Consider the following 114,989-nt stretch of genomic DNA (forward strand, 5'->3'; position numbering starts at 1 on the left):
ATTGGAAACCGCCGGCGCCCAACCGCCAGCGTCGTCAGACGACGAGCCAGCAACGGCCACCCCGACCGGTCCACAACGGGAGACACCGCTGGAGTTCACCGGCAACGGCCGCGAGTATTTCGGAATCTGGATCGTCAACATCCTGCTGACCATTGTCACCCTTGGCATTTATTCGGCCTGGGCCACGGTGCGTAACAATCAATACTTCTACGGCAACACCAAACTCGATGGAGCCAGTTTCCAGTACCTGGCCAGCCCGATCACTATCCTCAAAGGTCGATTGATTGCCCTGGCTGTCCTGGTTGTCTACGTGGTGCTTTCCGAGATGTATGTTGAAGCTGCCGTGGTCTTTGCCATCGCATTTATCCCCCTCGTACCCTGGATCATGGTGCGCTCGCTGCGGTTCAATGCCGTCAACAGTGCCTACCGCAACATCCGCTTCGACTTTCAGGGCCGCTATGGCCAGGCTTTCATGGTGGCGTTTGTGTGGCCATTGCTGAACATGCTGACCCTGTTGCTGCTTACCCCACTGGTGATGAAGAAAACCCACGAATTCATCGCTAACGGCAGCCGATACGGCACCACCGAGTTCGCGCTCAAAGCCGATACCGGATCCTACTACCGTTTCTTCGGAAAAGGCCTGCTGATCGCCATTGCCTTCGGTGTTGCGGCGTTCCTCGCCATGCGCTATGTCGGCTTTACCGTCGGGTCGATCATTGCCGGTGCTGGCTACCTGACACTGTTCGGCTATTTCATGGCGGGCATTTCAAACCTCTTCCTCAATGCCGTCCACCTCGACCGTCACGGCTTTGAATCCCGCCTGCAACCGCTGCAAATGGTGTGGATTTACCTGTCCAACAGTTTCTTCGTAGTCCTCACCCTTGGCCTTTTCACCCCCTGGGCCAAGGTGCGCATGGCAAGGTATCGGGCTTCCTGCACGGCCATGATGGTCAGCGGTGACCTGAACCACTTCGTTGCAGCCGAGCAGAACCGCACCAGCGCGTTGGGACAGGAACTGGGAGATGCCTTCGATGTCGACTTCGCCGCCATCTGAAGTCACGATCGAAGGCCAGTTCTATTCAGGTAATGACTCCAGCCGGCGGGGCGCAGTATTGCGCTCCGCCGCTGGCGTGATCATCGTTGATGCGGGAGACACCCGACTGCGCCTCGCGCACGACGATGTGACCATATCACCACGGATTGGCAACGCCCCCCGCTACCTCCACCTGCCTGACGATGGGGTCTTTGAAACCGAAGACAACGCCGCGGTGGATCAGCTTAGCCGGCAATCCCGGCGGGGGCGTGGCAATCGGCTGCTGCACGCGCTGGAGAATCACCTGGGGCTGATTCTGGTTGCGGTCGTCGTCACGATTGCGACCACCGGCGCTGCGTTTGTCTGGGGCGTGCCCTGGGCGGCCCAGGCCGTGGCCAATGCACTCCCGAACAGTATAGCGGAGCAGGTTGGCGACTCCACACTCACCACGCTGGACAGCACTTGGCTTGAACCTTCTTCGCTTTCAGAGGAACGCCAACAGGCGTTGCAGGCCCATTTCGAGCCTTTCCTGATGCCAGTGGCGGGCAAAGACCTGAGAGTGATTTTCCGCTCGTCTCCCGCCATCGGCACCAACGCCATGGCATTGCCGGACGGCACGATGATCTTCACGGACGATCTGGTGAACCTCGCCGAAGATGATAACGAACTGACCGCTATCCTCGCCCATGAAATCGGCCATGTCGCCCATAACCATGGCATGAAAGGCATGGTGCAATCGTCACTGACTTTCTGGCTGATCGTGATGATGACCGGTGACCTGTCTGCGTTTTCCGACGCAACCGTAGTGGTTCCGGCGGTCATGATGAGCCTGTCCTACTCCCGTGACATGGAACGGGAGGCCGACGCCTATGCCCTGAAAGCAATGACGGACCACGACCTGGACCCGACCCACTTCGTTACCATCATGGAGCGCCTGATGGCTGCTCATGGCGAGGACCGTTCCTCAGAGGCCGAGGAAGGCACTAGCCGGTGGGACAGCCTTCGCGACATGCTGTCGAGCCACCCGGAAACGGGCGAGCGCATCGAACGCTTTAAACAGACGCCCTGATCGGTATAGTAGCGATACGTTCATCACAGGGAGCACACACGATGCCATCCAGACCCACCAGGCCGGTTGCGGCCTCTGCCATCGACAAACATGTCTACAAGGTTTTTCCCAATGACATGAACGCACATCAGACGGTGTTCGGGGGCATGATTATGGCCAAGTGCGACCGTCTGGCCCTGGTGGTGGCGGAACGACACTCCGGCCATGTCTGCGTCACGGCAGCGGTGGACTCCATTCACTTCCGCGCGCCCGCCAAGGGCAACGATACCCTGCTGTTCAGCCTTGCCCTGAACCGCAGCTGGGGGTCATCCATGGAAATCGGAGCTCGGGTGGAAGCGGAAAACAGCTACACCGGAGAGTCCCGACATATCCTTTCCGCATTTTTCACTTTCGTGGCGCTGGACGAGAACGACAATCCCGTGGACGTGCCTGCGGTAGAGCCGGAAACCGACGACGAGAAACGCCGCTTCAACAACGCCGAAATCCGTCGGGAAGGTCGCCTGGAAACCCGCAAGAAGCTGAGTGAACGCCACTAAGGAATTCCACTCCCTATCCCCATGGCCCTTACCCCCTTAAACGACAAAAGCCCTGCCGGAATCCCGGCAGGGCTTTTTTTGTGGCAGGTCCCGGGCAAGCCCGGGAACAACACCCGAACCGTTATTTAGAACTGGTTCATGGTGTTGTCTTTACCGCCAGCCTTCAGAGCTGCGTCACCCGCGAAGAACTCTTTGTGGTCATCACCGATGTTGGAACCGGCCATGTCCTGGTGCTTCACAGTCGCGATACCCTGACGGATTTCCTTACGCTGAACGCCTGCAACGTAGGCCAGCATGCCTTCGTCACCGAAGTAGCCCTTGGCCAGGTTGTCGGTAGACAGAGCAGCCGTGTGGTAAGTCGGCAGAGTGATCAGGTGGTGGAAGATGCCGGCTTCACGTGACCCGTCACGCTGGAAGTTGGCAGTCCACTCGTCGGCCAGCTTGCCAAGGTCGGTTTCGTCGTACTTGGCATTCATCAGGTCGGCGCGCTCGTAGGCAGATACGTCCTTGCCTTCTTCTTTCCACGCGTCGAATACCTGCTGACGGAAGTTCAGAGTCCAGTTGAAGGACGGGCTGTTGTTGTAAACCAGCTTGGCATCGGGAACCACTTCTTTGATGCGGTTAACCATGGCAGCGATCTGGCCAACGTGGGGCTTCTCGGTTTCGATCCACAGCAGGTCAGCACCGTTCTGCAGGCTGGTGATACAGTCCAGAACCACACGGTCTTCGCCAGTGCCAGGCTTGAACTGGAACAGGCCAGATGCCAGACGCTTGGGACGAACCAGCTGACCTTTCTGCTTGATCACAACGTCGCCGTTGTTGATGTCTTCAGCCTTCTCGATTACTTCACCGTCGATGAAGCTGTTGTACTGGTCGCCCAGGTCGCCCGGCTCTTCAGTCACAGCGATCTTCTGGGTCAGGCCAGCGCCCAGGGAGTCAGTACGGGCAACGATCACACCGTCGTCCACACCCAGTTCAAGGAAAGCCAGACGTACAGCGTTGATCTTGGACAGGAAGTCGGCGTGAGGAACGGTCACTTTGCCGTCCTGGTGGCCACACTGCTTCTCGTCGGACACCTGGTTCTCGATCTGGATACAGCAAGCGCCTGCTTCGATCATCTGCTTGGCCAGCAGGTACGTTGCTTCGGCGTTACCGAAACCAGCGTCGATGTCGGCGATGATCGGCACAACGTGAGTTTCGTGATTGTCGATCTGCTTGATCAGCTCGTCAGCCTTGGCGTTGTCGCCAGCGTTCTGAGCTTCTTCCAGGGCGCGGAACAGGTGGTTCAGTTCCCAGGCATCCGCCTGACGCAGGAAGGTGTACAGTTCTTCGATCAGACCAGATACAGCGGTCTTCTCGTGCATGGACTGGTCAGGCAGCGGGCCAAACTCGGAGCGCAGGGCCGCAACCATCCAGCCAGACAGGTACAGGTAACGACGCTTGGTGGTACCGAAGTGCTTCTTGATGGACAGCAGCTTCTGCTGACCGATGAAGCCATGCCAGCAACCCAGGGACTGGGTGTACTGAGCCGTGTCCTTGTCGTAGTTCGCCATGTCTTCGCGCATGATTTTCGCGGTGAACTTGGCGATGTCCAGACCAGTCTTGAATTTGTTCTGGGCGCGCATGCGGGCCGCGTGCTCGGGCTTGATGGCGTTCCAGGTCGGGTTTTGCTTCAGCAGGGAAGCGATGGCGTCAACGTCTTTTGCGTATGGCATGGTCTCAGTCCTGTTTCTAAGGTTTGAGGTGCTCTTTTATGAAGCATAAAAGCGACTTCAGCGAGCCAGCGTCCGTTCAAAAAATAACCAGACCGCTGACATTGAGGGTTACTTTAGTGGCTTTGATTTTATAATTGAAATTTATATTATCTATATTCGGCATTTTTTGTATGAATGAAGACATCTTCCCTCACGCATTGCAAAGAACAACGAGCCGATCAGCGCTATTCAGGTCAAGATACTCGTCCCGTGGCGGGCTCAGCGCCAGATGCCGCCCCAACGAGTCGGGCTGCGCGCGCCATATGCCCAGCGCCACTTCTCCTTCCGCAGCGACCGTTTTCTCCAGTACCTGAAAATCCGCGCTGGCAGGCAAAGGATAGTTCTGGGGATCCCGGAACTGCACCTCAGCACCGCCCACCGTAAACAGCTCATCCAGCACCACCCTCAGCTCCCGCCGCAGGGCGACCTGAGCAAGCACGTGACTGATGATCATTGGGCTGATCAGCATTTCACTCTGGTGGCCCATTAACAGATTTCGATTGTCCGGGTCGCTCAGTTCCATGATCAGTTGCGGGCGCCTATCACCCTCACTCAACAGGTCTTCCAGTTGCAGGTAACCCACCATGGCACGGGCGTCAGCTTCCTCGCCGGACGCCAGACGATCACTGCTCAACAACATAATGGAGTCATAGTTGAGCGGCCCAACCCGCCTCAACTCGCCTTCCACCATGTAATCCGCTTCGATATGGCGGCAGATCACGTCCCGCTGCCCCCCCAGGTAACGGTCAATTTCCTGTTCCCGCTCCTTGGCAGGCACTACCGAAACGAGATCCACCTCGAACCGCCATTGGCTGTAGCTGGAAAACTCATCGATCAGGCTTGGCACCCGGCGATTCCATCCCAGCACAAGAATCCGGTGAACCCCGCCTGAAAGCGAGACAGCCCGGCTTGCGGGTTCACCTCGAGTGATAACCGGCAGCGGCGGCACCTTCGAATCCGACTCGGTTTCGGTGTAGTCCCTGGCCATCATGACAACCCGGTCCCCGGCCTCAATCACCGTGTCTGACGACGCCGGCATCCTCACCATCCAGGCCTTGCCCGACCGCTTCAGAATACCCAGCACAATTGCCTGGGGCCGCAGAGAGGCCAATTCTCCGAGGGACAGTCCCGCCAGGGCATCGCCACCCCGGATGTAGATTTCGCAACCCTCACCGGCGGTCAGAAGTTCGTTGTAAATTTCCGACAACCCCGGATGGAGGATGTTCTGCACCATTAGCCGGCTTATGGTGGCATCGCCGGCAACCACCTCCACCTCTCCGGGATAGGCGCGCTCAATCACCGGGAGCTTGCGCACATCCTGTATCTCGGCAATGACAAAGGGCAGTGATGCCCCCAGGTGTCGTGCCTGAGCAGCAATGGACAGCAACGCCTTCACGGTCTCCACGTCCGATGTCACCAGGCTGCCCGCCTGATGGGAGGCACTGGGCACTATGACAGCCGCGGCATCCAGGCAGGCTACCCTCTGCAAGGCATCCGGCTGAATGGCAGCGCCGGCACGGAGGATGATCTGGCGAGACTTGCGCCCGATACCGGGCTCGTCGCGCAACTCATGCACCTGGGCCGCCGAGGCATGCTCGGAAAGCACCACCAGGCGTAAGCGGTTGGTTTCACGTTTTTCCAGGAAACGGCGCATGCGCCCTGATGACCCCAACAACTCGCCCAGCAGCGGTAAGGTCTGGCTGGTCCAGCCCAGAACTACGATGTGGTTTCGCAGGGTAACCGGGGTCAGCCCCCGCTCCAGGTCGGTCATCTTGGCGATCAACCAGCGCGTCAGGATCGCCACCAGCGTGCCCATGAAAACCACATAACCGCTGACGGTGAGAATGGTGGACACAAACCGCTGCCAGTTACCCACATCGTCTCCGAGATAGCCCGGGTCCGTCAGCCGCAAAAAAGCCCACCAGATGGCATCGCCGACATCTTCAAAAGGCGTTCCAAGGGGGATCACCAGCAGCCCGCCAACAAGCGAAATGATGCCTATAAAGACACCCACCACTAACAACTGAAAGCCCGCACCTTTTACGAGTTGGCGCTCAACGATGAACTTCACGCGGTCAACAAAACGAAAGGGGATCATGATCGTCCTTCTGGCAAGATGGGGAATGTCGGTAGCATAGCGCAGAACGTATGGAATAAAACCGGAGCGGTGCCTTATAGCACGCTCGTTCACGAACAATTGACTGGCTACGCAATCCGCAGCATCGTATAGATGTCTATCAAGTTCTCCAACGCGGCCCTGAGCGGCTGCAAGACTGGCCGGTTTTTCATGTCCCATGCGCCGATCACATTGTCACTTGCTGTCATCCCGCTGATGACGGGCTGCTCCCTGCTGGCACCAACACCGGAACCGGCGCCACCACAAACCCACTATCATGCCCCCGTGGTCGAGGCCGTATCCGGCACGGCGGTTTCCATACCGCAACTGGCCGAGCGACTTGCGGAACAGGATGTGGTCATGATTGGCGAATATCACGGCCACCAGGGCGCTCACCTGCTCCAATCCCGCCTGCAGGCTCATCTGTACCAGCATCGCCCTGAACAGTTGTTATCCATGGAACAGTTCGAGGTGGACCGGCAGCCGGTGCTGGACCGCTACCTGGCCGGCGACATTGGCGAAATGGAACTGGTCGAGGATGCCGGCGCCTGGCCTATCTACCAATACGCCTACAGACCGCTGGTGGAATTTGCTCGTCGCCAGGGCCTGCCGGTCATCGCCGCAAACGCTCCGGGTGATATCGTTCGCTGCGTGGGACGCGAGGGGCCCGAGTATCTGGCGGACCTGAACGCAGCTCGGAAACGCCACATCCCAGACGCGCCCTTCGCAGGCAGCGCAGCCTACCGGGAAAAATTCTTTGGCACCATGGGCGGCCGGCATGGCACCGCCGACAATGAGCGACTGCAGAACACTTATCACGCCCAGTTGCTGCGGGACAACACCATGGCAAGCCGGATACTGGCCGCAAGGGAACGCCACCCCGAGCACCAGGTCATTCACCTGACGGGCACCTTTCACAGCGAGGAGCGCCTGGGCACGGTAGAGGCCCTTTTGCAGCGAAACCCCGAGCTGTCTGTAGCGGTTATAAGCCCGGTTTTTATGGAAGCACAGCCCGACGGCGACGAACTACCGCTCACCGGTAACCAAAACAAGGGCGACTATCTCTACTTCCTGCTACCGCTGCCCCCGGAGTACCGGGACGAAGCACGGGGACACGAATCGATGATGGATGCATTCCGGAAGGTGCCAGAAACAACCTGCGACTAAGCCTCACCAGCCTTGGCGAAAGCCGCCCCCATGGCGCGGGAAAAAACCGCCTCGTCCGCTGCGCTGAAAAGCACGAAGCGCACATACCTAACCCTTCCCAGACGCGGCAATACCTGCCTGACCGTCGCCATGGCAACCTCTGCAGCCCCTTCCACCGGGTAACCGAAAGCCCCTGCCGAAATGGCGGGAAACGCTATGGATTCAATTGCTTTACTGTCTGCCAACTCAAGGGCATTGCGATAGCATTCCGCCAGCCAGTGATCGGAAGGTTCATCCACACCGTAAACGGGCCCCAGGCAGTGGACGACGTACTGGTTTGGCAGGTTATGCGCCCCTGAAATCACCGCCTCACCCGGGCGGATCGGCGCCATGGGCCGGCACTCTTCAGCCAGCCCTGGCCCTGCCGCCGCATGGAGCGCGCCTGCGACACCGCCCCCGGACATCAATTGGGCATTGGCGGCATTAACGACTGCTTCCAGATCATCCTGGCGGGTGATGTCGCCACGAACGCATTCCACAGTTTTTCCGTTCAGTTCAACCTGTGCCATGGAAACCTCCCGGCCATTGCCTCAGCGTCGCCGCTTCAGCGAGCGGTTGATAATAACGGTTTCCGGCTCGCCGTGACCTGCGATGGCAGCCAGCGCCCGGTCCAGCGTTGCCTCGGCAATGGCTTCGTGTTTTTGGGGTAACGAGTGAACCTTGACCGGCAGGAAATCCAGCAGCCGGTCATCTCCGAAGGTAGCCATTCTGAGGGACTGCGGCAAGCCTCCCGGCTGCTCCAGCAGCACGTCGAGCACCCCTTGCAAGAGGGTGTACGAGGCGGTAATCAACGCATCCGGAAGCCCCTGATCCGCCAGCACCAGCTGCATCAGTCGGGCGCCGGAGGCTCGGTCATAGTGTTCACCACTGTAGACCGCCCATTGTCCACTGCGACTCCGAGCCACCGCCTCAAAGCCCTCGCGGCGCTCCCGTGTCATTGCCAGCGCCGGCACCGCATCAAGCCAGACCACCGACCCGGTGCCCGGCTCCAGCACTGAACGGGCCAGTGTGGCTGCGCCCTTGCGATTGTCGCTGACCACGCAACTGATCACACCCGGTGATTGCGATCGGTCCACCGCGATCACCGGCAGGTCTTCCTCCTGCAACTCTTGGTAGAAGGGGTCATTCGGTGGCAGGGCACTCGCAACGATCAGGGCATCGCATCGCCTTGCCTTGAGAGAACGTGCCAGCTCGCGCTCGGTATCCGGGTCATCTCCGGAGCCGGCAATCAGCAATTGATAGCCCCGGGCACGGGCACCCTGCTCCAGCAATTTGGCCAGGCGGGCGTAACTGGCGTTCTCCAGGTCCGGCAGGATAAACCCCAGGGTGCGGCTGGCCCCACCACGCAGCGACGCGGCTTGCGGGTCTATCTGGAAGTGGTTGTCCCGCGCAACCGCCATCACCTTTTCGATAGTCGCCGGCTTGATCCGGCGGGCCGGCCCCTGGCCATTGATCACGTAGCTGGCGGTGGTGCGGGACACCCCCGCCAGGCGGGCAAGTTCTGCAAGGGTCATGGGGCCGAGTCCTCCTGGGCACAGATTGCTTGATTTCTGATCATATCTGTTTCATGATTCATTCTATGTTTGCTGACACGATTCAGCAACCTAGATTTTACTGGTATTCACAACAACAAGGCGAGGCTCCCCACATGCTGACGCTAACAGCCAATGATATCCGCCTGGGCTGCACTGCAACCGACTGGCGGGATGCCCTGAACCAGGCCAGCCAGGAACTGCAGGATGCAGGCCGGACCACTCCCGACTACCACGCGGGCATGCTGGCCAGGGAGCAACAGTCCTCCACCGTCCTTGGCAACGGCATTGCCATCCCCCACGGCACACCGGAAAGCCGCGAGGCGGTCACCAGCACCGGCATCCGCGTGCTGCAGTTTCCCGGCGGCGTTACCTGGCATGACAACGCCACTGTGCATGTGTTGGTCGCCATTGCGGCCCAGTCGGATGAGCATCTGGATATCCTGCGCCACCTGACCCGCGTACTGGACAAACCCGGCCTGTCGCAGAAACTGGCCGAGGCCGATGACACCGAGGCGCTGGTATCCCTATTGTCGAAGGAGCCAGTGATGCCAAAATGCGACGCTCAGACCCTTTGCCTGGGTGTTAACACCCGGACCACCAGCGAACTGGCCATCAGCGCTGCTGCCCGACTACAGGGGTTGAGCTGTGTCGACGCCAGCTTTATGAAAGAAATTGTCAGCCAGCCACCCGTGGGGCTGGGCCAGGGGTTTTGGCTGGTTCACCACAGCGTTGGCAGTATCCGACCTGCGCTGGCACTGGCAACCCCCAAAGAACCCCGTGACGACCTCGCCGGCGTTTTCTGCCTGGCGGGCCCTGGCGACGACTGCCGCGAATTGCTGGAACGTATCGATAATTTCCTGGCCCAGAACATCCCCCTGGAAAGCCAGTCCGTGGATGCTGTACTTTCCCGGCTTTCCGGTGAGCAGGCCAATGCGGTCAGCGACCGGGTGCGCCTGCTGAATACCCATGGCCTACACGCCCGGCCCGCCAAACAACTGGTACAGGAAGCCCGTCAGCACAAGGCAGACATTCGCATCCGCCTGGAGGACGGCGATGGCAATTCGGTATCGGCGACCAGTCTCACCCGGATCATCGGCCTCGGTGCCCGCAGGGGGCAAACCCTGATCATATCCGCAACCGGCAACGATGCGGAACAGGCGGTAGAAGCCGTTTGCCAGGCCATCAATGACGGGCTCGGAGAAACCATCTCCCCGCTTCGACAACAACAGAGCCAGCCGGCGCCTGCCGAGCCGGAACCCGAACCTCTGGCCGATGACGAACCGCTGAAAGCGGTCGCCGCCTCACCGGGCCTGGCTCTGGCACCCGCCTTCGTCATGCGCCAGCCGACATTGGACTACCCCGCCACCGCCAGCGATGCCGGTGAACAGACCAGCCGACTGGGCCGGGCCATCGACGAGGCCGACGGACAACTGCGCACGCTGATTCGCCAGGCCGAAGGCGGTGAGGCAGCACCGATTCTGTCGGTGCATGTGGAAATGCTCCAGGATGACGATCTCTACCAGGCCGCCCTGGAAGCCATCAACGAAGGCGCGTCTGCCGAAGCCGGCTGGTGGCTCGCCATTGATACCGCCGCGCGTGCCCAGGAAGCACTGGCAGACCGGCTTCTGGCCGAACGGGCGGCAGATTTGCGGGATGTTGGCCGGCGCGTGCTGGCCAACCTCTGCGGGGTGGCCATGCCGACACCGCCGGACGAACCCTATGTACTGGTGGCGGACGACCTGGGCCCTTCCGATGTGGCAAGGCTGGACACCCAACGCGTTCGCGGCCTGATCACGGCCCGTGGTGGCGCCACATCCCACAGCGCCATCTTGGCTCGGGCGCTGGGGCTCCCAGCCGTGGTCGGGGCTGGTGACCGTATCCTGACCATCAGCAACGGAACGAACCTGGTGGTCGACGGCGAACGCGGCTGCCTGGTGCCCAATCCCAGCGCCGAGCGCCGCGACCGCATTGACCGTCGCCTGGACCAACTCACCCGCCTGCAGGCGGACGCCCACGAGTGCCGGAACGAGCCAGCCACCACCACCGATGGCCACACCATCGACGTATGCGCCAACCTTGGCAACACCGCCCACACCCCGGATGCTGTCGACCGGGGCGCCGATGGCATTGGCCTGCTGCGTACCGAATTCATTTTCATGGAGCATCCGGACGCGCCTGACCTGGACACCCAGGTGAAGGAATATCGCCATGCCTTCGACGCCCTCAACGGCCTGCCACTGGTCGCACGCACCCTCGATGTGGGTGGTGACAAGCCCCTGGATTACTGGCCCCTTCCCCACGAGGACAACCCCTTCCTTGGGCTGCGCGGTATTCGCCTGTCGCTGACCCGACCGGAAATCCTCGAAACCCAGGTGCGCGCGCTGCTGACGGCTGCCGACAACCGCCCACTGCGAATCATGTTTCCCATGGTCAAGGACCTGGAAGAGTTTCGCGCGGCCAAGGCCATCGTCGAACGGGTCCGCGCCGAGATTCCCTGCCAGGGCCTGCAGGTGGGCGTGATGATTGAAGTGCCCTCCTGTGCCCTGTTGGCCCACACCCTGGCACCGGAAGTGGATTTCTTCTCGGTAGGCACCAATGACCTCACCCAGTACACCCTGGCTATCGACCGTGGCCACGGCCAGCTTTCGGCCGAGTCCGACGGGTTGCACCCCTCGGTACTGCAACTGATCCGCATGACCGTCGAAGCCGCCCATGCTCACCAACGCTGGGTGGGTATCTGTGGCGAGCTGGCCTCCGACCCACAGGCTATTCCGGTACTGCTGGGCCTGGATGTGGACGAGCTGTCGGTGACCAGCCGGCGAGTGCCACTGGTCAAAGCCTGTATCCGCGGGCTTAGCCGCGAACACGCCCGTGAACAGGCGAAACTGGCGCTGGGCAAGGCCACCGCAGCCGAAGTGCGCGACGCCCTGGAGACACTGTAATGGCCCGGGTACTCACCATCACCCTGAACCCGGCGCTGGACCTAAATGCCGAGACCGACTCAATCCGGCTGGGTAACGTGAACCGCTCTCGGTCCACACGTCTGGAGGCTGCCGGCAAAGGCATTAACCTGGGCCGTGTGCTGTCACGCCTCGGCCATACCGTGACCGTGTCCGGACTGCTGGGAGACATCAACGCCGCGCCCTTCGACCGCCTGTTCTCGTCTGACATCCTGGCAGACCACTTTGTCCGCATCCCCGGGCAGAATCGCATCAACGTGAAAATTGCCGAGGGCGATGGTCGTGTGACCGATCTGAACGGGCCCGGATTTGACGTACCCGCGGATGCCCTGGACCGATTAAAGGCACGCCTGGGTAACTTGAAGAACAGGTTCGATGCCGTTGCCATTGCTGGCAGCCTGCCCGGCGGCTTTCCGCCCGAGGCACTGGCGGAACTGGTCACCCTGGCTCGCGAAGCAGACATCCCGGTGTGGCTGGATACCAGCGGCGCAGGCCTCACAGCCGGGCTTAAGGCGCTGCCAGACGGCATCAAGCCCAATACGGAAGAGCTGGCCGAATGGGCCGGGCACCCTTTGGAGAGCCTGGACGCCATCGCCGAGGCAGGCCGCTCACTTCAGGCCACCGGCATCGCCAATGTGGTGATTTCCATGGGCGAGAAAGGCGTGCTCTGGCTGTCGCCGAAGGGCAACTGGCAAGCGTTGCCACCGCCCGTGACCGCCACGAGCACGGTCTGCGCCGGCGACACTTTGCTGGCCGGAATGATTCACGGCTTGCTCGAACGTCATCACCCGGAACAGGTGCTGTCAACCGCCACCGCGCTGTCGGCCGAGTGCGTTCGACACATTGGCGTTGGCGATCCAATGGCCGACGACTTTATCCAACTGATTCAGCAAACCCGCGTCACTCTCTTTACCCCCTGGCCCGGGCACAACAACAATGGGGAGATGCCATCATGAAACTGATCATTGTAACCGCCTGCCCTCAGGGCGTGGCCACCAGCTTCCTGGCGGCCCGGGCCCTGGAAAGGGCCGCGCAGCAAAAGGGCTGGGAAGCCAGAACAGACATTCGCAGCCCGCAGCAACCACTGTCGTCCCTGCCCGAGGATGTCATCGCCTCGGCGGACCTGGTCGTTGCCGCAACAGGAACACCAACGGACCTGAACGCCTACGCCGGCAAACGCCTCTATCAGGTCCCGGTAACGGCCGCCCTGCCCGATCCCGCGTCGATTCTGGACCAGGCCGAAAAGCAGGCCGAGCCCTATCAACCAACAGAGGCTTCACAGCCCGAGCCTGCCACCTCAGGTAACGCAGGCAAACGCATTGTCGCCGTCACCGCCTGCCCCACCGGTGTCGCCCACACTTTTATGGCGGCAGAAGCCCTGACCGCCGCCGCGACCGCGGCTGGCCATCAGATCCGCGTGGAAACCCAGGGCTCCGTGGGTGCCCAGGATCCGCTGACCGCCGAGGAAATCGAGGCGGCGGATCTGGTGATCCTGGCCTGTGATATCGAAGTCGACCCCAGCCGTTTTGCCGGCAAGCGGCTTTGGCGCACGTCCACCGGCAGCGCCCTGAAAAAACCGGGGCCCACCATTGATGACGCCATGACCAATGCCTCTGTCGAGGAAGGCCAGAAAAAAGCGACCTCAGGAGGTGGTGGCGAGAAACGCGGCCCCTACAAGCATTTGCTGACGGGCGTATCCTTCATGCTGCCCATGGTGGTAGCCGGCGGCCTGCTGATCGCCCTGTCATTCGTGTTCGGCATTGACGCGTTTGAAGAGGAGGGCACCCTGGCAGCCGCGTTGATGCAGATCGGCGGCGGCACCGCCTTCCAGTTGATGATTCCCCTGTTGGCCGGCTATATCGCCTGGTCCATCGCCGACCGGCCGGGCCTGGCGCCGGGAATGATTGGCGGCTACCTGGCCAGCACCCTTGGCGCAGGCTTCCTGGGCGGCATCATCGCGGGCTTCCTGGCGGGCTACGTCGCCCGTTTCATCAGCCAGAAGCTGCCAATGCCCGAGAGCATCGAATCCCTCAAACCCATCCTTATCATTCCGTTGCTGGCCAGCCTGGTCACCGGCCTGGCCATGATCTACGTGATCGGCGAACCCGCCGCCGCCCTGATGGATGGGCTGACCAACTTCCTGGAAGGGATGGGCACCACCAACGCCATCCTGCTGGGCGGTATTCTCGGAGCCATGATGTGCTTTGACCTGGGCGGTCCGGTGAACAAGGCCGCCTATACCTTCGGTGTCGGTTTACTCTCGGAAGGCAGTGGTGGTTCGGCCCCCATGGCGGCGATCATGGCCGCGGGCATGGTGCCCGCCATCGGCATGGGTGTGGCGAGCTTTATTGCCCGCGCCAAGTTTGCAGAGGCCGAACGGCAGGCCGGGCGGGCCTCCTTCGTACTGGGGCTGTGCTTTATCTCCGAAGGTGCGATCCCCTTCATGGCCAAAGACCCACTGCGCGTGATTCCGGTGTGCATGGTAGGGGGCGCCATCACGGGCGCCCTGTCCATGCTGTTCACTGTCAAGCTCATGGCACCCCATGGCGGTCTGTTCGTGCTCGCCATTCCCAACGCGGTAAGCACAGTACTGCCCTATGTGGCCGCCATTGCCATCGGTTCGCTGATAATCGGGTTTGGCTACGCCATGATCAAGACCGGCAAGGCCGAGGTGGCAACCGCCTCCTCTTAGCAGACCTCCCCTCCGGGGGCGCTTGACGCCCCCGGTATTTGCGGCGATGGTATCCGCCAGATCCACGCACAAGGACGCCGTGATGAAAATTCTGTCTACCCTGATCCTGGCGATTGCCGCCGTTGTTTCCGCGTCACTCATCGCCAACGGCCTGACCGGGCTACGCACCGGAGACCGTTTCGTCACCGTCAAGGGCGTTGCGGAACGGGAGGTGCAGGCGGACCTCGCACTCTGGCCCCTGCGTTTCGTCGCTACCGGCAACAGCCTGGACGAAGCCCGCGAGAAGGCCCGCAGCAGCCGCGAAGCCATTATGGCCTTCCTCAAGCTGCAAGCCATCGACACAGACGCAGTGGAACTGCAACGCCTGGACGTTACGGACACCCGCGCCAATCCCTACCAGGAAAGCAACGGCCAGAAGTTCATCATCAACCAGACCCTGATGGTTCGCAGCGACGACATCGATCGCATTCGCCAGGCCGCGCAGTCTGTCAGTGAACTGGTGGATTCCGGCGTCATTCTGTCATCCGATTATGGCCCAGGCGGGCCGACTTACCTGTTTAACCGGTTGAACGACATCAAACCCGAGATGATTGCCGAGGCCACCGCCGCCGCCCGCGAGGCCGCCGCACAGTTTGCCAGGGATGCAAAAACTGAATTGGGGAACCTGCGCCGCGCCAATCAGGGCGTGTTCCAGATCCTGGCCCGAGACCAGGCACCAGGCGTCAGCGAAGGCCAACAGCCGATTAAAACCGTCCGGGTGGTGACCACCGTGGAGTACTATCTTAAATAGACAGTCGCCACCGGCTACTGGGTCTGCACCATTTCATCGGTAACCTGATAGCGGCCGGCCAGCCAATGCAGGATCTCGCTGGCGGCCGGGTGATCAAAGCGGCCATAACATTCCGTCAGCGCCTGATGGCGTTCGGTACTGAGCCTATGCAAGCCGGCATCCTGCAACAGGAGCAGATCGGCCTGTACCTGCTGCGCCAACTCTTTGCCCAACACTTCCTCGGCGGCCAGTTGGAAGGCCTTGCCATACTGGTAGCCGGGCCCCTGTTCGTAGCTACGGGCCAGAGTGATGGCCGGAATCGTAGTGAGCGTTGGCTGTAACGCGGGATTAATGGCGTGGCCCGAGAGATACGGGCCGTTGGCCGCCGGCCGGCCGGTAAATGCCCGCAGGTGCAGATGCCGGGACATACGGTCACCGTCGTTCACCGGGTAGTTATCCCACAGCACCGGCTTGCGCCCCAGCGCTTCTGAAACACGCTGCAGGTGGCCCGGCGATATCTCCCGCGAACACACCTCCTCGCCCGTCCAGAACACCTGCACGGACGGGTCCAGTGCCTTGCCTAGATCTTCCAGGTAATGCTCGGGACGAGGACCAAACACCCGGTCCAGCACCGGATCATCGGAGTAGTAGCTGGGGCAGACGGTCAGTTGGTCCGCTGTACTGCGTTCTGCCACCCAGTGAATGATGTCCGCCTGTCTGGCCGCCAGTTCCGGTGTATCGCTTTTCATGTCATCAAACAGGATCGCCAGATCGGTGATACCCAACTGATCAAACGCTGCCAGTTTTTGCGTCAGCGCGGTTTTCGCCGAGCCATCGAAATTGTTGAACACCTCGAACGGGCTCAGGCCAATGCCGAACCGGACTCCGTGACTGCCACAAAACCGGGCGAAATCAGCCAGCTCATCGGCCTCCGCTTGCGGATGCGGCTCGTTCCACCGGCGCCTGAGAAAAGCATCCGCCTTGGGTGCGTACCAATAGTTCCGATAACCATGGGGAGCCAGTGCCGCAACCAGCTGCCGACGCTCTTCCCAGCTCCACAACGGGCCATAGAAGCCTTCGATGATTCCCAGTGGGGGTTGCTCTGCCATTGGCGTTTCCATTTCGCGAGTACACAGATGGTTTACCGTCCAGAGGGTATCTCATCAGGCCGTGGGGGTCACCGGACAAGTTTAGCAATGTCGGCTAGACTTCTCGTACTGATGATGTAGTGATGAGTAGTAATGAGCAGTGGCGATTCACATCCGCTCTCCGATTACCCATGTGGATAAGGAGCCTGGCAAATGGACATTAAAAGCTTTGAAGACCTGATTGAGTGGGCTCGCGAGCTCCACGCCCACCTGTCCCGATGTTTGTCGGAGTGCTCAACAAAAAACAAGGAGGAGCGAGCCCGGGCACTGCTGACGTATCTGTCGGACCATGAGGCCGAACTGGAGCGCATCACGGCGGAGTTCGAGAAACAGGCCGATTCACGAGCCCTGAAAACAAGACTCTACGACTACCTGAACGACGAACACAAGGCCATCAAAACCCACCGCACCTGCGATGATCATTACGCCAGTCTCGACTTCGACAGCATTGTCCGCGAGGTGTTCGACTTCCATGACCAACTGATCGACCTGTATGACAGCCTGGCCGGCAAGGCAGAGATTCCGGAAGCGAAAGAACTCGCTGAATCCCTACGCGCCATGGAGGAGAACGAAGCCATGAGGCTCGCGAGGCAGATTGGCATGATGGATGATGTCTGAATTCTTCCACTCTCTGTACATGAAAACTGGAAATCGCGAGTCACCGATAGTACTGTATATATAAACAGTATCGGGAGTTTCCCCCATGAAGACTCGCGCGACACCCCTCAACCCACAGAACCGCTTCCAGCCCATAGTGACGGACCGCCAATACGATGATGGCTGGTATCAGGACCCCGCTGACGATACCTGCCCGGACTCACTGGCAACCGAAGTGGTGGATGAACAGGTGCGTACGATTATCAGCCGGAACCAGTCGCCGGATGTGCCGTTCGACCAGTCCATAAATCCGTACCGAGGTTGCGAGCATGCGTGCATATACTGCTTTGCCCGGCCTACCCATGCGTACTGGGACATGTCGCCGGGGCTGGACTTCGAAACCCGGCTGATCGCCAAACCCAATGCTGCGGAACAGCTTCGAAGGGAGCTCGATAAACCCGGCTACCGTGTGTCGCCAATTGCCCTTGGCGTGAACACCGATGCCTATCAGCCGGTTGAGAAGCACCGGGAAATTACCCGCGACGTCCTCAAGGTGTTGGTCGAGTATCGCCATCCGGTGTCCATTATCACCAAGGGGGCACTGATTCTGAGGGACCTGGACCTGCTGTCAGAACTGGCACATCAGGGCCTGTGTTCCGTTCGGGTCAGCTTAACCACCCTGGACAATACCCTGAAGCGCCAGATGGAACCTCGCACTGCAGCGCCGGCGACACGCCTGAAAGTCATCCGTGAGCTGGCCGCTGCCGGCGTACCAACGGGCATCATCCTGGGGCCGGTTATCCCGTTCATCAACGATCATGAAATTGAGAGCATTCTGGGGGTCGCAGCAGAGGCAGGTGCGGAACGGGCAAGCTGGATCATGCTTCGCCTGCCGCTGGAACTGGATGAGCTGTTCCAGGACTGGTTGCAGCGGCACTTTCCAGACCGGGCCAGTCATGTGATGAATCGCATGCGCGATTTGCGGGGTGGCAAAAGTTACGATGCCCAGTTCGGGCGCAGAATGACAGGAACGGGCCCCTACGCAGATCTTGTCCGCCAGCGCTTCGCAAAGCGCGCAAGGCAACTGGGCCTGAACCTTCATCAGGCAGAGCCCCTTAGAAGCGACCTCTTCAGGCGTCCTGCGGGTGAGCAGATCGGATTGTTCTAGACCGGAAACATTACCTCATGCTGACCAGCGGGAGAAAGTCGTAAGACCTAGGTCGTACAGAGGCGGGTTTTTCGTTCCGTTTCTTAACGTTTGTTGATAACTTGAACTAGAATTAGGAGTTACTTTCCCAGACAGAGGGAGAGGCTCTCAACACAATAACGACAAAAGAGGCTAGAAGAGCAATGAAGATCCGTTCTGTTCTATCCGCGGCTGTGCTGGCTGTAGCAACTACCTTTGCTTCCACACAAGCCCTCGCTCAAGACACGTTTACCCTGCGCCTGGCCGAGACCTGGGGGCCCAACTTCCCGATTTTCGGTGACACCACCAAACGGTTCGCTGAAACTGTCGAAAAGATGTCCGACGGCCGCCTGAAGGTCCGCATCGACTCGTCAAACAAGCACAAAGCGCCCTTCGGTGTCTTTGATATGGTCAAGGCCGGCCAGTACGACATGGGTCATTCCGCGTCCTACTACTGGAAAGGCAAAGTACCCAACACCCTGTTCTTCACAAGCATGCCTTTCGGCATGAACGCGATGGAACAATACGCCTGGTTCTACCACGGCGGTGGTATGGAACTGATGCAGGAGGTTTACGAACCCCACAACATGCTGTCGTTCCCGGGTGGCAACACCGGCGTTCAAATGGGCGGCTGGTTTCGCAAGGAAATCAACACTCTCGAAGACCTGCAGGGCCTGAAGATGCGTATTCCTGGCTTCGCCGGTGAGGTGTTTGCAGAAGTAGGCGTTAATCCGACCAACATCCCACCGGGCGAGCTTTACACAGCCCTGGAACGCAACACCATTGACGCGGTTGAGTGGGTTGGTCCTTCCCTGGATCTGCGTCTCGGTTTCCAGCAAATTGCAGACTATTACTACACTGGCTGGCACGAGCCCGCCACGGAGCTGCAGTTCCTGGTGAACAAGAAGGTATGGGAAAAACTGCCAGCCGACCTTCGTGAAATCATGCGCGTCGCTATGCGCACAGCCTCCTACGACATGCTGGTTCACTCTCAGCACGCAAACGCAGAAGCCTGGGCCAACATCAAGGAAGAGTACCCGAACGTACAGATCAAGAAATTCCCTGAGGAAATCTTCCAGGCCATGCACGAGGCCAACGAGAAACTCCTGAAAGAAGCGGCAGCGAACAATGAGCAAGCCGCAAAGATTGTAAAATCCCAACAGGAATATCTTGAGAAGAGCCGGGCCTACACGGACATTTCCGAGCGGGCCTACCTAAACACGATGGCAGAAGTCGAGTAACATATCGGCAGTAACTGAGCCGGGATCGCTCTAGCAGTGATCCCGGTTTTGTCGTTTATAGCAATTGAAAAATCGCCGGCTCGCTGGCGGAGGACAATCAATGCGTTGGATTATCAAGCTGGACGAGGGCCTGGCCACCCTGTCCATTTTTTGCGGCTGGGTGGCCTGTGCCGCAATGATTCTGATGGCCGGTAACGTCTTCTACGACGTAGTAGCCCGCTACGCTTTCAATGAAGTTTCGATCGGTATGCAGGAAATGGAGTGGCATCTCTATTCCGTGGTGTTCCTGCTGGGCATCCCCTACGCATTGCGCACGGACGGCCATGTTCGCGTAGACGTTTTCTACACCCGCTGGCGTGACAAGACCAAGGCCTGGGTCAACATCGTTGGTGCTGTTATCTTTGTCATCCCCTTTGCCTACCTGATCTGGAACTACGGTTACGATTTTGCCGTTGAGTCCTACAGCATGGGCGAAGGCAGCGGCGACCCGGGTGGGCTACCCCATCGCTGGGTGATCAAGAGCGTGATCCCGATTTCCGCGGTGTTTACCGGTATCGCCGGGTTCAACATGGTGACCTTCGCAATACGGGTTATCTCCGGCGACAAGACCTATGAGCCCAAGCACGGCGCGGAGGGTCTCGCATGATCGGTATGATTATGTTCGGAGCCGCCCTCCTCCTGCTGATGCTGGGCTTCCCGGTTGCCTTTACCTTTGGCGGCGTTGCCCTGTTTTTCGGGATCTATGCCGAAGGCATGGATCTGTTTGCTTTCATGCCTTATCGCATTATGAGCGTCATGCAGAACACGGTGCTGATGGCGGTGCCATTGTTCATCTTCATGGGTGTGGTCCTGCAACGCACGCGGCTGGCCGAGCAATTGCTGACCTCCATGGGCCGCCTGTTCGGTGGATTGCCAGGGGGCCTGGCCATTTCCACCATCCTGGTAGGTGCCCTGCTCGCCGCATCAACGGGCGTCGTCGGTGCCAGTGTGGTAGCCATGGGTCTGATCTCTCTCCCCGTGATGCTGGCCCATAACTACGACAAGCGGCTTGCAACGGGCACTATCTGTGCGTCCGGCACACTGGGCCAGATCGTACCGCCTTCGATTATCCTGATTATCCTTGGCGACGTGCTCGGGCTCCCGGTTGGCGACCTCTTCAGGGCAGCCGTTATCCCAGGTGTGGTGCTGGTCGGTCTGTACATCATCTACATCCTTGTTCTCACCCGCTTCAAGCCTGAAACCGGCCCCGCCATGCCGGATGACAGCGGACTGTCACGGGGCAAGGAAATCCGTGCAGCGCTGCTGGCGATTATCCCGCCGCTGGCGTTGATCATCGTCGTACTGGGCTCCATCTTTGCCGGTATTGCCACCCCCACGGAATCTTCGGCGCTCGGTGGTGTCGGCGCCGTGGTGCTGGCCATCATTTACCGCCAGTTCTCCTTCAAGATGGTGTGGGATGCCTCAAAGGACACGGTGAAGGTCACTGCCATGGTGTTCGCCATCCTCGTCGGTGCAACCGCATTCTCGATGGTGTTCAGCTACACCGGTGGCGATTACCTGCTGGAAGAATGGCTACTGCAGCTTCCCGGCGAAAAATGGGGTTTCATCATCCTGGCCATGCTGGTCATCCTGGTGCTGGGCTTCTTCATCGACTTCGTGGAAATTTCGTTCATCATCGTTCCGATCCTGGCACCAGTGGCGGAAGCCATGGGCATCAACATGCTGTGGTTCGCGATTCTGATTGCCATGAACCTGCAAACCAGTTTCCTGACGCCCCCATTCGGGTTCAGTCTGTTCTATCTCAAAGGCGTATCACCACCCGGTGTACAGACCATCGATATCTACAAAGGGGTACTACCGTTTATCCTGATGCAGGTACTGGTGCTGGTGATGATCGTGATTTTCCCGGAATGGTTTGGCATGAGTTCGACCTACTGACGTCGGCGCCAGTCGACAGCACACCAACAAGCCGGGGCCGTGCAGCCCCGGTTTTTTCGCCCGCCATTCCCGCTTTTACCCCTTTTACCTATTGCCCCAATAGCAACCCTCCATTCTTTGGTGTGTGGGGGGATATGACAAAACACGCTTGTTTTCTATACTAAAGACGAAGCAGGCGATTCTCAGTTGTGATATCGGGACACGCCCTGATGCTGAATCACTGTCGGCCAAGCCCGCCGACTTCAGTCCGTGATTAACCAGCTGAAAAAGGGAGATATGTATCCATGAGCCAAAGCACCGCCCGGAAGCCCCCAGCGCCCACCAACGACCGACCGGAGGACAGGCCTCACGTCCTGACGTTGCCCCTGGAAGAGCAGCAGGCGGACCGTGAGCCTCACAGTTATGAACGCTGGCTGATCGCCAAGCTGATGCGCATGGCCGGGTCACCACCGCTACGGTTCCAGCTGTGGAACAATGAATTCATTGACCCCGAAGAAGGCCATGCCCGTTTTACGCTCAAACTGACAGACCCCAAGGCGCTGTTTACGCTGGTCACCAACCCCAACCTGGCGTTTGGGGATCTATACAGTGCGGGCAGGCTGCAGGTAGATGGCGATCTTTCGGAGCTGATGGAGACACTTTACCGCTCAATTCACAACGCCAGGCAGAAATGGCCCAAATGGCTGGAAGCCCTGTGGCGCAACCACAACCCCCGCTCTACTGGCGTTTCTGAAGCCCGGGAGAACATTCACCACCACTACGATCTGGGCAACGAGTTTTACCGGCTCTGGCTGGATCATGCCGAAATGCAGTACACCTGCGCCTATTACGAAACGCCGGATTTGACCCTGGAACAGGCCCAACTGGCCAAGCTGGAGCACGTTTGCCGCAAGTTACGACTAAAACCCGGCATGACGGTTGTGGAAGCCGGCTGTGGCTGGGGTGGTCTAGCGCGCTATATGGCCCGGAATTACGGCGTGAAGGTACATTCCTACAACATCTCGAAAGAACAGCTGACGTACGCTCGGGAAGAAGCCAGGCGTCAGCAGCTGGACCACCTGATTGAGTACGTTGAAGACGACTATCGCAACATCAGCGGCCAATATGACGCCTTTGTGTCCATCGGCATGCTGGAGCATGTCGGCAAGGACAATTACCTGGCGCTGTCGGAGCTTATCAGTCGTTCCCTGAAGCCGGACGGCCTGGCGTTACTGCACAGCATCGGCCGCAACCGGCCCATGCTGATGAACGCCTGGATCGAGAAACGCATCTTTCCGGGTGCTTACCCACCGAGTATCTCTGAGTTCATGGGTATCTGCGAACACAGCGACTTTTCGGTGCTGGATGTCGAAAATCTCAGACTGCACTACGCACAGACGCTGACCCACTGGATGGAACGGTTCAGAAGCAACATGGACAAGGTCACAGAAATGTACGACGGGCACTTTGCCCGGGCCTGGGAAATGTACCTCGCCGGCTCCATAGCCGCCTTCCGCGCCGGGTCACTGCAACTGTTCCAGGTGGTCTTCACCCATGGCGGGAACAACCAGCTGCCACAAAACCGCCAGGACATCTATTCGTCCCCCGCAGCTCCGGAGGCATAATCATGGACTACTACGACCTGATTATCGTAGGTGCCGGGCCTGCCGGCTCCACCCTCGCCCACGCACTGCAGGACAGCGGCAAACGCATTCTGGTAATCGATAAGCAGGACTTTCCTCGGGACAAGACCTGCGCCGGCTGGGTTACTCCTGCGGTGATGGACAGTCTCGATATCGACATCAACCACTACGGCACCGGACGAACCCTTCAGCCCATCCGGCGGTTCCGTATAGGCATGATGGGGCAATCGGCGGTGGAAAATGACCACGGTGAGATTGTCAGCTACGGCATACGACGCTGCGAGTTCGATGCGTTTCTTCTGGACAGGACAGCCGTGCCGAAGCAACTGAACACACCGGTCAAGTCCATTGTTCGTCGCGATGGCAACTGGGTGATCAACGATACCTGGGAGGCGCCCCTGATCGTAGGTGCCGGGGGCCATTTCTGCCCGGTGGCGAAGCTGATGGGAGACGGCCCCGGCAGCCACGAAGTCGTAGTGGCGGCCAAAGAGGTGGAATTCGAGATGACGCCTCAACAGGCCGAGGTGTGCGAAGCTCGTGGCGACACCCCCGAGCTCTGGTTCTGCCGCGACCTGAAGGGCTATGCCTGGGTGTTCCGAAAAGGTAATTTCCTCAATATCGGCCTTGGCCGGGAAGACAATCACAAACTGACCGAGCACCTCAACGCCTTCGTGGAGGAAATGAAATCCGAAGGACGCATACCGGCCGATTTACCGGGCAAGTTCAAAGGTCATGCCTACCTGCTATACGCCCACGCGGAAAGACAACTGGCCGATGACGGCCTGCTGTTGATCGGGGATTCCGCCGGCTTGGCCTACACCCAGAGCGGCGAAGGTATTCGCCCTGCCATCGAGTCTGCGTTGATGGCGGCGGACATTATTCGCGACCAGGAGGATTATTCCGCCCAGGCACTGCAGGCCTACGGCGAAGCTATTGCCAGCCGTTTTGGTAATCGCGCCATGCCTCAGGATGAGGGCTGGCAAGTGCCGGACTGGGTCAAAATGCCATTGGCCAGTACCCTGATGCGGTCTCACTGGTTTACCCGCAAGGTGGTCACCGAAAAATGGTTCCTGCATCAGCAGGTGCCACCACTGGCGACGGTCTCCCAGGGTTGAGAGAACGTATAGAACCGGATCGGGCAGTACCCGGTCCGGTTCTCCTTATCACGCCGACGGTCAGTCAGCGGCCAGTTCAATCACATCGATACCATACAGAGTGGTCGTGCCACTCACCTCGTTGCCTACCGCTAACATTGGCTTGCCATTGGGGCTGTCCCCAGCAGCGATAAAGGCAAGCCCCTCGGGCCCAAGATCACCCGCCATTCCACTCTCAAGATCGGTCTGGGAGGCAGAGAAGTCGCGGTTATTGAGGTACTGGACGAATTCCGGGTTCTGCGGATTGGTCACGTTATAGACCATGATGCCCCCAACCCGTTCAAGGCCGATAAAGGCAAAGGTCTGGCCATTAATGGTACCCACGGTGACCGCCTCAGGCTCTGGTCCCTTATCGTCGGAGCGGTTGTCGAACGCATTTTCGTCATTATTGCTGTTGAAATTGTCCGGGATCAGGCTCGCGGTAATGCGCTCGAATTCACTGCCGCTGTCGAAGACCCGCTCGCCGGTTTCCGACCAGATTGAAAACGAACGCGCACCGTAGGCGTAGAGCTCACTGTAGACACAGTTATTCTCCACATAGCTCCGGTCATACTCACCGCCCACGAGAATGACGTTGGCAGGATCGCTGGGCGCGCAGGAATTGCCAAAACCCAGGGTGGATGTGACGTTCAGGCGTCCCAGGTTAGCGTCTTCCTGCAACTCGGCAGCGTTCGGGAAGGCCATGGCATCCAGCGTCAGGTCGGCGACGCGGAATTCCTCACTGAAGCCGTCGTAATCCCGGGAATCACCCTCGTTGGCGGTGATGTAATAGGTTTTTCCGTTAAAACCGTAGCTGGTCATGGCATCCGGATGGTAAATGCCTTTCACCGGCCAGTTGCGAATGTTGATGCCGCTGTCGTCGTTGCTGGCATCCAATTCGTTGCCGATGATGCTGTGATCCTTGAAACCCAACGGAATAATGGCGGTAATCTCCCCGGCCGCGATGTCCAGTTCGGCAACGGCATTTGCCTCCTGCATCGCGACCCAGGCTTTTTCACCGTCGATAGAGATCGCTATGTATTCCGGCTCCAGATCCTGTGCCAGAGTGGCGCCCGGCCCGAACACTCTCAGGCCCTGTTCCATAAGTTCGGCCAGCTGACCGTTGAAGCTGGCGAACCCGGCCGTGGTGACCGTCGCCGCAGCCACGCCGTTGGACAGGTCAACAATGCTAACGGAACCCTCCGGGTCAACACTGTAGTCATCACTGGGTTCGCCCTCGTTGGCCACCAGGAGCTTGTGGCCATCGCGGGTAAACGTCAGCATATCCGGCAGGGCGCCCGCCTCTACTTCACCCACCTTGTTCAGGTCAGTGCTGTTATAGAACACCACCTTGCCGTTGTCCTGCTTGACGTTGGCTTCAATGGCGACGGCCACGAGATCGCCGTATACCGCCACGCTGTTCGCAGAAGCACCTTCGGCGGTGGCATCAATGGTGCTGAGCTTGACCGGCATCTCCGGGTCCTGGATGTCCAGCACGTCCACGGTCGAATCGTTGGCATTGATGACAAACAGACGCTGGTTGGCGGGATCGTGAGCCACGATTTCCGCTGCGCCTTCATCGAAAGCACCACTTGCATAGGTGCCGAGGGTATTCAGCTCAATCAGGGTCTGGCTGGTGCCGGGCGAACCGGTACTGCCATCGTCGCCGTCATCACCGTCGCAGGCCGCCAGGCCCAGGGTGGATGCGAGGATGGCTGCCGTAAGGAGTGAGTTCTGGAATGTCATGTTTGCCTCTTCTTCTGTCGTTACACGTGTGGTTGTACACGACACTTTATGGAGAAGAGGTGACAGAAATGCGTCACTTTTAAGTCAGAACTGCTCAGGGAAGGTGGTATCAGCAAAAAAATGGCGACCGTGCGGTCGCCATTATCAACACTTGCTCAAGTGATTGAGAGCTTCAAGGGCTTTATTGGCCGAGGTAGCTACGGTACATCCATACCGTCTTTTCCTGCTGAGAGATGTAGTCGCTCATCAACGCAACGGTGCCCTCGTCGTCCGCATCGCCAGCTAGGTGAAGCAACTCCCGCTGCTTACCAATCAGCTTGGCGAAGCTCTCCACGATGTTTTCAACAGCATCCTTACCATCGGCCACATCCTTTCGCTCAGGCACCTCGGATTTTTCGATGTAGGTGCTGTAGGCGTGTGCAGGCCTGTGCCCGAGGGTCAGCACCCGCTCGGCTATCTCGTCAATCTTCAACAGCAGGTCGTCATAAAGCTCTTCAAACTTGGCATGCAGTTCGAAAAAGTTGTCACCTTTGATGTTCCAGTGATAGCCACGAACGTTCATGTAGAAGATCTGGTAGTTGGACAGCAGATCGTTCAGTGCGTTCGCCAGGCTCTGGGTCTTTTCAGTGTCCAGACCAATAAAGTTCTTGCTCATAACGTGTCTCCTTGACAGTTACCGGAATGTACTGGTGGCTAATCTAACCAGGAATCGTGAATAGATAAAGTTTAGTTATCCAATCTTCTTGATAGCTCTTACTAATCTTTGGCAAGACCAAGTAATAGCTAAGGGCTATCAAAAATCTGCATATTATTTATTTAACAACGATTCTCAATTGCTGTTGAATGGACCCATATCCATCGCACTTGCGGAGCTGACTGACTATGAGTGCCCTGAAGATGTTTTTCCATGACCATGGTTCAAAGGGTGACAACTCGTTGCTGAAAACCATCACATTCGCCATTACCCACTTCACCGTGGCCTTTACCGTTGCTTACCTGCTGACCGGCGACATACTGATTGGCAGCCTGATTGCCATGGTAGAACCAGCGATTAACACGGTGGCCTATTTCTTTCATGAAAAGATATGGGCGCGGAAGCAGCAGATTGCAAGGGGCGTCTCTGGTGCGGAGGCAATCCCGGTTGCCCGGAGTTTCTGATCAGGGCCATTTCCCAGACTCTAACCACCCGGGCCGCAATCCAGGCAATGCTCAATCGGTTGTGGCCCAATATCCAGCTTGCGGTTGAGGTCACGCAATGCCGTACGAACTCCTTCCTCAATTACCGGGTGGTAGAACGGCATGGTCAGCATCTCGCTCACCGTCATGCGCTTCTGCAGAGCCCAGGCCAGCAAGTGTCCGATGTGTTCGGCTGCGGGGCCAAACATCTCCGCGCCCAGAAATAACCCACTGCCCCGCTCACCGTAGACATGCAGCAAGCCCTTATTAGCGCCAATAACGCGACTGCGCCCCTGCCCTTCGAAAGAAACCTCACCAACGGCATAACCACCCTTACAACGCTCATCGACTTCGTTGAGGGTCATCCCCACCGTGGCGATCTGTGGATCGGTGAACACGATGCCCAATGGCACCCGGCGCAGCCCCGCCCGCACATCCGGGTATCGAGCCGCGTTATCGCCGGCTATTCGCCCCTCATCAGCCGCCTCATGGAGCAGTGGCACTTCATTGTTGGCATCTCCAGCGATAAAGATATGACTGTCACCGCACTGAAGCGTGTAATGATCGAACAGCGGTGAGCCATGATCATCCTCGGCAATATCCGCGTTCTGTATATCCAGACTGTCGACATTGGGGCGACGCCCGGTGGCTGCCAATAGATAGTCGAAAGTTTCCGTGGTTTCACTGCGATCCGCTCCCGAAAAGCGAATACGCACGCCGTCGTCCGTTCGCTCAACCGACCGGACCTTGGCGCTGGTATCCAACGGAAATTCTTCATTGAATGTTTTCAGCGCGTAGTTGCGAATCGCTTCCTCCTGAAGCGGCCCAAGACTTCCGCTGACACCAAACATCCGCACCCGAACCCCCAGCCGACTGAGCGCCTGCCCCAGTTCCAGGCCGATTATGCCGGGACCGAACACGGCAACGGACCCAGGCAGGTCGTCCCACTCGAAAATGTCATCATTCACCACCAGTCGGTCCTTGGCGTCCTTGAGAAAGCCGGGGATGTTCGGCCGGGAACCGGTGGCAATGACCACACGGGCGGCTTCCACCTCCACTTTCTCGCCGACAACAATTCGGTGAGGCGACAGGAACCGGGCCTGGCCGCGAAGCCGGTGAGCCTCGGGAAACCCCTCTACAGCCTCCACCACAAAGCTGACGAACCGGTCCCGCTCCCTGCGGACACGCGCCATCACCTCCTTGCCATCAATTCGGATGTCACCGGGATGAACACCAAACGTAGGTGCCTTGTGCAATTGATGGGCACTGTCGGCCGCCGCAATCAACAGCTTGCTGGGCATACAGCCGACACTGGCACAGGTGGTACCGTAGGCACCCCCTTCAATCAAAACGATATTATCCGTATGCTTTCGGGCAGCGCGATAGGCGCTCATGCCAGCGGTACCCGCGCCAATAACAGCGACATCCACTTTGCGTTTTTCCACGTCTACAACTCCCCTCACCGCCTACAAATTTCATGGTTCTGCCTCAGTATAGGAGTGAATACGGGAAACCGTTCAGTTGCCAACCAAAGACGTCGCAGCATTCGATGCGGGACTTTTTCAACCGCGCCTTCTAGACTGGCGCCCTGTAACGGAGCTTTCCTGGAGATAAAAGGTATGCACAACTACTGGCCGGAATTCATCACCGTCGCCCTCGTTCATTTCCTGGCCGTAGCCAGCCCAGGGCCAGACTTTGCCGTGATGCTTCGCCAGGCGCTGTGCCAAAGCCGTCGCAACGCCCTGCTGACGGCCTTCGGCATTGGCACGGGAATTCTGATTCACGTGGGGTATTCCCTGCTGGGCATTGGCCTGATCATCCAGCAGTCGCTGGTGCTGTTCAGCATTCTCAAAGTGGTTGGCGCCCTCTATCTCACCTGGATCGCGATACAGTGTCTGCGCTCGAAAGCCGGCGGCATTCATGTCGAAACGGCAAACGGTGGTCGGCAAAGCGGTTTCGCGGCCTATCGGCTGGGTTTTCTGACCAATACCCTGAACCCGAAAGCCACGCTGTTCTTCGTATCACTCTTTTCCGTGATCATCAGCCCGGGTACGCCGATTGCGATTCAAACGGCTTATGGCGTCTATATGGCAGTGGCCACCGGCCTGTGGTTCATGGCCGTGGCGGTATTCTTCACCCTGCCGCAGATCCGCAGGGGGTTTAACCGTTTCGGCTATTGGCTTGACCGGCTGATGGGGGGCGTTCTGTTGTTACTGGCGGGGCAGTTGCTGTTTTCAACAGTGTCTGGGGACGGGGGCGAGGCCCTTAACCCCGGCCAGGACTGAGAGCCGATTGCCTGAGCCAGGCGGGTAGCCTTGGCCAGGACACGCCCACAAGCACGTCCATGTGGGGCTCGGTCGCGCCATCCCTGGCGCTCCACGGTCCTGACCAAGGCTACCCGCCCGGCACATCGGAACTGGGTGATATCTCCCGTTAAATCGATCTGAGCAATTCTTCCGTTTGCTTCCAGCCAATGCAGGGATCCGTTAGGGAACATCCGTAAATTAAATCGTCGCTGTCATTTTGACGCCCTTCTTCAAGAAAACTTTCCAGCATCAATCCAACAATATTTCGGTTACCCGACCGCTTCTGGAACATGACTTCCTTCGCTATCTCCAGTTGCCGCGATGATTGCTTTTGAGCGTTATCATGACTGCAATCGACCATCACCGAAGCAGAAACACCTGCGCTGGACAAGGCATCCACGGCCTCGCGGACACTCTCCGCATCGTAGTTTGTAATACCTCGCCCGCCCCGTAATACCAGGTGTGTATCGGGGTTGCCCTCGGTGGTAATCATCGCGGGTGCGCCATGACTGCCTATGCCGAACCGGTGATGGGGATGGGCCGCTGATTTCATGGCGTTGATGGCAACGCCAATGCTGCCGTCGGTGCCGTTCTTGAAACCGGTCGGCATCGGCAGACCGCTGACCATTTCACGGTGAACCTGGGACTCAGTGGTGCGGGCACCGATGGCGGTCCAACTAACGAGGTCACCAAGGTAATCCATGGCGAACGGGCTCAGGGCTTCCGTGGCCAATGGCAGGCCCATGTCTGACAGGTTCAACAGCAGGCGCCGGGAACGCAGCAAGCCTTCGTTGAGATTTCCGCTGCCAGTGCGCTCCGGGTCATAGAGCAGGCCTTTCCAGCCAACGGTGGTTCGGGGTTTTTCGAGGTAGGTACGCATCACAATCAGGAAACGGTCGCTGACATCATCCGCCAGCGCTTTGAGCTTCTCGCCATACTCCAGTGCCGCCACTTCGTCGTGGATGGAGCAGGGGCCAACGACCACCAGCGTTCTCGGGTCCTCGCCGTTGAGTATCCGGCGAACAGCATCCCGGTGCTGGCGAATCCGCGCCTGAATGTGAGCAGGAACCGGCAGGCTGGCTCGCAGTTCGGCAGGTGTCGGCAGCGGCACTTCCCGGGTTCCCGGCTCAGCCTCTGATGGCTGCTGGGTCTCGTTCAGTGTCTCGATGTTCAGCGACATGTTCATGGTCAGTGTTCCCGTTTCCCTGTGTCAGAATCAAAAAAGCCCCGGCTGGTGGCTACCAGTCGGGGCTTTTTGAGTCCGGTGGCAGCCTGGGTTTCTGCCGGGCTGCCTTCCTCGTTATTCGGTCGATGAAGATCTTATGGGCGGCCCGGGCTCTGGCTAAAATAGCCATAACCAAACCACCAAAAAAACACAGCAGCGACCGCAGCGATCGATTTTTCACCGAAAGCTTGCAGAACATTCAATTGACAGGTCGCGTGTGTCGTCTTCATGCTTTCCAATATATATCCCCGGTTTCCGGCTTTGCAACCCGTAAATTCGGTTTTTTGCAGGTATTGCGGCCCTACCAGTCCCGGAGTCACTCATGAACACAGCGATGAATTGTCGGCCCACGCTTTCTTTGTTGCTGATCCTGCTGCTTTTTTCAGGCGCTATAGCAGCGGCGCCTGAGGCCCGTACTTACCAGATGGCACAGCGCTCCGCAGCGGGTGTGGCACAACAGATCCGCGAACTTTATCCGGATGGCCAGGTGTCGATCACCGCTCGCGGACAGCAAATGGTGGTTCGTGGTGAACCAGAGGTGCTGGATGAAATCGGCAGGCTGGTGGAGACCATGGACGTCGCCCCCTCACAGATGCGCATTACGGTTCGTTCCCGACACAACGTGGATGCCAAAACCGGTGGCGGCGGGTTTTCCGTCAACAACAACCAGGTCAGCGTACAGGCAGAACGCAAGGTCACCACGACACGGCGGAATCAGGAACGCACGCTGATCGTTCAGGATGGGCAATCCGCTCATATTGCCTCTGGCCAGGTCCGCACCGTACCGATCGCCATCCGCGGGGGCCGTAATCCAGCGGCGTTTCTGGGACAGGTCGAAACCCGAAGCGGCTTCCTGGTCAGCCCGCAAGTGATTTCAGATCAGGCGGTCGAATTGAACATCGTTTCTTTTGAGGAAGACCCGAAGGGCAATCCGCCCGGCTACGACACCGAGGCGGTGATGACCATACGCCGGGTAGAACCCGGTGAATGGGTGGAACTCGGCAGCACGCGCCAACAACGAGTAGGTGAGCAGTCCGGCATCACCTACCAAACCGGGAACAGTCGCCGTCAGAATCAGACCTTCGAGGTAAAGGTTGAGGTTCTTTAAGGCCGGTCAGGCACGGCGTTTCAGCAAGACACTCTTGGCTTCGTTGATCTTTGCGGCCAGGTAATCGTTGCCGCCTCGATCGGGATGGAGCTTCTGGATCAAACGTCGATGCGCCTGCACAATCTCGTCGTCTGTGCAGTCTGGCGCAACCCCCAGAACCTCACAGGCTTCGCTGACAGACATATTTCCGGAACTGGCACTCTGTTGCCTGCGCTGATGCTGGGTGGCGGTGTCGTCATTACCAAACCCACTCTGACGGTTCTGCCCGAACAGGCGGCTGACCGTTGGGGCAAACTTCAATAAGGCTGGCAGTTTTCTCAGTAGTGGTAATAGGGCGGCCACTGCGGCGGTCAGCACATGCACCCGCCCCGTCAACACCATGAATAGAAGCACCGCGGCGCCAGCCACCAACACGACTTTCCAGGTGGCGGCCTTTTTCTTCTCCGGCGATAACGCGCCCCACTGTTTCAGCACAATAAATACGGCTGCCGCCAGTGCAATACCAAGAATCCATTGCATTCGCCAATCCTTATAGATGACCGAGTCGTAAATCTGTCATTCTTGTTTGGCAACCTAGTGAACGGGACGAGCTCCCGGACCCGCCTGGACAAGGCAGGCGAAGGCGCCTGGAGCGCAGTAATTGTACGCATTTTCACTGACAAATCAGTGACAGCAACCCTCTCGCTTGTATAGGATGCTATTCTTTACGGTTTGTTGACGAGTCCTTGCCAACACAGCCCCCGACGAGCCGGGCAACTCCATCCCTACGGGATCAGGAGCCTGCAAAGCTAACACGATTACCTGTAACGGACATACGACCCAGGACCTGAATTATGCGCACTGCCTCCCGCTTCCTGATTGTACTCATCTTTCTCGGTGTCGTGCTCGGCGGCATTTTTGGTTACAAGTTCTACCAGTTCGGCCAGATGCAGGAACAATTTTCCCAGCCACAGCCGCCGGCGAAAATTTCCGCGACCATGGCCAGCACCGAGATGTGGACACCTGAGATCAAAGCCGTTGGCAGCGTTGAAGCCATCAATGGTATTGAAGTGGCGAACGAAGTTCCCGGTGTGGTTGAGAACATCGCGTTCGAGTCAGGTGATACGGTGAAAAAAGGCGACATCCTGATCCGCCTGGACGCCGCCATTGATGAAGCCGCATTGCGCACACGCCGTGCCGAGGCACAGCTCGCGGAGCAGGAGTTCAAGCGGGTGTCCGACCTGCTTCCCAAGCGCGCCGTGTCGCAATCCCAGTACGATGAAGCCAAGGCCAATTTCGACGCAGCACGGGCAAGGGTCAATGAAGCCGAAGCCCAGTTGAGCAAGAAAATCATCCGCGCGCCTTTTGACGGCAAGCTTGGCCTCCGTCTGGTGGATCAGGGCGAATACATTGGTACCGGTACGCCGATCGTCGAAATCAACATGCTCGATCCGATCTACGTGGATTACACCCTCTCGGAAAAAGACCTGCCCATGGTGCAACAGGGCTACGACGTAGTGGCGACCGTTGCGGCCATCCCCGACAGTGATTTTGCCGGCCAGGTCAGCGCCATCAACACGTCGGTTAATCCGCAAACCCGTACCGTCCGGATTCGTGCCACGCTTGGCAACGAGGAGAACCAGCTTCGCCCGGGCATGTTCGCCACGGTCGCAACCAGGCAACCCCAGGATCAGGAGGTTGTCACCGTGCCGAGAACCGCCATTTCCTACAATACCTACGGCGATTTCGTGTTTGTTGTCGAAGAGAATGATGACGGTGAATTGGTCGTCAATCGTCGCACCGTCCAGACCGGCAACACCCGGAACAGTCGCGTTGCGGTGCTCGAAGGCCTGAAAGAAGGTGAGCAGGTCGTCGCCAAGGGCCTGCTGAGATTGAGGGCTGGCCAGCGCGTTGAAGTCCAGGAAGATGAGCAGCCGGCGGAGGCGTCCAAGTAATGCGTTTCACCGACATATTCATACAGCGCCCCGTCCTGGCGACGGTGGTCAGCCTGCTGATCCTGCTGCTCGGGGCCCGGGCAGCGATGGAGATGGAAATCCGTCAGTACCCGGAACTTGAAAGCACCACCGTCACGGTGACAACCGCCTACCCCGGCGCTGGCTCTGAGCTGGTAAAAGGGTTCATCACCACACCATTGCAGCAGGCCATCGCTGAAGCCAGTGGCATCGACTACCTCACGTCCACAAGTTCCCAGGGGCAATCCACCATTGAAGCCAAGATGGTGCTGAACTACGACGCCAACGCAGCGCTGGCCGAGATTCAGGCAAAAGTGGCCAGTCAGCGCAACGTGCTGCCCGCCGATGCGCAGGACCCGGTAATAACCTCCACAACCGGCGATTCCACCGCGCTGATGTACATCGCCTTTTACAGCGATGAGCTGGAGGTACCCCAGATCACGGACTACCTGACGCGGGTGGTGCAGCCCAAGCTGCAGGCGTTGTCCGGCGTGGGCAAGGCCGACCTGTTGGGTCGCCAGTTCGCCTTACGGGTCTGGCTGGACCCAGAGCGTCTGTCCGCTGTCGATATGACTCCTCAGGAAGTGGTGGATGTACTGCTGCGCAACAACTATCAGGCGGCGGTAGGCAACACCAAGGGCAAATACACCAAGATCAGCATGACCAGCGACACCGACGTCGGTGATCCGGAGCAGTTCAAGGATCTGGTGGTCAAGGAATCCGACGGCTCACTGATCCGCCTGCGGGACATTGCCCGCGTTGAACTGGGCTCCGAGACCTACGATCAGTTGGCCCTGTACAAGGGCCAGCCAGCAACCTACGTAGCCATTGAACTGTCACCCGGCGCTAACCCGTTGACGGTTGCAAAGCTGGTCAAAGATGAACTTCCGGGGATTGAAAGCCAACTGCCTTCCGGCATGAATGTCCGCCTGGCCTACGATGCGTCCGACTTTATCGACAGTTCGATTAAAGAGGTTATCCAGACACTGCTGGAGGCGCTGGTTATCGTTCTGGTGGTGGTCTTCATCTGCCTGGGCTCAGTCAGGGCAGCCGTGGTTCCGTCCGTGGCGGTGCCTCTGTCTCTGGTTGGCGGCGCCTTTTTCATGCTGATGATGGGCTTCTCACTGAACCTGCTGACACTGCTGTCGATGGTACTCGCCATCGGTCTTGTCGTGGACGACGCGATCATCATGGTGGAAAACGTCCACCGCCACATTGAAGAGGGCGAGTCCCGCTTCAACGCGGCCCTGAACGGTGCCCGCGAAATGGCAACGCCGATCATCGCCATGACCACAACCCTGGTGGCGGTCTATGCCCCAATCGGCTTCATGGGCGGACTGGTTGGCTCACTGTTCACCGAGTTCGCATTTACCCTGGCCGGCACCGTCGTTATTTCCGGCATCGTGGCACTGACCCTGTCGCCAATGCTGTCCGGCAAGATCCTCAAGCCCCACGGCAATCCAGGGCGGTTCGAGCAGGTCGTGGAGCGCTCCTTCGGCGGCCTGGCCAATGGGTACAAACGTGCTCTTGCGTCGTTGATGGACACCAAGTCCGTGGTGATTTTCTTCGCCATCGTGGTGCTGGGATCGATTTATTTCATGGTGGCCATGAGCCAGAACGAGCTGGCACCCACTGAAGACCAGGGCATCCTGTTCTATCAGGGGCTTGGTCCCCAGACGTCCACCCTCGACTATCTCCAGGAACACGGAGATGAGGTGCAGGAGCGTATGTCGACGGTACCCGGCTACCATGAGGATTTCATGATTCTCGGCATTACCGGGCCCAACGCCGTGTTCGGCGGCTTCAAGATGAAGCCCTGGTCCGAGCGTGACATCAGCCAGTTCGAGGTTCAGCCACAGCTTGACCAGGAACTGAAAAACGTCACCGGCCTGCAGACCGCCGTTTTCCCCAGACCTTCCCTTCCGGGTTCCGGTGGCGGCCTGCCATTCCAGTTTGTGATCACCACGGGCGAGGACTACGAGCGCCTGAATGACGTTGCCAATGACCTGCTCGGACAGGCCATGCAAAGCGGTAACTTCATGTTCCTGCAGAAATCCATCGACTTTGACCGCCCGGTTACCCGCATCAACGTCGACCGTGACCGGGTGGCGGATCTTGGGCTGTCGATGCAGGACGTTGGCCGTGCCATGTCCAGCATGCTGGGCGGTGGCTACATCAACCGCTTCAACATGCAGGGCCGCTCCTATCAGGTCATTCCCCAGGTCGACCAGGATTTCCGCCTGGACGAGCAGGCGCTCAATGACTATTACATTCGTGCCGACAGCGGCAGCCTGGTTCCGCTATCAAGCGTCATCAGCTTCCAGAAAGACGTGGAGCCGTCACAACGCACCCAGTTCAACCAGTTGAACTCATTGACCCTGCAGGGCGTTGTGACGCCGGGAGTGACAGTGGGCGATGCCATGGCCTTCATGGAGAATGCCGCCGCAGACAGTTTCCCGCAGGGTTTCTCGTTCGACTACACCGGGGAGTCGCGTCAGTTCGCGAATCAGGGTAGCGCATTGGTGGTTACCTTCTTCCTGTCATTGCTGGTGATCTACCTGGTGCTGGCAGCCCAGTTCGAAAGCTGGCGCGACCCGTTCATCATCCTTGTATCAGTACCGATGTCGGTGGCTGGGGCCATGGCCTTCATTGTGCTCGGCTTTGCCACCATGAACATCTACACGCAGGTGGGCCTGATCACCCTCATCGGTGTTGTGTCCAAGAACGGGATACTGATCGTGGAGTTTGCCAACCAGCTGCAGGTGGACAAGGGCCTGAACAAGCGCGAGGCAGTCGTGGAAGCGGCGGCCATCCGTCTGCGCCCGATCGTCATGACCTCCCTGGCGCTGATCTTCGCCATGGTTCCACTGTTGATTGCAGTAGGCCCGGGCGCGGAAAGCCGGTTCGCCATCGGCCTGACCATCAGTGCAGGCCTGGGCATCGGTACGCTGTTCACCATTTTCGTGTTGCCCGCGTTCTACATCCTCCTGGGCCGTGACCACCACGGCTCCACGGCGGATGACGACGCAAATGGCAGCACTGGGAATACGGCTCACGCCCAGTGACCCTCGGAACGCTCTTCTGGCTGTTTGTAGCCGGCTTCGCCACCTGGTACTGGTGGCGGGCCAAGGCCATCAAGGACTTTGTGCTTCAGGCAGCCAGGAACTACTGTAAGAAAATGGATGTGATGCTGCTGGACGACGCCGTGTACCTGCGTGGCGTATGGTTCAAGCGTGACGACAACGGCCGTACCCGGGTGTGGCGCCGCTTCCTGTTTGAATTCACATCAACCGGAGAGGAACGCTACCTCGGCAGAATCATCATGCTCGGCCCTCGCATCATCCATATGGAGCTGGACCCCCACCGTTTCGGCCCGGACCTCTAACCTCCGGGCACATCCCCCCGTCGACGCGACAGATCACCTCCCCCAAATGGGCGATTCTTACTCCCGCCCCAATCGCAAATAATCCTCCACGCATTGGCGACAATAAGCGGCCCTCACAGGGTGTGCTTTCTCACAAAAACAACAGGAGTCAACCATGCGTAAACTCATCACTTTCGCGGTGATCATGAGCTGTGCCGTGCTTGCAGCACCCACACTCAGCCATGCCAGCTATACCAAAACAAAGCATCCCATCGTTCTGGTCCACGGTGTGACCGGTTTCAACACCATCGGTGGCTTGATCAATTACTTCCACAACGTTCCCTGGAACCTTGAGCGCAGCGGCGCCCGGGTATATTCCGCCAGTGTGTCCTTTGTGAACAGCAGCGAGCAGCGTGGCCAGCAACTCGCCAATTACATCAACGGGCTTGGGCATTCGAAGGTCAACATCATGGCCCACAGCCAGGGCGCGCCCACCTCCCGCGTGACCGCCTCGCTTATTCCCCACAAAGTTGCCTCGGTAACATCTATCAATGGCGTCAACAAAGGCTCAAAAGTCGCGGACGTCGCGCGGGGAATCATTCCACCCGGCAGCTATGTCGAAGGTGGAGCCGGCGCCATTGCCAACGCGCTTGGCGATCTGGTCAACGCACTGTCTGGCTCCAACAACCCACAGGATGGTATTGCCGCTCTGGAAACCCTGACCACACCGGGCACCACGCAGTTGAACAACGCCCTCGGCTGGAAAGGGGTGAACCGGTGGTCATGCGCGGGCACCAATGAAGACGTGTGGATCAACGGCAACCGGATCAAGTTCTTCTCCTGGACCGGCACATCGGTCTGGACCAACTGGACCGACATCACCGACCCGTTCCTGGGTGTTACCTCGCTGGCTTTCGGCAACGAGCCCAATGATGGCTTGGTCGGCGAATGTTCCACCAAGATGGGCAACGTCATCGGCACCCACTACGACATGAACCACGTAGACGCCATCAATCACCTGTTCGGCGCTCGTTCGTGGCGGACCAATCCGGTCTCGCTCTATCGCAGCCATGCCAACCGCCTGAAAAATCGCGGGCTGTAACCCTCGCGCTTTCGAGTCTGAACCGTCGCCGGGCGCCCCGCTGATGCGTGCCCGGCGACGACAGTTGCCAAGGCAGGATAATGGGTATGAACAATAGCGACAGACTGAACAAGAAGGCTTTACTTCCCCTGATCATGACCGTTCCGGTGGTGTTTGCCTGTGTGTGGTTCCTGTTGGCGGACGAGCCACGCGGTGAAGCAATAACAAAGGCGGCGAGCACTCCCGCCACGACCTCAGAACAACCAGAACCCGGTATTACCGAGGCGCCACTTGCCGTTGGCGAGGATACGCCCATCCCCTACCAGACACCCGATAGCCTGGGAGACCAACCGTTTGCCAGCTCCCTCGCGGGTACCAATATCGACGGCAACTTACGGGCCGACGCCAACGGCGAATTGATCGTTGATCTGGAAACCCGCGACTTCTTCGACTACTTCCTGAACACCATTGGTGAGGTATCAGCCGAGCAGGCACTGGACCAGATCAGAACCCTGGCCCAACAGAGCCTGCCGGAAAGCGCCGCCCGCGAAGCCATGGCCCTGCTCAACCGGTACCTGGCGTACAAGGATGCCTCACTGGCACTTGGGAACCAGGGCCTTGACCCCGCCCGGCAGCACGACCCCGCCTACCAGTTGGAAATGCTCAAGGGTGCATTGGCCGACATGAAACAGCTGCGCCGGCGCATGTTCTCCGCCGACACTCACGAGGCCTTTTTCGGGCTGGAGGAGGCCTACGGCGACTATACGCTCGCCACCCTTGATATCCAGCAGCGCACCGACCTGTCCGCCGAAGCAAAAAACACACTGGCTGAATGGCATCGACAGCAGCTTCCTGAGGTCATCCGCCGCACCGAAACCCGCATGATTGAGGAAAGCGGGGACCACCGGGCAAGACAACAGGCGTTATCCGACGCCGACTCACCGTCCGAGGCCGGACGCAGACTCCGGGAACTGGGCGTTGATGATGCCCAGGCCAGAGAAGTGGTCGCCTACATGGAGGAACGGGAGCAGTTCGACAGCCAATACCAGCAGTTCCAGCAGGCACTGGCGAGTCTGGACAACTCAGGGTTGGCGGAAGAGGACAGGACAACCCAGGAGAACCGGTTACTGAAACAGCACTTTGATACCGAACAGACCCGCACCTGGGCCCGACTGCGGGTATTGGAGTCACAATCACCATAGTGTGCTCCAATGCCATTCCTGACTATCTGGCCGGCGTAAACTGGAGGTAACGACAACGACAACCGGACAGTCCTCGATGAATTTTTCCCAGCTTCGGGATCAACGGGCCAACGGGTTTCGACGGCTGCGGTTTGAGCCTGCGCTGGAAGCCCACTATCGCAAAGCCAGGGACGAAGGCATACGGTCACGCGCACGGCTGGTCTCCGCCAGTGCGCTGACGCTGTTCCTGGTATATACCCTGTTGGATTCCCTGATGCTGCCCGCGGCCATCGCACGGGATACCATCGCAGTTCGGCTTATGGTCACCTGCCCGGTCATCATCGGCGTGTGGTGGCTGTCCTATCGAGACATTCGCGACGATCATTTCGTTAAGATCTATGCGCTCGCCTATCTGGTTGGCGGCCTCAGTGTGGTGGGCATTATTGGGCTTGCACGCCTGGAGAACCACCCACTGCCCTATGAAGGCATCCTGCTGATGCTGATGTTTGGCTACTTCGTGATGGGCATCCCGTTTCGCACGGTTTCCGGCGCCTCCCTGCTGGTCATCATTGCCTATCTTTGGGTGGAGTACGCCACCGGTTCAGAGGCTCACCAACTCATGATTAACGGGTTTTTCATAGGCACTGCCAACATCATCGGGATGGTAGGGTCCTGGCTCAGTGAACACCGTCAGAGAGCCCACTTTTTGGATCGCCAGATGCTCAACGCCTCCAAACAACAGGCCGAACAGGAGAATCACCGCAAGACCCGACTTATTACTGTCGCCAGCCACGACCTTCGTCAACCCCTGAATGTCATCAGCCTGATTCTGGAAAACCTCACCGCTGACGGTCTGCCAGGTGAACAGCAGTCGCTGGTGTCGCGACTGAAATCCTCGGTCACCCATTTCAACAACCTGCTGGCCTCGGTTCTGGATATCTCCCGCATCCAGGAGGGCATGATCTCCCCTGAGCCCACCAGGCTTTGTACGTGGCAGGTCATACGGCAGGTATCTGAAACGTTTAGCGAGCAGGTACAACGCCCGGGCGCGCAGCTAGTCATCCATAAACCCGCCACCGGCAGTGGGGTGTTTGCCGACCCGCAGTTGCTGCACCGCGTGCTCCAGAACCTGGTAACGAATGCCCTGGAACATAGCGACGCCACCCGCATTGATCTTCGAGCCCATCAGGACAACGGAAAGCTGTGCTTCGAGGTACAGGATGATGGCCGGGGCATCGATGACGGCAGCCTCAAGCAGATCTTCACTCCCTTTTTTCGCAACAGTCAGCGCCAGCGTAGTTGCCCCGGCCTGGGGCTCGGGCTGGCCATTGTCCATGAGCTGACGGGCATGATGGAGGGACATTGCAACGTCAGTTCATCGCCAGGGCAAGGCGCCTGTTTCCGGGTTTTCCTGCCGGCAACGCCCGCACCACAGACAACAGAGTCCGTTTCCGGAGCGGCTGTTCCACCTTCCGCTCACTCACCCTCACTGGTGGTTGTGGAGGATCACGATGAGGCTCGTCACTGGACCTGCGAAACCCTGGCGTCCTGGGGCTACAGCGTGAGAGGCGTTGCCAGCGCGGAACAGGCAATCACCCGTTGGGGCGCATCGTCCAACGCTATTCTGGTCAGTGACGTCCACCTCCCGGAAATGTCTGGCGATGCCCTCTACGATCGGCTTTTCGCTCGCAAGTCGGTCCGCGGTGGCATCCTGATGACGGCTGATACAACGATTCCCCAGGGCTACGACTCTGAACGCCGACTCTGGGTACTGCACAAACCGCTGATACCCATGAGACTGCGAGCCGCGATTACCCAACTGGATCGTCTTGCTGACTGATCGCGTCAGAGCAGTCCCAGCGCTCTTGCCTCGGCGACACATTCGGTCCGGTTGTGAACACCTAAATGGGTGAAAATCGCTTTCAGGTGAGTCTTCACCGTGTGCTCGGTGAGGTCGAGGGCCTGGCAAATCCGCTTGTTGGGAAGCCCATCCGCCAAGAGTGTAAGAACCTCCAGTTGGCGCGGGGTCAGGTGCTCCGGGCTCAGGGAAGGAAACGGCAACGACGGATAGAACAACTGGCCGATGCTGACCCGCTGGACCATTCGAAGCAGCGAGCGGCGGCCAGCAGACTTGGGCAGAAACCCCACGGCGCCCGCAGAGCGTGCCGCTCGTACTGAGGCCTCGTCCTCGCGGCTGGAGATGACCACCACGGCAATCGGCAGCCCGATCTGTTCAAGCTCGGAAAACAACGACAGGCCCGCCTCCCCTTGCAATGTCAGGTCCAGCAGGACAAGAGAGGTTTCCGGCCGCGAACGGAGATCGTCCACCGCGTCCGCGACCGAGGCTACCGTTGCAACCTCCCGGGCGAGCTGCTCCTGCTCAAGAATCGCCGTAATTCCAAACAGGAAAAATGGATGATCATCCACGATCAGCACGCGGGCCAGGGGAAGGCAGTCTCCGGATGACAGTAGCGCACAGTCGGCGTTTTCAGCCGTTCTGGTGTCCATGGGTTTCTCCGCAAAATGGCTGTTATTGTTACTGCGGTGCGGAATACTATACGGATGAAAACCGGAATCGACCGTTCGCTGTTTAACAGTTTTGATGCATGCCCCTTCCACCACCTGTGCAGGTGCAGGGTGTAATCGCTATACTGGCGCCACGACACTTTCTCATCTGCTTGGATCAAGGCACTGATGTCTGGACGTTTTCTGGCACTTCTACTCGCTGTGCTCATTCCCGTTATTGCCCATGCCGACCGCCCCACAATGACGGTTGTCACGTCGATCTATCCGCCTTACCAATACCTGGATAACGGTGAGGTGAAGGGTACCCACACGGAAACCCTTCGCCAGGTCCTGACGAGGATGGGCTATGACCCCGTTTTCCGGCTTGTACCCTGGGCCCGGGCGGAAGCGAGCGCTCGTGCTGGAACCGCCGACCTGATCTACTCCCTGACATACTCGCCAAGCCGCGCCCGCCACTACTACTTCACCAACCCCATCAGCGAGGCCCGGGATGTATTTTTCAGCCTTTCCGACCGGGGCCTTCAGTGGCAGGAGCTGGATGATCTCGCCGGCCTGAGGATTGGGCTATCCGCGTCCTACAGTTATGCCCCCGAGTTCATGGAATGGCTGGTCGCCGGCAACGCCCGGGTTGTTCAGATCAGCCAGGAATCCCCGGAACTCACGGGGCTGAAAATGATTGCCTTTGGCCGTATCGACCTGTTCATCTGCGAGGAAACCGTCTGCCGGTATCTGATCGACAAACACATCGCCGACCGTCCGGAGCTGGCAAATGTATCCGCAATGCCACAAACCGTTGGCGAAGTGCGGGGGTTTCGGGCGGCATTCTCCCGCCAGCATCCGAAGGGGGAGGCGCTCCGCGACGAATTCAACAAGGTGCTGGCCGAGCTGAAAACCCGCAATTCCGACTAGCGTCTGCGGCAATCACCTATCTGCGAAACCACACAGGCGCATAAAGGTTTCCTATACTGCGGGTTGTACCCCTCAACCAACAGACCGGGACCATGGACATCCAGACTGATCACCGCTACGCCATCAACCTGAACGTCAGAGGCATCCAGCCCTCCGCCACCCTCCGAATCAACGAACTCAGTAATCAGCTTCGCGCCGAAGGCCGGGACATTATCAAGCTGGGGCTCGGCCAGTCGCCATTTCCGGTGCCCGACCGTGTGGTCGATGCCCTGCGCGAGCATGCCCATGAAAAGGACTACCTTCCGGTGAAGGGCCTTAAGGCCCTGCGGGAATCGATTTCGGGCTACATCAACCGCAGTGAGCGCATGCGCTGCACCTGGGAAGACGTACTGATTGGCCCCGGCTCCAAGGAGCTGCTGTTCATGCTGCAGCTCGCCTACTATGGCGACTTGCTGATCCCGCGCCCAAGCTGGGTATCCTACGCGCCGCAGGCACGCATTATCGGCCGCTCAGTACACTGGTTGCCAACACACGCGGAAAACAACTGGCAGCTGACCGCGGAAGAGTTGGACATCATCTGCCGCGACGACCCGTCACGACCACGTATCCTGATCATGAACTATCCGTCCAACCCAACGGGCTGTACCTACACAGACGACCAGTTGCTGGCTATCGCCAACGTCGCTCGCAAGTACAAACTGATCCTGCTGTCGGACGAAATATACGGCGAAGTGCACTTTGAGGGACGGCACAAGTCCATCGCCCGCTATTACCCGGAAGGCACCATTATCAGCACTGGCCTGAGCAAGTGGGCTGGCGCGGGTGGCTGGCGCCTCGGCACGTTTATTTTTCCGCCCGAGCTGCGCCCTTTGCAGGACGCCATGGCGATCATCGCCAGCGAAACCTACACCGCAACCAGCGCTCCGATCCAACATGCGGCCATTGCTGCGTTTAATGGTGGCGAAGACCTGGATGAGTACCTGAAGCAGTCACGCCGGGTGCTCAAGGTAGTAGGCGAATACCTCCATCGCCGCCTGACGGATATGGGGGCCGTGGTGCAAAAGCCCGAGGGTGCGTTCTACCTGTTCCCGGACTTTTCCAACTTCCGCGAAGCACTGGCCCGTCGCGACATCAAAACCAGTCAGGCTCTGTGTCAGTCGCTACTGGAAAATACCGGTGTGGCCATCCTGCCGGCCAGTGATTTCGGCTTTGTCCCGGACCACCTTGCCGCACGTCTCGCGTTTGTGGACTTTGACGGTGCTGAGGCTCTGGCGCTGGCCGGAAAAGAGTACGGTGAACAGGAACTGAGTGACGATTTCGTCAAACAGGCCTGTCCGCGACTGGTGACAGCCATGGACAAGATGGAGCAGTGGCTCACCGGCCTGTAACAGGGTCATGATAGACTGGCGCCCTCATTTCAGATCGGAGGGCGCCATCATGTCTAACCCGGAAGCCATTACCGCCATTGCGGAATTCGCCGAAGAGCTGGCCCTGAAGGCCGGTGAGTTGATCAAGCACGAACGAGAACAGAACACCCTTCGTACCGATTACAAACAGCAGTCGGAGCTGGTCACCCACGCCGACGTAATGGCCGACGAGATGATCACCGGCGCCATTCGCGAGCGCTTCCCCGACCATCGCATCCTCTCCGAAGAAACCATGCCGGACTTGAGCCAGGCCGAACACCTGGACACTCCGCTGTGGATCATCGACCCCATCGACGGCACTGTGAATTACGCCTACGGCCACCCCCAGGTGGCAGTCTCCATCGCCTATGCGGAAAAGGGGCGGGTGCAGGCAGGCGTGGTACACGCTCCGTTTTCTGGTGAAACCTTCCGTGCCAAGCGGGGCATCGGTGCCACCCTGAATGGCAACCCCATCAAACACAGTGGGGCGACACGGCCAAGGGAATCATTGTTCGCGACCGGCTTCCCCTACACCAAGGACAGCCTTGAACCCCTGATAAGTCGGTTGGAAGCGATGATTCATCAATGCCGGGATCTGCGCCGTATCGGTTCTGCGGCGCTGGACATCTGCTGGGTGGCCTGCGGGCGGTTGGACATCTACTACGAGAACGTCAGCCCATGGGACTTTGCCGCTGCACGGTTGATTGCGCTGGAGGCGGGTGCGACGGCGGGACATTTCAGTGAGGTGCCGGAGGGTTATCCGGCGGACCTGTGGGGGCGGGATATCCTGATATCAGCCCCGGCGGTCTGGGAGTCGGTTCGTGACATCCTGCGCAAGGCGTCGGGCTACGATTGAACGCCCCAGACCGCTTCTGAAACCAGGCCCCAGGCCTCTTCAAAGTCGTTGGAGGGTAATCGGGAAAAGGAGGAACGGACATAGCGCTGAACCCGGCCCTCCATAAACACCAGTACAAAGTCCGCGCCTCGAGCTGAACTGGTTCTCGGGCGCAAACCCTGGCGAATCTCGCCTTCTTTGAGTGCCTGGCGTACCTGGGTTTCCAGGCGCTCGAAGAACTGCGACGCTCGCTTGCGCAGGGCTTCGTTCTCCCCCATCAGGGCATCACCGGTCAGCACCGTGCAAAGCCCCGGATTGCGCTCGGCAAACACCAGCACCAGATGCACGAGTTGCTGTAGCCGAACCCGAACATCCTCCTGTTCCTGCAGGATGACCTGGCAACGGGAAAACACCGCCTCCTCGGCAAACTCGATCAGCGCCTCGAACATTTTCCGTTTACTGGGGAAATGGCGATACAAGGCCGCCTCGGTGACACCCACCGACTTGGCCAGGCCAGCAGTGGTAATTCGTGCTCCCGGATCTTTCTCCAGAAGCTCCACGAGGGCATGAAGAATCGCTTCACGGCGACTGATTTTTTGTTCTGTCATAACAGGACTACAGCGCTCTGTTTATCTACGGAATTTGGGTGCAGGCGGGCGCATCCATTCGGGACCGTAAAAAACAGGGATGTTTTTTACGAGCCTACAGGGACGTATTCACGGCGTGTCCCGAATGGATGCGCCCGCCTGTACTGGCACCATCAGTTGAAATTCTGGACCTGATCAGAAGAAAGTACCATCAAGGGGCGACGATGCGCTGGCATAAAGCTTCTTCGGCATACGCCCCGCCAGATAGGCATCGCGGCCAGATTCAATAGCCAGGCGCATTGCCTTGGCCATGCGGATCGGGTCCTGGGCCTGGGCGATGGCGGTGTTCATCAGCACGCCATCGCAACCCAACTCCATTGCCAGGGTTGCATCAGAAGCAGTACCTACACCGGCATCCACCAACACCGGTACATTGGCGTTCTCGACGATCAGGCGGATGTTGTAGCGGTTCTGGATACCCAGGCCGGAACCAATTGGTGCGCCCAGCGGCATGATGGCGATACAGCCCATTTCCTCAAGACGCTTGGCCAGCAACGGGTCGTCCGAGCAATACACCATCACCTTGAAGCCATCGCGGATCAGTTCCTCTGCGGCCACCAGGGTTTCGGTCATGTTCGGGTACAGGGTTTTTTCCTCACCCAGCACTTCCAGCTTGACCAGGTCATGGCCATCCAGCAGCTCCCGTGCGAGCTTGCAGGTACGCACGGCATCTTTTGCGGTGTAACAGCCAGCGGTGTTAGGCAGCATGGTGTAGCGCTCAGGGGATACCACGTCCAACAAACTCGGTTCATCCGGGTTCTGGCCCAGATTGGTACGGCGCACGGCAAAGGTGACAATCTCCGCACCGCTGGCTTCAATCGCATGGCCGGTTTCAGCCATGTCCCGATACTTACCTGTGCCTACCAGCAACCGGGACTGGTATACCCGACCGGCGATTTCAAGCGGCTTGTCTTCGGGAAGCGGTCTTTCAGAACTGTCACTCATGCTTTACACCTGAACTCATTAAAAGAATCGTGGAAAAGGAATGGCAAGGCGGTTATTAACCGCCGCCAATAGCGTGAACCACCTCTACCCTGTCGCCATCGCTGAGGCTGAAGGTGGCGTGCTGGCTGCGGGGAACAATATCTTCGTTGACTTCCACAGCGAATCGCTTGCCAACCAATGCCATCCGCTCTATCAATACCGCGACAGTGACTTCTTCGGGAAGCTCCATGGCGTCACCGTTGACCTGTACCTGCATAACGTTACCTGCCTTAAACATCTGTCTCTAACGCCTGAATCCCGCCATCAGAACCAATATCCAGCCCACCATAAAGCCGATTCCTCCAACCGGCGTAACCGGCCCCATCCAGCGAAGGTCCGTTAGCACCAGGAGGTACAGGCTGCCACTGAACAACAGGATTCCAGCAACAAAAAAGCCGGCCGCAACGCCGAGCAAACGCCGCGACAGACCCGCAACCGGGAGTATCGCGACAAGAATTAACGCCAATGAGTGGTATATCTGATATGTGACGGCAGTCTGGAAAACTTCAAGCCCCCGCTCGTCAATTACACCACGCAACCCGTGTGCACCAAAGGCTCCTGCCATCACCGCTAACAGGGCAAACAGCGCGCCCAACACCAGTGCCGGGCGCAGGGGTTCTATCTGTCTAGCAGTCACAATGGATCTTTTCCCCGGTATCAAGATTCATCAGGGTAAGCTTTCCACCCCAGACACAACCGGTATCCAGCCCGAAATAACGGGTGCTTTCAGTCTGGCCTTCCAGTGCTGCCCAATGTCCGAACACCACACGCACATCATCCTGGCGAGGGAAGCGAAACCAGGGTGCATAGCCATCCGGCGCCGACGCGGCCGACTCTTTGGCGGCGAGTTCCAGGGTGCCATCCTCGGCAATAAACCGCATACGGGTGAAATAGTTGGTAATGACCCGCCACCGATCCATACCACTGAGGTCCGGGTGCCAGCGTTCAGGCCAGTTCCCGTACATATCTGCAAAGTAGCTTTCGGCCTCGGGCCCGCGAATCACCGCTTCCACTTCCCGGCTGTAGCCGACCGCTTCTTCCACAGACCAGATGTGTGGCAGCCCGGCATGGACCATCACCAGATTGCGGTCTTCATCATGAACACAGAGATTCTGCTGCCGGAGCCAATCGAAAAGCCGTTGGTGATCCGGCGCTTCGAGTATATCGGCGAGCGTGTCCTTGTTCCTCAGAGCATGGCCACCCATGGCCACCGCCAGCAGGTGCAGGTCGTGATTGCCCAGCACCACCACTGCAGAGCTACCCAGGCTTTCAACGTAGCGCAGGGTTTCCAGCGAAGACGGGCCGCGGTTGATCAGGTCGCCGGCCACCCAGAGCCGATCCCGCGACGGTGAGAAATCCACCTTGGCGAGCACATCCAGGAGACGTTCATAGCAGCCCTGGATATCGCCAATGGCGTAATCAGTCATGACTTACCTCATCAGCACCGAAATTTTCAGGTTTACTGTCGGCCAACAAATCGGCAATCGCAACATACTCTGCCAGGCCAAGGTTTTCCGGGCGCAGGCCATCGTTGATGCCAACGCTGTTGAGTTGATCCACGGAAACCATGCCGGCCAGCGCCTTTCGGAGGGTTTTTCGCCGGGCACTGAAGGCGGTGCGCACCACCGCCTGCAGCAGCTTATAATCCTTTGCCGGATGCGGCAGCGTCTTATGGGGCACCAGCCGAACGATGGCGGAATCCACTTTCGGCGCTGGCCGGAAAGCGCCTGGGCCGACTTCAAACAACGGCTGCACCCGGCAGAAATACTGGGTCATGATCCCCAACCGGCCGTAGTTGTTGTCTCCGGGCACCGCCGCCATTCGTTGAACCACTTCCTTCTGCAGCATGAAATGCATGTCCTGCACCACGCCGGAATGCCCCAGCAAGTGGAAAATCAATGGCGTGGAAATATTGTACGGCAGGTTGCCGATGATCCTCAGGGGCTTGTCGGCAACCAGTTCGCCGAAATCAAACTTCAACGCATCCGCTTCATGAATGCGGAAGTTGGGGTAATTGAAGAATTTGGTCCTGAGCACCGGAATCAGGTCCCGATCCAACTCCACCACCTGGAGGTTCGAGTTAACGGCAAGCATTTCCTCGGTGAGAGCGCCCAGGCCAGGCCCGATTTCCACAAGGGCATCGTCCGGCTTGGGATGGATAGCGCGAATAATGCGTTCAATCACGCCGGGGTCGTGAAGAAAGTTCTGACCGAAGCGTTTCCGGGCCTGATGGCCGTGTTTGCTACTCACTCGATAGGATCTCTTTCGCTGAAGTTGCCATTCGTTCACCCACCCGGATTGCCGTTTCCAGGCTGCCGGCATCTGCCCTGCCCGTGCCGGCCAGATCAAGGGCGGTGCCGTGGTCGACGGAGGTCCGCACAATGGGCAGGCCCAGGGTGATATTGACCGCCCGGCCGAAGCCCTGGAATTTGAGAACCGGCAAGCCCTGGTCATGGTACATGGCCAGTACCGCGTCGGCGTTATCGAGCCAATGAGGGGTAAACAGGGTGTCCGCCGGCAATGGGCCAGTCAGGTCGATGCCTTCCCGGCGCAGCTTGTCCAGGGTCGGCTCGATGACGTCGATTTCTTCCCGCCCCAGATGTCCGCCTTCACCAGCGTGGGGGTTAAGCCCTGCAACCAGGATTCTGGGATGCTGAAGGCCGAAGAACTTGCGCAGGTCATTGTCCAGAATACGGGTGACCTGGGCCAGGCGCTCGGCCGTAATCGCCGCAGAGACGTCCTTCAGGGGCAAATGGGTGGTCACCAGTGCCACTCTTAACTCGTCCGTGGCCAGCATCATCACCACACGCTCAACACCACAGAGCTCCTGCAGGAACTCCGTGTGGCCACTAAAGGCGATGCCGGCGTTGTTGATAACGCCCTTGTGAACCGGTGCCGTCACCATCCCATCGAACGTACCATCAAGGCAGCCCTGGGCGGCTACTCGCAGGGTTTCCAGAACATAGGCGCTATTCGCCGGATCCAGCTGGCCGGCCGTAGTGGACGCCAATCCATCAACGGAAAGCACGGAGAGCCGGCCCGGTTCAGCAGTGGCTGGTGCTCCCGGCGCCCAGTCTTCCAGCTCTACATTCAACCCAAGCAGTCGGGCCCTCGCCTCCAGCAGAGGTTTGCTGGCCACCACCACAATGCCGGGCCCGCGTTTTTTCAGGGCCAGTTGCAAGCAAAGCTCCGGGCCAATGCCCGCAGGTTCGCCCGCTGTCAGTGCGAGGATGACCGGCTGTGTCATGATTCGCTGTCAGCTCCGTAGCCGCTCTTGAACTCAATAAACGCCTCGTCGCGGATCTCCCGCAGCCAGTTCTGCAGTTCGGTATCAAACTTGCGGCGGTAGATGGCCTGCCGCGCCTCGGATTCCCGTACATCACTGCTGATGTCCTGCTGACGACGGTCCTGCACCTGCAGAATGTGCCAGCCAAACTGGGAGCGGAACGGACCCTTGAGCTCGCCCACATCCGCTTCCATCATCGCCTGCTCGAACTCCGGCACCATCTGTCCGGGGCTGACCCATCCGAGGTTACCACCGTCAGAGCCGGAAACCGGGTCATCAGAGTGCTCCCGGGCGATGACGGCGAAATCGGCGCCATTATCGATTTGCTGATAGAGATCGCGAATGGTTGCTTCCGCCTGGGCTTCCGACACGGTTTCCGAGGTGCGTACCAGGATGTGACGGACTTTCGACTGCTCGATGAACTGTGCTTTATCACCGCCGCGGCGATCCATCACCATCACCAGGTGGAAGCCACTGCTGTTCCTGAGTACCGGGGAGACGGTTCCGGTTTCAAGATCCGGGACCACATCGGCCACCAGTGACGGCAGTTGGTTCTCGGCACGCCATCCCATGTTGCCACCGTCGAGGGCATTGCTGGCATCGGATTCAGCAACGGCAACAGAGCGGAAGTCCCGCCCCTCGGCAATTTCTTCACGCAGTTGCTCCACCTTTTCGCGGGCAGCGCTGACCTCGTCCTCGTCATTGAAATCGTTCACCTCAATGAGAATATGGGCAAGCTCATACTCTGCATTGCTACGGCCCTGACCCTCCATTGCCGCAAGGTAGTTCTCAACTTCCCGATCCGTAACCCGCACGCGATTGCCAACCTGGCGCTGCTGTACCCGGCTGGTAATCATCTCGTTGCGAATCTGCTCACGGGCCTCGCGATAGGTGACGCCTTCCTGGACCAGTTGTTGCTCGAACTGGGCCAGCGTCATATTGTTGCGCTGGGCGATGGATGCCAGGGTTTCATTGAGCTCGTTGTCGCTGATGCGCATTCCGGCCCTGTCCGCCATCTGTAACTGGATGGACTCGCTGATCAACTGCTCCAGAACCCGTTCTTCCAGAATATCCCTTGGGGGCAATCCGGTGCCCTGAGCGCGCAGCCGCCCGGTGATGGTGTTGATCCGTGCCTCGAGCTCGGACTGAAGAATAACGTCGTCGTTGACGACTGCCACCACCTGATCAAGCAGTTTACGGTCCGCCTGTACGGTTGCGGATACCATCACAACCATCAGTGCCAGCATCATTTGTGCGCAATGGCGAAGGTTCGCCTTCATAGTCACCTCTAGTATGGAAGAATACTGCCTGTCACCCCGGCATCCCGAGCCTGACTGTCAGGCATCAGCGATCACCGAAACGGCGACGTTCCCTTTCGTCAAAGCCATAGATGGCTTCGGAAATCTGGCTGGACGATCCGCCGCTCCCGCCCAGTCCCTTGAGCTGGATCTGAAACAGCATGCGACTCTCAAGCTGTTCATCGTCCGTCAGGTAATTCTGGTGCACCAGCTGCACACTCCAGCAACAGTTATTGTATTCCAGCCCGGCCAGTGAACCGACCGTACGATCAAGCTCGGAATCGTAGACCCAGCGGCCGATCAGACTAACACGGTCTGTGACAGGAAAAACGCCCCCGATATCCGACTGCTCGAATTCGTCTCGCCGGTAACTGTGCCCCAGGCTGGCCAGATAACGGTAATCATCGGAGTGGAAAATCAGCTGACTGCGACCTTCCTGCGTCTTACTGGTGTCTGGCTCCCACAGGCCGGAGGTTCGAATTTCCAGGCCGTCCACCGGTCGCAAAACCATTTCACCGGCCAGCGGGGAGTCACTGGCGTCAGAGGCCCCCTCCCCATCGAGCGTCACTTCCCGGTCATCGTAATAGTGAACCTGGCCAATGCTGAAGCGGGCACGTTCAGCGCCAGTGAGCAGATCATTGAAGCGGCTGGTTAGTGCCACGGTCAATTGATTGCTATCACCTACCCGATCACCGCCGCTGAAACGATTGCGTTGGAACAACTGGTCGAAGCTGAACGAGCGAATGGCGGTGTCGAAATCCGGAATGAACGATTGGTCAGCATCGGCATCAGCCCAGGCGTAGTAAAGCCGGGGCTCCAGGCTCTGGTTATAGGGAATATCGAACAGGCTGGACTGGCGATCAAAATACAGGCCGGAATCCCACTCCGCGACCGGAACGGTACGATCAAAGCCAGGGTCCCGTGTGGTGTAGTCCTCCAGCTCATAGCGTGTGTAATCGACACTGACGGAAGGTCTGGCATAGCCCCAGAGCGCCCGCATGGGCAATGCCAGCTCGGGTATGGCGCGAAAGCGCTGGCCGTTGGCCCGGTCGAGCCCCGTCAGGTCATCATTATCGCGGTAGAAATACGTGTACTGGCTTTCCAGATTCAGTTCCGCCGGCCCCGCATCCACGGTGGCGCCGTACAATACTTCTGGTAACTGCGAGTAGGGAATGTTCTCGTCGGCAATGAAATCGCTGAGGGTCTGGTAGCCGTTGAGATAGGTTTCGAAATACTGGGAGGAATCCCGATAGCGGATACCACCCCGGCGACGCAGATGGGTTGCGCGATTGATCTCCAGGTTGCGGTTGAGATCACTGAGGTAGTCGTCGTCGCTAACCACGGAATAATCCCCGTAGCCGGTCCAGCCGTATCCGAATCTCGCCTGGGTACTGAAATCAAGCCCCCAGCGTTCACCCCCTTGCGAGGGAAACTCCTCCTCGTACTCGGTGTCGTTGCCCGCGTAGCCTAGCTGAAGCACCGATTCCCCAAGACTGCTGAGGTAACGCCCCTCCGCCTCGGTAAACAATCCACGCCCATGTATGTACTGGGGCGTCAGCGTCGCGTCGTAGTGTGGCGCCAGGTTGAGGTAGTAGGGAACCGACAGGAAAGCGCCGCTACCCGCGTTGGAGGTACCAAAAGACGGATAGAGAAAGCCTGTCTTGCGGCGATCGTCAATGGGGAAACTGGCATAGGGCCAGTAGAACACCGGGATATCACTGATCTCAAGGCGTACGTGCTTTGCGGTGCCCACACCTTCGCCCTGGTCCAGGTGGATGTCGGACGCCACGATGGACCAATCGTTGTTGTCCGGGGCGCAGGTGGTCAGAGAGCCGCCACGAATTCGTACCTGGTCTTCCGCCGTGCGGGAAAGCTGAGTGGCCGAACCCCGCATTTCCGGGCCATGCAGGAGAAAGGTCGCGGTATTGATGTCCACCCGGCCGCTGTTGACGTCGTAGTCCGCACGTTCTCCGGTCAGCAGGAAGCCGTCACCGCGGCTGGTCAGCGGCCCCTCTATGGCCACCGCACCGGTTGCCTGGTTGTAGCGGGCCTCGGAGCCCGTCACCTGGAATCCCGGCTGCTGCAGACGAACGTCTCCCCGCAGAAACAGTTCGTTGTCGAGTTCATACCGCGCATTGAGCCCACTGGCCTGTAGGGGCGCCTGGCCATGTTTCGCTGCTGGCTCTCCAGCGCCGCCTTTAACCGTCCCCGGCACTGCGGAAGGCAAATAGCCGCCCTCGCAGAAGTCCGGCAGGGAACGACGGACATCCTCCGGCAAGTCAGACTTCGGCCGCCAGTCAATCTCGGCAGCCGAAGGGGCGGCTTCCTGGGCATAAACCACCGGCATTGGTGCCAACATTGTGCAACCCGTAGCGGACGCGAACAGCAACCCGAGACGGTGCCGCATGCGGGGCGTTGGCATTCGCAGCTTCCTTGTTGGGGCTGGCACGGTGAGCGGGTTCCTGTCCAGAATGGATTCGCGGCTGTCGGAGACACTTAACAGCGGCCTAGTTTACACGGCGCCCTTTGCCTTGTTAACGGAAACCGGCCTTTGTTAACGGAAACCGACCATTGCTGCAAAACCGTTTTACCGCCTCTATACTGATCTGCTAACTTTCGGCCATGAGCCCGCAGGTTCGTTGCGGCCAGGTCACCGATAACTTCTGAGCCAGGATAACAGCCAATTCCATGGATACCCGCCTGACAATGCTCACCCAGTGGGTCAGAGACCTTCCCGGTTTTGACCAGGCGACACCCGAGCCAGTATCCGGCGACGCGAGTTTCCGCCGCTACTTCCGCGTCAGCGGCAACCCACATGGCACCGGGGCCCAGCCGTATATTGTGATGGATGCGCCGCCCGAGCATGAGGACTGCCACCCCTTCGTGGCGATCGCCCATCACTGGCGCAGCCTTGATATCGCTGTGCCGGACATCGTCCACGAAGACCTGACCCGAGGCTTCCTGCTGCTGGAAGACTTCGGTGACGCCCTGATGCTCGGCGCCTTAAACCACACCAACGCCGACCAGCTTTATGGCGCTGCAATGGACGAGCTGGTCCGCATACAGCAGGCCGACGATGCTCCCGACTACCCACTTCCGGCTTACGACATCGCCTTGCTGGACCGGGAAATGGCTCTGTTTCCGGACTGGTTGCTGACACAACAATTGGGACTGACGCTCTCAAACGGAGAACGCGCGCTACTGGACACCACTTTCGCCTTCCTGCGGGAGAGCGCCCTGGCCCAGCCGAATGTGGCGGTGCACCGCGACTACCATTCCCGCAATCTGCTGGTCCGCGCAGGCACCACGAGGCCCGGCGTGATCGACTTTCAGGACGCCGTGCGCGGCCCGGTCACTTACGACCTGGTATCGCTGCTGAAAGATTGCTATATCCGCTGGCCGGAAGAACGCATCGACCAGTGGACAGACCATTTCCGCGTGCTCAGTGCCGAGGCCGGCCTCCACAAGGCTGACAGGGACACCTTCCGCCAGTGGCTGGAGCTCATGGGCATGCAGCGCCATCTGAAAGCCGCGGGCATCTTTGCCCGGCTGGCCATACGTGACGGCAAGACCGGTTTCCTGAAGGATGTTCCCCGCACCGTGGGCTATTTGGTGGAGGCCAGCAGCCGTCAGGCCGCCCTGCGCCACTTCCACGAATGGCTCACAGACACCGTGGTACCGCCCATTGAGCAGCAGATCGGCCCAGTGGAGACATTCGGCCAGTGAAAGCGATGATTCTCGCAGCCGGCAAAGGCGAGCGCATGCGGCCGCTGACCCTGACCACCCCGAAGCCGCTCCTGCCTGCCGGCGGCAAGCCGCTGATCGTGCACCATCTGGAACGGCTGAAAGCCGCTGGTTTCCGGGAGATCGTGATCAATCACGCCTGGCTGGGCTCGCAGATCGAGGCGGAGCTGGGTAATGGCAGTAACGGCGGGCTGGTCATTGAATACTCGCGGGAAAACGATCCCCTGGAGACTGCTGGCGGGATTATTCAGGCACTGCCCCTGTTGACCAGCAGCGACGACGATTGGTTCGTTGTGATCAACGGCGACATCTGGTGTGATTTTGATCTGTCCCATTTGACGCCACCCGAACATGCCGACGCATTACTGGTCATGACAGGCAACCCTGACCACAACCCGGCGGGCGACTTCTGCCTGCGGGCGGATGGCACGGTGATTGAGAGCGGCCCTGAAACACTGACGTTTACCGGCATCAGCCTGCTAAACCGTCGCCTGTTTTCGGGGCTGACACCGGGTGCCCGAAAACTGGCGCCCATCCTGCGGGATGCTATGACCCGGGGGCGGGTGCAAGGCATTCGCCACAGCGGACACTGGATGGATATCGGTACCCCGGAACGGCTACGGGAGCTGGACCGGATGCTTATGGAAGGCGGGGGCTGAGCCATGACCTCTGAGACCAGAGACAATAACCTGCCCGCACGAATGGAAGCAGAGTTCAGTGAGCTCCTTGGAGAGTTGACCGCCTGCGGCCACCAGGCCACCGAATTGCTGGTCAGAACCCGACTGCCGCGCTGGTGTCGCCGGAGCCTGTTCTTTTTTCTGGGCTACATCGCCAAATCGGAAGGGCGGGTAACGGAGAAAGACATCGGTTTCGCCGAAACCCTGATGAAAGCACTGAAGCTCTCCGGCCGCCAGCGGCGCAAGGCCATTGGCCATTTCCGCAAGGGTAAGACTGCAGAGCGCATCCCTGCCCTGAAAGCGCTGGGCCTGCGCCTGACCCACAGAATCTGGCCCTCTCCCTCATTGCGTGTTGCCATCTGCCTTTGCCACGCAGCGCAGTTGCAGGGACGCCCGGAGAAGCCCCGCCGCTATCGTTGCGAGGACGCCATTGACCAGATGGGGCTGCCGATCAGGGTCAGCGATGACATTCTCGACAGTTACGCCAGCAAGGTCTGGATCACCGAACCGGAGAGCCAGCCCCGCCCCTCCACCTTCGAGCAGGCCTGCCAGGTTCTCGGCGTTACCCGCCGTGACACCCGCGAGGTGATCAAACGGGCCTACCGAAAAAAAGTGTCGGAATGCCACCCGGACAAACTGGCACAACAGAAGCTGAGCCCGGCGGAACTGACCAGGGCAAAGGACCGCCTTTTACGCTACCAGCAAGCCTGGGAACTGATCAGCCAGCGCCTGTCGGTTTGAATCCGGCGTTTTGAGTTCAGCGCCAAGCTTGCTAAACTCCGAGATCAGAACCACACCACAGAAGTGCAAAAGCACAAAAGTGCAAAAGAAAGGCCCACGGACCAGCGGCCTGCAGACCCACTGAAAAGGAGCATTCCCATGGGTAAAAAACTCGTCCTGCTCGGCGACATCGGAACCGATCACCAAGGCTTTCCCCCGACCCCTGTCATTACCGGCAGCGCTACTGTACTGATCGACGGCAAGCCCGTTGCGAGGCTGGGCGACCAGCTTGCCATGCACTCCAAGCCCAAGCATCCACCACATCCCCGCGCCATCGCAGCTGGCAGCCCGACGGTGATGATAGAAGGCAAACCTGCCGCCCTGACCGGCGATGCCGTCAGCTGTGGTGGCGTTGTCATCGGCTCATCCACCGCCGTGGGTGGCTGATGGTTTTCTAGCGTTCGGAGTCAAGCCAGGCTGAAATGCGGTTGGTAAGCGCTTGCGCCTCTCTGGGTTGTGGCTGTTCAGTCATTGCGACAGGTTGTCGGGAGTAGCCTGCAATCCCCGCCCGCCTGAATGCGGCCTCCCGTTGCTTTGGTGACCTTTGAGCCATACCTCCAGCGCCCAATGAACTGCGGGCACTGTGGAGCTCCAGGACTTTGGGCGCACCAGACTCACCAAGCGACTCCGTCAGGGCTTTCGAATCGCTCTGACTAAACGCTGGCGCAATCCAGACCAGCGCCGACACATCCTGCCCCCCGCTGGCAGTGGCCGCGCGGGTGACGTGACCAGCCGCCCGGCCGACACCCACCATGACCACCCGGCTGTAACCACGACCAACCAGGTTGCCAGCCGCCGCGGCCAGGGTCTTCTGAATGCGTGCCTGGTATTGGTTTGCCAATGCCTCAACATCGTCACTGGCCATCACATCGATCATCACCGACTCGCCAGGTTTATCGCCCGTTTCATCGGCGGCGTCCGTGTCCGGCGCGCCCGCCTCTTCAGGCGCCTCCAAGCCCCGTTGTCGACGCGCTTCCTGTACCTCGTATGGCGGCATCTCGAGCCCAAGTACCATCACCGCCCAACCGGCACGTGCCATCGGCCGTCGCAGGGCAGCGGCCAATCCGGAAGCGGGTGATTGCCCCTCATCGGCCAGAATCAGCACTGCGCCCTTCGCAGGCGTCTCGGCTTCCGGCTCAAACAGGGCCAGCACCGGTTCTTCTTCCGGTGGCTCCAGCCATACAGACGAGTCCGGCCAGGCCCGGGCGATTGCATCCGAATCGAGCCCCGTTGATATCAACGGCCTTTCAACAGCCGCCCCGGAGGGTTTCCCGGTTTCCTTCCCGGTCGGGTTCTGCGCGCCTTTCTGCGCCTCTTTCGGTGCCTGCGCCAACGCTAACGAGGCCCAGAAAGCAACAAGGCAGGCCAGGATGACCCGACATTGCACAACCGGTTTTTTAATCCATTTGCTCACAGGCTGTCACTCATTCCGTGCGAAAAATCACCATCAAACTGGTAGACTAGCAGCTTTGCGGCCCAGCAGCCTTTGCAGACTCTTGCAGCCTTTTGCAGGCTTTTACAGAGAAAACCGCTGTACGCGCCATCGTCGATATCACTATCAAACCGTTCAAGAGAGCCGTCATGAACCCTTTCCAGATTGCCCCGTCCATCCTGTCAGCCGATTTTGCCCGACTGGGCGAGGAAGTCGATAACGTACTGGCCGCCGGCGCCGACATTGTCCACTTCGATGTCATGGACAACCACTACGTACCCAACCTGACCATCGGCCCCATGGTCTGCGAAGCATTGCGTAAACACGGGGTTACCGCTCCAATTGACGTGCACCTGATGGTATCACCGGTAGACGACCTGATCCGGATGTTCATCGATGCCGGCGCCAGCTACATCACCTTCCACCCGGAAGCCTCCAATCACATTGACCGTTCCCTGCAGTTGATTCGTGAAGGCGGGTGCAAGGCGGGCCTGGTGTTCAATCCAGCCACGCCACTGCACTACATCGATCACGTGATGGATAAGCTGGACATGATCCTGCTGATGTCCGTAAACCCTGGTTTCGGCGGCCAGAAGTTTATTCCAGGCACTCTCGACAAACTGCGCGAAGCCCGCAAGCGCATCGATACCAGCGGTCGCAACATTCGCCTGGAAATCGACGGCGGTGTGAAAACCGACAACATCCGCGAGATCGCCGAAGCCGGCGCCGACACCTTTGTCGCCGGCTCCGCCATCTTCAACACTGACGACTACAAAGCCACCATCGACAAAATGCGGGCAGAGCTGGAACTGGCCAAGCAGAGTTCGAACCGATGAGCCTGGCGGGGTTGTTCAGCCAACGCTGGCCGGGAGTGGCCCTGTTCGACCTGGACGGCACCCTGGTTGACAGCGCCCCCGACCTGGCAGCGGCCATTGACGCTATGCTGGAACAGCTGGGTCGCCGCAAAGCCGGCGCTGACAATGTGCGCCAATGGGTGGGCAATGGCGCCAGCGTGCTGGTGCGGCGTGCCCTTGCCGGGCAAGCGGACTGGGAACCTGCAACCCCGAAGGACGACGCACTGTTCAATGACGCCCTGGCGATGTTCTACCATGCCTACGAAAACCTTAACGGCCAGCATGCCGTGCTCTACGACGGCGTGGAGGAATGTCTGACCCGTCTTGCCGACCACGGCTGCCGCATGGGCATCGTCACCAACAAGCCGGAACAGTTTGTGGCGCCGTTGCTCGAGCAGATGGGCATTGAACACTGGTTCGATATCAGCATCGGTGGAGACACCCTGCCGGTGCGCAAACCAGACCCGCAACCGTTGATCCATGCCATGACCGAGCTCGGCGGCACCCGGGGCACCACGGTGATGGTGGGCGATTCGGTCACCGACATCAGCGCGGCCCTGGCGGCGGGTATTCCTTCGGTGGCGGTACGCTACGGCTACAATTATGGGGCGCCCGTGGATTCGCTCGGTGCGGATGCCGTTGTTGATTCCCTGGCCCAGCTTTTGTAATCTCACAGGATATTGATTTGAAACCTTCAATTCGGGAGATTCCTGCCGTGCAGGGACTGAGTCTGATAACAGCGCAGGGCATACTGACAACCCGCGCAACACGATGGTGGCGATGGCGCACCGGCTGAATGCCGCCCGAACGTCCTCCATACAGATCAGATTCAGGAACCGTTATCATGACACCCGAGCAATTCGCCGAGCTCGCCAAGGCCGGCTTTAATCGTATCCCCGTATACCGCGAAGTCCTTGCCGACCTGGACACGCCCCTGAGCACCTATTTCAAGCTGGCCAGCGGGCCCTATTCCTACCTGTTTGAATCCGTCCAGGGCGGTGAAAAGTGGGGCCGCTATTCCATTATTGGTCTGCCAAGCCGGGAAGTTCTAAAGGTCCATGATCACACCGTCACCATTACCCGCGACGACGAGGTGATCGAAGAAACCACGGTCGACGATCCATTGGCCTTCGTCGAAGACTATCAGGCCCGCTTCAACGCGCCGGACCTGGAGGAATTGCCCCGCTTCAATGGTGGCCTGGTTGGCTATTTCGGTTATGACACCGTGCGCTACATCGAGAAGCGCCTGCGCAACACCTGCCCGCCGGACAAGATCGGCACGCCCGACATCCTGCTGATGGTGTCCGACGACGTGGTGGTGTTCGACAATCTGCGCGGCAAACTGCACCTGATTGTCCATGCCGACCCAAATCAGGAGGGCGCTTACGAACAGGCACTGCAGCGAATTGACGACCTGGAGTCCCGCTTGCACCGGCAGACGGCCAACGCGCCCCGCACACCGGAACATCTGCGCGGTAAAACCGTGGATGAGAGCGACTTCATCTCCGGGTTCAACCAGGAAAAATTCGAAGCGGCCGTGGGCCACATCAAGGAATACGTGCTGGACGGCGACGTGATGCAGACGGTGATCTCGCAACGCATGTCGATTCCATTCGAGGCACCACCGCTGAACCTGTATCGCTCGCTGAGGGTGCTGAACCCGTCCCCCTACATGTATTTCCTGGATCTGGGAGACTTCCAGATCGTCGGCTCATCGCCGGAAATCCTGGCGCGGGTGGAAGATGATGAAGTCACCGTGCGCCCCATCGCCGGCACCCGAAAGCGTGGCGCCACCGATGCCGAGGACCGGGCCATGGAAGCCGAACTGCTGGCCGACCCCAAGGAAATCGCCGAGCATCTGATGCTGATCGATCTGGGCCGCAACGACGCTGGCCGGGTGTCTGAAACCGGCACGGTAAAGCTGACGGACAAGATGATTGTGGAGCGCTATTCCCATGTGATGCACATCGTCTCCAACGTCACCGGCCGCCTGAAAGACAACACCAGTTGCCTGGACGTGCTGCGCGCCACCCTACCCGCCGGCACCCTGAGCGGTGCCCCCAAGATTCGCGCCATGGAAATCATCGACGAACTGGAGCCGGTGAAGCGCGGCGTCTACGGCGGTGCCGTGGGTTACCTGTCGTTTAATGGCAACATGGATACCGCCATTGCCATCCGCACGGCGGTAATCAAAGACAACACCCTGCATATTCAGGCAGGGGCCGGCGTGGTGGCCGACTCGGTGCCCCGCCTTGAGTGGAAGGAAACCATGAACAAGGGCCGCGCGATTTTCCGCGCCGTCGCCATGACCTACAACGATTTCGACCACTGAGGCGGAGGATAAGATTATGTTGCTGATGATCGATAACTACGACTCCTTCACCTACAACGTGGTGCAGTACCTGGCCGAGTTGGGCGAAGATGTTCATGTCTACCGCAACGACGAGATCACCGTGGAGGGCATCGAAGCCCTGAAACCGGAGCGCCTCGTTGTCTCTCCCGGCCCCTGCACGCCCAACGAGGCAGGCATTTCCATGGCCACCATTCGCCACTTTGCCGGCAAGTTGCCGATTCTGGGCGTTTGCCTCGGCCACCAGGCCATCGGGCAGGTATACGGCGGGAAGGTTATTCGCGCCGGGCAGGTGATGCACGGCAAGGTATCTGCGGTCTACCATAAGGACCAGGGCATTTTCCGTGGCCTGAGCAACCCGCTGAAGGCGACCCGCTATCACAGCCTGGTGATCGACAAAGACACCCTTCCGGATTGCCTTGAAGTCACTGCATGGACTCGCAATGACGATGGCTCGGTGGAAGAAATAATGGGTGTTCGGCACAAAACACTGCCCATCGAAGGTGTACAGTTCCATCCAGAGTCTATTATGACGGAACAGGGCCATGAGCTGCTGCGCAACTTTCTGAAGACACGATAAGAGGCCACCACATGGACATGAAAGAAGCACTGAACCGCATCGCCTCCAACCTGGACCTGTCCACGGAGGAGATGAAGGGCGTTATGCGCATCGTCATGAAGGGTGAAGCCACCGATGCGCAGATTGGGGCCTTTCTCATGGGGCTGCGCATCAAGAGCGAAACCATTGACGAAATCACCGGCGCCACCGAAGTCATGCGGGAACTGGCCACCCGCGTGACGGTCAACGCCGACCCACTGGTGGATATCGTGGGCACCGGCGGTGACGGTGCCAATCTGTTCAACGTATCCACCGCGGCGTCTTTTGTGGTCGCCGCAGCCGGTGGCTTTGTGGCCAAGCATGGCAACCGTGCCGTGTCCTCCAAGAGCGGCAGCGCGGACCTGCTGGAAAAGCTGGGTATCAACCTGCAGATGGCGCCTGAGGAGGTTGCACGCTGCGTGGAGGAGATCGGCGTTGGCTTCATGTTCGCCCCGGCCCATCATGGCGCCATGAAACACGCCATTGGCCCGCGCAAGGAACTGGGTTGCCGTACCATATTCAATATTCTTGGCCCCATGACCAACCCGGCCAGCGTCAAGCGCCAGTTGATCGGTGTGTTCACGAAAGAGCTGTGTCGCCCCATGGCGGAGGTTCTGCACCGCCTGGGCGCCGAACACATTATGGTGGTGCACTCGAAGGATGGCCTGGACGAAATCAGCCTGGCCAGCGCCACCCATGTGGCGGAGCTGAAAAACGGCGAAGTCACTGAGTACGACATCACGCCGGAAGACCTGGGCATCAAGAGCCAGGCGCTGGTTGGTCTCACGGTGGATACCGCCGAGGACTCCCTGAAACTCATCCGTGCCGCGTTCGGTCGTGGTCATGATGAAATGGCTGAGAAAGCGCGGGATCTTATCGCCCTGAACGCCGGCGCAGCAATTTATGTGGCAGGCCTGGCGAAGACGACGGCGGAAGGCGTGGAGATGGCGCTGGACGCCATGGGCTCAGGCTTGGCAGCCGGCAAGATGTCCGAGCTTGCTGACTTTTCGCAGTGTTTCTAATACGAGCCTGACAATGACTGACAGACATCTGGACAAGACGCCTACCATCCTGCGAAAGATCGTTGATCGGAAGTGGGAGGAAATTGATGAGCGTACGCGCAGGGTTTCTATTGGCGATCGGAAGGCCATGGCTGGCAATCAACCGCCAGCGCGGGGCTTTGCGAGCGCCCTTCGCCGACGCATCGAACAGCAAACGCCTGCGGTCATTGCCGAGATCAAAAAAGCCTCCCCCAGCAAAGGCATTCTCCGCGATCCGTTTGTTCCCGAGGCCATCGCCGAAAGCTATGAAAAAGGCGGTGCCGCCTGCCTGTCAGTACTCACTGACAAGGATTTCTTCCAGGGTCATGAAGACTACCTCCAAGCCGCCCGCGCCGCCTGCAGCCTGCCGGTCATCCGCAAGGACTTCATGGTGGCGCCGTATCAGGTCTACGAGAGCCGGGCTATTGGCGCCGACTGCATCCTGCTGATCGCCGCCTGCCTGACCAGGGACCAGATGCAGGAGCTGGAAGGCATTGCCCATGAAATTGGCCTGGACGTGCTGGTCGAGGTTCACGACGGCGAGGAAATGGACGATGCCCTCACCCTGAAAACACCGCTGGTGGGCATCAACAACCGCAACCTGCACACCTTTGAGGTCTCACTGGATACCACCTTCGACCTTCATGAACGGATTTCGGCCGACCGCCTGACGATCACCGAAAGTGGCATCATGACCCGGGCCGATGTGGAGACCATGACCAACCGGGGTATCTACGGCTTCCTGGTGGGCGAGTCCTTCATGCGGGCCGAAGAACCTGGCAAGAAACTGCAGGAGCTGTTTTTTTAGGAGGGCTTACGCAAAGCTCGAACAAGTCAGCGGGCATGGGTTGAGCACGGACTAATCCTCAGCCAACGCCTCCTGCAGCAACGCCAGCAAATGCGCCGGCATCCCTTCGGCCAGCTTCAGCGCGGCTTCATGCCCACGCGGAGACATCTTGCCCCAGGTACGGCGGACAATGCGCAGCCATTTCTCCCGGTCGTAATCGGCTTTTTCCTCATAGAAATCCGCGAAATAGCGTTCCAGGAATACCATGCAGGCAACGTCTTCCAGCAGCTGTGTGTCTGCGTCCTTGCGCAACTCCCGCTTGGTCAGGATGGTTTCCACCTTCTGGCATTCTTCCTGTGGGTAGCCACATTCCTCCATGATTCCGGCGGCCCGGCGGCCATGCATGCGGCCGCAGGCCTGGCGCCATTCGTAATAGGCCTTGCGACCTTCCGGGAAATCGCTACGGGGGATGGTCCAGCGCTCGATGTGCTGGGCGCGGCAGGCAATCTGCATGCGTTCGGAGGGCTGCGGCTCAAGCTCAAACAGCCAGCGGGTCATGTGCTGGCTGTAGGCGTATTCCTTGGGCAAGGGTATTCCGCCAACCTGCTCGATGTTGGGGTCTGCACGGTTGGCGGTATCGATTCTATCAAGAGCACAGGCCAGTGGGGTCTGTTGGGTCATCGGGTCATACCTGGGCGGAAGGACGTTGCTTGATGCGATCATACCAGGCCTGGAGGTTGGCCTGCTCCGGCTTGATGCGAATATCCACCACACGGGCGAAGGCCACCGTGGTAAAGGCATTAATATCCGCGGCCGTGAACCGGTCGCAACAGATGTATTCCCTGCCATCCAGATGCTTGTTCAGGAAGTGCATGAATTTTTCCACCGAGGTGCGGCACTCCTCACCCCATTCCTTGATCGGGTTCATGCGGTCCTTGAAATAGCCGCTGGTGTGCTGAAAACACATACCGGTGGGCAGGAAAAAGGAGAACTCGATCCACCGCAGCCACTGTTCCACCTGCGCTTTCTCCAACGCCGTGTCCCCGAGCAGGGTTGGCGCATCCGGATAGCTTTCTTCGAAATAGCGGCAAATTGCCATGGTTTCGGCGATGCAGGTGCCGTCGTCCAGTTCCATCACGGGTACTTTCTTCATCGGGTTCCTGGCCGCGTACTCCGGCGTCAGGTTCTCACCCTTCTGCAGATCGATCTCAACAAACTCGGCCTTGTCCAACAGGCCCTTTTCAGACATGAACATCCTTACCCGGCGTGGGTTGGGCGCTGTCTTGGTCTCAAAGATTTTCATTGTTATCGACTCCAATCCAAATAAGTATCTCGGGGTGAATCTGAGGAATTGTGTAGAAGACTGCCGCGGAACACCGGTTGCGTCAAGCAACCGTAATCATTTGGGCAGCCAGTTTTTTATCTGCTGGATGACCCATTCAGGGTCGTCCATTGGCAGGTCATGGCCGGCGGACGAATGAACTTTCAGCGTCCATTGCCAACGCTGCTCAAACACCTTACTGCAGCTCCAATGGACAATACGGTCACCCTTGCTGGCGAGTACAAGTGCGTTCGGCAGAGGGCGTTGAGGCAGGGGTTTGTAGGCCATCGCCGCTTTCATCTGGGCATAGGCGTTGGCATAGCTGACTGGCCGCTGGCGCTGGATGCTGTACCAGTGTTTCATGACATCGAGGTCGACCGGTCGATTGCTCGTCAACCGCAGAATATCCACCTCACGATCGAACAGTTCCCGGCGCGTCAGGAGGCGAACGATACGAGGCCAGGCCCCCGGACGCATCCGTCGCCAGGGCAGGCTGAATCCGGAACTCGTGTTGATCAGCACCAGGTTCTGAATTTCACCCTCGGTGACATGCTGAGCCCAGTCCAGGGCGACCATCCCGCCCATGGACAAAGCGATGAGATTGTATGGCGCTGGAATGTGACCAACACTGCGGCGAACCTTCTCCCGGATCTCCGCGATACGGTCAGGGCTGGGATCCTTGAAGTGCACGCCCGTGCCCGGAAGATCAACCAGATGGAACTGATGACCGGGAAAGGCTTCCTCAAGCCTGTGGGGAAAAGAGCCCCAGTGTGACTGCTCCCGGGTCAGTCCGCGCAACAGAATCCAGTGCATTGTCAGTGATGATCCCTGTACCAGTGGGCGATGGCGGCCTCCCTTAGCATGGACGCCTCATCCGAGTGCGGCAACCAGTTTTCGTGATGGGCGGCGGCGCTGACCAGGAAATCGATAAAGGTCAGGTGACTTCGCAGTACGCGCCGATGGCGATGGGGTACCAGCGGATTGAAAAAGCCGTCCAGTCGCAGCAACTGTCGTGGGCGCTTCTTGATCCATCGCCAGGAGCCCAGTTCCAGGGTAAGGGGAATAAAGGCGCCCTCACCGCTGCGGTTGATCTTCTTGTAGAAATAGTCCCACAGATCACCGTGGGTCAGGTAATGACGGGACTGGGGCTCGAAGCGATAGTTGTGTTCCGGCCATGCCTGCTCCCAGATCAGCTTCAATGCCATCACCGATTCGATCCGTCGCATGGGGCGACGACGGTAGGCATAGGGGAACCAGATCTGGTCCTGCCAGCCGAAACCGGAATGACAGTCCAGCGCGACACTGAAAGGACGGCCTGGCAGGAGCTCCGAGATCACCGACTCAAGGGCCTGGTTCTCCGCTTCCATACCCTGCTCGGGATCACCAATGAACCACGGCAGGCGCGGGGAGAAGCGCTGCCCGCCCAACAGGAACGCACTGCGGTCCTGGGCGGTGATCGGTGCGTTGCGCATCAGGTCGACCCCGTTGGGATTGCTGCGCTGATTCAGATACATGCCGCCGGGGTTGAGGATGGGCAGCAGGGTAACCCGCACTTTTTTCAGCAGGGCCTGGAGATGCCCGTCCCAGGACATCCTTGCCAGCAGATTGCGCAACCAGGCCATGACGACTTCGCTGCCGATGCGTTCAAGACCGTGAACGCCACCCACCAGCATCACCACTGGCGCATCGGGTGCCTCGCTGCCGAGGTCAACCCGGTAGATCGGCAGGTCAATGTGTTTCATCGCAACCCGAGAGAGCGTCTTCACAGTAACCTGTCCCGGCGCTTCCGCCAGCACACGCTCAAGACGAATCATCTCCGGCAGAAAGGTTCTCAGCAGATGGCGTTGGCGGCTATCCCGACGGGCCTGTTCGGCAGGAATAGCAGAATGGGGGGTCAGTTTGCGCAATTCGGTCATGGGGCTCTCCCGTTTCAGACAACCCTTCAAACTACTGCTGAATTGCTTCAATTCGTTGACACTGGGGCTCAAAACACCGGAAAGCATGTGCATTTTCTGGCGACATTTTACATGAATGGCTTGTAACTCACGCTCAGGGCGTTACTCTTAAATATACGTAGTAACCGAGGTCACAACATTTGTCTTGCCCTCTGAAAACGCAGTATCAATACGGCGTATTCACCTCTAGAGCGGTCTTCAGAACCGCTCCAGCGGATCTGTTTCCGCGTATTTTCAAAATCCATAAGGAGAACCAATCATGCGAAAGCTAACGCCAGTCGCGCTGCTTTGCGCGATGTCCGTGCCTGCACTTGCCCAGGCCGATTGCGGTGAAGTTTCCATCACCGAAATGGGCTGGGCATCCAACACAGTTGTCACCAGCGTTGCCAAATTCATCATGGAGCAGGGGTACGGCTGTGATGTCACCGTGGTTCCCTCCGACACCGTCCCCGCTGTTACCTCGGTCGCCGAAAATGGTGAACCGGACATCGTTACCGAACTGTGGCTCAACTCCGCAGGTGAGGCCTACCTGGAACTGGAAGAACAGGGCAAGATCGAGCGTCTGACCAAAGTATTGGAGCCCGGTGGCGTTGAAGGCTGGTGGATTCCAACCTACCTGGCCGAGAAGTACCCCGAATTGACCACCATCGAAGGTGTCATGGCTAATCCGGAACTGGTGGACAACCGCTTCAACAATTGCCCAAGTGGCTGGGGTTGTCGTGTGGTCAGTGACAACCTGGTTAGGGCGCTCGACCTGGAAAGCTCTGGCATTGAGGTGTTCAACCACGGTTCCGGTGAAACCCTGGCCTCGTCCATGGCCTCTGCCGTGCAGTCTGAAGAGCCCTGGTTTGGCTATTACTGGGGCCCCACTGTCCCGCTCGGCAAGTTCGACATGACCCGCGTCGAACTGGGTGACTACAAGCCGGAGGTTCACACCCGTAACCAGACCCAGGATGCGGACAACCCTGGCGTGTCTGAATTTCCCGCCGCCACCGTACTGACGTCCGTGACCACGGACTTCAAGGATCGTGAGCCGGAAGTTGCGGAAATGCTCAGCAAGCTGACATTCAAAACCGACACCATGAGCGCCCTGTTGGCGTGGATGGATTCCAACAACGCGTCGGCAGAAGAAGCGGCCGTGTATTTCCTGAGCAACAACAGCGACGAGTGGTCAAGCTGGCTGAACGATTCGGCCAAGAAACGCCTGGCTTCGGTGCTGGGAGAGTAATCTCTCCACCTACCCTGACAGGGCCGTCTCCCGGCCCTGTCAAACCGAACAGGCGAACTCACATTACCCATTTTCATCTGAACGCTTCTGGGAACTGACCGCAAATGGCGACCTACGATTTCGTGTTTTCATCACTGGGTCTGGAAGACTGGTGCTCTGACGGCCAAAGTGATGCCCCCATGTCAATGGCGGCGTTGCTGCAAAAAACCAAAGGAACGGACGCCGAAGCAGAGTCACTATGGGACCTGCCTTTTCCATCCATGGACGCGCTTAACGAGTCCTGCGCGGCCTTCCCCAAATCCAGGGAACTGACAAAAGGTCTTGAAGAGGGCTTCCTGTCCATCAAGGACAGTCTGAGTGTTGTTCTGGACCCTTTGACTCAACCACTAAGCTGGTTTCTGGACGGGACACTCTACGGCATGCTGAACACGCCCTGGTGGATCGTGATACCGGCGCTGCTGGCCGTGGTGTTTGTCGTCACCAAATCCTGGAAACTGGTGGGATTTGTGGCGGGCAGCCTGGTTCTGCTGGCCTTTATTGACTACTACCAGTATGCGATGGAGACGCTGTCGATCATCTTTGTCTGCGCGTTCCTCTGTGTGCTGCTGGGCGTGCCCATCGGCATTGCCATGTCCCGCAGCGACATGATGCAGCGTCTGACCATTCCCGTGCTCGACATGCTGCAGACACTGCCGCCCTTTGTGTACCTGATTCCGCTGATCTTCCTGTTCAGCGTGACCGAGTCCAAGCTCTACGGCATTGCCATCATCCTGTACGCCATTGTGCCGGTCATCCGTCTCACCAACCTGGGTATCCGCCTGGTGGACAAGGATGTAATCGAAGCCGCTGACGCCTTCGGGATGACCAGCCACCAGAAACTCTTCAAGGTCCAGATTCCACTGGCGCTGCCCAACATCATGGCGGGTGTAAACCAGACCATTATGATGAGCCTGGCCATGGTTGTTATCGCTTCCCTGGTGTCGGCACCGGGGCTCGGGGTGCTGGTGCTTCAGGGCATTCGCAACCTGGAGCTGGGTGTCGGGCTGGTTGCCGGCCTTGGCATCGTGATTCTGGCGGTGATCCTTGACCGGGTAACCAAGGCCTCACTGGCGCGCATCAACGCCTCACAGAAACAGTAAGGGAGCGAATCGTGGACCGGGATATCAAGATTTCCATCCGGAACCTCTACAAGATTTTCGGCCCCATTCCCGATGTCGCCCTGGCGTATGTGCGCCGGGGTATGGGAAAGGCCGAACTGCTGGAAAAGCATAACCACGTACTGGGTCTCCAGGATATCAACGTGGATATGCGAGAAGGCGAGATCACCGTCATCATGGGTCTGTCGGGCTCAGGCAAGTCCACGTTGATACGCCATCTCAACCGGCTGATCGAACCCACTGCTGGTGAGATCAAGGTGGATGGCAAAAACGTACTCGCCTTCGACGAGGACGGATTGCGGAAGCTGCGGCGTGAACAAATGTCGATGGTTTTCCAGAAATTCGCCCTGCTCCCCCACAAGACGGTGCTGGAGAACGCCGGCATGGCGCTGCTGGTAAGAGGCCATACGGTGCGGGACTTCGAGGACGAAGCCAAGAAATGGCTCGCCCGGGTGGGGCTGGAAGGCAACGAAAACCAATACCCGCACCAGCTATCCGGCGGTATGCAGCAGCGCGTGGGCATTGCCCGGGCACTCGCATCCAACTCGCCCGTGATGCTGATGGACGAGGCCTTCTCCGCCCTGGACCCGCTGATTCGCTCCGACATGCAGGACCTGCTGCTGGAGTTGCAGGAGGAACTGAAGAAAACCGTGGTGTTCATCACCCACGATCTGGACGAGGCGCTAAAGCTGGCGGACCACCTGGTTATCCTCAAGGACGGACACATCGTCCAGCAGGGCGAACCCCAGGAAATTCTCATGCATCCCAACGATCCGTACATTACGGATTTCATCAGCGACATCAATCGTGCACGGGTTCTGAGAGTGCGTTCCGTGATGGCAAAAACCACGGAACCTCCCGCTGACAGTGCCGGCGACATTTCCGATCGGGACAACCTGGAGTCGGTGATCGCAAGATCCGACGGCGATACCGACCTTGTCTATCGGGTGGTCAAAAAAGGCAACCAGGTAGGCATTCTCGAGATGAAAGAACTGGTCAAGGCACTGGTGCCGGTCGATGCATCGGAAGGAGACAATCGCAGCCGTTACTGATCGGGGGCCATCCCGGTGGAGGTGGGCTCCTGGATGACAGCAGCGTGACAGACGGGCTATTATAAATAGGTCGCCGTAGCTTCGCGGTGCCCCAGACAACGATCATGCCCAGACTGGCAGTGGCTCTACTAACCGTACTCCTGTTGCACGGCTGCTCACCTCCTCCTGACGAAGAGAGCCCTTCTTCAGACGTCGACACGCAGACGCCAACCAATGAGGCCCTGTCCGCTGCCCTTTCCAATACGACACCCCGGCCCCGGACGATCGTTATCGCATCCGATCCCTGGTGCCCCCATAACTGCGAAGCGGGGAGCGATCGCGAGGGCTACATGGTGGACATTGCCCGCGAGGTCCTTGGCGAAGCCGGCTATACCGTGGAGTACGTCAACGTTAGCTGGGCACGGGCGCTGCAATTAACGCGTGAAGGTCAACTGGACGCAGTGGTCGGTGCCTTCACAACCGATGCCCCGGATTTCGTGTTCCCAGACACCCCCCAGGGGCGCTCAGCCATTGCGCTGTTTACCCACCCTGACAACCGCTGGGTATACGACGGCCTGGCGTCGCTCCATAACCAGAAGCTGCTGGTCATCAATGGGTACTCCTATACCGATGAGCTGGACCAGTACATTGAGGAGCATCAGGCCAACCCGGAACGAATCTGGGTGATCGCGGGGCCGTCACCCCTTGATCGGGCCATCTACCTGCTGGACCAACACCGTACTGACATTTTTGCGGAAGATATCTACGTGATGGCCTGGTGGGAAATGAACAACAACGACACTGTCCCCGCGCCACGGCAAGCAGGGTTGGTCGACGAAATCGATGCCTTCGTCGCGTTTTCCCCGGTACGGGAAGACGCAAAAGAACTTGCGAAACTCTTAACGGAAGGCACCCGACAACTCATGGACAGCGGCCGGGTACAGCAGATCCTGGACCAGTACGGACTCAGTCTGTGGACTGAAATGCCCTGATCAGACGTCCATCTCCGGTCACCAGCAGCAACTCACCGTGCCGGCCAATGTCGAAGCGTCGAACCTCACCCAACAGCAACAGGAATCGGTCTTCCTGGTTCATCAGCGCCGGGGCACAAGCCTTTTTGGTGGACGCCATACGGGTAAACTCAAGGCCCTCGCCAGTCAGGTTCCATCCGCCGCTGAACTGATTGCAGGACGCACGCCCGGAAACACGCTGGTCCTCCTGAAAGTTCAGTGTGACCCGGGAGCTGTCAACAATGCCGCGACCTCCGATATCCTCAACAACCCATTCAGGCCCCAGAAACAACTCTTCGGGGTCACCCCCGCAGCCGCTGGTTGCCTCGCCGTTTATGGCAAGACGAACCTGGCGGGGATAAGGCATGCCAGACATGGAGTCGCGACATAACTGGCTGGCCGCTTTGAGCTCAATCCGAATGCCATCGCCCTCAGCGCGAAAAGTCCGCTCGGTGGGGCTTTGCTCAACCATGTCATAACGCAATGCGACCGGCTCCACACCCATTCGCTCCACCTCCAGTTGCCCTGGCTCGACGATCACCCGCCAGAACGGTTCATTCCCCCGGGCAACAAAAGGCTGTTCAATGGGTCCCGGAGCAAAACACGGGGGCAGCGCCTGGCTACAGGCCTTGACCGCTTCCTCCTGACTACCCTCACCAGGGCCAGACGCGCAGCCGGCAATTAGTCCAAGCATGACCAACGTCAGCGGCCACAACGCAGCGATTCCTTTCATTGTCTATTCCTCATTCCCTGTGGTTGTAACAGTTGCAGATTATCCATGATGGCTGCCGATTTTAAAGCAGAGCCGTTACCATTTCCTGTCTTAAAGCATTACGCTTAGGCCATCAAAACACCCGGGAGCATTCCACGTCATGGCGATAAAACTCTACCAGTTTGCTATTTCACACTACTGCGAAAAGGCTCGCTGGGCCCTGGATCACAAAGGTCTGAGCTACGAAGCCATCAGCCTTCTGCCCGGCCAGCACATCAACACCATCCGCAAACTGACGGGCGCTGATTCATCGGTACCGGTACTGGACCATGACGGTCACCGGGTTCAGGGATCGAAAGCCATCATTGACTATCTGGACGACACGTTTCCCGAAGACCCGCTGACGCCGACCGACCCGCAGGCCCGCGAGGCCGCGCTGTCCTGGGAACAGCGGCTGGACGACGAAGCCGGCCCCAGCGTGCGCTGTTACTCCTACCACCACTTCCTGCAACGCCCCAAGGTGGTCGTTCCCATGCTGGCTGCGGGCACGCCCTTCTACAATCGGATTCTACTGAGACTGGCCTTCAGCCGGGTGGACGAGGTCATGCGCAAATGGATGAAGATCAACGAGAAAACCGCCGCGCAGTCGCGGGAAACCATGGAGCGCTACCTGACCGAACTGGCGAATGCCTACCAGGAGAAGCCCTACCTGGCTGGAGACAGCTTTTCCCGCGCCGACCTCGCCGCGGCCTCCTTGTTCGCACCCATGTTCCAGCCCGGCCAATACCCGGTGCCCTGGCCCAAACCGGCGAAAATCCCCAAAGACATACAGGCCTGGTTGGATCAATGGCAGCCACAGATCCACACGCTGGAAAAGGTCTATGCTGCTAATCGCTGAGCCACTGACGGCGCTCTCGGCCGGGTGAATTGCCGGTCCAGCGGCGGTAGGCCCGGGTAAAAGCACTTTGCTCGGAAAAGCCCAACAGCAGAGCAATGTCGGTCAGCGTCAGTGAGGTGTCGTCCAGGTACTGTCGCGCCAGCTGTTCCCGGTTCCGATCGAGCCACTGCTGCCAGCTCAACTGATACCGGGCCAGGCGTCGCTGCAGCGTTCGCGGTGACATGTGCATGGCATGGGATGCACGCGCAAGGGTGGGCTCGCCATCAGACAACAGTTTCAGCAGTACCTGCTGTAGCTGGCGATCAATGCCCGAGCCCGCCTGTGACGCCTCCGGCAACGCCCGCAGCAGGGCACGGGCCTGCCGGTCCAGCAACTCGCGAAGTGTCGGGTCTCGCCGGGGCATGGGCAGGCTGAGGTAATGCAGCGGAAACCGGACTCGCACATGGCTGTCGTTCCAGGTCACCGAGCAGCCAAAAAACCGTTCGTATTCCCTGGCCGCCTCAGCACTGACGTCACCCAGAAAACTCACTAGCGAGGGCGGAGGGGGCTGATCAATCTGGCGACGCATAAAGGTCACCAATGCTGCAATTGCAGCGCCGTCCGCCTGCTGGCCAAGCTCATTCTCCGAGGGCGGCCAGCGCATTTCCGCCTGATCACCGACGACCTCGATTTCCGCCAGGCTGGCACCATAAAACAGGGTTTCGTAGCGCTGGTAGGCCAACATGGCCTCGCCGAGGGTGTCGGACGCCAGCACCAGATAGCCGAGCACACCCACATGGGCAGGACGCACACAGGCCCCCACCTTTAGCTCGGGAGCGGCATACTGAGGCGCCAGAGCCAGTCCCTGCGCCAGCAGGTCACGCCACACCGGCACCGGTACGTTGTCTTCCGACGCCCAGCGCGCCAGCGCTATCCTGACCGGGGCATTCTCCAGTCCCTCCTGTTCAAGCCAGTCCGATAGCAGTCCCGTCCAGGCACCGGTTACCCGCATTACCTTGGCCATGGTTCACCGTCCTCCACGCGCTGCGTCATTCATTGTTGGCACTAATCATCAATTTTGTGGCGTTTATTGTCAATTTATGGCATCGCCATCGGCGCAGAATACAGTCACACCTACAATCACAATACGGTTTCACCATGGCATTGATGGACATGATGAGGGCGGTTCTTGAGGAGAGCGGGTTGCTGCCCCTCTGGAACACCCTCGCCCCCTGGCTGGCACTGGACGAACGCCAACTGATATTCGTTGTCGCTACGCCGGTGTTTATTGCCGTCACCCTGTGGGAGTACCTGCGGATTCGCCACGACCCCACGCGCATGGACGTACCGGAAGCCCTGCGGAATTTTGCCCTGGGTGCCGGCTACCAACTGACAGAGTTGCTGTTCGCGGGCCTGATCGCCTTTCCCGTATACGCATTCCTCTACCATCACCGCCTGCTGGATCTGGAACTGAACTGGGCAACGGGTCTTCTGACGTTTGTTGGAGTGGATTTCTGTTTTTACTGGATGCACCGTTCCAGCCACCGCATACGCTGGTTCTGGGCCGCCCATGTGGTCCACCATTCCTCCGAGCGAATGAATTTCTCCACCGCCATGCGCCAGAATGCCACCAATATCTTTAACGGCATGTGGCTGTTCTATGTGCCCCTGGCGTTGATCGGCTTCAATCCTGTGTGGATCGGCGTGGCTTATGCCCTCTCACTGGTGTACCAGTTTTTCATTCACACCACGCTGGTTGGCAAACTGCCAGGCTGGGTGGAAACCGTGCTCAACACCCCCAGCCATCACCGGGTTCACCATGGCCGCAACCCCGGCTATATCGACCGCAACTACGGTGGCACTCTGATCGTCTGGGACCGACTGTTCGGCACCTTTGTCGCCGAAGACGAACAGGCACCACCGGACTACGGCATTACCCGACCGATACACTCCAGGAACCTGCTAGTGCTGTGGACCCACGAGTACGTGGACCTGTTCCGGGCCATGGCCCGACCAGGCGGCCTGCAAGCCCGCCTGAAGCACCTGTGGAAGCCACCCGAATGGGATCGGGACGCGGACTAGCGCCACAAAAGCCGGATTTTCTGGCTCCGTCTCACATTAAGGCCCGATTTCCGGCTAGACTCCCGTTTACGCCAACAACCCGCCCGGAATCGACCAACATGGACCTGCAGGAAAGTTTCATCAACAGCCCCGATCACCATCGAATTCCGTTGCTGTCGTGGGCGGCGGAGGCCCCGTCGGCCGTGCTGGTCATTGCCCACGGCATGGCGGAGCATGCAGCCCGCTACCAGCCGCTGGCGCTCTGGCTGAACCAGCAGGGGGTATCGGTGATTGCGATCCAGCATCGAGGCCACGGACCGCATTGCCCCGAAACTGACCTTGGCCATTACGCCGACCACAAGGGCTGGCAGAAAGTAGTGGACGACCTGCAGCAAGTCGTTGTCCATGCCAGAAAGCAACACCCCGACCTCCCGCTAACGCTGTTCGGCCACAGCATGGGTTCGTTCATCGCCCAGGCCTTCAGCCAGCAGTATGGTGACCAGATCGACAGACTGATCCTCTGCGCGACCAATCGTATCGACAAACCGAAGTTGCGGGCCTCCCTGGCACTGGTCCGCTCTCTCCGGGCACTGCGCGGGAAACGGCACCACAGCCGCCTGATCGACAATATGACCTTCGGTGCCTTCAACAAGGCGTTCTCCCCCAATCGCACCAGCCATGACTGGCTCAGCCGCGACCCGCAACAGGTGGACCGCTACCTGAGAGACCCACTCTGCGGCTTTCCCTGCACGGCAGGCCTATGGTCCGACTTCATTGGTGGCATGCTGACCATCAATCCAAAAACATGGCGCAAGGACCTTCCGATACACCTGCTGGCCGGTGACAGCGACCCGGTTGGCGAGATGGGACACGGTTTCAACCGGCATGTTGCCAACCTTCGTGGCGCCGGCCTGCTCGTTGCCTCCGACCGTCTGTTTCCCGGCGCCCGTCACGAACTGGTCAATGAAACCAATGCTGACGAGGTCTGGCACCACATCCTCGACTGCCTGCGTACCGGGACAGACTCCGGCGCGTAAAAACATGACGCCGACCGGCCCGGGGCGCTAAGATCAATGCCACCCAACTAATCGGAGTAAGCCCATGTTTACCAACAGAGTCGTGTGGATCACCGGCGCCTCGTCCGGCATTGGTGAGGCCCTGGCAGCCAGGTTTGCGCGCGAAAATGCAAGAGTTGTTCTTTCGGCGCGACGCCAGCCAGAGCTGGAGAGGGTCCGCCAGCACTGCATTGATGCCGGCGCCGCCCCGGAAAACATGCTGGTATTGCCTCTTGACGTTACCGACCTGCCCTCACTTCCGGTAGCTGCCGACCACGTCATCAGTCACTTCGGCCAGATCGACCTGCTGATCAACAACGCCGGCCTTTCCCAACGCTCTCTGTGCAAGGATACCGAGCTGTCGGTGTACCAGAAGCTACTGGATGTGGATGTGATGGGGCAGATTGCGCTGACCAAGGCCGTGCTCCCCCATATGCTGGAGCGCCAATCCGGACACCTGGCGGTGACCGCCAGCGTGGCCGGTAAAGTCGGCGTCCCCCTGCGCACCGGCTACTGTGCCGCCAAGCACGCGGTGATGGGCTTCTTCGACGCCCTGCGGGCCGAGGTGGAAGACGATGGCATTCTGGTCTCCACCATCACCCCCGGATTTATCCGCACGGACATTTCCCGCAATGCCCTGGCGGCCGATGGCTCTGCCTTCGGCGAGGAAGACGAGAACATTGCCGGTGGCATGGACGTCGGCGAGTGCGCGGATGTCATCGTCAGTGCGCTGGCCAAGGGAAAACGCGAGATTCCCGTCGGCAAGGGCAAGGAAATGGCAGCGCTTTGGGTCAAGCGTGTCGCTCCCGAGATGATGTTTAAGTTGGCGCGCAAGCAGAACTGAATCTGGAGTCACTGAAAACGGTTATGTACCAATCCACGTCAGCGGATCATCAACCAAGAGTCTGCTTCTTACGCATTGCCACGCTGCTGTTTTTTTCAATAGCCAGCCTCCCGGTCATGGCCGGTGAAGTCAGCCTCGGCGTTGCTGCTAATTTCACCGACACCACCCGCGAACTGGCCAAACAGTTTGAAGCCAAGACTGGCCACACGGTTTCAGCCAGCTTCGGGTCCACCGGCAAGCTGTACGCCCAGATCCGGAACGGTGCGCCCTTCGACGTGTTCATGGCCGCCGATGCACGCAGACCGGCGCTTATTGAGAAGGCGCGGGCCGGCGCCCCCAATACCCGCTTCACCTATGCCCGGGGCAAGCTGGTGCTTTGGAGCCCGACCCCGGACGCTTTCGGGGACGCTGAGAGCTACCTGGCCCAGCAAACGTTCGCAAGGCTGGCCATGGCAAACCCGAAGACCGCGCCCTACGGCCTTGCAGCACAACAGGTTCTGGAACATTTAGGCCATTGGCAGGCACTGCAGGCGAAGCTGGTTCGTGGCGATTCCATCGCCCAGACCTTTCAGTTTGTGGTCAGCCGCAACGCCCAGGCCGGCTTTGTAGCCCTGTCTCAGGTAACATCCTGGGACGACAAGGAAGGCTCCCTTTGGAACGTGCCCCAGGACTATTACCAACCCATTGACCAACAGGCTATCCTTTTGAACCGGGGAACCAGCAATGAGGCAGCCTTGGCCTGGATGGACTTCCTGAAATCGAACACTGCCATCGCCACGATCCGGGGCTATGGCTATGACCCCGCTTACGACACGGCTGACTGATGCTTGAAACCTACTGGGACCCGGTCTGGCTGACACTCAGGCTGGCCACGACCACCACATTGTTGCTGCTGCTCATTGGCACGCCCATCGCCTGGTGGCTGGCCCGCTCCCGGCGCTGGCTGCGCCAGCCGGTTGCAGCGATCGTCGCCCTGCCCCTGGTGCTGCCACCCACAGTGCTCGGTTTCTACCTGTTGCTGGTCATGGGGCCTGACGGCTGGGTTGGCCAGATAACACAGTCCCTCGGGATCGGCCTTTTGCCATTTACCTTTGAGGGCCTGGTGGTGGCGTCGGTCATATACTCCCTGCCATTCACCGTTCAACCTCTGCAGAATGCCTTTGAAGCCGTAGGCGAGGGGTTCATGGAAGCCGCCGCAACCCTTCGTGCCGCCCCGTGGGAGCGGTTCCTGTTTATCGCCGTGCCCCTGGCAAGAAACGGATTCCTGACCGCCTCCGTGCTCACCTTCGCCCACACCATCGGTGAGTTCGGCGTGATCCTGATGATCGGTGGCAACATCCCGGGTGAAACCAAGGTGTTGTCGGTGGCCATCTACGACCACGTGGAATCCCTTGAGTACGCCCAGGCCCACTGGCTGTCCGCCGGCATGGTGGTGTTCTCCTTTGTGGTTCTGGTGACCCTCTACGCGCTTAACGGCAAAGCCCGCGCGGGAGCTCTCAGATGACCGCCACTATCCATGCCCGCTTCCGGTGTGCCTTTCCGGGGTTCGACCTGGACGTTGACCTGACCCTCCCGGGTACCGGCATTACCGCCCTGTTCGGGCACTCCGGTTGCGGCAAGACCACGCTGCTTCGGTGCATGGCAGGCCTTCAGAACGCGCCCGGAACCATGACCGTGCTGGGCGAACCCTGGCAGACGGAAGAGCTCGTCCGGCCGGTACACAAGCGCGCCCTGGCGTACGTTTTCCAGGAAACCCAGCTTTTTCCCCACCTGAACGTCCGCAGGAACCTGGAGTTCGGTTACCGTCGCATTCCCGCCGGCGAACGACAGATCAGATTCGATGACGCCGTTCGCTGGCTTGGCCTGGAATCCCTCCTGGAGCGCATGCCGGCCGGACTTTCCGGTGGTGAGCGCCAGCGGGTCGCGATTGCGCGGGCACTGCTGACCAGTCCAAGGCTGTTACTGATGGATGAGCCGCTGTCTGCTCTGGACCGAGCCAGTAAACAGGACATCCTGCCCTACCTCGAGAGGCTCCGGGACACCCTCGCGATTCCCATCATCTACGTGTCCCACTCCACGCCAGAGGTCGCCCGCCTGGCCGACCACATCGTGATGATGGAGGATGGCCGGGTGGTGGCCCAGGGCCCGCTGCAGGAAACGCTCGCCCGCACCAACAACCCCTTTCGACTGGAAGACGATGCCGGGGTTCTGCTGGAAGGACGGATCGACCATCTGGACCCACGCTGGCATCTGGCCCTGTTCAGGTTCGACGGGGGCCAACTGTGGTTGCGCCAGGACGACCGGCTGACACCGGGAGACAGGGTTCGTGTGCAGGTCCTGGCGCGGGATATCAGCCTCGCGCTGGCTGAGCATTCCGACCAGAGCATCCAGAACCTGGTTCCGGCCATCATCGATCAGGTCGATCCGGATGTGGCGCCGGGCGTTAGCCTTGTGCGGCTTCTGGCGGGGCCAACACCGCTGTTATCAAGGCTGACCACCCGCTCCGTAGACCAGCTCGGCCTTGAACCCGGCAAGACCGTGTGGATGCAAATAAAGTCCGTAGCTCTCGTGGACTGACACCTTTGGCCCGGTGTTTGGCCCGCCCTGCTATCCGGCGTCGGCGCCAGGATGGTTACCCTGACCTGACTCTCAAACACAGGGCAGGTATTGATTGTGGGCAATCATCAAACACACTGGGTGCACAGCGGCGGGCTCACTATCCATGCCGTTACCGAAGGCCATCCGGACTCGACGCCGCTGGTGTTGGTTCATGGCTACCCGGACAATCTTCAGGTCTGGGACAAGGTCAGCGCCGCCTTGAGCCAGGAGTATCTGGTGATCCGTTACGATGTCCGTGGTGCCGGCAAGTCCGGCAAGCCCCGAAAAACCCGGGATTATCGCCTGGCCCTGCTGGCCGACGACCTCCAAGCCGTGGTAGACACCCTGATCCCCGGACGCGAGTTCCACCTGATCGCGCATGACTGGGGGGCGATCCAGAGTTGGGAGTCCGTCACCGGAGAGCCCTTGCAGAATCGCATTCGCTCCTACACCTCCATTTCCGGCCCCTGTCTGGACCACATCGGCTTCTGGCTCCGGAAACAGCTGGAAACACCCGGGCTGGCAGGGGCAGCGAAGGTACTCCAGCAACTCACAAGCTCCTGGTACGTGTTCCTGTTCCAAGTGCCTGTGATCCCGGAAATGATCTGGAAAGCCGGCCTCGACAGGCTCTGGCCAGGGTACCTGAAGCATCATGAGCAGGTTGCCGATGCCAGGTTCAGCGCCTCCCAGAAGTCCGACGGGCTGTATGGGGTCAAGCTTTACCGGGCGAACTTCCTGACCCGGTTGCTGCGGCCACGAACCCGGGTGGCGCGCTGTCCGGTCCAGGTAATCATCCCGACCAGGGACGCATATGTGCGCCCTCAACTGAACGAGCATCTGGTTCGCTGGACCGGAAAATTAACCCTGCAAACGCTGGATACAACCCATTGGGCGCCACTGACGGAACCCGAAGCCGTATCTCGTGCCGTCCGCACATTCGTGGCTGCACACCCCTGAGCTGCCCCATACAACGAAAAAGGCCGCTGGTTCCAGCGGCCTTTCGGGACAGGGTGGTAATCGGTTTTAGCGGGTACCGTACACCACCATGGTCTTGCCCTTGACTCGCACCAGGCCCTGGTCTTCAAGGGTTTTCAGAACCCGCCCGACCATCTCCCGGGAGCAACCCACGATCCGACCGATCTCCTGGCGGGTGATCTTGATCTGCATGCCATCAGGGTGGGTCATGGCGTCCGGTTCCTTGCACAGGTCCAGCAGGGTGCGGGCAACCCGTCCAGTCACGTCCAGGAAAGCCAAATCACCCACCTTGCGGGTGGTCTGGCGCAGACGTGAGGCCATCTGCTCGCCGATGAAGTACAGAACCCTGGGGTCCTGCTGGGCGATTTCACGAAACTTGGTATAGCTGATCTCGGCAACTTCGCACTCCGTCTTCGCCTTTACCCAGGCGCTGCGCGAATCCATGTTGTCGAACAGCCCCATTTCACCGAAGAAATCCCCAGCGTTCAGGTAAGCCATGATCATCTCGCGGCCATCGTCGTCTTCAATAATGACGGTAACGGAGCCCTTGACGATGTAAAACAGGGAATCGCTTTTGTCCCCTGCATAAATAATGGTGCTCTTGGCAGGGTAACGCCGGCGATGGCATTGCGAAAGAAAATAGTCCAGATGCTTGGTTTTCTGCTCAACCGGCTTGACGATAGTGGCCATAGTGCGAGTCATGCCTCCTTTGTACTGGCGGGATCCCAATGTTTTTATTCACCCTGCTTTCCCTGCGGGTTTATTCATTATGAGCGCAACTTATAACAAGATGGCTCGGTTTCGGCAACCTGAAACATTATAGACCACATCAGCGGGGCTGCTTTTCAGCGGGCTGCTGGTGCTGACGGGATGTGCTAGCATCGCTGCCAATCGTACGTTATATCCCACTCGGAGCGCGAAATCAGATGAAAGCAACCATTGACTGGACCGGCGACGCCAGCTTTCGGGCAACCAGCGGCAGCGGCCACTCGGTGCAAATGGACGGGCCACCCGACCATGGCGGCAAGGACCTGGGGCCACGCCCCATGGAAATGATGCTGATGGGGCTGGGCGGCTGCTCGTCCTTCGACGTCATGAGCATTCTGCAGAAAAGCCGTCAGGACGTCACCGCCTGCCATGCCGAACTCGAAGCGGAGCGGGCCGACGCCGTTCCGGCAGTGTTCACCCGCATCCATCTGCATTTCGTGGTCACCGGAAACAACCTCAAGGAAAACCTGGTGAAGCGGGCCGTCAGCCTGTCGGCCGAGAAGTACTGCTCTGCGTCTATCATGCTGGAAAAGGCGGGCGTTGCCATCACCCACAGCCATGAGATACGCGACACCGCCTGAACCGGCAAACAACAGGTTCCCACAACGCGGTCACAGCGGCCTGCCAGTCTGTGGCAAACCGGCGGTTATTACGGATGCTAGAATGTTGCCCCGTACTCTACCCAAATTGAAGGTCGATGTGCATAATACGCACCCTTCTCCGCCGGTCTGCGCAAAAGGTAAACAATCCGGTCAGTTATCGGTGGCGGCCTTGGTGGCATGCATCAGACAGACATGACCACTGACATTCATCTCCAGACAATTGGGGGGGCTGAACATGGAAACCAAACTACAGTTACATGGTTTCAATAACCTGACCAAATCACTGAGCTTCAACATCTACGACATCTGTTATGCGCAGACCGAAGAGCAACGTGAAGCTTACATTGACTACATCGATGAGATGTACAATGCCGAACGCCTGACCCAGATCCTCACCGACGTGGTCAAGATCATCGGTGCCAACGTGCTCAATATTGCCCGTCAGGACTATGAGCCCCACGGCGCCTCTGTCACCATGCTGATTGCCGAACACGAACTCAGCAACGGTGAACCGGACAACGAAGAGTCACCCGGCCCCCTGCCGGATGCCATCGTGGCCCACCTGGATAAAAGCCACGTAACAGTACATACCTACCCGGAGAGCCACCCCTACGAAGGCATCAGCACCTTCCGGGCGGATATCGACGTGTCGACCTGCGGTTTGATCTCGCCGTTGAAAGTACTGAACTACCTGATCCACAGCTTCGACTCCGATGTGGTCACGGTGGACTATCGTGTGCGCGGCTTTACCCGCGACGTGGACGGCACCAAGCACTACATCGACCACGACATCAACTCGATCCAGAACTACCTGACCGAAGATACCCAGAACGCCTACCAGATGATTGACGTCAACGTGTATCAGGAAAACCTGTTCCACACCAAGATGATGCTCAAGAATTTCGATCTGGATAACTATGTGTTCGGAGTCAATGCCAGCGATCTTGACCCCCAGGAAGCACAGTCCATCGAGGATCGTCTGCGCCGGGAAATGCTGGAGATTTTCTACTCCCGCAACGTAGAGTAGTAACACGCACAGAAAGATTGAGCCTGCGCCTTACCGGGGCGCGGGCCAACTTGTTCAATTTAACTGAACAACCATTCCAAGATTCTCCGATTTCATCTTCTCCCGTCACGCAGTTCAATAGCCTCATAGCGTTCTAATCAACCAAGAGGCTCTGAACATGAAGAATATTCTCATTATTACCGCAAGCATTTTTGGTCAGGACGGCCAGTCATCCAGACTCGTCAGTCAGACACTGGACCAGCTCCGGCAGACCTACGGCGACATCCAGGCCACCTATCGGGATCTCTCCGCAGAGCCGGTACCGCATCTGGACGCCGAACGGTTCGGTGCCTTCCTGACCAACGCGGACGACCGCGATGGCTCACAGCAAGGCGTCGTCGATTATTCAGATTTGCTGATCAGTGAAGTTGTCGACGCAGACGTCATTGTTATGGGTGTGCCGATGTACAACTTCGGTGTACCGTCGGTGCTGAAAGCCTATTTCGACCACATTGCCCGGGCCGGCATCACTTTCCGATACACGGCGAGCGGCCCTGTTGGCCTTCTGGAAGATCGGCCGGTGTACATCCTGGCGGCGCGCGGCGGCCTATACGCCGGCACGCCGAACGACTCCCAGACGCCGTTCATTCGATCCTTCCTTGGTTTTATCGGCCTCAAGGACGTTCACTTTGTCTACGCCGAGGGCCTGAATATGGGGGATGATAAAAAAGAGAATTCCCTGCAAGAGGCCGGACGAGCCATTGAAACCCTGACCGCCTGAACCCGGCGATTTTTGGCATTGGAAGGAGATCCGTCATGACAGAACGAACCCTCAGACAGGTTATTCCCGGTACCGAAACGTCCGATGGCGCCGGCGTTCGTATCAAGCGCTCCCTCGGACAGCAGCAGAACGTCCGTCTCGATCCCTTCCTGATGCTGGACGAATTCGGTTCCGACCAACCGCAGGATTACATGGCCGGCTTCCCGTCACATCCGCATCGCGGATTTGAAACGGTTACCTACATGATCGAAGGGCACATGCTGCATGAGGATCATCTCGGTAACCAGGGCAACCTGAAGAATGGCGGCGTGCAATGGATGACCGCCGGGCGGGGCATTGTCCACTCTGAAATGCCCCAGCAGGAATCGGGGCAAATGCGCGGTTTCCAGCTGTGGCTCAATCTGCCGGCTGCGGACAAAATGAAACCGGCGGGTTACCGCGATATCCAGCCTGATGAAATACCAGCCATTACCTTCGATGGTGGAGTTATCAAGCTGGTGGCTGGAGAGCTGACCGTTGACGGCCAGATACACCAGGGCGCCGTCACCGGAGGTAGCACACGGCCTTTGTATGCGGATATCCACCTGGAACCGGGACAGGAAACCCTGCTGCCGATCGATCCGGAACTGGAAGGCCTGCTCTATCTGTACGCCGGAGAAGCGTCCCTGCATTCAGCGACAGGCCCCCAGCCCCTGAAACGCTCAGCGGCAAGCATTCTTTCCGAAGGTGACAGCGTCCGCGTTGGCGCCGGTAAGAACGGAGCCCGAGTGCTGCTGATTGCCGGCAAACCGATTGGCGAGCCTGTGGTGCAGTATGGCCCGTTCGTGATGAACAGTCGTGAAGAGATCGAGCAGACTCTGCGGGACTACAGGGACGGCCGTCTGACGGCCTGAAGGCCTTCAGGCAAAGGGCTTATGGGCGATCAGTTCCTGCACCAGCGGGCGCATGGTCAGATCCATGGCCAGCGATAGCTTGGTTCCCGGGATGACCAGCGTGTCGTACCGGGACAGGCTGCTGCCGCCAATCATTTGCAACAGATAGGGGAAATCCACCTCCGATGGGTCTCGGAACCGGATGACGATCAGGCTCTCGTCTTCTGTCGGCACATCGCGGACCACAAAAGGATTGGAGGTATCCACCAGCGGAATGCGTTGGAAGTTCACATGGGTGTGCGCAAACTGAGGGACAATATCGTGCACGTAATCGTCCATACGGTTGACGATGGTCTGAACGACGGCGTCCTGTGAGTACCCTCGCTTGTTGGTGTCGCGGTGAATTTTCTGGATCCATTCCAGGTTGACGATCGGTACCACTCCCACCAACAGATCCACGTACTGGGCAATGTTGTAGGCATCGCTGACCACGCCCCCATGCAGCCCCTCGTAGAACAGAAGATCGGTTTCCGCCGCCAGCGGTCCCCAGGGGGTGAAGGTACCCGGTTTGTGGCCGGCCTCAATCAACCGCCGGTCTTCGTCATGCACATACTGGCGGAACTGGCCGTTGCCGGTGTGCCCATAGTCATAGAACAGGGCTTCCAGCTTGTCGACATGGTTCGCCGCCAGGGCAAAATGATTGCGTTCACCGAACTGCCCCTTCGCCGCGAGGCGGGCCATCTGCTCACGGTTGTAGCGGTGGAAGCTGTCACCACTGACCATGGCGGCCCGCAGCCCTTCGCTGGCAAACAGGCGGCTGAATATCTCACCCGTAGTGGTGGTTCCAGCGCCGGAGGAGCCGGTAACCGCGATGATCGGATGGCGTTTAGACATAAGCAGGAGGTCCGGAAAGTCAGTCCAGGCTGGTCAGCAGCCGCGGCTTTTCGATGGTGAAACCCTGAGCGTAATCCACACCCAGACTGGTCAGCATATCGAGAACCGCGCGGGTTTCAACCCGTGAAGCAATCACTTCCCGTTTCATGTAGTGCGCCATATCCACCATGGACTTCACCATGGCCTGATCGGTTTCACTGGTGTCCAGTTGGCTGGTGAAGGCGCTGTCCAGCTTGATCATGTCCACCGGCAGGCTGCGCATGAACTGGAACGACGTTGGCCCACTGCCAAAATCCCCCAGGCAGAAACGGCATCCCAGCTCCTTCATTTCCTCAATGAATTCTGAAATGCCCTGAATGTCGTTGATCGCGGAGGCCTCGGTTATTTCGAACCACAGTCGTTCAATGGGTGCGTCCTTCTGGCTCAGCTTGTCGTAAATAAACTCCATCAACTGCTGATCATTCAACGAGTGGCCAGAAAGGTTGATGCAAATCCCACCCATGTGCTTCGGATCCGGTGCGTGGTCGCGCAGCCAGTCCAGCATATGCCCCACCACCCAGCGGTCCACCGCCTGCATGCGATCATAACGCTCCGCCATGCGGACAAAATCCTTGCCGGTGATAAGGTTGCCGTCATCACCATACATACTGATGAGAACCTCATACTGCGCTGCCATGGACGTACGCGCGTGCAGCGGGATGATCTTCTGGCAACGCAGCAACATACGCTCCTCGTTGAGATCCCCAAGGTTGGCCACCTTCGCTGCAATCTGCTCCTGACGGGCATGGTCATGCGCATCCAGGGTGTATTCCATCACCTTGCCATGGCCGCGTTTCTTGGCCGACTTCATGGCTTCCTCCGCCGCCTTCAGCCAACGTTCGGCATTTGCCAGCGCCGGCAACTCAGGTGCCAGGCCAACACTGGCAGAGAGATGGTAACTGCCACTGTCGAAAACAAATTCCATGGCTTCTATGGCTGAGACTATCCCACGAGACGCGTCCAGGGCGTTTTCCGCCGGCAACATAAACGCGAACTCGTTCCCCGAGAACCGGGCCAGCGGCATGCCATCACCAACATGGCTGCGAAGCACATCAGCCACCCTGCGCAATGCTTCATCACCGGCCTGATAGCCGGCCGTATCGTTGAGCAGACGGAACTGCCGCAGGTCCAGCAACACAAGAGCCCGCTGGTCCTCGCGCCTGGCCAGTTGCTGATCCAACATACGTTCAAATTCGCGGCGCCCCAGCAAGCCGGTCAGCTCGTCATGGGTGGACGCCCACGACAACTGGTCATAGACCTTACGCACCATCCGGTCGATGCTCTCATCCACCAGGGGCCGGTCGTACTGGTTGTCCGGAACGATAATGCCTTTGCGCATGTGTTGGGCCAAAGCCTCCAGCGCCAGCTCGACCACGCGCATACCCTGATGATTGACGAATACAAATCGACTGAAGCCTCGGGCTACCCATACCAGGCGGATATACTGGGGCTCATCCGGTTTTTCCTGATCCCGCAACCAGTCGCCGGTACGCAATTGCTGTGCCCGGTTGATCCACCGCTGCAGGCTGCGCTGATCACGCTCGGACATTGCCTGACGCTTGTCGTCCTCGCTTTTCGACGGTGGAATCTCCACCATCTCGGGCGGGTTTTCAGGGCTGCGCACCAGAAACTGCTTGAGCTCGTCGCGTATCTGGGAGGACGGCATGTGGTTGCTGGAAATGGACGCCAGTCCATCCTGGATCACCCGCAGCAGCTCGGGCAGATTGATATTGCTTTGCGGATCCTCCGCGAAGGTCATCAGCGAATCGATCACCGAGAGGTAATCCTGCCACAGAGGGCTGTCCTCTCCCTGGCGTATCCAGGTCAGCGACAGCAGGTCTCGCCAGCCGCCATCCAGCAGACTGACCACGGCTTTCGGCACTTTTTTCCCGGCCAGTTTAAGCTCCAGCACCCGGGCAACCGCCTTCTTGGATTCAGAAACCTTCTGGGCGCCCTCCGCTGCTGCCGTTACCCTTTCCACGTTGCGGCGGTAGACCAGGTTCTGGCGATCAATCAGCGAGTCCAACTCCTGCACCGCGTTCTCGAACACGCTGGTATCCTGCTCAAAATCGGTGGCTATCCGCTGGATCAGCTCATCAATACGCCGCTGAACAACCGGATTGATGCGGCCGCCTTTCACACCCAACTGGGCCAGGCGATTCATCACACCGCGCACCGGGCTTTCCTGGTCGTCGAAGAATTCCGGGTCGCGCATCACCACTTTCAGCACTGGCACTTCCAGCTGGCGCATCCGCGACTGGGCGTATTCACTGAGTTTCGGGCTTTCCACCACACTGTTGAAGAAGCGGTCCACCACGTCCAGCGTGCCCTGTTGCTCTTCGCCCAGGGCATGTTCACCGCTTTCCTTCACTCTTTCCACGACACGTTCGCGGAGGGAGGGCTGGTCCGGAGCCACCGTCGCAGCCTGTACCTGGAGCTCCTGCAATTGCTTCTGTAACTCTCCGGCAGACAGCTCCCTCGCACCGGGGGAAAAATCAGCAGGAGCAACGTCGCCCCTTGCCAGGCGGCTGGCAGACAGGGTACCGAGGAGGTTTTTTACCGTGGCAAAAGCGTTCTGGGCGGCGCTGGCATAGCCCCGAAACTCGGTCACCGACTTACGGGATGACTGCTGGCTGCTCTTTTGCGCCGGGGCCTGCTGTACCGCCGCTCCAGAGTCGTCCGGTTGCCGTGCTTCCGTCGGCGGAGCTGGTTTTTTCTCGCTCTGTTCGGATGTCTTTGGCGCCTGCTCACTGAGATACTTGCTGAGATCCAGGTCCGGCAGCACACCATGGCGGATCAGGATGCTGTTCAACTCCCGGTACAGCGGCCCAAGGTGCATCAGCACCGATTTTTCGAAGACACGCAGGCAGACTTTTTCTACCTCGCGATCCGCCTTGAGCTGGCTCAAGCCAACATGGAAAGACTCACAGATCAGCGAAGGCCCTAACGGATTATGATGCCCCGTGGAATTGGCGATGCCCAGTTTATCGAGCCGCAACTTCAGCTGAAGCAATTCACCCCGATATTGGGTATCCGCCTTCGTGACCATCACCCGAATCGTCAGCCAGTCTTCGAACTCGCCCTTGTCGACAACCGACAATTCAGACCCTGGAAACCCCTTCGGAGCAGGCTTTAGTGGCGATTCCAGGCTACGCGCCATCTGATGCCAGATGACCCGCTGACGGGCCTGAAGTTGGCCAGAGGCATCCATGTACTCATTCGCCTGCTGGTCATTGCCAGCCTTCTGGGCAGCATCCCGCAAGGCGGTTGTCATCTGCACAAGGCAGGCATCCATCAACGGCTCAATATACTGAATCACCGCCTTCGCGGATTGATGCAGAACAAACTGGACCTTGTCACTGGGTGCCCGTAGTGACGCACGGTCCTGATGACGGTTGGCACCACATTGCTCCAGCATGGCGCTGACGGCTTCCGGGTTGGAGCGGGTAAAACTCACGCCCATGGCGCCCTCTATCCGCCGCCTGATATTTACATGAAGCTCATGGCGCTTACGGCCATCAGGGCTGCGAAAGCGTACCACCAGTTCCTCGGCACCCCGCGAGAGCACCTGATCCAGTTTTCTGGACGTTTCCCCGGAATAACGTACAAACAGGCCTTCCGCGCAAAAGTCGGCGATCTGGCACGGTAGATTGTCACCACTGCCAACATCCAGCTGAGCAGCGAGTTTAATCGGTTGGCGGGGACTAGAACGACGTTCTTTCGGATCCATGAACTACCTGATATCTGGTAAAGCCGAGTGACCCGATAGGGTAAACTGTTTCTGTCACCGGCCGGTATCCCTGAAAGGCAGCGGTAGCTACCTGCTACTTGGGGGAACATGGCTGTAATATAGCGTCTGGCAGCTATGCCAGCCAGCCACAAAATAACAGCCTGGACTATGAAACAGCTTAGTCAGATCTACTTCGTTATGCTACTGATAACGACACTTTCAGGGTGTACGACTTTAGGTTATTACAGCCAGGCGGTCAGTGGCCACCTGTCACTGATGATGTCCACGCAATCCGTGTCCGGACTGATCGACACACCATCAACACCGCCGGCGTTGAAGCAGAAACTCCTGGTGGCGAACGAAGCCCGTCAGTTTGCCGCGCATCGTCTGGCACTGCCGGTGGGAGACGCCTTTGCAAAGTACGCTGAGCTCGGGCGGCCCTGGGTGGTTGTCAATCTGGTGGCCGTTCCGGAGTTTTCCCTTCAGGCCCATCGGTGGTGCTATCCAGTGGTTGGCTGCCAGGCCTACCGGGGCTACTACGAGCTGGAGAACGCCCGGAACGAGCAGCAATTATTCATGGCGGACAACTACGACACGTTCATTGGTGGTGTCACCGCCTATTCAACCCTGGGCTGGTTCGACGACCCTCTACACACCGGCTTCACGTCGTTGCCAGACAACCGCATGGTAGCGCTGATGTTCCATGAACTGGCGCATCGCGTGGTCTATATAAGCGACGATACGGCCTTTAATGAGAGCTTCGCAACTGCCGTGGAGTTGGAGGGCCTCCGGCTGTGGCTAGAAACAGAGGGCGATGGTTCGGGGTTCCAGAGGGCGCTGGCGCGTCTACGTCAACGCAACCAGACCCTCGCCCTGGTCGAGGACGTATCACGGCAGCTTGAAGCACTCTACGCCCGACAGGGCACCCTGCCCAAGACGGAACTCCGACATCAGAAAGCGCAGCTGTTCCAGGCCCTCCAGGACGATTACCTGGCCCTGTCAGCAACCTGGGAGCAGCCAGGACCGTTTGGAGAAAATCCGACCGGACTGAACAACGCCAACCTCGCCCTGTTCAGCCAGTACAACCAGCATGTGCCCGCCTTCCGACAGTTACTCCGGGACCATGCTGGCGACTTCAGCGACTTCTATAAAGCGGTGGAGACCCTGGCAGATCAGTCCCAAGACATTCGACAGCGCCGGCTATCCGATCTAGGACAACGCTTTCACGAAGACCTTTGAGTTACGCTGGGTGTTGTAGGACGCCAGCTTCGGCCCCGGCAATTCACGCACCGTGGAAGGTTGGAACCCCCGTTCCCGGAACCAGTGTTCGGTCTGGGTGGTCAGCACGAACAACCGTTGGATGCCCTGGCCCCGGGCCAGCTTTTCAACCATCGCCAGGATGTCATCACCGCGACCGGCACGGCGATAGGCCTGGTCCACGGCGAAACATGAAAGCTCGCCCGCACCTTCATCGGGGTAATGGTAAAGCGCAGCGCATCCCACAATCGTGCCGTCCCGCTCAGCCACCACGAACCGACTGATTTCGGTTTCCAGCATTTCCCGGGAACGGCGCACCAGAATGCCCTGCTCTTCCAGCGGCTGGATCAAGCCGAGAATACCGCCAATGTCCTCCACCCGGGCCTGGCGGATCTGCTCGTAGTTGTCACCACTGACCAGCGTGCCCGCACCGTCACGGGTAAACAGCTCTTCCAGCAACGCGCCATCATCGACGTAACTGATAATATGAGCCCGACGCACACCTTTCACGCAGGCGTCACAGGCTGCCCGCAGCAGATCGCCATCATGCCCCTGCACCATACCTGCCGCCAGACGATCAGATGCCTGACGAGCGGACAGTTCACGGATCAGTCCGGCATTTTCATCCAGCAACCCCTGATTCTCGGCAAACATGATGAGCTTCTCAGCCTGTAGCGCAGCGGCCACCTGGCTACCCACATCTTCATAAGACAGGTTAAAGGCATCTCCGGTCGGCGAATACCCAAGCGGCGGCAGCAGTACGATATGGCCCAACTCCAGCAATTTCTCGATTCCGGCCACGTCTACCCGACGAACCTGCCCGGTATAGCCAAAATCGATGCCGTCCAGAACGCCTACCGGCCTCGCGGTGACATAGTTGCCGCTGCTTACCCTGATTCGTGCGTTATGCATGGGTGAGTTCACCAGTCCCATGGACAACTGGCTTTCCAGATACGCCCGCAGCCCACCAATGGCTTCCAGCACCGGCGTCAATTGTTGTTCCGGCGTTACCCGCAAGCCTCGGTGGAAAGTGGATTCTTCGTTTGCCGCGTCCAGACGCGACTGAATCTGGGGCCTTGCACCGAAGGCCACCACGAGCCGGATACCCAAACTGCTTAGCAAAGCAATGTCATGAATGATGTTGATCAGGTTGTCATGGGCAATCGCATCCCCCCCAATCGTCAACACCACAGTGCGACCACGGTGTGCATTGATATAGGGCGATGAGTGGCGGAATCCGTGCAGCCATTCGTTCGATTTCAAACTCTTCTCCTGCGAGTTTTCAGCTTATGGAGCGTTCCGGGTATTGGCGGGAGACTCTCCCAAAACACGCCCGTGAATACGTCCCTGTAGGGCTCGGTCGCGCCATCCCTGGCGCTCCACGGTTTTGGGAGAGTCTCCCGCCAATACCCTCGTTATACCACTGAGCTGCCTTCCAAACGATCAAAGGCAGAACCTTGTGATCAATCCTTTGAGGATTTTTACCGCCGGGTCCAACTGCGACAACTCCAGGAATTCATCGGGTTGGTGTGCCTGATCGATGTAGCCGGGGCCCATAACCAGGGTTTCCATACCCAATTTCTGCAACCACGGTGCTTCCGTGGCAAAGGCTACCGCTTCCGCAGTATGGCCTGTCAGTTTCTCACAGGCGCGGACCAGCTCGGCTTCGGCCGGGGTTTCAAATGGCGGCACACCATCGAACAACGGCTCAAATGTCAGCGACAACTCACGGCTTTTGGCGACCGGCTGCAGGGTGTCGAGTATCTCCTGGCGCAGTGCCTTCATGTCCATGCCGGGCAAGGGGCGCAGATCAAAATGCAACTCGCAGCGGGCGCAAATGCGATTAGGATTATCACCGCCGTGGATGCAACCCAGGTTCATGGTGGGTAACTGAACCTTGAAATTGGGGTTGCTGTATTTCGCCTGCCACCCCGACCGCAGCGCGAGCAGTTCACCCAGCGCTTCGTGCATGCCTTCCATCGCGTTGCGGCCAAGGGACGGGTCAGAGGAATGGCCGGACTGGCCCTCGAACACGAGGCGCTCCATCATGATGCCCTTGTGCATGCGCACAGGCTTCAAGCCGGTAGGCTCACCGATGACCGCATAGCGGGCCTTGGGACGACCGGCCTCGGCCAGCGCCCGGGCACCATCCATGGAGCTTTCCTCGTCGGCGGTGGCGAGAATGATCAGTGGCTGCTTCAGGTCCTGGTCCACAAAGGCTTTGGCCGCTTCAATGGCCAGCGGGAAAAAGCCTTTCATGTCGCAGGTGCCAAGGCCATACCAGCGGTCGTCCCGTTCGGTCAGGGTAAACGGGTCGCTTTGCCAGCGCTTGTCGTCAAACGGGACGGTATCGGTATGGCCCGAGAGCACCAGACCGCCAGGGCCGCTGCCCAGTGTCGCGATCAGGTTGTACTTTCCGGGCAATCCGGGCACTTCCAGTATCTCGACCTTGAACCCCATGGGCTCCAGCCATTCGGCCAGGGTACGCACCACCGGTTCGTTGCTGTGATCCCACTCGGCAGACGCACTGCTGATCGACGGCTGTGAAATCAGCCTGGTGAGCATCTCGCGAATGCCAGGCAGGTGTTGGATGGATCCGGACATAGAACACTCTCCGCCCCGGTGTGGGGCTAGCGGGCCTGGCCTTGGCGCCAGACCTCAAACGTTGCAATCAGTCTGATGGCGATCGGATACGCCACTTCCCCGCCATCAATCAGCCGTGCGACTTCCAGTCGTTCGTCACCCACGCTGACCAGGCGGCCTTCCACAACATTACCATTGTCCAGCGTAACTCTCACCGTGCGCCCAACCCAGGTTTCAGCATTCTCCGTGTCGGCCAGGTTCCAGCCATCGACGACCGGGGCACCCTCTCCCGGCACTACCGGTTCAAGCACTTCCTGAGGCACATCCGGCACCGCGGGCTCGATGCGCTCAAGATAGACATCGGGCACCACCGAACGGTTGTAGCGGACGGCCAGGCTGGCGTCTGCGGATTCATCGCTGCGAACAGGCACGCCCCATACCGGTGCCGAAGGATTCAATTCCAGGGTCAGTTCTCCGCCTTCTGTCAGCCACTGTCGGTAGAGGGCCAGCAACTGGTCACTGGCGCCAAAGCCACGAGCCGCCAGCGAGTCGCGAAACGCTGCCATGACGATACCGGCCCATTCCCCGGTTTCCACACCCGATTCCCTGGCACAGTAGGCCGCAACACGACGCATCAGGCCACCATCCCGCAATGTCACAGTAACCGGCGACTGCGTGGATTCCGGCAGGGCCGGCAATGACAGCGGATTCAGGCGAGCGCCGGGCCAGTCCAATTCCACGCTGCCGGCGTTGGCGGTCGTCAGCTCCGCGTAGAGACCATCGCCACTCTGAATGACCATAGCCTCCCCGGACACACCATCGACACCAAGACGCATCAGATCACCGCTACCCAACTGCTGGCGATGATCAGGACCGCAGACCGGTGAGAACAACGCCGGGGTTGCGTCGCCTGCTGCCGTCACCCAGTTACGGAACATGTTGGTGTCGAGACCCAGGCTCAGGTTCTCCGCCACCAATGACCAATGCGGGGGCAGGTCCGCAGGGTCCAGGAGCGCACGCACGAGGGCGACCGGAGAGCCTGCATTGAACATCAACCGGTCGAACGCCACCGGGCGGGTAAGCCGGAAATCCTGGTAGCTGCCATCACCCAGCACCAGTCGGCCGACGAGGTCCGAGCGAATATGACCCCGATCAATAACGCCCAGTTCCTCAATCGCCTGCTGGGCATCGGCCAGCCGCTGGTCAGCCAGCCACCAGACCGCCCCTTTGAACGACAGGTAGCCTATCAGGGCCAGGATAACCAGAAAGGTCAGCAGGCGCTTCATGATGTGGTCCTCTTGGGGCGTGACGCCAGGATGTTACCTCGCATTGCGAGGCAACAGGCGGCATTGGTCAGTTACGGGAGATCAGGGTGCCGACACCTTCATCCGTGAAGATTTCCAGCAGCGTTGCATGGGCTACGCGGCCATCAATGATGTGGGAGGTTCGAACACCATTCTCCACAGCGCTCAGGGCGCAGCGGATCTTGGGCAGCATACCGCCGTGGATGGTGCCATCGTCTATCAGCTCGTTGACCTGTTTTGCGGTCAATCCGGTCAGCACTTTGTCTTCCTTGCTCTTGAGGCCGGACACATTGGTTAGCAGGATCAGCTTTTCTGCCTTCATGGCTTCCGCCACCTTGCCCGCTACCAGATCGGCGTTGATGTTGTAGGACGCACCATCGGGACCAACACCAATCGGAGCGATCACCGGAATAACATTGCTACGGGTGAGCATGTCGATCACTTCCACGTTCACGCTGGCAACTTCGCCCACGTGACCGATATCAATGATTTCCGGACGCTGCAGCTCCGCGGAACGGTTCATGACTTCCAGCTTGCGGGCGCGGATCAGATTGGCGTCCTTTCCGGTCAGGCCAACTGCTGTACCGCCATGGGAGTTGATTAGCGAGACAATCTGCTTGTTAACCTGGCCGCCCAGCACCATTTCCACCACGTCCATGGTCTGGCTATCGGTAACGCGCATACCGTTCACAAAATTGGATTTGATGTTGAGGCGCTCGAGCAATTCACCGATCTGGGGGCCGCCACCGTGGACCACAATGGGGTTGATACCCACCAGCTTCATCAGAACGACATCACGGGCGAAGCTGCTTTTCAGCTCCTCATTTTCCATGGCGTTGCCGCCGTATTTGATCACCACCGTTTTTCCGGTAAACCGCTGGATATAGGGCAGCCCCTTACTCAGTACGGCCGCCACCTGCATTGCTGTTTCACGATCCAGAGCCATTCATCTTGCCTTGTTAGTCAGAAAAGTCGGTTCATTATTTCAGAGCTGTCAGAAATCCGCGACAAGGTCCGGAGCCGCCTTTTGAAGCTGCTCACGGAATACCGCCTTGATACGCTCGAGCGCCTCTTCGGTTTCAGCCTCGAAGCGGAGTACCAACACCGGTGTGGTGTTGGAAGCACGGCACAGGCCCCAGCCATCGGTAAATTCAACGCGGATACCGTCAATGGTGCTGATGTTTCCGTCACCGAAGTCCCCTTCGCGGCCCAGCTTTTCCATCAATGGGAACTTGGTCTCGTCGGAGACCTCCACGTTCAGCTCCGGGGTGCTGATATCTTCGGGGAAATCCTCAAAGACCTCATCGCAGTGCCGGTCTTCGATGCCAAGGATTTCCAGCAATCTGGCAGCGGAGTACAAGCCGTCATCAAAGCCCATCCAGCGTTCGCCGAAGAAGATATGCCCGCTCATTTCACCCGCCAGCAAGGCACCGGATTCCTTCATCTTGGCCTTCATCAACGAGTGACCGGTTTTCCACATGATTGGCCGGCCACCAGCCTCGGAGATCACACCCGCAAGGCGACGGCTGCACTTTACGTCGTACAGCACATCGGCACCGGGGTTGCGCGACACCACATCCCGGGCAAAAAGCATCAGCAGGCGGTCCGGCCAGATGATTTTCCCGGTGTTGGTCACAACGCCCAGGCGGTCGCCGTCGCCATCGAAAGCCAGGCCGATATCGGCGCCTTCGACCTTCACGCGCTCGATAAGGTCCGCCAGATTTTCCGGCTTGCCAGGATCGGGGTGATGATTGGGGAAATTACCATCCACCTCACAGTAAAGCGGTATCACTTCGCAGCCCAACTCTTCGATCAGTAGCGGTGCAAGCTCTCCGGCGATGCCATTTCCAGCATCCAGCACCACCTTCAAGGGCGCCGCAACCGCAATGTCACCCACGATACGATCCAGATAAGCGCGGCGCACATCCTCTGAAGACTGGGCACCATGGCCACTGGCAAAGTCACCCGTACGGATTCGCTGCAGCAGTTTCTGGATTGCCTCGCCGGACAGGGTTTCGCCACCCAGCATGATCTTCAGACCGTTATAGTTGGCCGGGTTGTGGCTGCCGGTCACCATAACACCGGAACCGTTATCCAGCTCGTGGGTCGCAAAGTAGAGTACCGGGGTGGGCACGGCCCCCACATGGATGACGTTGCATCCAGTGGCCATGACGCCCCGCGCCAGCGCATCGGCCAGGTCGGGGCTGGAATGCCGGCCATCGTACCCGATGCACAGACTGTCCACTCCCCGCTCAATAGCCTCACTGCCGATGGCACGGCCGATGACGGTGACAATATCCGCCGTCAGGGTATCGCCAACAATGCCACGAATGTCGTAGGCCCGGAATATGGTGTCTGAGACCTCGGCCTCAGGCAGGCTGACCTCTTCGACGTCTGGCGTATCGTCAAGGCCATCGGACCCGCCAAAGCCCAGCACATCGTCATCGCCATCAAGCATATCTATGTCCAGTACGTCCTTGTCCTGGAACAACGGCTCATCGGCGGTTGATGGGGATGGCTGCCGACTGCCCGGTTTCGGCCGCGCCGATTCACCGGCCTTGGCAACCCGTTTTTCCACCATCTGGGCGAGCCGGTGCAGCACTTCAGCCGTCGACGCCACCATGTCCCACTTCAACGTCGGTGGCTTCACCCGCTCACCACCAAAGACCTTATGGGCCCACTGGATAACGGCCGTTACGTCCTGTCGCAGCCCTTTCTGGGCATTGCCGAGCAAGACCCAGACAATGATTGCGGCGACCAGGGCCGGAACAAGCGCAAACACAATAGCCATCGTGCCACTGAAAAGCGGCGCGGGGGCAGTGGCAGGTTTGTATCGGAGCTTCCAGTCAGGGTTGACAAGATCCCGCTCGTACGTCGGGCCATTGCCACTACCGCGGCTGACGATGTTGCGGGTTGAACCATTTACCGACTGAACAAGGGAAAACTCTCCGCCCAATGCCGAGTTAACACCGGTCATCAGGGGTTGCAGCCGTGCGGCATCAAACACCACCAGGACACTGCCAGTGACGGCTCGACTCTGGGGGTTGCGAACCGGGGTCGACATCTGCAGATACCACTGGCCGTTGCGCGGAAACGCATCCGGGAAAAGCCTTTGCCCCGTCTCGGCGCGACGAGCAAGGTCCAGGCCGGAAAAACCCAGTGTGGGTTCGGAGGAGGTACGGGGAATGTCTCCGTAGGGGAAAAGGTAGACGGCCTCAATATCCGGCAACACCTTGGCAAGATTTGCTGCGGCGGCACTCAGAGAAGCCTCCCCTCTCAGGGCGGCGCGCACATAATCCTGATCGGCGACACCCTCAACCGTGGACTGCAGCAAGGCAAGCTGCTGATTGACGCGCACGGCCACGGCGTCTGCCTCCAGGGCAGCCTGACTGTCGTAACGACGGGACTCTGCCGGAACCGCCAACAGAAAATACAGCAATGCTGCCGAAGCCACGCCGGCAAGCACCACCACGACAGCCTGGGAAACGGCAACGGACGTCAGCCGTTTATGCCGTGGGCCGGTGGCTGATTTTTTCTCCTTGCTCTGTTTTTTTGTCTGCTTCCCGTCCGGTTTGGCATCGGGTGCAGCGTCCTCAGAGTTCTTCTTTTTACCAAGCTTCATAGTCCATCCTGCAGGTGTTATTCGCCCGAATTCTTCAATTATCAGGGAAGTATAGACCCTGAGCAGCGATCTGCGCCTGACGCCTCATCGCGTTCCCGTGGAACCAAAGCCGCCGTCACCTCGCACGCTGGCGTCAAAGGAAGACACCACTTCGAAGTCTGCCTGTACCACTGGCACCAGCACCAGCTGCGCAATACGCTCACCCACATCGATGGTGAACTCGCTTTGCCCCCGATTCCAGCAGGAAACCATTAACTCGCCCTGATAGTCGGAATCGATCAGGCCCACCAGATTGCCCAACACAATGCCATGTTTGTGGCCGAGACCGCTGCGGGGAAGAATCATCGCTGCCAACGAAGTATCCGCGATGTGAATCGAGAGTCCGGTCTTTATCAGTTCGGTCTGCCCCGGCTTCAGTGTGAGCGGTGCGTCCAGACAGGCGCGCAGGTCCAGCCCTGCAGAGCCATCCGTCGCATACTCGGGAAAAGGGACTGAACGACCGATCCGGTCATCCAGAATGCGTACCTGAAAGGTTTTGCGGGTCATTGAGTTTCCTTGTTACAGAGCGCCGGCTGCGCCAGCCTTTGATTTGAGGTGTTCGCCAATCAGTGCCATCAGTCGCTGAGCGATGGCCACCTTGGTGTCAGGCCCGATCGCCTCCTGGCCCTGGGCCCAGAAAGCAATCACTGCGTTACTGTCACTGTTGAAACCCAGCCCTGGCGTAGACACGTCGTTGGCCACAATCATATTCAGCTTTTTGCGTGTCAGTTTGTCGAGGGCATAATGCTCTACGTCCCGGGTTTCTGCCGCAAAACCCACGGTAAAGGGCGCATCGGCACGCGCAGCTATGGCAGCAAGGGTATCGGGATTACGCACCAGCGACAGACTCATGCCTTCATCCGTTTTCTTGATCTTGTCGCCAGCACAGCTGTCGGGGCGATAATCCGCCACCGCCGCCGTCGCAATAAACAGGTCGCAGCCTTCATCCACAGCGCCACTGGCACACTCCAGCATGTCTTGCGCGGTTGTCACACCGCGAACCTCAACACCCGCCGGCGCTTCGATGGACACCGGACCACTGACAAGGACGACGTCCGCACCGGCCATTCTTGCGGCTGAGGCCAACGCATACCCCATTTTGCCAGAGCTGTAATTGCTGATATAGCGCACCGGGTCAATCGGCTCCCGCGTAGGGCCCGCGGTTATAACCACACGCCGGCCCGCCAGCGGGCCTTTGGTGGCACCGGAAATCAGGTCAAACAACACAGTGGGCTCCAGCATTCGGCCCGGCCCGACATCACCGCAGGCCTGCGCGCCCTGGTCGGGCCCCAGGAGGGTCACCTGGGCATCCGCCGCCAGCAGCTCAATGTTTCTCTGGGTTCGGCGATTACCCCACATGGCTTGATTCATCGCCGGAGCCACTGCAATGGGGGCCTCTGTGGCACAACAAAGCGTGGTCAGAAGATCGTCAGCCATGCCCTGGGCCAGGCGGGCTATGAAATCCGCGGAGGCGGGCGCAATCACTACCTGATCGGCCCATTTTGCCAGTTCGATATGCCCCATTCCGGACTCTGCTTCCGGATCCAGCAAAGAGGTTCTGACCGGCTCACCGCTAAGCGCCTGAAACGTCAGTGGTGTCACGAAGGCCTCGGCACCACGGGTCATCACAACCCGTACCTCGTGACCGGATTTTTTTAGCAGGCGAACCAGTTCTGCGCTCTTGTAGGCAGCGATGCCACCGGTCACGCCCAGCAGAATTCGTTTAGCGGCCATCAACGGCTCCGTATTCATCACGAAATGAAAGGCTTATAAGATAGCATGCCAGAGCGCTGCCGGCAGCCTCACAGCCATGCTAGAATTCCAGCCGTTCACCGGGCGACCCCCACCCCGGTATTTAAGGCGCAGGATGCGCGCAATAACGGTAGAAAGGACTCCACCATGTCACATTCAGACTGGCCCACCGACGAACGCCCGAGGGAACGCCTGCTGGCCCACGGCGCCAACAGCCTGTCGGACGCGGAACTGCTGGCCATTTTTTTGCGAACCGGCACTGCCGGCATGCCCGTGATGGCGCTCGCCCGCCATCTCACCGAAGCCTTCGGTGGCCTGCGAGGATTGATGACCGCTTCGCGCAGGCAATTCTGCGACGTCAAAGGGCTCGGTACTGCAAAGTACGCCCAGGTCCAGGCGGCTATGGAAATGGCCCGACGGGTCATGGACGAGCCACTTCGCCAGGGGGACCCATTGCGCTCGCCGGAGGATACCCGTCGTTTCCTGTGCAGCCGCCTTGGCACCTACCCCCACGAGGTTTTCTCAGGCCTGTTTCTGGATAACCGGCATCGGGTGATCCGCTATCAGGAGTTGTTCCGGGGGACCATTGACGGCGCAGCTGTCTACCCGAGGGAGGTGGTCCGGCAAGCCCTGGAGTTTAACGCAGCGGCGGTTATATTCGCCCATAACCACCCGTCAGGGGTCGCAGAGCCCAGCCAGTCGGACATTTCACTGACCCGGAGATTGAAAGAGGCACTGGAGTTGGTGGATATCAGGGTTCTTGACCATATGGTTGTCGGCCATGGTGAGGTAATATCACTTGCAGAACGGGGACTGATGTAAAGGGGCTGATGTAAACCTGTTGGCGCTTCATCGGAAAACTGGCCAAATTCCCAACAAATTTTTGCGTTGGGGAGGCAGTTCTGGTATAAAAGCGTCCCTTTCTGGCGGCGTCTGGCGAGCAGCGTGCATTTTTTGAGGCGCAGGTAGCAACCAGAGACCCGATTAAACGATTTAAATACGCATTTTCAGGACCAAAGCTCAGGTCGGAGGCAAGTATGTCCAGAGTCTGTCAGGTTACCGGTAAGCGACCGGTCACCGGTAACAACGTTTCTCACGCGATGAACCACTCACGTCGTCGTTTTCTGCCCAACCTGCAGAACCATCGCTTCTGGGTTGAATCAGAGAAGCGCTTCGTAAAGCTGCGCGTATCCACCAAGGGTATGCGTGTTATCGACAAAAAAGGCATTGACGCTGTGCTGGCCGATCTTCGTGCCCGCGGCGAGAAATTTTAAGGAGCCGCATCATGCGCGAGAAAATCAAGCTGGTTTCATCAGCAGGTACTGGTCACTTCTACACGACCAAGAAGAACAAGCGTAACACCCCGGAAAAAATCGAGATCAAAAAGTACGATCCGGTTGTCCGCAAGCATGTTGCGTACAAGGAAGCGAAGATCAAGTAAGATTTTCGTTACCCAAGAAACCCGGCCATGGCCGGGTTTTTTTGTGCCTGGCCTTAAAATGTTTCCAGATACCCTTTGGGCAACTTGATGTCCATGGCGATCGGCAAATGATCCGACACCGGATAGCTGACCACCTCTGACCGTCGTATCTCCAGGCTTGGGCTGACCAGTATGTGATCCAGCGCCCTCTCCGGTCGCCAACTCGGAAAACTGTGGGCCGTCTCGGGCAGCGGGACCAGGTTCGAATGCTTCAGCGGCGTATTGCTCAACAACTGCTCTGCGTGGTTATTCAGATCCCCCATGAGAACCACATGCTGATACTCGGAAATCAATTCCTGAATATACGCCAGTTGCCGCTGCTGAGCCGCTTTGCTGAGCGAGAGGTGCATCATCACCAACACCAGGGGGTCTTCCTCTGCCCCGTAACGGGCGATAATGGCACCCCGCCCCGGAATCAGTCCGGGCAACCGGTGCTCCTTCACATCCAGCGGACGATAACGACTCAGCAGGCCATTGCTGTGCTGAGCCAGCTGCCCAAGGTTCCGATTGAGCTGCTGGTACCAGTAAGGAATGCCTGAAGCCTCGGCCAGATACTGAACCTGATTGATGTAACCACTGCGCAGACTGCCACCATCACACTCCTGCAGGGCGACCACATCGTAGTTACTCAGCAGGGTGGCGATACGGTCCAGGTTCTGGATGCGGTTGCGGTGAGGCAGAAAGTGCTGCCAACTCCGGGTGAAGTAGTGGCGGTAGGAGGAGGTGTTGATGCCGACCTGGATATTGAAGGTCAGCAGCCGGATGTGACGATGCGCCTCAAACTCGGGAACGTGCTCATCGCCAGAACAAGCCCCGCGCGGGCCGTTCGTCGACCTGAGGATACCATTCAGCTGCTTGCGAATACGGTTGTACATGATGGCAGCTCAGACTCCTGACAAGGCCCGGTCACGGCCAGCGGACCGGGCCCATGCATTTACTCGGCCTGACCAGCACGCTCCTGCTCAATCAGGTAATCGACAACCTCCAATGCCGCTTCATGGCTACCCGCCATGGAAGCCGTAACCCTGTACTTGCCATTCACAAGCATAGTCGGTGTGCCGGTAACACGCGCACCCCGAATCTTGGCCTGAGCCTGCTGCATTTTGGCATTAACACCGAAACTGTTGTAATTCTTGAGGAATTCTTCGCCGTCGACACCGTGCCCGGCCACGAAATCAGCAAGAGCTTCACCCGAATTCAGCGGGCGACGCTCTCCCGCAAGCGCATCGAACAGTGCGTCATGAACCTTGTCCAGTTCTCCCATGGCTTCCAGCGCGTAAAAGGCCTTGGCATGGGGCTCCCAGGAGCGGCCGAGGGCCGCAGGAATTTTCACGTAGTTGACGTCTTCAGGCAGATCTTCCGCCCAGCTTTCGACCAGCGGCTTGAAGGTGTAGCAGTGGGGGCAGCCATACCAGAAGACCTCAGCCACCTCGATACCACTCTCACTGGCGGTTCTCACCGGGGTATCCAGCACCTGATAGTGCGTCCCTTCTTCCCAGTTGGCGGCGCTGGCCTGCGCAATAAACGACATGGCCAGGATGGATAGTGCGGCGTTCCGGATTAATCGGATCATTCATGGTCTCCGGTTATCTGATTGGATGATGTGAAAGGATTATGACCCAGCAGGCACGAAAAGTTCCACCGGGCATGGATTAAACAGCAGCAACTCATAAAAAACCCCGCATCAGCGGGGTTTTTTTCAGCCGTAGCGCGTGTCAGAGGTTACTGAAGACCGGACACGTAGCTCGAAACGGCCTTGATCTCAGAGTCGGTCAACTTGGCGGCGACATCCATCATGATGGATGCGTTCTGGCCAGCATCACGCTCACCGTCTCGATATGCCTTGAGCTGCTTTTCGACGTACTCGGCGCTCTGACCACTGAGCCTGGGGTAGCCGGCAGGCCCATTCCCCATGCCTCGAGGATTGTGGCATCCGGCACACGCCGGCACGCCAGAAGCCATGTTGCCACCGCGGTAAAGCATCTGCCCCTCTTCAACCAGATCGGGGTTGGCCTGGGCCACGGTAATGTCCTGACTGTCGAAATAGGCCGCAAGATCCTGCAGATCCTGGTCAGACATGTCGCTCAAAAGGCCCGTCATTTCGGCAATTTCACGCTTGCCTTCCTTGATCGCAACCAATTGCTGGTACAGATACTCTTCGCCAATGCCCGCCAATTTCGGGTAAACCGCCATGACCGGCTTGGCACCACCCTGGCCATGACATCCGGCACACACCGCTGCATTTGCTTCGCCTGCTTCAGGATCTCCCGCCCCGTGAGCCATCGCTGTGAGGCCAACACCGAGAACAACTCCTGCGATCAGTTTTTTCATGCTCGCTCCGCTTCTCTCATCCAAAAGTATTCTTCGTTATGCAGCCGGCAGGCACTGGCCAAGAAGGCACAAACCGGGGCTGTTCAGCAGCAACGCTCAGCGTACTGCCCGGATTTGGTGTAGCATTATACATTAATCCCTGATAACTGAAATCCAATAGGAATACCAACACCCGTGTCATCAGACCTGACTCAAAAAAGCCTCTCGTTCAACAGCGCCCGGTTCCTGATCAGTGCCTCACGCTTGGAGGAATGCCCTCCGGACCACGGTTCCGAGGTGGCCTTCGCCGGCCGCTCGAACGCGGGCAAATCCAGCGCCATCAATTGCATCACCACCAACGGCAAGCTGGCCCGTACCAGTAAGACCCCCGGGCGCACCCGGCTGATCAATTTCTTCTCACTCAACCGGGAAAACTGCCGGATGGTCGATCTGCCCGGGTACGGTTACGCCAAAGTGTCCCGGGATATGAAAGACGACTGGCAGAAACATCTGGGCCACTACCTGAATGATCGCCGCTGCCTGCGGGGGCTGGTACTGGTCATGGATATACGCCACCCATTAACGGACTTCGACCAAATGATGGTGGAATGGTGCGAACATAACAACCTTCCACTGATGATTCTTGCCACCAAGGCCGACAAGCTGAAATTTGGCCAGGCCAAAACGGCCATGATGGGCATTGCCAAAAAGTTGGAAGAGTTCCAGTGCGTGGAGCACCTGATTATGTTCTCGGCAACGTCAAAACGGGGAGTCGAAGAGTGCCGGGAGGCACTGACCGCCTGGCTGGAAACCGAGGACTAACTAGAGCGTGCCTCCACGCTCTATCCGGTAGCCCAGATCGATACGCGGCTCGGTGATGCCGGCACCGCCCAGGCGGGCCAGCAGCTCCTGGGCCGCCCTCTGGCCCACGGCCTCTCGTGGTGTGATCACACTCGCCAGGGGAGGTACCATCACACGGCCAACGTCGTGACCATGGAAACCGGCGATCGCAATCCGCTCTGGCACCGGAATACCCCGGCGCTGACACTCGAAAAACGCACCAATCGCAACGTCATCGTTGGTGCAGAAGATGCCATCAACGTCCGGATTCTCCTCCAGTATCCGCGCCATCAGGGTGGCACCCACACTAAAAGACGAGCGTTGCTCGCTGCGCAGGGTGACTGGCGTCAGCCCCTGCTCTTCCATTGCCCGGCTGTACCCTTCCTGACGTTGCAAGGTACGGGCATCCAGCCGCACGGCGAGATAGACCACGCGCCTGCGTCCAAGCCGGATCATCTCCCGCACCATGTCATAAGCCGCGCTGACGTTATCAAACCCGACAGCCTGCTCGAACGGGGTCGAATGCGTGTCCATGATTTCCACGGTGGGCACCCCAGCGGTCTGAAGCATCCTCAGCGTGCGGCCCGTGTGCTGACTCTCGGAGAGAATCACGCCGTCCACGTTGTAGGACAGCAGCGATGACAGACTGCGCTCCTCAATCTCGGGGCTGTAGCCGTAGTGAGACAGCATCAGGTGGTAACCGGCGGGCTCGGTAACCGCTTCCACACCCTTGATCACATCCGCAAAGACCTGGTTGGTCAGGGACGGAAGCAACACACCAATGGCGTGGCTGGTGGACTTGGACAACAGGTCCGGCGCGCGATTGGGGATATACCCCAGTGCTTCGGCTTCGGCAAAGATCCGCTCCCGCATAGGCTTGGAGACATTGTCTGCACCACGAAGGCAACGGCTGACCGTCATCTTGGTGGCACCAACCCGGTCCGCAATGTCCTGCAATGTGGGACGTTTGTTCTTTACCATTTACGGCTCCAGCCAGAACGTTCAAAGAGGCCTATCATACCCGAGCCCGACAAGGCAGTGACGGATCACTTGCTCCGGCGTACCGGAGACATCGACGGCCACCGCGTTTTCACCCGGCCCCGGCTCCTCCAGCAAATGGAACTGGCTCTCCAGCATCGCGTGACCATTGAAGTAATGATCGGTTCGGCTGGAGTGGCGCGCCCAGATGGTTTCAAAATCCCCCTTGAGATAAACGAACCGGGTTTCCGGGCTGCCCCCCTGCAAACGCTTGCGGTAGACGCGCTTCAAGGCGGAACAGGCCAGCACCAGGCCACCCTCTTCCCGCCGGATCAACTTGGCGAGGTCATCCAGCCAACCGAGACGATCCTCATCGGTCAGCGGAATACCGGCTGCCATTTTCTCCACGTTGGCACGGCTGTGGTAATCGTCCGCGTCGAAAAACGGAACGCCGAGTTCCTGTGCAAGCCTGGCCCCGGTGAGGCTTTTGCCACACCCGGACACGCCCATCACCACGATTTTTGGTGTCTTTGGTGTCATCCTTTCACTCATGTCACTGCCACCATAGCGCCAATTGAGGGAACACAATCAGCAGACCAAGGGCGACCACCTGAAGCGCGATAAACGGCAGCAGGGCACGGAAGATCTCCCCCAGGGAGATGTCTTTTGGCGTCACGGTCTTGAGATAGAAGGCCGCCGGGCCAAACGGCGGTGACAGGAAGGACACCTGCATGTTCATGCAGAACACCACCCCGAACCAGATCGGGCTATAGCCCAGTTCCGTCACAATCGGCACGAAGATCGGCATGGTGAGCAAGGCAACGCCGACCCAGTCCAGGAACATACCCAGGATGAGCAGGATCAGCATCATGAACAGGATCGTCGTCAGGCCATGGCCACCGCTGACGGCGAAAACCATGTCGCGGACGAAATCGATACCGCCCATGAGGTTGTAGACGCCCACCAGAGCGGTTGCGCCGATACCAATCCAGATAATCATGCCGCACACCCGCAGCGTGCTGATGGTGGCCTTGCGCACCATGGCAAGGGACAGCTCACCACGAATCCAGGTGCTGATGGCAATACCCATCACACCCAGGGCCGAGGCTTCCGTGACCGACGCCACACCGCCATAGATGCTGCCCAGCACCACAACCACGGACAGCAGGGGAAACAGCAGTGCCTTGAAGAAATTCGGCATTGGTGTTTCAGGTGTGTCCTGATCCGAGGGCAGCGGCGCCATCTCCGGCTTCAGCCAAACCCGGATCAACACATACCCCATATAGAGCAGCGCCAGTATCAGTGCGGGCAAGAAAGCCCCTTTGAAGAGGTCGCCGATGGACACGTTGGCGGTCAGCCCGTAGATAATCAGTACGATACTGGGAGGCAGCATGGTGCCGAGTGCCCCACCGGCACAGGTGGTGCCGATGGCGAGTTTGCGGTCGTACCCCAGGCGCAGCATTTGCGGCAGCGCCAGGATGCCCAGCAACACCGTCTCGCCACCGATCACACCGGACATGGAGGCGAGGATCACCGCCACCACCAGCGTCTGGATGGCCACACCACCTCGGAGTTTGCGACCCAGGCGGGCCATGGCATCGAACAGGTCCCGGGCAATGCCGGAATGATCCAGCAGCGAGGCCATCAACACGAACATCGGCACCGCCAGGAACACATAGTTGCCGATAAAGCTGTACAGACGGCTGCTGACAATGGGCAGGGCATCCGGGCCAAACCAACCGAGCGCGAACACAAGAGCGACCAGACCGGTGGCAAACGCCAACTGCATACCGGTCAGGAGCAATACAATCAGCATGACAAGCATCAACAGGCTGCCATAGCCGATACCAAGGGAGGCCAGTTCAAACATCATTTATCTCCCTTGCCACGAAGGTCGCGAATAAGGTGCAACAGGAACTGAAGCGTCATGACCGCCACCGCAATCAGGATGACCACCTTCAGCAGCGCGGGAAACGGCGGGTTCCAGGCAGAGCCGGAGGTTTCCAGTCGCCAGCCACCCCAGGGCGCCCGCACGGCTTCGGTCGCCATCGACCAGCTGGCGAACAGCAGCATGCCGCAGAAGGCAAGTCCCAGCAGATGGTGGACAACCCGCAACCAACGCTGGGCACGGTGAGAGACGGCGTCATAGATCAATACAATACGCACGTGTCGATCGGTAGCCAGGGCATAAAGCCCGCCAATGACAAACAGTGTGGCACCTGCAAAGGTCACGGTTTCGTGCACCCAGAGCGTGGGGGAATCAAACACATAACGGCGGACAATCTCGTAAAACGACACCACGACAATCGCGGCAAAGACCAGGCTCAGCCTCTTGCCAAGCCAGACAATGGCCTTGTCCAGCCAGGTAAACCCGACATCCTCGCCCTTATCAGGCTGGATATCTTCGCGATCAGAACCGGACGCCGGGGCATCTGTGTTGTTTTCAACGGACATAATGAACTCCTCGCTCCGGGGCCTTAGGGCGCCCGGAGGCTGATATCGAGGGAACCTGTTTTAGAGGAGGCCCTGGGACTCCAGGTACTCAGTCACCGACTGGTAGACCTTCTCGGCATTGGGCGACTGTTCTGCGTAGACCTGCCACTGGTCACGGGCAATGGTGCGGAACTTCCGACGCTCTTCGGCGGACCAGTCGTGGATGGTAATGTCCGGGTTGGCCCGGGCTTCGTTGACAGCTTCACGATCGGCCATCGCCAACTGGGTGCTGATATCCTGGGCAAAGTCTCGGGCGGATACCGTCATGATGGCCTGAATGTCCTCTGGCAGCTTGTTCCACTCCTTGAGGTCCATCGCGATTTCAATCAATGGCAGCGAATGGAAACCAGGGTTGACCGGGTGCGGCGCAATCTCGTTCAGACCGGCCTCATGGTTGGTGGAAAACACGGTGTAGTCCGCGGCATCAATCACACCCTTGCTCAACGCCGTGTAGACTTCAGACCCCGGCAGGTTCACGGGGGATGCGCCCGCGGCGGCAAAGACAGACTGCACCAGCCCTTCCGGTGCGCGCATCTTCAGCCCCTTGAGATCCTCGACGCCATCCAGCGGTTTCTTCGACACAAACGACTCCACGCCGGTACCGCCACCGCCGACAAATTTCACGCCATAGGGCTTGTAGAGCTCGTTCATCAACTCATAGCCGCCACCATGGTTGATGTAATCAATGAGCTGGTCCGGGCTGGACCAGGCGCCAACGGTGTTGCCGATCAGGCCGAATGCAGGATCCTTTCCCGAGAAATACCCGGTCACGGAAATATGGCCATCCAACACGCCCATTTTCATGGCGCCGAGGGTTTCGGTGTGGCTGACAACGCTACCCACCGGCAGCAGGTCAATCTCGACACGACCACCGGTCATCGCTTCTACCCGGTCGGCCCACGCCTGCTGGATCTCGAAGTTCTTGACGCCGGAAGGATCTGAAGACTGGAACTTGAAGGTGAAATCGGCGGCAAGGGCATTGCACGCCAGGGTGGCTGACAGAAGGCCAGCTGCGAGTCTTGTCGGGAACATATTGGTATCTCCTGATTGTTTTTGTGCCGGCGCATGTTACCGGTAACATTCACGAGTTTATTGGATTTAAAACGCTCTGACAAGGATGCAATGGAAGGTCGGTTTGGGGTTATGAGGGGAGGGCTGGCATAAAAAGCCGACCTGCCAGAAGACAGGCCGGTGAAACGTCAGGGTTTGCGACGTGCTAAAACCTGAGAACTCACTCAGGAGACACCGAGAATGTCCGAATCCCCGATGTCGTAACTATTGACACGCCAATTGATCAAAAGTTCCTCAATGATTCCAGATGGGTTCGCCCTGCCCTGAAACCGATGCGTCAGCCGCATCCGGCAAACGCGGACGATACTTCTCCCGCAACGTCATCACCTGCTCCCGGTAATCCGCCGTCAGATAGGGAATCTCCAGGGTCAGCACCTGATAGATGCCCTGCTTCAGCTCGGTCAGAGTCAGGCTCGCAGAGGCCTCAGAGGCGTGGGCGGTTTTCAGGAAAGCCATCCAGTTGGTAATGACCAACCATACGTTCAGGGACATCGCGGAACGCAGCTCTTCAGGCTGAGGCTCGATAATTCCCGCCTCCGCCAGCTTCTCGAATATCCGGCTGATCGCCGCCAGACAGCGGTTGGTGAACTCGCGGTAGTCCTGGCGCAGGCGTTGATCACTGTCGAGCAGGTATTCCAGGTCGCGGTGAAAAAACCGATAGCTCCAAAGGCCATCGAACACCGATTCGAGATAAAAGGTCAGGTCATCCAGAGTAATGGGCCGGTTCTCCGGGATATCCAGGTAAAAATCCACCAGCTTTTCATACTCGAGAAAGATCTCGTAAATGATGTCGGACTTGTTACGGAAGTGGTAATACAGGTTGCCCGGCGATATCGCCAGGTGGGCGGCGATATGGTTGGTGGTTACGTTGCGCTCTCCTCTTTCGTTGAACAGATCAAGGCTCGAAAGAAGAATCTTGTCTCGGGTTTTCATAGGCTCAGCAATGCGTGTTGTTGTGTGGGTGCCTGTGCTTTGGCGCTGCGATCCGTGGATGGCCCGATCAGCCATTAGGGCCAGCTTGACTACCTAGAGTATATACTCTAATAATAGCCCCAAGCGCAAACTGAATACTTTTTCACCACCGCATTCAGGAGCTGTCACAGGCTCCACGAACAATAAGGGCGGCGACCCGGCAGGCCGGGGCCGCGAGGAGAGAGCGATATGGTAGCCACCGTTGTCCAGCTGACTGAAAGCAAGAAGCACATCCAGCACACCCACCGTGTGTTTGAGGACCAGAAGAAGGCGTTTCGCAACAACCCGATGCCGTCGCTAACCGAGCGTCAGGAGAATCTGAAGCGCCTCAAGCGCGTACTGCTGTCCAATCAGGATCGGTTACTGGACGCCATCGACCGGGACTTCAGCTGTCGTTCGAAGGACGAATCGCTGATTGCGGAAGTGATGCCGTCCATTCAGGGCATCAACTACACCCTGAAAAACCTGGAAGGCTGGATGAAGCCCTCCAAGCGGCATGTGTCCGTGTTGTTCCAGCCCGCCAGCAACCGCGTTCACTACCAGCCTAAGGGTGTTGTGGGCGTCATCGTGCCCTGGAACTACCCTCTGTATCTGGCCGTTGGGCCGTTGGTGGCCTCACTGGCTGCGGGTAACCGTACGATGATCAAGATGTCGGAGTTCACGCCGCACACCTCTGCTTTGTTCAAGGAGATTGTCGAATCTGCGTTTCCGGAGGACCTGGTCTGTGTGATTAACGGTGAGGCGGATGTCGCCGCAGACTTTTCCAGCCGGCCCTTCGATCACCTTCTGTTCACCGGCTCCACGTCGGTGGGCAAGCTGGTGATGCGGGCAGCCGCGGAAAATCTCACGCCGGTGACTCTGGAACTGGGCGGCAAGTCGCCTGCCGTCGTATCGCCGGATGTTCCGATGGAAGACGCCGCCCAGCGTATCGCTTTCGGCAAGGCACTTAATGCGGGCCAGACCTGTGTGGCACCGGATTATGTGTTGTGCCCGGCAGACCGTGTGCAGGCATTTGTGGATGAGTATCGCCATCAGTTTGCGGCGATGTATCCGAGCCTGCGGGATAACGAGGATTACACGGCGATTATCAATGAGCGCCAATATGACCGCCTGCAAGGCTATCTTGACGATGCGCGGGAAAAAGGGGCCGAGCTGATTGAGATCAATCCGGCCAATGAGAACCTGAAGGATGGCACCCGCAAGATGCCGATTACGCTGGCGCTGAAGACCACGCCGGATATGAAGATCATGCAGGATGAGATTTTCGGGCCGATTCTGCCGATCATCAGCTATGGCAACCTGGATGAGGCGATCCATTACATTAATGACCGTCCTCGCCCGCTAGCGCTGTATTTCTTCGGTTACGACAAGTCGATGCAGGAGCATGTGGTCAACCAGACACATTCCGGTGGCATGTGCATCAACGATGCACTGATGCACGTTGCCCAGGATGACCTGCCATTTGGTGGTATCGGTGATTCGGGGATGGGGCATTACCACGGCAAGGAAGGTTTCCTGACGTTCTCTCATCAACGGGCGATTTTCAGTAAGCAGAAGTTCAACAGTGGCAAGTTTGTGTATGCGCCGCACGGAACGACGGCTCACAAGATGGTATATAAGTTGTTTATTCGGTGACTTGGGTGCTGGTCGCCGGCCAAAAAAAGACAATAAGAACAAGAGAGTCGTTATGCCTGAAAGCCTTTCTCGATCCGTGCAAACGGACCTTTCCGATTCCGCCATGGACCGTCGGAGTTTTCTCCGGACCGGGCTTGGTGGAGCCATGTTCCTCGGCACGGTGAGTGTGACCGCTGGCCTGTCCGGCTGTGCAACCGCGCCCGCCGGGCGGGACTATCCGATGCCGGGGGCGATGGACCAGAGCTACGAGTTCCAGTTCCTGACCCGCGACGACATTGTGTTGTTCCAGGCATTGCTACCAGCCATGGTGGGCCCCGGGCTGACTGAGGAGCCCGTGGTTCGCCGCCAGCAGATTCAGGCGACGATTGAGCGCATTGATGCCGGGATTCATCAGTTCGGACCCGCCAACCAGAAGGAGTTGCGGGGTCTGTTTGACCTGCTGAACTTCGGGCTGACACGGGTGACGGTTGCCCGGATCTGGTCGAGTTGGGAGAACGCCAGCACGCAGTCCGTGGATGCCTTCCTTGAGCGCTGGCGCACCAGTGGTGTTGGGCTGTTCAACAACGGCTACATCGCCCTGACCAAGGTCAGTAACGTGGCGTTCTATGGCCACGAAGACCACTGGCACCTCTCCGGCTACCCCGGACCACCCGCCTGGGCCGTGGACGCCCTGCCCCAGTTCAAAGACAACGCCTGAGCCAACCGGAGCATTATTATGTCGTTAACGGATCGTATCGCCCGTGGGCTTGAGGCTGGCTGGAAGGTCACCGACGGCGCCACCCTGACACAGAACCAGACCCACGAAGCCGATGTGGTGATCATCGGCACCGGCGCCGGGGGCGGCACCACGGCGGAGATTCTGGCGAAAGCCGGGCTGTCGGTGATTCTGGTGGAAGAAGGCCGTCTGTATCACCAGAAAGACTTCAAAATGAACGAGCTGGACGCCTATGCCTCCCTCTACCAGGAAGGCATGAGCCGGGTCACCAAAGACGGAGCAATCGCCATTCTTCAGGGCCGGTGTGTGGGCGGCTCTACCACAGTGAACTGGACGTCCAGCTTCCGTACACCGGCACCGACGCTGAATCACTGGGCCAGCCGTTTCGGGCTCGACGACCTGACCCCGGCATCCATGAAGCCCTGGTTCGACGGCCGCGAGCAACGACATAACATTGAGCCCTGGCTGGCCGAGCCTAATGTGAACAACGACATCCTGCGCCAGGGTTGCGAGGCGCTGGGCTGGTCCTGGGAGGTGATCCCACGCAACGTCAAAGGCTGCTGGAACCTGGGTTACTGCGGCGTGGGCTGCCCCACGAACGCCAAACAGGGGGCTCTGACCACCACTATTCCCGGCGCCCTGGACAACAATGCCCGACTGTTCCACGGCCTGCGGGCCGACAAACTGGTGATGGAGCAGAACAAAATCAGCCACCTTCAGGCCTCGGCCATGGCGGCGGACGGTGTCACCCCGTCTGGCGTCACCGTGGAACTGCGAGCCCGGCATTTCGTGGTGGCCGCCAGCGCCATCGGCTCACCTGGCCTGCTGCTGCGCTCAGACATTCCCGACCCCTACGACCGCATTGGCAAGCGCACCTTCCTGCACCCGGTCAATGCCACCATCGCGGAAATGCCTGACACCGTCGATCCTTATTACGGTGCACCTCAGTCAATCTATTCCGACGAATTCAACTTCTCCCAGGGCGTCGACGGCCCCGCCGGCTTCAAACTGGAAGTACCGCCCCTGCACCCGGCCATGTCCGCCGGCGTGGTTCCCGGCCACGGCGAACAACAGATCCGCGACCTGTCGAAACTGCCCCGGCTGAACTCCGTCATCGCCCTGCTGCGCGACGGCTTCCATCCCGACAGCGTCGGCGGCACCGTCAGCCTCCGCGACGACGGCAGCCCGATCCTGGACTACCCCGTCAGCGACTACCTCTGGAAGGGCCTGAAAGACGCCTTCTACAAAATGGCCGAGATCCAGTTCGCCGCCGGCGCCCAGAAAGTCCGCATCATGCACCTGGATTCCCCCTGGTACACCTCGTGGGCCGACGCCAAAGCCGGCATCGACAACCTCGCCATGGAACCCCACCGCGTCCGCCTGTTCACCGCCCACCAAATGGGCGGCTGCGGCATGGGCCGCAACCCGGAAGAATCCGTCGTCAACGGCTTCAGCGAACACCACCACGTGGCCAACCTCAGCGTCCACGACGCCTCGATCTTCCCAACAAGCATTGGCGCGAATCCGCAATTGTCGGTTTATGCATTAGCTGCAAGAAATAGCACTAGGCTGGCTCAGAAACTCAAGGTGTAAACCCAAAAGAGACCGCCGGAAAGGTGGATTCGGTGAAGAAACTAGGCAGGTGTGAAACCGGGGGTGCCGCGTGAGGATGACCTTCCAGGATTGTGTAAAGCCAAGGATGGCTTTACTCAAGCGCACATGGATGTGCTCGTAGCGTATCCTGGAAGGCCATCCTCATGCGGCACATGCACCAAAGCGAGCAATCCAAAGTCAGCAGCCCGCAGAAGTGAGGGATTAGGGAACATTTTGGTTCAAGACGAAGGCTGCTATCCTGTGCGCTTCCGGTGAAAAGGAGCTCCGAATGCCAAAAGTCATCTACCCGGGTACGTTTGACCCGATCACCAACGGCCATACCGACCTCATCGAGCGCGCAGGCCGGCTCTTCGACGAAGTCGTCGTCGCCATCGCCTACAACCCCAAGAAGTCCCCGCTACTGACATTGGAAGAACGCTGCGTGCTGGTGGAAAAAGCCACCTCCCACCTGCCCAACGTCAGCGTCACCGGCTTCAGCAACCTGCTCGCCGATTTCGTCCGGGAACAGAACGCCACCGTAATCATCCGCGGACTGCGAGCTGTCTCCGACTTCGAGTACGAATTCCAGCTAGCCGACATGAACCGCCGCCTGGCGCCGGAAGTGGAAAGCGTGTTCCTGACACCCTCCAACCACCTGTCGTACATCTCCTCCACCCTGATCCGCGAAATCGCCTCACTGGGCGGTGACGTCTCCGAATTTGTCGACCCGGCTGTGGAAGCTGCACTCAAACAGAAATTCATCAAGGACTGACAGACGGGAAAGTGCTGCCCATCCCGGGCAGCACAGAACAACGGATCAGAATATCGGTGGCAGCGGGATCACGTTGCCATTGATGTCCAGGGCCAGATCTTCCAGTGTGCCCTGGATTCGCAGCCGGTCACCCTCCTGCACCACCATGCCCTGCTTGATCAAAGGCGCAACCTGCATCCCCAGCTCCGGATGCTGCTCCACCAGAGCCAGCGGCATGCTGACATCCAGAT

General features: G+C 58.9%; 109 protein-coding genes (2 of these 109 cut by a window edge). 62 read left to right on the forward strand and 47 right to left on the reverse strand.

Features of this window, described 5'->3' with window-relative positions:
* The 3 genes in view from JJO78_RS14315 to JJO78_RS14325 are tightly spaced (at most 41 nt apart) and all read left to right on the forward strand, a layout consistent with a single transcriptional unit that may run on beyond the window.
* Positions 1–1,054 carry the 3' portion of a YjgN family protein gene (locus JJO78_RS14315; RefSeq protein WP_041332546.1) on the forward strand. It extends 266 nt beyond the left edge of the window, so only the last 1,054 of its 1,320 coding nucleotides appear in the window; its start codon lies beyond the left edge, outside the window; its stop codon occupies positions 1,052–1,054.
* Positions 1,032–2,102 (forward strand): M48 family metallopeptidase, encoded by a 1,071-nt coding sequence (locus JJO78_RS14320; protein WP_226909978.1) that lies wholly within the window; start codon positions 1,032–1,034, stop codon positions 2,100–2,102. The genes JJO78_RS14315 and JJO78_RS14320 overlap by 23 nt, the downstream gene beginning before the upstream one ends.
* 41 nt (positions 2,103–2,143) lie before the next feature.
* A complete protein-coding gene (locus JJO78_RS14325) occupies positions 2,144–2,638 on the forward strand; it encodes an acyl-CoA thioesterase (protein WP_036210582.1) in 495 nt (164 codons plus the stop codon).
* 125 nt (positions 2,639–2,763) lie between these two features.
* Here JJO78_RS14325 and JJO78_RS14330 read toward each other — a convergent pair whose 3' ends face one another.
* Positions 2,764–4,353, reverse strand: a complete 1,590-nt coding sequence (locus JJO78_RS14330; RefSeq protein WP_007154178.1) for an isocitrate lyase — start codon at positions 4,351–4,353, stop codon at positions 2,764–2,766.
* A gap of 190 nt (positions 4,354–4,543) precedes the next feature.
* Positions 4,544–6,490, reverse strand: coding sequence for a CASTOR/POLLUX-related putative ion channel (locus tag JJO78_RS14335; RefSeq protein WP_075194253.1), 1,947 nt, complete (start codon positions 6,488–6,490; stop codon positions 4,544–4,546).
* A 132-nt stretch (positions 6,491–6,622) separates the two neighbouring features.
* Between JJO78_RS14335 and JJO78_RS14340 the strand changes: the two genes are divergently transcribed.
* Positions 6,623–7,675, forward strand: coding sequence for a ChaN family lipoprotein (locus JJO78_RS14340; RefSeq protein ID WP_226909979.1), 1,053 nt, complete (start codon positions 6,623–6,625; stop codon positions 7,673–7,675).
* Here the strand turns inward: JJO78_RS14340 and JJO78_RS14345 are convergent.
* Positions 7,672–8,223, reverse strand: coding sequence for a macro domain-containing protein (locus JJO78_RS14345; RefSeq protein WP_075194252.1), 552 nt, complete (start codon positions 8,221–8,223; stop codon positions 7,672–7,674). The genes JJO78_RS14340 and JJO78_RS14345 overlap by 4 nt on opposite strands.
* Positions 8,224–8,244: 21 nt before the next feature.
* Positions 8,245–9,228, reverse strand: coding sequence for a catabolite repressor/activator (gene cra, locus JJO78_RS14350; protein ID WP_075194251.1), 984 nt, complete (start codon positions 9,226–9,228; stop codon positions 8,245–8,247).
* A gap of 134 nt (positions 9,229–9,362) precedes the next feature.
* Here cra and ptsP point away from each other — a divergent pair, with 134 nt between their 5' ends.
* From ptsP to JJO78_RS14370, 4 genes are all read left to right on the forward strand, one after another.
* Complete coding sequence (gene ptsP, locus JJO78_RS14355; RefSeq protein WP_075194250.1) at positions 9,363–12,191, forward strand: phosphoenolpyruvate--protein phosphotransferase; 2,829 nt, start codon at positions 9,363–9,365, stop codon at positions 12,189–12,191.
* The gene (pfkB, locus tag JJO78_RS14360; RefSeq protein WP_075194249.1) at positions 12,191–13,165 is read left to right on the forward strand and encodes a 1-phosphofructokinase; all 975 of its coding nucleotides are present in this window, start codon (positions 12,191–12,193) and stop codon (positions 13,163–13,165) included. The genes ptsP and pfkB overlap by 1 nt, the downstream gene beginning before the upstream one ends.
* The gene (locus JJO78_RS14365) at positions 13,162–14,901 is read left to right on the forward strand and encodes a PTS fructose-like transporter subunit IIB (RefSeq protein WP_075194248.1); all 1,740 of its coding nucleotides are present in this window, start codon (positions 13,162–13,164) and stop codon (positions 14,899–14,901) included. Before pfkB ends, JJO78_RS14365 begins: the two co-directional genes overlap by 4 nt.
* 82 nt (positions 14,902–14,983) lie before the next feature.
* Entirely contained in the window at positions 14,984–15,691 is a 708-nt protein-coding gene (locus tag JJO78_RS14370; protein WP_075194247.1) for an SIMPL domain-containing protein, read from the forward strand.
* Between the two features lie 14 nt (positions 15,692–15,705).
* On the opposite strand, the gene JJO78_RS14375 is transcribed toward JJO78_RS14370, so the two are convergent.
* Positions 15,706–16,779 carry a beta-N-acetylglucosaminidase domain-containing protein gene (locus tag JJO78_RS14375; RefSeq protein ID WP_075194246.1) on the reverse strand — a complete coding sequence of 358 codons (1,074 nt, stop codon included), beginning with the start codon at positions 16,777–16,779 and terminating at the stop codon, positions 15,706–15,708.
* Between the two features lie 192 nt (positions 16,780–16,971).
* Between JJO78_RS14375 and JJO78_RS14380 the strand changes: the two genes are divergently transcribed.
* From JJO78_RS14380 to JJO78_RS14410, 7 genes are all read left to right on the forward strand, one after another.
* The gene (locus tag JJO78_RS14380) at positions 16,972–17,436 is read left to right on the forward strand and encodes an ATPase (RefSeq protein WP_075194245.1); all 465 of its coding nucleotides are present in this window, start codon (positions 16,972–16,974) and stop codon (positions 17,434–17,436) included.
* 85 nt (positions 17,437–17,521) lie between these two features.
* The gene (locus JJO78_RS14385; protein WP_075194244.1) at positions 17,522–18,583 is read left to right on the forward strand and encodes a PA0069 family radical SAM protein; all 1,062 of its coding nucleotides are present in this window, start codon (positions 17,522–17,524) and stop codon (positions 18,581–18,583) included.
* 182 nt (positions 18,584–18,765) lie between these two features.
* The gene (locus JJO78_RS14390) at positions 18,766–19,842 is read left to right on the forward strand and encodes a TRAP transporter substrate-binding protein (RefSeq protein ID WP_075194243.1); all 1,077 of its coding nucleotides are present in this window, start codon (positions 18,766–18,768) and stop codon (positions 19,840–19,842) included.
* A gap of 100 nt (positions 19,843–19,942) precedes the next feature.
* Positions 19,943–20,488, forward strand: coding sequence for a TRAP transporter small permease subunit (locus tag JJO78_RS14395; RefSeq protein WP_036211047.1), 546 nt, complete (start codon positions 19,943–19,945; stop codon positions 20,486–20,488).
* Complete coding sequence (locus JJO78_RS14400; protein ID WP_075194242.1) at positions 20,485–21,780, forward strand: TRAP transporter large permease; 1,296 nt, start codon at positions 20,485–20,487, stop codon at positions 21,778–21,780. Before JJO78_RS14395 ends, JJO78_RS14400 begins: the two co-directional genes overlap by 4 nt.
* A gap of 284 nt (positions 21,781–22,064) precedes the next feature.
* Positions 22,065–23,384 (forward strand): SAM-dependent methyltransferase, encoded by a 1,320-nt coding sequence (locus JJO78_RS14405; protein WP_075194241.1) that lies wholly within the window; start codon positions 22,065–22,067, stop codon positions 23,382–23,384.
* 2 nt (positions 23,385–23,386) lie between these two features.
* Positions 23,387–24,517 carry an NAD(P)/FAD-dependent oxidoreductase gene (locus tag JJO78_RS14410; RefSeq protein ID WP_036211038.1) on the forward strand — a complete coding sequence of 377 codons (1,131 nt, stop codon included), beginning with the start codon at positions 23,387–23,389 and terminating at the stop codon, positions 24,515–24,517.
* A 60-nt stretch (positions 24,518–24,577) separates the two neighbouring features.
* Here JJO78_RS14410 and JJO78_RS14415 read toward each other — a convergent pair whose 3' ends face one another.
* Together JJO78_RS14415 and JJO78_RS14420 are read right to left on the reverse strand one after the other, a co-directional pair.
* Entirely contained in the window at positions 24,578–26,281 is a 1,704-nt protein-coding gene (locus JJO78_RS14415; RefSeq protein WP_075194240.1) for a choice-of-anchor I family protein, read from the reverse strand.
* Positions 26,282–26,462: 181 nt separating this feature from the next.
* On the reverse strand, positions 26,463–26,936 hold the full coding sequence (locus JJO78_RS14420) for a Dps family protein (protein WP_036211032.1): 474 nt from the start codon (positions 26,934–26,936) through the stop codon (positions 26,463–26,465).
* Positions 26,937–27,163: 227 nt separating this feature from the next.
* Here JJO78_RS14420 and JJO78_RS14425 point away from each other — a divergent pair, with 227 nt between their 5' ends.
* A complete protein-coding gene (locus tag JJO78_RS14425; RefSeq protein ID WP_051947074.1) occupies positions 27,164–27,439 on the forward strand; it encodes a DUF2061 domain-containing protein in 276 nt (91 codons plus the stop codon).
* 20 nt (positions 27,440–27,459) lie between these two features.
* Here the strand turns inward: JJO78_RS14425 and JJO78_RS14430 are convergent, their stop codons facing one another.
* Entirely contained in the window at positions 27,460–28,902 is a 1,443-nt protein-coding gene (locus JJO78_RS14430) for a dihydrolipoyl dehydrogenase (RefSeq protein ID WP_036211029.1), read from the reverse strand.
* A gap of 174 nt (positions 28,903–29,076) precedes the next feature.
* Between JJO78_RS14430 and JJO78_RS14435 the strand changes: the two genes are divergently transcribed.
* Positions 29,077–29,742, forward strand: coding sequence for a LysE family translocator (locus JJO78_RS14435; RefSeq protein ID WP_036211026.1), 666 nt, complete (start codon positions 29,077–29,079; stop codon positions 29,740–29,742).
* A gap of 148 nt (positions 29,743–29,890) precedes the next feature.
* Here JJO78_RS14435 and JJO78_RS14440 read toward each other — a convergent pair whose 3' ends face one another.
* Positions 29,891–30,949 (reverse strand): 3-deoxy-7-phosphoheptulonate synthase, encoded by a 1,059-nt coding sequence (locus JJO78_RS14440; protein WP_036211023.1) that lies wholly within the window; start codon positions 30,947–30,949, stop codon positions 29,891–29,893.
* Positions 30,950–31,310: 361 nt separating this feature from the next.
* Here JJO78_RS14440 and JJO78_RS14445 point away from each other — a divergent pair, with 361 nt between their 5' ends.
* Complete coding sequence (locus JJO78_RS14445; RefSeq protein ID WP_036211020.1) at positions 31,311–32,096, forward strand: secretin N-terminal domain-containing protein; 786 nt, start codon at positions 31,311–31,313, stop codon at positions 32,094–32,096.
* A gap of 6 nt (positions 32,097–32,102) precedes the next feature.
* On the opposite strand, the gene JJO78_RS14450 is transcribed toward JJO78_RS14445, so the two are convergent.
* On the reverse strand, positions 32,103–32,615 hold the full coding sequence (locus JJO78_RS14450; protein WP_075194239.1) for a DnaJ domain-containing protein: 513 nt from the start codon (positions 32,613–32,615) through the stop codon (positions 32,103–32,105).
* A gap of 314 nt (positions 32,616–32,929) precedes the next feature.
* On the opposite strand from JJO78_RS14450, the gene JJO78_RS14455 reads away from it, so the two are divergent.
* The 6 genes from JJO78_RS14455 (at position 32,930) to JJO78_RS14480 (ending at position 41,514) form a co-directional block, all read left to right on the forward strand.
* Positions 32,930–34,030: an efflux RND transporter periplasmic adaptor subunit gene (locus JJO78_RS14455; RefSeq protein ID WP_036211014.1), complete on the forward strand. Its 1,101-nt coding sequence runs from the start codon at positions 32,930–32,932 to the stop codon at positions 34,028–34,030.
* Entirely contained in the window at positions 34,030–37,113 is a 3,084-nt protein-coding gene (locus JJO78_RS14460) for an efflux RND transporter permease subunit (protein ID WP_075194238.1), read from the forward strand. The genes JJO78_RS14455 and JJO78_RS14460 overlap by 1 nt, the downstream gene beginning before the upstream one ends.
* Positions 37,110–37,433 carry a DUF3301 domain-containing protein gene (locus JJO78_RS14465; protein WP_007155520.1) on the forward strand — a complete coding sequence of 108 codons (324 nt, stop codon included), beginning with the start codon at positions 37,110–37,112 and terminating at the stop codon, positions 37,431–37,433. The genes JJO78_RS14460 and JJO78_RS14465 overlap by 4 nt, the downstream gene beginning before the upstream one ends.
* 154 nt (positions 37,434–37,587) lie before the next feature.
* The gene (locus JJO78_RS14470) at positions 37,588–38,514 is read left to right on the forward strand and encodes an esterase/lipase family protein (protein ID WP_036211008.1); all 927 of its coding nucleotides are present in this window, start codon (positions 37,588–37,590) and stop codon (positions 38,512–38,514) included.
* Positions 38,515–38,600: 86 nt separating this feature from the next.
* Positions 38,601–39,695, forward strand: a complete 1,095-nt coding sequence (locus tag JJO78_RS14475; protein WP_075194237.1) for a lipase secretion chaperone — start codon at positions 38,601–38,603, stop codon at positions 39,693–39,695.
* A gap of 76 nt (positions 39,696–39,771) precedes the next feature.
* Complete coding sequence (locus tag JJO78_RS14480; RefSeq protein WP_075194236.1) at positions 39,772–41,514, forward strand: hybrid sensor histidine kinase/response regulator; 1,743 nt, start codon at positions 39,772–39,774, stop codon at positions 41,512–41,514.
* 5 nt (positions 41,515–41,519) lie between these two features.
* Here the strand turns inward: JJO78_RS14480 and JJO78_RS14485 are convergent, their stop codons facing one another.
* Positions 41,520–42,182 carry a response regulator gene (locus tag JJO78_RS14485; RefSeq protein WP_083637116.1) on the reverse strand — a complete coding sequence of 221 codons (663 nt, stop codon included), beginning with the start codon at positions 42,180–42,182 and terminating at the stop codon, positions 41,520–41,522.
* A gap of 186 nt (positions 42,183–42,368) precedes the next feature.
* Here JJO78_RS14485 and JJO78_RS14490 point away from each other — a divergent pair, with 186 nt between their 5' ends.
* The 3 genes from JJO78_RS14490 (at position 42,369) to JJO78_RS14500 (ending at position 45,371) form a co-directional block, all read left to right on the forward strand.
* Positions 42,369–43,109 carry a substrate-binding periplasmic protein gene (locus tag JJO78_RS14490; RefSeq protein WP_075194235.1) on the forward strand — a complete coding sequence of 247 codons (741 nt, stop codon included), beginning with the start codon at positions 42,369–42,371 and terminating at the stop codon, positions 43,107–43,109.
* 92 nt (positions 43,110–43,201) lie between these two features.
* Entirely contained in the window at positions 43,202–44,497 is a 1,296-nt protein-coding gene (locus JJO78_RS14495; protein ID WP_036210999.1) for a pyridoxal phosphate-dependent aminotransferase, read from the forward strand.
* 49 nt (positions 44,498–44,546) lie between these two features.
* Entirely contained in the window at positions 44,547–45,371 is an 825-nt protein-coding gene (locus tag JJO78_RS14500; protein ID WP_041336399.1) for an inositol monophosphatase family protein, read from the forward strand.
* Here JJO78_RS14500 and slmA read toward each other — a convergent pair.
* The 9 genes from slmA to JJO78_RS14545 all read right to left on the reverse strand — a co-directional run bounded on the left by slmA (position 45,362) and on the right by JJO78_RS14545 (position 53,912).
* Positions 45,362–45,958 carry a nucleoid occlusion factor SlmA gene (gene slmA, locus JJO78_RS14505; protein ID WP_075194234.1) on the reverse strand — a complete coding sequence of 199 codons (597 nt, stop codon included), beginning with the start codon at positions 45,956–45,958 and terminating at the stop codon, positions 45,362–45,364. The two genes, JJO78_RS14500 and slmA, sit on opposite strands and share 10 nt — an antisense overlap.
* A 174-nt stretch (positions 45,959–46,132) precedes the next feature.
* Positions 46,133–46,942, reverse strand: a complete 810-nt coding sequence (locus JJO78_RS14510; protein WP_036210990.1) for a thiazole synthase — start codon at positions 46,940–46,942, stop codon at positions 46,133–46,135.
* 55 nt (positions 46,943–46,997) lie between these two features.
* Positions 46,998–47,198, reverse strand: coding sequence for a sulfur carrier protein ThiS (thiS, locus tag JJO78_RS14515; RefSeq protein WP_075194233.1), 201 nt, complete (start codon positions 47,196–47,198; stop codon positions 46,998–47,000).
* 27 nt (positions 47,199–47,225) lie between these two features.
* Positions 47,226–47,546, reverse strand: coding sequence for a DUF423 domain-containing protein (locus JJO78_RS14520; protein ID WP_226910030.1), 321 nt, complete (start codon positions 47,544–47,546; stop codon positions 47,226–47,228).
* Positions 47,547–47,607: 61 nt separating this feature from the next.
* Positions 47,608–48,408: a symmetrical bis(5'-nucleosyl)-tetraphosphatase gene (locus JJO78_RS14525; protein WP_036210987.1), complete on the reverse strand. Its 801-nt coding sequence runs from the start codon at positions 48,406–48,408 to the stop codon at positions 47,608–47,610.
* Positions 48,401–49,231: a 16S rRNA (adenine(1518)-N(6)/adenine(1519)-N(6))-dimethyltransferase RsmA gene (gene rsmA, locus JJO78_RS14530; protein WP_036210985.1), complete on the reverse strand. Its 831-nt coding sequence runs from the start codon at positions 49,229–49,231 to the stop codon at positions 48,401–48,403. The genes JJO78_RS14525 and rsmA overlap by 8 nt, the downstream gene beginning before the upstream one ends.
* A complete protein-coding gene (gene pdxA, locus JJO78_RS14535) occupies positions 49,224–50,228 on the reverse strand; it encodes a 4-hydroxythreonine-4-phosphate dehydrogenase PdxA (protein WP_075194232.1) in 1,005 nt (334 codons plus the stop codon). Before pdxA ends, rsmA begins: the two co-directional genes overlap by 8 nt.
* Entirely contained in the window at positions 50,225–51,547 is a 1,323-nt protein-coding gene (locus tag JJO78_RS14540) for a peptidylprolyl isomerase (protein WP_036210979.1), read from the reverse strand. Before JJO78_RS14540 ends, pdxA begins: the two co-directional genes overlap by 4 nt.
* 64 nt (positions 51,548–51,611) lie before the next feature.
* The gene (locus tag JJO78_RS14545) at positions 51,612–53,912 is read right to left on the reverse strand and encodes an LPS-assembly protein LptD (RefSeq protein WP_075194470.1); all 2,301 of its coding nucleotides are present in this window, start codon (positions 53,910–53,912) and stop codon (positions 51,612–51,614) included.
* A 341-nt stretch (positions 53,913–54,253) separates the two neighbouring features.
* Between JJO78_RS14545 and JJO78_RS14550 the strand changes: the two genes are divergently transcribed.
* The 4 genes from JJO78_RS14550 to JJO78_RS14565 all read left to right on the forward strand — a co-directional run bounded on the left by JJO78_RS14550 (position 54,254) and on the right by JJO78_RS14565 (position 57,153).
* Positions 54,254–55,291, forward strand: coding sequence for an aminoglycoside phosphotransferase family protein (locus tag JJO78_RS14550; RefSeq protein WP_036210976.1), 1,038 nt, complete (start codon positions 54,254–54,256; stop codon positions 55,289–55,291).
* A complete protein-coding gene (murU, locus tag JJO78_RS14555) occupies positions 55,288–55,968 on the forward strand; it encodes an N-acetylmuramate alpha-1-phosphate uridylyltransferase MurU (RefSeq protein WP_075194231.1) in 681 nt (226 codons plus the stop codon). The genes JJO78_RS14550 and murU overlap by 4 nt, the downstream gene beginning before the upstream one ends.
* 3 nt (positions 55,969–55,971) lie before the next feature.
* Positions 55,972–56,727 carry a DnaJ domain-containing protein gene (locus tag JJO78_RS14560; protein WP_075194230.1) on the forward strand — a complete coding sequence of 252 codons (756 nt, stop codon included), beginning with the start codon at positions 55,972–55,974 and terminating at the stop codon, positions 56,725–56,727.
* Positions 56,728–56,865: 138 nt separating this feature from the next.
* Positions 56,866–57,153, forward strand: a complete 288-nt coding sequence (locus JJO78_RS14565; protein WP_007155253.1) for a type VI secretion system PAAR protein — start codon at positions 56,866–56,868, stop codon at positions 57,151–57,153.
* A 7-nt stretch (positions 57,154–57,160) separates the two neighbouring features.
* On the opposite strand, the gene JJO78_RS14570 is transcribed toward JJO78_RS14565, so the two are convergent.
* A complete protein-coding gene (locus JJO78_RS14570; protein WP_075194229.1) occupies positions 57,161–58,180 on the reverse strand; it encodes a DUF3530 family protein in 1,020 nt (339 codons plus the stop codon).
* 167 nt (positions 58,181–58,347) lie between these two features.
* On the opposite strand from JJO78_RS14570, the gene rpe reads away from it, so the two are divergent.
* From rpe to trpC, 6 genes are all read left to right on the forward strand, one after another.
* A complete protein-coding gene (gene rpe, locus JJO78_RS14575; protein ID WP_036210966.1) occupies positions 58,348–59,034 on the forward strand; it encodes a ribulose-phosphate 3-epimerase in 687 nt (228 codons plus the stop codon).
* Positions 59,031–59,720 carry a phosphoglycolate phosphatase gene (locus tag JJO78_RS14580; protein ID WP_036210963.1) on the forward strand — a complete coding sequence of 230 codons (690 nt, stop codon included), beginning with the start codon at positions 59,031–59,033 and terminating at the stop codon, positions 59,718–59,720. Before rpe ends, JJO78_RS14580 begins: the two co-directional genes overlap by 4 nt.
* Before the next feature lie 176 nt (positions 59,721–59,896).
* Entirely contained in the window at positions 59,897–61,384 is a 1,488-nt protein-coding gene (trpE, locus tag JJO78_RS14585) for an anthranilate synthase component I (RefSeq protein ID WP_041332532.1), read from the forward strand.
* A gap of 16 nt (positions 61,385–61,400) precedes the next feature.
* Positions 61,401–61,982, forward strand: coding sequence for an aminodeoxychorismate/anthranilate synthase component II (locus JJO78_RS14590; RefSeq protein ID WP_036210957.1), 582 nt, complete (start codon positions 61,401–61,403; stop codon positions 61,980–61,982).
* Between the two features lie 11 nt (positions 61,983–61,993).
* Positions 61,994–63,022 (forward strand): anthranilate phosphoribosyltransferase, encoded by a 1,029-nt coding sequence (gene trpD, locus JJO78_RS14595; protein ID WP_075194228.1) that lies wholly within the window; start codon positions 61,994–61,996, stop codon positions 63,020–63,022.
* Between the two features lie 13 nt (positions 63,023–63,035).
* The gene (trpC, locus tag JJO78_RS14600) at positions 63,036–63,848 is read left to right on the forward strand and encodes an indole-3-glycerol phosphate synthase TrpC (RefSeq protein ID WP_075194227.1); all 813 of its coding nucleotides are present in this window, start codon (positions 63,036–63,038) and stop codon (positions 63,846–63,848) included.
* Positions 63,849–63,899: 51 nt separating this feature from the next.
* On the opposite strand, the gene JJO78_RS14605 is transcribed toward trpC, so the two are convergent.
* The 4 genes from JJO78_RS14605 to JJO78_RS14620 all read right to left on the reverse strand — a co-directional run bounded on the left by JJO78_RS14605 (position 63,900) and on the right by JJO78_RS14620 (position 67,064).
* Positions 63,900–64,508 carry a DUF4202 domain-containing protein gene (locus JJO78_RS14605; protein ID WP_075194226.1) on the reverse strand — a complete coding sequence of 203 codons (609 nt, stop codon included), beginning with the start codon at positions 64,506–64,508 and terminating at the stop codon, positions 63,900–63,902.
* A gap of 4 nt (positions 64,509–64,512) precedes the next feature.
* Positions 64,513–65,130 carry a glutathione S-transferase family protein gene (locus tag JJO78_RS14610; protein WP_036210943.1) on the reverse strand — a complete coding sequence of 206 codons (618 nt, stop codon included), beginning with the start codon at positions 65,128–65,130 and terminating at the stop codon, positions 64,513–64,515.
* A gap of 96 nt (positions 65,131–65,226) precedes the next feature.
* Positions 65,227–65,961, reverse strand: a complete 735-nt coding sequence (locus tag JJO78_RS14615) for an alpha/beta fold hydrolase (RefSeq protein ID WP_036210941.1) — start codon at positions 65,959–65,961, stop codon at positions 65,227–65,229.
* Positions 65,962–65,963: 2 nt separating this feature from the next.
* Positions 65,964–67,064, reverse strand: a complete 1,101-nt coding sequence (locus tag JJO78_RS14620; RefSeq protein ID WP_036210939.1) for a M14 family zinc carboxypeptidase — start codon at positions 67,062–67,064, stop codon at positions 65,964–65,966.
* A gap of 298 nt (positions 67,065–67,362) precedes the next feature.
* Here JJO78_RS14620 and JJO78_RS14625 point away from each other — a divergent pair, with 298 nt between their 5' ends.
* The 4 genes from JJO78_RS14625 to JJO78_RS14640 all read left to right on the forward strand — a co-directional run bounded on the left by JJO78_RS14625 (position 67,363) and on the right by JJO78_RS14640 (position 71,511).
* Positions 67,363–68,331 (forward strand): ABC transporter substrate-binding protein, encoded by a 969-nt coding sequence (locus JJO78_RS14625; RefSeq protein ID WP_075194225.1) that lies wholly within the window; start codon positions 67,363–67,365, stop codon positions 68,329–68,331.
* Positions 68,332–68,435: 104 nt separating this feature from the next.
* A complete protein-coding gene (locus tag JJO78_RS14630; RefSeq protein ID WP_075194224.1) occupies positions 68,436–69,470 on the forward strand; it encodes an ABC transporter permease in 1,035 nt (344 codons plus the stop codon).
* A gap of 11 nt (positions 69,471–69,481) precedes the next feature.
* Positions 69,482–70,540, forward strand: coding sequence for a betaine/proline/choline family ABC transporter ATP-binding protein (locus JJO78_RS14635; RefSeq protein WP_036210930.1), 1,059 nt, complete (start codon positions 69,482–69,484; stop codon positions 70,538–70,540).
* Positions 70,541–70,644: 104 nt separating this feature from the next.
* A complete protein-coding gene (locus JJO78_RS14640) occupies positions 70,645–71,511 on the forward strand; it encodes a substrate-binding periplasmic protein (protein ID WP_036210927.1) in 867 nt (288 codons plus the stop codon).
* Here JJO78_RS14640 and JJO78_RS14645 read toward each other — a convergent pair.
* Entirely contained in the window at positions 71,486–72,262 is a 777-nt protein-coding gene (locus JJO78_RS14645; RefSeq protein ID WP_083637115.1) for an META domain-containing protein, read from the reverse strand. The genes JJO78_RS14640 and JJO78_RS14645 overlap by 26 nt on opposite strands.
* A gap of 139 nt (positions 72,263–72,401) precedes the next feature.
* Between JJO78_RS14645 and JJO78_RS14650 the strand changes: the two genes are divergently transcribed.
* Positions 72,402–73,139 (forward strand): glutathione S-transferase family protein, encoded by a 738-nt coding sequence (locus tag JJO78_RS14650; RefSeq protein ID WP_075194223.1) that lies wholly within the window; start codon positions 72,402–72,404, stop codon positions 73,137–73,139.
* Here the strand turns inward: JJO78_RS14650 and JJO78_RS14655 are convergent.
* Positions 73,129–74,142, reverse strand: coding sequence for a helix-turn-helix domain-containing protein (locus JJO78_RS14655; RefSeq protein ID WP_041332521.1), 1,014 nt, complete (start codon positions 74,140–74,142; stop codon positions 73,129–73,131). The two genes, JJO78_RS14650 and JJO78_RS14655, sit on opposite strands and share 11 nt — an antisense overlap.
* A 134-nt stretch (positions 74,143–74,276) precedes the next feature.
* Here JJO78_RS14655 and JJO78_RS14660 point away from each other — a divergent pair, with 134 nt between their 5' ends.
* The 7 genes from JJO78_RS14660 to JJO78_RS14690 all read left to right on the forward strand — a co-directional run bounded on the left by JJO78_RS14660 (position 74,277) and on the right by JJO78_RS14690 (position 80,633).
* On the forward strand, positions 74,277–75,200 hold the full coding sequence (locus tag JJO78_RS14660) for a sterol desaturase family protein (protein ID WP_075194222.1): 924 nt from the start codon (positions 74,277–74,279) through the stop codon (positions 75,198–75,200).
* Positions 75,201–75,298: 98 nt separating this feature from the next.
* Positions 75,299–76,216, forward strand: a complete 918-nt coding sequence (locus JJO78_RS14665) for an alpha/beta fold hydrolase (protein ID WP_075194221.1) — start codon at positions 75,299–75,301, stop codon at positions 76,214–76,216.
* Positions 76,217–76,280: 64 nt separating this feature from the next.
* Positions 76,281–77,078, forward strand: a complete 798-nt coding sequence (locus tag JJO78_RS14670) for an SDR family oxidoreductase (protein WP_036210911.1) — start codon at positions 76,281–76,283, stop codon at positions 77,076–77,078.
* A gap of 23 nt (positions 77,079–77,101) precedes the next feature.
* Positions 77,102–77,902: a molybdate ABC transporter substrate-binding protein gene (modA, locus tag JJO78_RS14675; RefSeq protein ID WP_051947070.1), complete on the forward strand. Its 801-nt coding sequence runs from the start codon at positions 77,102–77,104 to the stop codon at positions 77,900–77,902.
* On the forward strand, positions 77,902–78,582 hold the full coding sequence (gene modB, locus JJO78_RS14680; RefSeq protein ID WP_041332518.1) for a molybdate ABC transporter permease subunit: 681 nt from the start codon (positions 77,902–77,904) through the stop codon (positions 78,580–78,582). Before modA ends, modB begins: the two co-directional genes overlap by 1 nt.
* Positions 78,579–79,655 carry a molybdenum ABC transporter ATP-binding protein gene (modC, locus tag JJO78_RS14685; RefSeq protein WP_075194219.1) on the forward strand — a complete coding sequence of 359 codons (1,077 nt, stop codon included), beginning with the start codon at positions 78,579–78,581 and terminating at the stop codon, positions 79,653–79,655. Before modB ends, modC begins: the two co-directional genes overlap by 4 nt.
* 96 nt (positions 79,656–79,751) lie before the next feature.
* Positions 79,752–80,633, forward strand: a complete 882-nt coding sequence (locus JJO78_RS14690; protein ID WP_075194218.1) for an alpha/beta fold hydrolase — start codon at positions 79,752–79,754, stop codon at positions 80,631–80,633.
* Between the two features lie 66 nt (positions 80,634–80,699).
* Here the strand turns inward: JJO78_RS14690 and crp are convergent, their stop codons facing one another.
* Entirely contained in the window at positions 80,700–81,341 is a 642-nt protein-coding gene (crp, locus tag JJO78_RS14695) for a cAMP-activated global transcriptional regulator CRP (RefSeq protein WP_007153756.1), read from the reverse strand.
* A gap of 236 nt (positions 81,342–81,577) precedes the next feature.
* Between crp and JJO78_RS14700 the strand changes: the two genes are divergently transcribed.
* The 4 genes from JJO78_RS14700 to JJO78_RS14715 all read left to right on the forward strand — a co-directional run bounded on the left by JJO78_RS14700 (position 81,578) and on the right by JJO78_RS14715 (position 84,701).
* Complete coding sequence (locus JJO78_RS14700; RefSeq protein WP_036210899.1) at positions 81,578–82,000, forward strand: OsmC family protein; 423 nt, start codon at positions 81,578–81,580, stop codon at positions 81,998–82,000.
* A 256-nt stretch (positions 82,001–82,256) separates the two neighbouring features.
* Positions 82,257–83,048, forward strand: a complete 792-nt coding sequence (speD, locus tag JJO78_RS14705; RefSeq protein WP_036210896.1) for an adenosylmethionine decarboxylase — start codon at positions 82,257–82,259, stop codon at positions 83,046–83,048.
* Positions 83,049–83,205: 157 nt separating this feature from the next.
* The gene (locus tag JJO78_RS14710; protein WP_036210893.1) at positions 83,206–83,808 is read left to right on the forward strand and encodes an FMN-dependent NADH-azoreductase; all 603 of its coding nucleotides are present in this window, start codon (positions 83,206–83,208) and stop codon (positions 83,806–83,808) included.
* Positions 83,809–83,843: 35 nt separating this feature from the next.
* Positions 83,844–84,701: a pirin family protein gene (locus JJO78_RS14715; RefSeq protein ID WP_075194217.1), complete on the forward strand. Its 858-nt coding sequence runs from the start codon at positions 83,844–83,846 to the stop codon at positions 84,699–84,701.
* Positions 84,702–84,707: 6 nt separating this feature from the next.
* Here the strand turns inward: JJO78_RS14715 and JJO78_RS14720 are convergent, their stop codons facing one another.
* Positions 84,708–85,574 (reverse strand): phosphoribulokinase, encoded by an 867-nt coding sequence (locus JJO78_RS14720; protein ID WP_075194216.1) that lies wholly within the window; start codon positions 85,572–85,574, stop codon positions 84,708–84,710.
* A 19-nt stretch (positions 85,575–85,593) separates the two neighbouring features.
* Positions 85,594–89,343: a DUF1631 family protein gene (locus tag JJO78_RS14725; protein WP_036210884.1), complete on the reverse strand. Its 3,750-nt coding sequence runs from the start codon at positions 89,341–89,343 to the stop codon at positions 85,594–85,596.
* A 168-nt stretch (positions 89,344–89,511) separates the two neighbouring features.
* Between JJO78_RS14725 and JJO78_RS14730 the strand changes: the two genes are divergently transcribed.
* Positions 89,512–90,582: an aminopeptidase gene (locus JJO78_RS14730; protein WP_036210881.1), complete on the forward strand. Its 1,071-nt coding sequence runs from the start codon at positions 89,512–89,514 to the stop codon at positions 90,580–90,582.
* On the opposite strand, the gene argA is transcribed toward JJO78_RS14730, so the two are convergent.
* The 7 genes from argA to coaBC form a co-directional block, all read right to left on the reverse strand.
* Positions 90,553–91,863, reverse strand: a complete 1,311-nt coding sequence (gene argA / locus JJO78_RS14735) for an amino-acid N-acetyltransferase (RefSeq protein WP_036210878.1) — start codon at positions 91,861–91,863, stop codon at positions 90,553–90,555. The two genes, JJO78_RS14730 and argA, sit on opposite strands and share 30 nt — an antisense overlap.
* Positions 91,864–92,043: 180 nt before the next feature.
* Positions 92,044–93,204: an acetylornithine deacetylase gene (gene argE, locus JJO78_RS14740; protein ID WP_036210875.1), complete on the reverse strand. Its 1,161-nt coding sequence runs from the start codon at positions 93,202–93,204 to the stop codon at positions 92,044–92,046.
* A gap of 26 nt (positions 93,205–93,230) precedes the next feature.
* Positions 93,231–94,469 (reverse strand): acetylornithine deacetylase, encoded by a 1,239-nt coding sequence (locus tag JJO78_RS14745; protein ID WP_075194215.1) that lies wholly within the window; start codon positions 94,467–94,469, stop codon positions 93,231–93,233.
* A 67-nt stretch (positions 94,470–94,536) separates the two neighbouring features.
* Entirely contained in the window at positions 94,537–95,433 is an 897-nt protein-coding gene (gene argB, locus JJO78_RS14750) for an acetylglutamate kinase (RefSeq protein WP_007153745.1), read from the reverse strand.
* Between the two features lie 48 nt (positions 95,434–95,481).
* Complete coding sequence (locus tag JJO78_RS14755; protein ID WP_075194214.1) at positions 95,482–98,109, reverse strand: phosphomannomutase/phosphoglucomutase; 2,628 nt, start codon at positions 98,107–98,109, stop codon at positions 95,482–95,484.
* Positions 98,110–98,193: 84 nt separating this feature from the next.
* Positions 98,194–98,655 (reverse strand): dUTP diphosphatase, encoded by a 462-nt coding sequence (gene dut, locus JJO78_RS14760; RefSeq protein ID WP_007153743.1) that lies wholly within the window; start codon positions 98,653–98,655, stop codon positions 98,194–98,196.
* Positions 98,656–98,667: 12 nt separating this feature from the next.
* The gene (gene coaBC, locus JJO78_RS14765; RefSeq protein ID WP_091642504.1) at positions 98,668–99,882 is read right to left on the reverse strand and encodes a bifunctional phosphopantothenoylcysteine decarboxylase/phosphopantothenate--cysteine ligase CoaBC; all 1,215 of its coding nucleotides are present in this window, start codon (positions 99,880–99,882) and stop codon (positions 98,668–98,670) included.
* A 165-nt stretch (positions 99,883–100,047) separates the two neighbouring features.
* Between coaBC and radC the strand changes: the two genes are divergently transcribed.
* The 3 genes from radC (at position 100,048) to rpmG (ending at position 101,341) form a co-directional block, all read left to right on the forward strand.
* Entirely contained in the window at positions 100,048–100,722 is a 675-nt protein-coding gene (gene radC / locus JJO78_RS14770) for a RadC family protein (RefSeq protein WP_036210865.1), read from the forward strand.
* A 215-nt stretch (positions 100,723–100,937) separates the two neighbouring features.
* A complete protein-coding gene (rpmB, locus tag JJO78_RS14775) occupies positions 100,938–101,174 on the forward strand; it encodes a 50S ribosomal protein L28 (protein WP_027829915.1) in 237 nt (78 codons plus the stop codon).
* A gap of 11 nt (positions 101,175–101,185) precedes the next feature.
* Positions 101,186–101,341, forward strand: a complete 156-nt coding sequence (gene rpmG, locus JJO78_RS14780; RefSeq protein ID WP_008173465.1) for a 50S ribosomal protein L33 — start codon at positions 101,186–101,188, stop codon at positions 101,339–101,341.
* 53 nt (positions 101,342–101,394) lie between these two features.
* Here the strand turns inward: rpmG and JJO78_RS14785 are convergent, their stop codons facing one another.
* The 3 genes from JJO78_RS14785 to JJO78_RS14795 form a co-directional block, all read right to left on the reverse strand.
* Positions 101,395–102,255: an endonuclease/exonuclease/phosphatase family protein gene (locus JJO78_RS14785; RefSeq protein WP_036210862.1), complete on the reverse strand. Its 861-nt coding sequence runs from the start codon at positions 102,253–102,255 to the stop codon at positions 101,395–101,397.
* A gap of 59 nt (positions 102,256–102,314) precedes the next feature.
* The gene (locus JJO78_RS14790; RefSeq protein ID WP_036210859.1) at positions 102,315–102,953 is read right to left on the reverse strand and encodes a thiol:disulfide interchange protein DsbA/DsbL; all 639 of its coding nucleotides are present in this window, start codon (positions 102,951–102,953) and stop codon (positions 102,315–102,317) included.
* Positions 102,954–103,102: 149 nt separating this feature from the next.
* Positions 103,103–103,711, reverse strand: coding sequence for a c-type cytochrome (locus JJO78_RS14795; RefSeq protein ID WP_036210856.1), 609 nt, complete (start codon positions 103,709–103,711; stop codon positions 103,103–103,105).
* Between the two features lie 174 nt (positions 103,712–103,885).
* Here JJO78_RS14795 and yihA point away from each other — a divergent pair, with 174 nt between their 5' ends.
* On the forward strand, positions 103,886–104,512 hold the full coding sequence (gene yihA, locus JJO78_RS14800) for a ribosome biogenesis GTP-binding protein YihA/YsxC (RefSeq protein ID WP_036210853.1): 627 nt from the start codon (positions 103,886–103,888) through the stop codon (positions 104,510–104,512).
* Here the strand turns inward: yihA and JJO78_RS14805 are convergent, their stop codons facing one another.
* The 6 genes from JJO78_RS14805 to JJO78_RS14830 form a co-directional block, all read right to left on the reverse strand.
* Positions 104,513–105,511, reverse strand: coding sequence for a substrate-binding domain-containing protein (locus JJO78_RS14805; RefSeq protein WP_075194212.1), 999 nt, complete (start codon positions 105,509–105,511; stop codon positions 104,513–104,515).
* A gap of 21 nt (positions 105,512–105,532) precedes the next feature.
* On the reverse strand, positions 105,533–106,060 hold the full coding sequence (locus JJO78_RS14810; protein WP_226909980.1) for a gluconokinase: 528 nt from the start codon (positions 106,058–106,060) through the stop codon (positions 105,533–105,535).
* A gap of 1 nt (position 106,061) precedes the next feature.
* Positions 106,062–107,381, reverse strand: coding sequence for a TRAP transporter large permease (locus JJO78_RS14815; protein ID WP_227544075.1), 1,320 nt, complete (start codon positions 107,379–107,381; stop codon positions 106,062–106,064).
* Positions 107,378–107,962 (reverse strand): TRAP transporter small permease subunit, encoded by a 585-nt coding sequence (locus JJO78_RS14820; protein WP_075194211.1) that lies wholly within the window; start codon positions 107,960–107,962, stop codon positions 107,378–107,380. Before JJO78_RS14820 ends, JJO78_RS14815 begins: the two co-directional genes overlap by 4 nt.
* A gap of 60 nt (positions 107,963–108,022) precedes the next feature.
* Positions 108,023–109,033, reverse strand: coding sequence for a TRAP transporter substrate-binding protein (locus JJO78_RS14825; RefSeq protein WP_075194210.1), 1,011 nt, complete (start codon positions 109,031–109,033; stop codon positions 108,023–108,025).
* A 273-nt stretch (positions 109,034–109,306) separates the two neighbouring features.
* Positions 109,307–110,005, reverse strand: coding sequence for a TetR/AcrR family transcriptional regulator (locus JJO78_RS14830; RefSeq protein WP_075194209.1), 699 nt, complete (start codon positions 110,003–110,005; stop codon positions 109,307–109,309).
* A gap of 228 nt (positions 110,006–110,233) precedes the next feature.
* On the opposite strand from JJO78_RS14830, the gene JJO78_RS14835 reads away from it, so the two are divergent.
* The 4 genes from JJO78_RS14835 (at position 110,234) to coaD (ending at position 114,759) form a co-directional block, all read left to right on the forward strand.
* Entirely contained in the window at positions 110,234–111,679 is a 1,446-nt protein-coding gene (locus tag JJO78_RS14835) for a coniferyl aldehyde dehydrogenase (protein ID WP_036210839.1), read from the forward strand.
* A 52-nt stretch (positions 111,680–111,731) separates the two neighbouring features.
* A complete protein-coding gene (locus JJO78_RS14840) occupies positions 111,732–112,376 on the forward strand; it encodes a hypothetical protein (protein ID WP_051947069.1) in 645 nt (214 codons plus the stop codon).
* A gap of 18 nt (positions 112,377–112,394) precedes the next feature.
* Positions 112,395–113,987, forward strand: coding sequence for a GMC family oxidoreductase (locus tag JJO78_RS14845; RefSeq protein WP_075194208.1), 1,593 nt, complete (start codon positions 112,395–112,397; stop codon positions 113,985–113,987).
* Positions 113,988–114,276: 289 nt separating this feature from the next.
* The gene (coaD, locus tag JJO78_RS14850; RefSeq protein ID WP_075194207.1) at positions 114,277–114,759 is read left to right on the forward strand and encodes a pantetheine-phosphate adenylyltransferase; all 483 of its coding nucleotides are present in this window, start codon (positions 114,277–114,279) and stop codon (positions 114,757–114,759) included.
* A gap of 45 nt (positions 114,760–114,804) precedes the next feature.
* Here coaD and JJO78_RS14855 read toward each other — a convergent pair whose 3' ends face one another.
* On the reverse strand, positions 114,805–114,989 hold the final stretch of the coding sequence (locus tag JJO78_RS14855; protein WP_226909981.1) for a DUF945 family protein. 1,108 nt of this gene lie beyond the right edge of the window; 185 of the gene's 1,293 nt are visible here — the last part of the coding sequence; the start codon falls outside the window, past its right edge; the stop codon is at positions 114,805–114,807.

Source organism: Marinobacter sp. DS40M6, from assembly GCF_028581595.1.
Classification (GTDB): domain Bacteria; phylum Pseudomonadota; class Gammaproteobacteria; order Pseudomonadales; family Oleiphilaceae; genus Marinobacter; species Marinobacter salarius.

Bases quoted from the DNA above. Each gene is read 5' to 3' on its own strand.
- JJO78_RS14440 (WP_036211023.1), bottom strand. From the start codon at position 30,949: ATGAACATGTCGCTGAACATCGAGACACTGAACGAGACCCAGCAGCCA.
- JJO78_RS14500 (WP_041336399.1), top strand. From the start codon at position 44,547: ATGTCTAACCCGGAAGCCATTACCGCCATTGCGGAATTCGCCGAAGAG.
- JJO78_RS14405 (WP_075194241.1), top strand. From the start codon at position 22,065: ATGAGCCAAAGCACCGCCCGGAAGCCCCCAGCGCCCACCAACGACCGA.
- JJO78_RS14795 (WP_036210856.1), bottom strand. From the start codon at position 103,711: ATGAAAAAACTGATCGCAGGAGTTGTTCTCGGTGTTGGCCTCACAGCG.
- JJO78_RS14810 (WP_226909980.1), bottom strand. From the start codon at position 106,060: ATGAGTGAAAGGATGACACCAAAGACACCAAAAATCGTGGTGATGGGC.
- JJO78_RS14330 (WP_007154178.1), bottom strand. From the start codon at position 4,353: ATGCCATACGCAAAAGACGTTGACGCCATCGCTTCCCTGCTGAAGCAA.
- JJO78_RS14665 (WP_075194221.1), top strand. From the start codon at position 75,299: ATGGACCTGCAGGAAAGTTTCATCAACAGCCCCGATCACCATCGAATT.
- JJO78_RS14415 (WP_075194240.1), bottom strand. From the start codon at position 26,281: ATGACATTCCAGAACTCACTCCTTACGGCAGCCATCCTCGCATCCACC.
- JJO78_RS14470 (WP_036211008.1), top strand. From the start codon at position 37,588: ATGCGTAAACTCATCACTTTCGCGGTGATCATGAGCTGTGCCGTGCTT.
- JJO78_RS14410 (WP_036211038.1), top strand. From the start codon at position 23,387: ATGGACTACTACGACCTGATTATCGTAGGTGCCGGGCCTGCCGGCTCC.
- JJO78_RS14480 (WP_075194236.1), top strand. From the start codon at position 39,772: ATGAATTTTTCCCAGCTTCGGGATCAACGGGCCAACGGGTTTCGACGG.
- JJO78_RS14335 (WP_075194253.1), bottom strand. From the start codon at position 6,490: ATGATCCCCTTTCGTTTTGTTGACCGCGTGAAGTTCATCGTTGAGCGC.
- speD (WP_036210896.1), top strand. From the start codon at position 82,257: ATGGAAACCAAACTACAGTTACATGGTTTCAATAACCTGACCAAATCA.
- JJO78_RS14745 (WP_075194215.1), bottom strand. From the start codon at position 94,469: ATGAAGCGCCTGCTGACCTTTCTGGTTATCCTGGCCCTGATAGGCTAC.
- JJO78_RS14815 (WP_227544075.1), bottom strand. From the start codon at position 107,381: ATGATGTTTGAACTGGCCTCCCTTGGTATCGGCTATGGCAGCCTGTTG.
- argE (WP_036210875.1), bottom strand. From the start codon at position 93,204: ATGTCCGGATCCATCCAACACCTGCCTGGCATTCGCGAGATGCTCACC.
- JJO78_RS14325 (WP_036210582.1), top strand. From the start codon at position 2,144: ATGCCATCCAGACCCACCAGGCCGGTTGCGGCCTCTGCCATCGACAAA.
- JJO78_RS14820 (WP_075194211.1), bottom strand. From the start codon at position 107,962: ATGTCCGTTGAAAACAACACAGATGCCCCGGCGTCCGGTTCTGATCGC.
- JJO78_RS14730 (WP_036210881.1), top strand. From the start codon at position 89,512: ATGAAACAGCTTAGTCAGATCTACTTCGTTATGCTACTGATAACGACA.
- JJO78_RS14420 (WP_036211032.1), bottom strand. From the start codon at position 26,936: ATGAGCAAGAACTTTATTGGTCTGGACACTGAAAAGACCCAGAGCCTG.
- JJO78_RS14590 (WP_036210957.1), top strand. From the start codon at position 61,401: ATGTTGCTGATGATCGATAACTACGACTCCTTCACCTACAACGTGGTG.
- JJO78_RS14715 (WP_075194217.1), top strand. From the start codon at position 83,844: ATGACAGAACGAACCCTCAGACAGGTTATTCCCGGTACCGAAACGTCC.
- JJO78_RS14625 (WP_075194225.1), top strand. From the start codon at position 67,363: ATGCGAAAGCTAACGCCAGTCGCGCTGCTTTGCGCGATGTCCGTGCCT.
- JJO78_RS14655 (WP_041332521.1), bottom strand. From the start codon at position 74,142: ATGGCCAAGGTAATGCGGGTAACCGGTGCCTGGACGGGACTGCTATCG.
- JJO78_RS14785 (WP_036210862.1), bottom strand. From the start codon at position 102,255: ATGTACAACCGTATTCGCAAGCAGCTGAATGGTATCCTCAGGTCGACG.
- JJO78_RS14365 (WP_075194248.1), top strand. From the start codon at position 13,162: ATGAAACTGATCATTGTAACCGCCTGCCCTCAGGGCGTGGCCACCAGC.
- JJO78_RS14605 (WP_075194226.1), bottom strand. From the start codon at position 64,508: ATGACCCAACAGACCCCACTGGCCTGTGCTCTTGATAGAATCGATACC.
- JJO78_RS14540 (WP_036210979.1), bottom strand. From the start codon at position 51,547: ATGAAGGCGAACCTTCGCCATTGCGCACAAATGATGCTGGCACTGATG.
- JJO78_RS14845 (WP_075194208.1), top strand. From the start codon at position 112,395: ATGTCGTTAACGGATCGTATCGCCCGTGGGCTTGAGGCTGGCTGGAAG.
- slmA (WP_075194234.1), bottom strand. From the start codon at position 45,958: ATGACAGAACAAAAAATCAGTCGCCGTGAAGCGATTCTTCATGCCCTC.
- JJO78_RS14830 (WP_075194209.1), bottom strand. From the start codon at position 110,005: ATGAAAACCCGAGACAAGATTCTTCTTTCGAGCCTTGATCTGTTCAAC.
- ptsP (WP_075194250.1), top strand. From the start codon at position 9,363: ATGCTGACGCTAACAGCCAATGATATCCGCCTGGGCTGCACTGCAACC.
- JJO78_RS14720 (WP_075194216.1), bottom strand. From the start codon at position 85,574: ATGTCTAAACGCCATCCGATCATCGCGGTTACCGGCTCCTCCGGCGCT.
- rpe (WP_036210966.1), top strand. From the start codon at position 58,348: ATGAACCCTTTCCAGATTGCCCCGTCCATCCTGTCAGCCGATTTTGCC.
- JJO78_RS14660 (WP_075194222.1), top strand. From the start codon at position 74,277: ATGGCATTGATGGACATGATGAGGGCGGTTCTTGAGGAGAGCGGGTTG.
- JJO78_RS14340 (WP_226909979.1), top strand. From the start codon at position 6,623: ATGTCTATCAAGTTCTCCAACGCGGCCCTGAGCGGCTGCAAGACTGGC.
- JJO78_RS14400 (WP_075194242.1), top strand. From the start codon at position 20,485: ATGATCGGTATGATTATGTTCGGAGCCGCCCTCCTCCTGCTGATGCTG.
- JJO78_RS14710 (WP_036210893.1), top strand. From the start codon at position 83,206: ATGAAGAATATTCTCATTATTACCGCAAGCATTTTTGGTCAGGACGGC.
- JJO78_RS14435 (WP_036211026.1), top strand. From the start codon at position 29,077: ATGCACAACTACTGGCCGGAATTCATCACCGTCGCCCTCGTTCATTTC.
- pfkB (WP_075194249.1), top strand. From the start codon at position 12,191: ATGGCCCGGGTACTCACCATCACCCTGAACCCGGCGCTGGACCTAAAT.
- JJO78_RS14455 (WP_036211014.1), top strand. From the start codon at position 32,930: ATGCGCACTGCCTCCCGCTTCCTGATTGTACTCATCTTTCTCGGTGTC.
- JJO78_RS14560 (WP_075194230.1), top strand. From the start codon at position 55,972: ATGACCTCTGAGACCAGAGACAATAACCTGCCCGCACGAATGGAAGCA.
- cra (WP_075194251.1), bottom strand. From the start codon at position 9,228: ATGACCCTTGCAGAACTTGCCCGCCTGGCGGGGGTGTCCCGCACCACC.
- JJO78_RS14545 (WP_075194470.1), bottom strand. From the start codon at position 53,912: ATGCCGGTGGTTTATGCCCAGGAAGCCGCCCCTTCGGCTGCCGAGATT.
- JJO78_RS14520 (WP_226910030.1), bottom strand. From the start codon at position 47,546: ATGGCAGGAGCCTTTGGTGCACACGGGTTGCGTGGTGTAATTGACGAG.
- rpmG (WP_008173465.1), top strand. From the start codon at position 101,186: ATGCGCGAGAAAATCAAGCTGGTTTCATCAGCAGGTACTGGTCACTTC.
- JJO78_RS14490 (WP_075194235.1), top strand. From the start codon at position 42,369: ATGTCTGGACGTTTTCTGGCACTTCTACTCGCTGTGCTCATTCCCGTT.
- JJO78_RS14650 (WP_075194223.1), top strand. From the start codon at position 72,402: ATGGCGATAAAACTCTACCAGTTTGCTATTTCACACTACTGCGAAAAG.
- JJO78_RS14565 (WP_007155253.1), top strand. From the start codon at position 56,866: ATGGGTAAAAAACTCGTCCTGCTCGGCGACATCGGAACCGATCACCAA.
- JJO78_RS14395 (WP_036211047.1), top strand. From the start codon at position 19,943: ATGCGTTGGATTATCAAGCTGGACGAGGGCCTGGCCACCCTGTCCATT.
- JJO78_RS14425 (WP_051947074.1), top strand. From the start codon at position 27,164: ATGAGTGCCCTGAAGATGTTTTTCCATGACCATGGTTCAAAGGGTGAC.
- JJO78_RS14825 (WP_075194210.1), bottom strand. From the start codon at position 109,033: ATGTTCCCGACAAGACTCGCAGCTGGCCTTCTGTCAGCCACCCTGGCG.
- JJO78_RS14670 (WP_036210911.1), top strand. From the start codon at position 76,281: ATGTTTACCAACAGAGTCGTGTGGATCACCGGCGCCTCGTCCGGCATT.
- JJO78_RS14510 (WP_036210990.1), bottom strand. From the start codon at position 46,942: ATGAGTGACAGTTCTGAAAGACCGCTTCCCGAAGACAAGCCGCTTGAA.
- modC (WP_075194219.1), top strand. From the start codon at position 78,579: ATGACCGCCACTATCCATGCCCGCTTCCGGTGTGCCTTTCCGGGGTTC.
- JJO78_RS14380 (WP_075194245.1), top strand. From the start codon at position 16,972: ATGGACATTAAAAGCTTTGAAGACCTGATTGAGTGGGCTCGCGAGCTC.
- JJO78_RS14620 (WP_036210939.1), bottom strand. From the start codon at position 67,064: ATGACCGAATTGCGCAAACTGACCCCCCATTCTGCTATTCCTGCCGAA.
- JJO78_RS14805 (WP_075194212.1), bottom strand. From the start codon at position 105,511: ATGGTAAAGAACAAACGTCCCACATTGCAGGACATTGCGGACCGGGTT.
- coaBC (WP_091642504.1), bottom strand. From the start codon at position 99,882: ATGGCCGCTAAACGAATTCTGCTGGGCGTGACCGGTGGCATCGCTGCC.
- JJO78_RS14525 (WP_036210987.1), bottom strand. From the start codon at position 48,408: ATGACTGATTACGCCATTGGCGATATCCAGGGCTGCTATGAACGTCTC.
- modB (WP_041332518.1), top strand. From the start codon at position 77,902: ATGCTTGAAACCTACTGGGACCCGGTCTGGCTGACACTCAGGCTGGCC.
- radC (WP_036210865.1), top strand. From the start codon at position 100,048: ATGTCACATTCAGACTGGCCCACCGACGAACGCCCGAGGGAACGCCTG.
- JJO78_RS14450 (WP_075194239.1), bottom strand. From the start codon at position 32,615: ATGCAATGGATTCTTGGTATTGCACTGGCGGCAGCCGTATTTATTGTG.
- JJO78_RS14755 (WP_075194214.1), bottom strand. From the start codon at position 98,109: ATGAAGCTTGGTAAAAAGAAGAACTCTGAGGACGCTGCACCCGATGCC.
- JJO78_RS14445 (WP_036211020.1), top strand. From the start codon at position 31,311: ATGAACACAGCGATGAATTGTCGGCCCACGCTTTCTTTGTTGCTGATC.
- JJO78_RS14375 (WP_075194246.1), bottom strand. From the start codon at position 16,779: ATGGCAGAGCAACCCCCACTGGGAATCATCGAAGGCTTCTATGGCCCG.
- trpC (WP_075194227.1), top strand. From the start codon at position 63,036: ATGACTGACAGACATCTGGACAAGACGCCTACCATCCTGCGAAAGATC.
- JJO78_RS14345 (WP_075194252.1), bottom strand. From the start codon at position 8,223: ATGGCACAGGTTGAACTGAACGGAAAAACTGTGGAATGCGTTCGTGGC.
- crp (WP_007153756.1), bottom strand. From the start codon at position 81,341: ATGGCCACTATCGTCAAGCCGGTTGAGCAGAAAACCAAGCATCTGGAC.
- JJO78_RS14610 (WP_036210943.1), bottom strand. From the start codon at position 65,130: ATGAAAATCTTTGAGACCAAGACAGCGCCCAACCCACGCCGGGTAAGG.
- JJO78_RS14645 (WP_083637115.1), bottom strand. From the start codon at position 72,262: ATGAAAGGAATCGCTGCGTTGTGGCCGCTGACGTTGGTCATGCTTGGA.
- JJO78_RS14580 (WP_036210963.1), top strand. From the start codon at position 59,031: ATGAGCCTGGCGGGGTTGTTCAGCCAACGCTGGCCGGGAGTGGCCCTG.
- coaD (WP_075194207.1), top strand. From the start codon at position 114,277: ATGCCAAAAGTCATCTACCCGGGTACGTTTGACCCGATCACCAACGGC.
- JJO78_RS14700 (WP_036210899.1), top strand. From the start codon at position 81,578: ATGAAAGCAACCATTGACTGGACCGGCGACGCCAGCTTTCGGGCAACC.
- JJO78_RS14790 (WP_036210859.1), bottom strand. From the start codon at position 102,953: ATGATCCGATTAATCCGGAACGCCGCACTATCCATCCTGGCCATGTCG.
- JJO78_RS14835 (WP_036210839.1), top strand. From the start codon at position 110,234: ATGGTAGCCACCGTTGTCCAGCTGACTGAAAGCAAGAAGCACATCCAG.
- JJO78_RS14475 (WP_075194237.1), top strand. From the start codon at position 38,601: ATGAACAATAGCGACAGACTGAACAAGAAGGCTTTACTTCCCCTGATC.
- trpD (WP_075194228.1), top strand. From the start codon at position 61,994: ATGGACATGAAAGAAGCACTGAACCGCATCGCCTCCAACCTGGACCTG.
- JJO78_RS14725 (WP_036210884.1), bottom strand. From the start codon at position 89,343: ATGGATCCGAAAGAACGTCGTTCTAGTCCCCGCCAACCGATTAAACTC.
- JJO78_RS14385 (WP_075194244.1), top strand. From the start codon at position 17,522: ATGAAGACTCGCGCGACACCCCTCAACCCACAGAACCGCTTCCAGCCC.
- pdxA (WP_075194232.1), bottom strand. From the start codon at position 50,228: ATGACACAGCCGGTCATCCTCGCACTGACAGCGGGCGAACCTGCGGGC.
- JJO78_RS14840 (WP_051947069.1), top strand. From the start codon at position 111,732: ATGCCTGAAAGCCTTTCTCGATCCGTGCAAACGGACCTTTCCGATTCC.
- JJO78_RS14630 (WP_075194224.1), top strand. From the start codon at position 68,436: ATGGCGACCTACGATTTCGTGTTTTCATCACTGGGTCTGGAAGACTGG.
- JJO78_RS14485 (WP_083637116.1), bottom strand. From the start codon at position 42,182: ATGGACACCAGAACGGCTGAAAACGCCGACTGTGCGCTACTGTCATCC.
- JJO78_RS14390 (WP_075194243.1), top strand. From the start codon at position 18,766: ATGAAGATCCGTTCTGTTCTATCCGCGGCTGTGCTGGCTGTAGCAACT.
- thiS (WP_075194233.1), bottom strand. From the start codon at position 47,198: ATGCAGGTACAGGTCAACGGTGACGCCATGGAGCTTCCCGAAGAAGTC.
- JJO78_RS14615 (WP_036210941.1), bottom strand. From the start codon at position 65,961: ATGCACTGGATTCTGTTGCGCGGACTGACCCGGGAGCAGTCACACTGG.
- JJO78_RS14640 (WP_036210927.1), top strand. From the start codon at position 70,645: ATGCCCAGACTGGCAGTGGCTCTACTAACCGTACTCCTGTTGCACGGC.
- argB (WP_007153745.1), bottom strand. From the start codon at position 95,433: ATGGCTCTGGATCGTGAAACAGCAATGCAGGTGGCGGCCGTACTGAGT.
- modA (WP_051947070.1), top strand. From the start codon at position 77,102: ATGTACCAATCCACGTCAGCGGATCATCAACCAAGAGTCTGCTTCTTA.
- rpmB (WP_027829915.1), top strand. From the start codon at position 100,938: ATGTCCAGAGTCTGTCAGGTTACCGGTAAGCGACCGGTCACCGGTAAC.
- JJO78_RS14550 (WP_036210976.1), top strand. From the start codon at position 54,254: ATGGATACCCGCCTGACAATGCTCACCCAGTGGGTCAGAGACCTTCCC.
- JJO78_RS14495 (WP_036210999.1), top strand. From the start codon at position 43,202: ATGGACATCCAGACTGATCACCGCTACGCCATCAACCTGAACGTCAGA.
- JJO78_RS14320 (WP_226909978.1), top strand. From the start codon at position 1,032: ATGTCGACTTCGCCGCCATCTGAAGTCACGATCGAAGGCCAGTTCTAT.
- dut (WP_007153743.1), bottom strand. From the start codon at position 98,655: ATGACCCGCAAAACCTTTCAGGTACGCATTCTGGATGACCGGATCGGT.
- JJO78_RS14460 (WP_075194238.1), top strand. From the start codon at position 34,030: ATGCGTTTCACCGACATATTCATACAGCGCCCCGTCCTGGCGACGGTG.
- JJO78_RS14370 (WP_075194247.1), top strand. From the start codon at position 14,984: ATGAAAATTCTGTCTACCCTGATCCTGGCGATTGCCGCCGTTGTTTCC.
- trpE (WP_041332532.1), top strand. From the start codon at position 59,897: ATGACACCCGAGCAATTCGCCGAGCTCGCCAAGGCCGGCTTTAATCGT.